At 72.3% G+C, this 109,661-nt stretch carries 110 protein-coding genes and 6 tRNA genes (1 of these 116 running past the window's edge); 35 read left to right on the top strand and 81 right to left on the bottom strand.

Translation table 11 applies throughout. The features are described 5' to 3' along the window. The 35 genes from H596_RS22785 to H596_RS0105840 form a co-directional block, all read right to left on the bottom strand. Positions 1–922: the start of an O-linked N-acetylglucosamine transferase, SPINDLY family protein gene (locus H596_RS22785; RefSeq protein WP_051212462.1), read on the bottom strand. It extends 1,346 nt beyond the left edge of the window; the window shows 922 of its 2,268 coding nt (coding positions 1–922); it begins with the start codon at positions 920–922; its stop codon lies beyond the left edge, outside the window. A 1-nt stretch (position 923) separates the two neighbouring features. Then, positions 924–2,366: a methyltransferase domain-containing protein gene (locus tag H596_RS22780; protein ID WP_051212460.1), complete on the bottom strand. Its 1,443-nt coding sequence runs from the start codon at positions 2,364–2,366 to the stop codon at positions 924–926. A 13-nt stretch (positions 2,367–2,379) separates the two neighbouring features. Continuing rightward, positions 2,380–2,718, bottom strand: a complete 339-nt coding sequence (locus tag H596_RS20320) for a flagellar biosynthesis regulator FlaF (protein WP_051212459.1) — start codon at positions 2,716–2,718, stop codon at positions 2,380–2,382. A gap of 170 nt (positions 2,719–2,888) precedes the next feature. After that, positions 2,889–3,794 (bottom strand): flagellin N-terminal helical domain-containing protein, encoded by a 906-nt coding sequence (locus H596_RS0105995; protein WP_027284119.1) that lies wholly within the window; start codon positions 3,792–3,794, stop codon positions 2,889–2,891. Between the two features lie 94 nt (positions 3,795–3,888). After that, a complete protein-coding gene (locus tag H596_RS20315; protein ID WP_051212458.1) occupies positions 3,889–4,476 on the bottom strand; it encodes a hypothetical protein in 588 nt (195 codons plus the stop codon). An 80-nt stretch (positions 4,477–4,556) separates the two neighbouring features. Further along, positions 4,557–6,275, bottom strand: a complete 1,719-nt coding sequence (gene ilvD / locus H596_RS0105985) for a dihydroxy-acid dehydratase (protein ID WP_027284118.1) — start codon at positions 6,273–6,275, stop codon at positions 4,557–4,559. A gap of 22 nt (positions 6,276–6,297) precedes the next feature. Beyond that, positions 6,298–8,988, bottom strand: a complete 2,691-nt coding sequence (locus tag H596_RS0105980; protein WP_027284117.1) for a valine--tRNA ligase — start codon at positions 8,986–8,988, stop codon at positions 6,298–6,300. A gap of 57 nt (positions 8,989–9,045) precedes the next feature. Further along, a complete protein-coding gene (locus H596_RS0105975; protein ID WP_037300218.1) occupies positions 9,046–9,531 on the bottom strand; it encodes a DUF2497 domain-containing protein in 486 nt (161 codons plus the stop codon). Positions 9,532–9,533: 2 nt separating this feature from the next. Beyond that, positions 9,534–10,970, bottom strand: a complete 1,437-nt coding sequence (locus H596_RS20310) for a TolC family outer membrane protein (RefSeq protein WP_245583959.1) — start codon at positions 10,968–10,970, stop codon at positions 9,534–9,536. A 65-nt stretch (positions 10,971–11,035) separates the two neighbouring features. Further along, positions 11,036–11,299: a DUF1467 family protein gene (locus tag H596_RS0105965; RefSeq protein ID WP_027284115.1), complete on the bottom strand. Its 264-nt coding sequence runs from the start codon at positions 11,297–11,299 to the stop codon at positions 11,036–11,038. A gap of 6 nt (positions 11,300–11,305) precedes the next feature. Next, positions 11,306–12,940 carry a ribonuclease J gene (locus H596_RS0105960; RefSeq protein ID WP_027284114.1) on the bottom strand — a complete coding sequence of 545 codons (1,635 nt, stop codon included), beginning with the start codon at positions 12,938–12,940 and terminating at the stop codon, positions 11,306–11,308. 14 nt (positions 12,941–12,954) lie between these two features. Continuing rightward, positions 12,955–13,749 carry a type III pantothenate kinase gene (locus H596_RS0105955; protein ID WP_027284113.1) on the bottom strand — a complete coding sequence of 265 codons (795 nt, stop codon included), beginning with the start codon at positions 13,747–13,749 and terminating at the stop codon, positions 12,955–12,957. Beyond that, positions 13,750–14,460: a biotin--[acetyl-CoA-carboxylase] ligase gene (locus tag H596_RS0105950; RefSeq protein WP_027284112.1), complete on the bottom strand. Its 711-nt coding sequence runs from the start codon at positions 14,458–14,460 to the stop codon at positions 13,750–13,752. Next, positions 14,457–15,878 (bottom strand): NADH-quinone oxidoreductase subunit NuoN, encoded by a 1,422-nt coding sequence (gene nuoN / locus H596_RS0105945; RefSeq protein ID WP_027284111.1) that lies wholly within the window; start codon positions 15,876–15,878, stop codon positions 14,457–14,459. Before nuoN ends, H596_RS0105950 begins: the two co-directional genes overlap by 4 nt. 4 nt (positions 15,879–15,882) lie before the next feature. Next, complete coding sequence (locus H596_RS0105940; protein ID WP_027284110.1) at positions 15,883–17,397, bottom strand: NADH-quinone oxidoreductase subunit M; 1,515 nt, start codon at positions 17,395–17,397, stop codon at positions 15,883–15,885. Positions 17,398–17,400: 3 nt separating this feature from the next. Beyond that, positions 17,401–19,311 (bottom strand): NADH-quinone oxidoreductase subunit L, encoded by a 1,911-nt coding sequence (gene nuoL, locus H596_RS0105935; RefSeq protein WP_027284109.1) that lies wholly within the window; start codon positions 19,309–19,311, stop codon positions 17,401–17,403. A gap of 4 nt (positions 19,312–19,315) precedes the next feature. Next, entirely contained in the window at positions 19,316–19,627 is a 312-nt protein-coding gene (gene nuoK / locus H596_RS0105930) for an NADH-quinone oxidoreductase subunit NuoK (RefSeq protein ID WP_211225253.1), read from the bottom strand. Continuing rightward, entirely contained in the window at positions 19,627–20,307 is a 681-nt protein-coding gene (locus H596_RS20305) for an NADH-quinone oxidoreductase subunit J (RefSeq protein ID WP_051212457.1), read from the bottom strand. Before H596_RS20305 ends, nuoK begins: the two co-directional genes overlap by 1 nt. 79 nt (positions 20,308–20,386) lie before the next feature. Next, positions 20,387–20,875 (bottom strand): NADH-quinone oxidoreductase subunit NuoI, encoded by a 489-nt coding sequence (gene nuoI, locus H596_RS0105920; protein ID WP_027284107.1) that lies wholly within the window; start codon positions 20,873–20,875, stop codon positions 20,387–20,389. Continuing rightward, a complete protein-coding gene (gene nuoH / locus H596_RS0105915; RefSeq protein WP_027284106.1) occupies positions 20,872–21,882 on the bottom strand; it encodes an NADH-quinone oxidoreductase subunit NuoH in 1,011 nt (336 codons plus the stop codon). The genes nuoI and nuoH overlap by 4 nt, the downstream gene beginning before the upstream one ends. Positions 21,883–21,886: 4 nt before the next feature. Beyond that, positions 21,887–23,902, bottom strand: a complete 2,016-nt coding sequence (gene nuoG / locus H596_RS0105910; protein ID WP_027284105.1) for an NADH-quinone oxidoreductase subunit NuoG — start codon at positions 23,900–23,902, stop codon at positions 21,887–21,889. Between the two features lie 5 nt (positions 23,903–23,907). Beyond that, positions 23,908–25,209 carry an NADH-quinone oxidoreductase subunit NuoF gene (nuoF, locus tag H596_RS0105905; RefSeq protein WP_027284104.1) on the bottom strand — a complete coding sequence of 434 codons (1,302 nt, stop codon included), beginning with the start codon at positions 25,207–25,209 and terminating at the stop codon, positions 23,908–23,910. Positions 25,210–25,212: 3 nt separating this feature from the next. Beyond that, positions 25,213–25,821 carry a complex I 24 kDa subunit family protein gene (locus H596_RS0105900; protein WP_027284103.1) on the bottom strand — a complete coding sequence of 203 codons (609 nt, stop codon included), beginning with the start codon at positions 25,819–25,821 and terminating at the stop codon, positions 25,213–25,215. Then, the gene (locus H596_RS0105895; protein WP_027284102.1) at positions 25,818–27,026 is read right to left on the bottom strand and encodes an NADH-quinone oxidoreductase subunit D; all 1,209 of its coding nucleotides are present in this window, start codon (positions 27,024–27,026) and stop codon (positions 25,818–25,820) included. The genes H596_RS0105900 and H596_RS0105895 overlap by 4 nt, the downstream gene beginning before the upstream one ends. Then, positions 27,023–27,661 (bottom strand): NADH-quinone oxidoreductase subunit C, encoded by a 639-nt coding sequence (locus H596_RS20300; RefSeq protein ID WP_408735272.1) that lies wholly within the window; start codon positions 27,659–27,661, stop codon positions 27,023–27,025. Before H596_RS20300 ends, H596_RS0105895 begins: the two co-directional genes overlap by 4 nt. Further along, positions 27,654–28,199: a NuoB/complex I 20 kDa subunit family protein gene (locus tag H596_RS0105885; RefSeq protein ID WP_037300215.1), complete on the bottom strand. Its 546-nt coding sequence runs from the start codon at positions 28,197–28,199 to the stop codon at positions 27,654–27,656. Before H596_RS0105885 ends, H596_RS20300 begins: the two co-directional genes overlap by 8 nt. 5 nt (positions 28,200–28,204) lie before the next feature. After that, positions 28,205–28,573 (bottom strand): NADH-quinone oxidoreductase subunit A, encoded by a 369-nt coding sequence (locus H596_RS0105880; RefSeq protein ID WP_027284100.1) that lies wholly within the window; start codon positions 28,571–28,573, stop codon positions 28,205–28,207. 191 nt (positions 28,574–28,764) lie between these two features. Then, a tRNA-Asp gene (locus H596_RS0105875) sits at positions 28,765–28,841 on the bottom strand. A gap of 233 nt (positions 28,842–29,074) precedes the next feature. Then, positions 29,075–29,146: transfer RNA gene (locus H596_RS0105870), tRNA-Val, on the bottom strand. Positions 29,147–29,242: 96 nt separating this feature from the next. After that, on the bottom strand, positions 29,243–29,515 hold the full coding sequence (locus H596_RS0105865; RefSeq protein WP_027284099.1) for an HU family DNA-binding protein: 273 nt from the start codon (positions 29,513–29,515) through the stop codon (positions 29,243–29,245). Positions 29,516–29,741: 226 nt separating this feature from the next. Beyond that, positions 29,742–32,138, bottom strand: a complete 2,397-nt coding sequence (lon, locus tag H596_RS0105860; RefSeq protein WP_027284098.1) for an endopeptidase La — start codon at positions 32,136–32,138, stop codon at positions 29,742–29,744. A gap of 147 nt (positions 32,139–32,285) precedes the next feature. Beyond that, complete coding sequence (gene clpX / locus H596_RS0105855) at positions 32,286–33,542, bottom strand: ATP-dependent Clp protease ATP-binding subunit ClpX (protein WP_027284097.1); 1,257 nt, start codon at positions 33,540–33,542, stop codon at positions 32,286–32,288. 150 nt (positions 33,543–33,692) lie between these two features. Further along, positions 33,693–34,334: an ATP-dependent Clp endopeptidase proteolytic subunit ClpP gene (clpP, locus tag H596_RS0105850; protein WP_027284096.1), complete on the bottom strand. Its 642-nt coding sequence runs from the start codon at positions 34,332–34,334 to the stop codon at positions 33,693–33,695. 142 nt (positions 34,335–34,476) lie between these two features. After that, positions 34,477–35,799, bottom strand: a complete 1,323-nt coding sequence (gene tig / locus H596_RS0105845; protein ID WP_027284095.1) for a trigger factor — start codon at positions 35,797–35,799, stop codon at positions 34,477–34,479. 50 nt (positions 35,800–35,849) lie between these two features. After that, a tRNA-Leu gene (locus tag H596_RS0105840) sits at positions 35,850–35,934 on the bottom strand. A gap of 66 nt (positions 35,935–36,000) precedes the next feature. Between H596_RS0105840 and H596_RS20295 the strand changes: the two genes are divergently transcribed. Next, positions 36,001–36,552, top strand: coding sequence for a DUF1643 domain-containing protein (locus H596_RS20295; RefSeq protein WP_051212454.1), 552 nt, complete (start codon positions 36,001–36,003; stop codon positions 36,550–36,552). Positions 36,553–36,704: 152 nt separating this feature from the next. On the opposite strand, the gene H596_RS0105830 is transcribed toward H596_RS20295, so the two are convergent. The 6 genes from H596_RS0105830 to H596_RS20285 form a co-directional block, all read right to left on the bottom strand. Further along, positions 36,705–37,406 (bottom strand): ABC transporter ATP-binding protein, encoded by a 702-nt coding sequence (locus H596_RS0105830; RefSeq protein ID WP_027284094.1) that lies wholly within the window; start codon positions 37,404–37,406, stop codon positions 36,705–36,707. Beyond that, complete coding sequence (locus tag H596_RS0105825; protein WP_027284093.1) at positions 37,406–38,164, bottom strand: ABC transporter ATP-binding protein; 759 nt, start codon at positions 38,162–38,164, stop codon at positions 37,406–37,408. The genes H596_RS0105830 and H596_RS0105825 overlap by 1 nt, the downstream gene beginning before the upstream one ends. Further along, on the bottom strand, positions 38,157–39,080 hold the full coding sequence (locus H596_RS20290) for a branched-chain amino acid ABC transporter permease (RefSeq protein WP_051212453.1): 924 nt from the start codon (positions 39,078–39,080) through the stop codon (positions 38,157–38,159). Before H596_RS20290 ends, H596_RS0105825 begins: the two co-directional genes overlap by 8 nt. Next, the gene (locus H596_RS0105815) at positions 39,077–39,997 is read right to left on the bottom strand and encodes a branched-chain amino acid ABC transporter permease (RefSeq protein WP_027284092.1); all 921 of its coding nucleotides are present in this window, start codon (positions 39,995–39,997) and stop codon (positions 39,077–39,079) included. The genes H596_RS20290 and H596_RS0105815 overlap by 4 nt, the downstream gene beginning before the upstream one ends. 154 nt (positions 39,998–40,151) lie before the next feature. Further along, entirely contained in the window at positions 40,152–41,351 is a 1,200-nt protein-coding gene (locus tag H596_RS0105810; RefSeq protein WP_156910053.1) for an ABC transporter substrate-binding protein, read from the bottom strand. Between the two features lie 51 nt (positions 41,352–41,402). After that, on the bottom strand, positions 41,403–42,209 hold the full coding sequence (locus tag H596_RS20285) for an alpha/beta hydrolase (protein ID WP_037300212.1): 807 nt from the start codon (positions 42,207–42,209) through the stop codon (positions 41,403–41,405). A 37-nt stretch (positions 42,210–42,246) separates the two neighbouring features. Between H596_RS20285 and H596_RS0105800 the strand changes: the two genes are divergently transcribed. Beyond that, a complete protein-coding gene (locus tag H596_RS0105800) occupies positions 42,247–42,795 on the top strand; it encodes a nucleoside 2-deoxyribosyltransferase (protein ID WP_027284090.1) in 549 nt (182 codons plus the stop codon). 10 nt (positions 42,796–42,805) lie between these two features. On the opposite strand, the gene H596_RS0105795 is transcribed toward H596_RS0105800, so the two are convergent. After that, positions 42,806–43,594 carry an enoyl-CoA hydratase-related protein gene (locus H596_RS0105795; RefSeq protein ID WP_027284089.1) on the bottom strand — a complete coding sequence of 263 codons (789 nt, stop codon included), beginning with the start codon at positions 43,592–43,594 and terminating at the stop codon, positions 42,806–42,808. A 98-nt stretch (positions 43,595–43,692) separates the two neighbouring features. Here H596_RS0105795 and H596_RS0105790 point away from each other — a divergent pair, with 98 nt between their 5' ends. The 3 genes from H596_RS0105790 (at position 43,693) to H596_RS0105780 (ending at position 47,769) form a co-directional block, all read left to right on the top strand. Beyond that, complete coding sequence (locus H596_RS0105790) at positions 43,693–46,086, top strand: 1-deoxy-D-xylulose-5-phosphate synthase N-terminal domain-containing protein (RefSeq protein ID WP_051212451.1); 2,394 nt, start codon at positions 43,693–43,695, stop codon at positions 46,084–46,086. Between the two features lie 70 nt (positions 46,087–46,156). Further along, positions 46,157–46,597: a cupin domain-containing protein gene (locus H596_RS0105785; RefSeq protein WP_027284087.1), complete on the top strand. Its 441-nt coding sequence runs from the start codon at positions 46,157–46,159 to the stop codon at positions 46,595–46,597. Further along, positions 46,594–47,769 carry a Bcr/CflA family multidrug efflux MFS transporter gene (locus H596_RS0105780; RefSeq protein WP_027284086.1) on the top strand — a complete coding sequence of 392 codons (1,176 nt, stop codon included), beginning with the start codon at positions 46,594–46,596 and terminating at the stop codon, positions 47,767–47,769. Before H596_RS0105785 ends, H596_RS0105780 begins: the two co-directional genes overlap by 4 nt. Here H596_RS0105780 and H596_RS0105775 read toward each other — a convergent pair. The 6 genes from H596_RS0105775 to H596_RS0105750 form a co-directional block, all read right to left on the bottom strand. Continuing rightward, on the bottom strand, positions 47,762–49,336 hold the full coding sequence (locus H596_RS0105775; protein ID WP_027284085.1) for a TRAP transporter large permease: 1,575 nt from the start codon (positions 49,334–49,336) through the stop codon (positions 47,762–47,764). The two genes, H596_RS0105780 and H596_RS0105775, sit on opposite strands and share 8 nt — an antisense overlap. Next, positions 49,333–49,878, bottom strand: a complete 546-nt coding sequence (locus tag H596_RS0105770) for a TRAP transporter small permease subunit (protein WP_027284084.1) — start codon at positions 49,876–49,878, stop codon at positions 49,333–49,335. The genes H596_RS0105775 and H596_RS0105770 overlap by 4 nt, the downstream gene beginning before the upstream one ends. A gap of 7 nt (positions 49,879–49,885) precedes the next feature. Further along, complete coding sequence (locus H596_RS0105765; RefSeq protein WP_027284083.1) at positions 49,886–50,971, bottom strand: TRAP transporter substrate-binding protein; 1,086 nt, start codon at positions 50,969–50,971, stop codon at positions 49,886–49,888. A gap of 72 nt (positions 50,972–51,043) precedes the next feature. After that, the gene (locus H596_RS0105760) at positions 51,044–51,853 is read right to left on the bottom strand and encodes a phytanoyl-CoA dioxygenase family protein (RefSeq protein WP_037300209.1); all 810 of its coding nucleotides are present in this window, start codon (positions 51,851–51,853) and stop codon (positions 51,044–51,046) included. Between the two features lie 30 nt (positions 51,854–51,883). Beyond that, positions 51,884–52,042 carry a hypothetical protein gene (locus tag H596_RS23760; RefSeq protein WP_156910052.1) on the bottom strand — a complete coding sequence of 53 codons (159 nt, stop codon included), beginning with the start codon at positions 52,040–52,042 and terminating at the stop codon, positions 51,884–51,886. Positions 52,043–52,056: 14 nt separating this feature from the next. Then, entirely contained in the window at positions 52,057–52,242 is a 186-nt protein-coding gene (locus H596_RS0105750) for a hypothetical protein (RefSeq protein WP_156910051.1), read from the bottom strand. An 82-nt stretch (positions 52,243–52,324) separates the two neighbouring features. Here H596_RS0105750 and H596_RS0105745 point away from each other — a divergent pair, with 82 nt between their 5' ends. The 3 genes from H596_RS0105745 (at position 52,325) to H596_RS0105735 (ending at position 53,800) form a co-directional block, all read left to right on the top strand. Next, on the top strand, positions 52,325–53,290 hold the full coding sequence (locus tag H596_RS0105745; RefSeq protein WP_027284080.1) for a Bug family tripartite tricarboxylate transporter substrate binding protein: 966 nt from the start codon (positions 52,325–52,327) through the stop codon (positions 53,288–53,290). A gap of 57 nt (positions 53,291–53,347) precedes the next feature. Next, a tRNA-Val gene (locus tag H596_RS0105740) sits at positions 53,348–53,422 on the top strand. Positions 53,423–53,533: 111 nt separating this feature from the next. After that, complete coding sequence (locus H596_RS0105735; protein ID WP_156910049.1) at positions 53,534–53,800, top strand: hypothetical protein; 267 nt, start codon at positions 53,534–53,536, stop codon at positions 53,798–53,800. Positions 53,801–53,989: 189 nt separating this feature from the next. Here H596_RS0105735 and H596_RS0105730 read toward each other — a convergent pair whose 3' ends face one another. The 4 genes from H596_RS0105730 to H596_RS0105715 form a co-directional block, all read right to left on the bottom strand. Beyond that, positions 53,990–54,457, bottom strand: coding sequence for a DUF1178 family protein (locus H596_RS0105730; protein WP_027284078.1), 468 nt, complete (start codon positions 54,455–54,457; stop codon positions 53,990–53,992). Positions 54,458–54,594: 137 nt separating this feature from the next. After that, complete coding sequence (gene grxC, locus H596_RS0105725; RefSeq protein ID WP_027284077.1) at positions 54,595–54,852, bottom strand: glutaredoxin 3; 258 nt, start codon at positions 54,850–54,852, stop codon at positions 54,595–54,597. 55 nt (positions 54,853–54,907) lie between these two features. Next, positions 54,908–55,105, bottom strand: coding sequence for a hypothetical protein (locus tag H596_RS0105720; RefSeq protein ID WP_027284076.1), 198 nt, complete (start codon positions 55,103–55,105; stop codon positions 54,908–54,910). A gap of 89 nt (positions 55,106–55,194) precedes the next feature. Beyond that, on the bottom strand, positions 55,195–55,398 hold the full coding sequence (locus tag H596_RS0105715) for a hypothetical protein (protein ID WP_027284075.1): 204 nt from the start codon (positions 55,396–55,398) through the stop codon (positions 55,195–55,197). Positions 55,399–55,625: 227 nt separating this feature from the next. Here H596_RS0105715 and rpsD point away from each other — a divergent pair, with 227 nt between their 5' ends. Both rpsD and H596_RS22775 read left to right on the top strand, forming a co-directional pair. Then, positions 55,626–56,267, top strand: coding sequence for a 30S ribosomal protein S4 (gene rpsD / locus H596_RS0105710; RefSeq protein WP_027284074.1), 642 nt, complete (start codon positions 55,626–55,628; stop codon positions 56,265–56,267). 133 nt (positions 56,268–56,400) lie between these two features. Next, positions 56,401–57,321, top strand: a complete 921-nt coding sequence (locus tag H596_RS22775; RefSeq protein ID WP_051212447.1) for a DUF1796 family putative cysteine peptidase — start codon at positions 56,401–56,403, stop codon at positions 57,319–57,321. 37 nt (positions 57,322–57,358) lie between these two features. On the opposite strand, the gene grxD is transcribed toward H596_RS22775, so the two are convergent. The 4 genes from grxD to H596_RS20275 form a co-directional block, all read right to left on the bottom strand. Then, the gene (gene grxD / locus H596_RS0105700; protein WP_027284073.1) at positions 57,359–57,694 is read right to left on the bottom strand and encodes a Grx4 family monothiol glutaredoxin; all 336 of its coding nucleotides are present in this window, start codon (positions 57,692–57,694) and stop codon (positions 57,359–57,361) included. Between the two features lie 20 nt (positions 57,695–57,714). After that, the gene (locus H596_RS0105695; RefSeq protein ID WP_027284072.1) at positions 57,715–57,954 is read right to left on the bottom strand and encodes a BolA family protein; all 240 of its coding nucleotides are present in this window, start codon (positions 57,952–57,954) and stop codon (positions 57,715–57,717) included. Between the two features lie 6 nt (positions 57,955–57,960). Further along, positions 57,961–60,171, bottom strand: coding sequence for a phosphoribosylformylglycinamidine synthase subunit PurL (gene purL / locus H596_RS0105690; RefSeq protein WP_027284071.1), 2,211 nt, complete (start codon positions 60,169–60,171; stop codon positions 57,961–57,963). 135 nt (positions 60,172–60,306) lie between these two features. Further along, positions 60,307–61,272 carry a Bug family tripartite tricarboxylate transporter substrate binding protein gene (locus H596_RS20275; protein ID WP_051212445.1) on the bottom strand — a complete coding sequence of 322 codons (966 nt, stop codon included), beginning with the start codon at positions 61,270–61,272 and terminating at the stop codon, positions 60,307–60,309. An 86-nt stretch (positions 61,273–61,358) separates the two neighbouring features. Here H596_RS20275 and H596_RS0105680 point away from each other — a divergent pair, with 86 nt between their 5' ends. From H596_RS0105680 to H596_RS0105670, 3 genes are read left to right on the top strand one after another with little or no spacing between them, the layout of a single operon-like run. After that, a complete protein-coding gene (locus H596_RS0105680; RefSeq protein WP_027284070.1) occupies positions 61,359–62,435 on the top strand; it encodes an amidohydrolase family protein in 1,077 nt (358 codons plus the stop codon). Next, a complete protein-coding gene (locus tag H596_RS0105675) occupies positions 62,432–63,538 on the top strand; it encodes an amidohydrolase family protein (RefSeq protein ID WP_027284069.1) in 1,107 nt (368 codons plus the stop codon). The genes H596_RS0105680 and H596_RS0105675 overlap by 4 nt, the downstream gene beginning before the upstream one ends. A gap of 1 nt (position 63,539) precedes the next feature. After that, the gene (locus H596_RS0105670; RefSeq protein ID WP_037300205.1) at positions 63,540–63,935 is read left to right on the top strand and encodes a Rieske (2Fe-2S) protein; all 396 of its coding nucleotides are present in this window, start codon (positions 63,540–63,542) and stop codon (positions 63,933–63,935) included. Here H596_RS0105670 and H596_RS0105665 read toward each other — a convergent pair. The 4 genes from H596_RS0105665 to H596_RS24350 form a co-directional block, all read right to left on the bottom strand. Next, positions 63,914–65,095, bottom strand: coding sequence for an alpha-hydroxy acid oxidase (locus H596_RS0105665; protein WP_027284067.1), 1,182 nt, complete (start codon positions 65,093–65,095; stop codon positions 63,914–63,916). The genes H596_RS0105670 and H596_RS0105665 overlap by 22 nt on opposite strands. A gap of 54 nt (positions 65,096–65,149) precedes the next feature. Beyond that, entirely contained in the window at positions 65,150–65,452 is a 303-nt protein-coding gene (locus H596_RS22770) for a hypothetical protein (protein ID WP_051212444.1), read from the bottom strand. Beyond that, the gene (moaA, locus tag H596_RS0105655) at positions 65,452–66,444 is read right to left on the bottom strand and encodes a GTP 3',8-cyclase MoaA (RefSeq protein ID WP_027284066.1); all 993 of its coding nucleotides are present in this window, start codon (positions 66,442–66,444) and stop codon (positions 65,452–65,454) included. The genes H596_RS22770 and moaA overlap by 1 nt, the downstream gene beginning before the upstream one ends. 100 nt (positions 66,445–66,544) lie before the next feature. Then, positions 66,545–66,712 (bottom strand): DUF3553 domain-containing protein, encoded by a 168-nt coding sequence (locus tag H596_RS24350; protein ID WP_456307589.1) that lies wholly within the window; start codon positions 66,710–66,712, stop codon positions 66,545–66,547. A 234-nt stretch (positions 66,713–66,946) separates the two neighbouring features. Here H596_RS24350 and H596_RS0105645 point away from each other — a divergent pair, with 234 nt between their 5' ends. From H596_RS0105645 to H596_RS0105620, 6 genes are all read left to right on the top strand, one after another. Next, the gene (locus H596_RS0105645) at positions 66,947–67,567 is read left to right on the top strand and encodes a histidine phosphotransferase family protein (protein WP_027284065.1); all 621 of its coding nucleotides are present in this window, start codon (positions 66,947–66,949) and stop codon (positions 67,565–67,567) included. Between the two features lie 112 nt (positions 67,568–67,679). After that, complete coding sequence (locus tag H596_RS0105640) at positions 67,680–70,241, top strand: hybrid sensor histidine kinase/response regulator (RefSeq protein ID WP_027284064.1); 2,562 nt, start codon at positions 67,680–67,682, stop codon at positions 70,239–70,241. Positions 70,242–70,262: 21 nt separating this feature from the next. Continuing rightward, positions 70,263–70,748, top strand: a complete 486-nt coding sequence (locus tag H596_RS0105635) for a chemotaxis protein CheW (protein ID WP_027284063.1) — start codon at positions 70,263–70,265, stop codon at positions 70,746–70,748. Further along, complete coding sequence (locus H596_RS0105630; RefSeq protein ID WP_027284062.1) at positions 70,745–71,119, top strand: response regulator; 375 nt, start codon at positions 70,745–70,747, stop codon at positions 71,117–71,119. Before H596_RS0105635 ends, H596_RS0105630 begins: the two co-directional genes overlap by 4 nt. After that, positions 71,116–72,195 (top strand): protein-glutamate methylesterase/protein-glutamine glutaminase, encoded by a 1,080-nt coding sequence (locus H596_RS0105625; protein WP_027284061.1) that lies wholly within the window; start codon positions 71,116–71,118, stop codon positions 72,193–72,195. The genes H596_RS0105630 and H596_RS0105625 overlap by 4 nt, the downstream gene beginning before the upstream one ends. Then, positions 72,192–73,034, top strand: coding sequence for a CheR family methyltransferase (locus H596_RS0105620; RefSeq protein ID WP_027284060.1), 843 nt, complete (start codon positions 72,192–72,194; stop codon positions 73,032–73,034). The genes H596_RS0105625 and H596_RS0105620 overlap by 4 nt, the downstream gene beginning before the upstream one ends. Before the next feature lie 174 nt (positions 73,035–73,208). Here the strand turns inward: H596_RS0105620 and H596_RS0105615 are convergent, their stop codons facing one another. After that, complete coding sequence (locus tag H596_RS0105615; protein WP_027284059.1) at positions 73,209–73,664, bottom strand: MaoC family dehydratase; 456 nt, start codon at positions 73,662–73,664, stop codon at positions 73,209–73,211. Between the two features lie 162 nt (positions 73,665–73,826). On the opposite strand from H596_RS0105615, the gene H596_RS0105610 reads away from it, so the two are divergent. Next, a complete protein-coding gene (locus H596_RS0105610) occupies positions 73,827–74,345 on the top strand; it encodes a hypothetical protein (RefSeq protein WP_156910048.1) in 519 nt (172 codons plus the stop codon). Positions 74,346–74,357: 12 nt separating this feature from the next. On the opposite strand, the gene H596_RS0105605 is transcribed toward H596_RS0105610, so the two are convergent. Next, complete coding sequence (locus H596_RS0105605; RefSeq protein WP_027284057.1) at positions 74,358–74,927, bottom strand: hypothetical protein; 570 nt, start codon at positions 74,925–74,927, stop codon at positions 74,358–74,360. A gap of 97 nt (positions 74,928–75,024) precedes the next feature. On the opposite strand from H596_RS0105605, the gene H596_RS0105600 reads away from it, so the two are divergent. Further along, positions 75,025–75,996 carry a Bug family tripartite tricarboxylate transporter substrate binding protein gene (locus H596_RS0105600; RefSeq protein ID WP_027284056.1) on the top strand — a complete coding sequence of 324 codons (972 nt, stop codon included), beginning with the start codon at positions 75,025–75,027 and terminating at the stop codon, positions 75,994–75,996. Here the strand turns inward: H596_RS0105600 and H596_RS0105595 are convergent. Then, a complete protein-coding gene (locus tag H596_RS0105595) occupies positions 75,983–77,242 on the bottom strand; it encodes an alpha/beta fold hydrolase (protein WP_084602589.1) in 1,260 nt (419 codons plus the stop codon). The genes H596_RS0105600 and H596_RS0105595 overlap by 14 nt on opposite strands. Positions 77,243–77,322: 80 nt before the next feature. Between H596_RS0105595 and H596_RS0105590 the strand changes: the two genes are divergently transcribed. The 4 genes from H596_RS0105590 to H596_RS0105575 are packed head-to-tail and all read left to right on the top strand — an operon-like array spanning position 77,323 to position 80,732. Beyond that, positions 77,323–78,225 carry a polysaccharide deacetylase family protein gene (locus H596_RS0105590; RefSeq protein WP_027284054.1) on the top strand — a complete coding sequence of 301 codons (903 nt, stop codon included), beginning with the start codon at positions 77,323–77,325 and terminating at the stop codon, positions 78,223–78,225. Position 78,226: 1 nt separating this feature from the next. Then, positions 78,227–79,114: a polysaccharide deacetylase family protein gene (locus tag H596_RS0105585; RefSeq protein WP_027284053.1), complete on the top strand. Its 888-nt coding sequence runs from the start codon at positions 78,227–78,229 to the stop codon at positions 79,112–79,114. A gap of 32 nt (positions 79,115–79,146) precedes the next feature. Continuing rightward, positions 79,147–79,974, top strand: coding sequence for a carbon-nitrogen hydrolase family protein (locus H596_RS0105580; RefSeq protein ID WP_027284052.1), 828 nt, complete (start codon positions 79,147–79,149; stop codon positions 79,972–79,974). A 2-nt stretch (positions 79,975–79,976) separates the two neighbouring features. Beyond that, positions 79,977–80,732, top strand: coding sequence for an NAD kinase (locus tag H596_RS0105575; protein ID WP_037300201.1), 756 nt, complete (start codon positions 79,977–79,979; stop codon positions 80,730–80,732). A 27-nt stretch (positions 80,733–80,759) separates the two neighbouring features. On the opposite strand, the gene H596_RS0105570 is transcribed toward H596_RS0105575, so the two are convergent. Continuing rightward, entirely contained in the window at positions 80,760–81,428 is a 669-nt protein-coding gene (locus tag H596_RS0105570; RefSeq protein WP_027284050.1) for an alpha/beta hydrolase, read from the bottom strand. Between the two features lie 493 nt (positions 81,429–81,921). On the opposite strand from H596_RS0105570, the gene H596_RS0105565 reads away from it, so the two are divergent. The 8 genes from H596_RS0105565 (at position 81,922) to H596_RS0105530 (ending at position 87,577) form a co-directional block, all read left to right on the top strand. Beyond that, positions 81,922–82,407 carry an Rrf2 family transcriptional regulator gene (locus tag H596_RS0105565; protein ID WP_027284049.1) on the top strand — a complete coding sequence of 162 codons (486 nt, stop codon included), beginning with the start codon at positions 81,922–81,924 and terminating at the stop codon, positions 82,405–82,407. Positions 82,408–82,429: 22 nt separating this feature from the next. Next, positions 82,430–83,515, top strand: a complete 1,086-nt coding sequence (locus tag H596_RS0105560) for a cysteine desulfurase family protein (protein ID WP_027284048.1) — start codon at positions 82,430–82,432, stop codon at positions 83,513–83,515. A 5-nt stretch (positions 83,516–83,520) separates the two neighbouring features. After that, the gene (locus H596_RS0105555) at positions 83,521–84,693 is read left to right on the top strand and encodes a cysteine desulfurase family protein (RefSeq protein WP_027284047.1); all 1,173 of its coding nucleotides are present in this window, start codon (positions 83,521–83,523) and stop codon (positions 84,691–84,693) included. 9 nt (positions 84,694–84,702) lie between these two features. Next, positions 84,703–85,032 carry a ferredoxin family 2Fe-2S iron-sulfur cluster binding protein gene (locus H596_RS0105550; protein ID WP_027284046.1) on the top strand — a complete coding sequence of 110 codons (330 nt, stop codon included), beginning with the start codon at positions 84,703–84,705 and terminating at the stop codon, positions 85,030–85,032. Further along, a complete protein-coding gene (locus tag H596_RS0105545) occupies positions 85,019–85,717 on the top strand; it encodes a TenA family protein (RefSeq protein WP_027284045.1) in 699 nt (232 codons plus the stop codon). Before H596_RS0105550 ends, H596_RS0105545 begins: the two co-directional genes overlap by 14 nt. 10 nt (positions 85,718–85,727) lie before the next feature. Next, complete coding sequence (gene mnmA / locus H596_RS0105540; RefSeq protein ID WP_027284044.1) at positions 85,728–86,840, top strand: tRNA 2-thiouridine(34) synthase MnmA; 1,113 nt, start codon at positions 85,728–85,730, stop codon at positions 86,838–86,840. A gap of 14 nt (positions 86,841–86,854) precedes the next feature. Next, positions 86,855–86,931: transfer RNA gene (locus tag H596_RS0105535), tRNA-Met, on the top strand. A 58-nt stretch (positions 86,932–86,989) separates the two neighbouring features. Continuing rightward, the gene (locus H596_RS0105530; protein WP_027284043.1) at positions 86,990–87,577 is read left to right on the top strand and encodes a M35 family metallopeptidase; all 588 of its coding nucleotides are present in this window, start codon (positions 86,990–86,992) and stop codon (positions 87,575–87,577) included. Between the two features lie 18 nt (positions 87,578–87,595). Here the strand turns inward: H596_RS0105530 and H596_RS0105525 are convergent, their stop codons facing one another. The 9 genes from H596_RS0105525 to H596_RS0105485 all read right to left on the bottom strand — a co-directional run bounded on the left by H596_RS0105525 (position 87,596) and on the right by H596_RS0105485 (position 98,724). Then, positions 87,596–88,810 (bottom strand): CoA transferase, encoded by a 1,215-nt coding sequence (locus tag H596_RS0105525; protein WP_027284042.1) that lies wholly within the window; start codon positions 88,808–88,810, stop codon positions 87,596–87,598. Then, a complete protein-coding gene (locus tag H596_RS0105520) occupies positions 88,810–90,657 on the bottom strand; it encodes an ATP-binding protein (RefSeq protein ID WP_027284041.1) in 1,848 nt (615 codons plus the stop codon). The genes H596_RS0105525 and H596_RS0105520 overlap by 1 nt, the downstream gene beginning before the upstream one ends. Continuing rightward, positions 90,654–91,829 carry an acyl-CoA dehydrogenase family protein gene (locus tag H596_RS0105515; protein WP_027284040.1) on the bottom strand — a complete coding sequence of 392 codons (1,176 nt, stop codon included), beginning with the start codon at positions 91,827–91,829 and terminating at the stop codon, positions 90,654–90,656. Before H596_RS0105515 ends, H596_RS0105520 begins: the two co-directional genes overlap by 4 nt. Next, positions 91,826–93,433 carry an acyl-CoA carboxylase subunit beta gene (locus H596_RS0105510; protein ID WP_027284039.1) on the bottom strand — a complete coding sequence of 536 codons (1,608 nt, stop codon included), beginning with the start codon at positions 93,431–93,433 and terminating at the stop codon, positions 91,826–91,828. Before H596_RS0105510 ends, H596_RS0105515 begins: the two co-directional genes overlap by 4 nt. Continuing rightward, positions 93,430–94,404, bottom strand: a complete 975-nt coding sequence (locus tag H596_RS0105505; RefSeq protein ID WP_027284038.1) for a hydroxymethylglutaryl-CoA lyase — start codon at positions 94,402–94,404, stop codon at positions 93,430–93,432. The genes H596_RS0105510 and H596_RS0105505 overlap by 4 nt, the downstream gene beginning before the upstream one ends. A 44-nt stretch (positions 94,405–94,448) precedes the next feature. Beyond that, the gene (locus H596_RS0105500) at positions 94,449–95,066 is read right to left on the bottom strand and encodes a response regulator transcription factor (RefSeq protein ID WP_027284037.1); all 618 of its coding nucleotides are present in this window, start codon (positions 95,064–95,066) and stop codon (positions 94,449–94,451) included. Then, on the bottom strand, positions 95,063–97,273 hold the full coding sequence (locus H596_RS22765; protein WP_051212443.1) for a sensor histidine kinase: 2,211 nt from the start codon (positions 97,271–97,273) through the stop codon (positions 95,063–95,065). The genes H596_RS0105500 and H596_RS22765 overlap by 4 nt, the downstream gene beginning before the upstream one ends. A 95-nt stretch (positions 97,274–97,368) precedes the next feature. Next, positions 97,369–97,441, bottom strand: a tRNA-His gene (locus H596_RS0105490). 98 nt (positions 97,442–97,539) lie between these two features. After that, positions 97,540–98,724, bottom strand: a complete 1,185-nt coding sequence (locus H596_RS0105485; RefSeq protein WP_084602602.1) for an aminotransferase — start codon at positions 98,722–98,724, stop codon at positions 97,540–97,542. A 297-nt stretch (positions 98,725–99,021) separates the two neighbouring features. Here H596_RS0105485 and H596_RS0105480 point away from each other — a divergent pair, with 297 nt between their 5' ends. Both H596_RS0105480 and glnA read left to right on the top strand, forming a co-directional pair. Further along, entirely contained in the window at positions 99,022–99,360 is a 339-nt protein-coding gene (locus tag H596_RS0105480) for a P-II family nitrogen regulator (RefSeq protein WP_027284035.1), read from the top strand. Between the two features lie 171 nt (positions 99,361–99,531). Continuing rightward, positions 99,532–100,956 carry a type I glutamate--ammonia ligase gene (gene glnA / locus H596_RS0105475; protein ID WP_027284034.1) on the top strand — a complete coding sequence of 475 codons (1,425 nt, stop codon included), beginning with the start codon at positions 99,532–99,534 and terminating at the stop codon, positions 100,954–100,956. Between the two features lie 96 nt (positions 100,957–101,052). Here glnA and H596_RS0105470 read toward each other — a convergent pair whose 3' ends face one another. The 8 genes from H596_RS0105470 to H596_RS0105435 form a co-directional block, all read right to left on the bottom strand. Then, positions 101,053–101,574, bottom strand: a complete 522-nt coding sequence (locus H596_RS0105470; protein WP_027284033.1) for a GNAT family N-acetyltransferase — start codon at positions 101,572–101,574, stop codon at positions 101,053–101,055. Beyond that, the gene (locus tag H596_RS0105465) at positions 101,571–102,128 is read right to left on the bottom strand and encodes a hypothetical protein (RefSeq protein WP_027284032.1); all 558 of its coding nucleotides are present in this window, start codon (positions 102,126–102,128) and stop codon (positions 101,571–101,573) included. The genes H596_RS0105470 and H596_RS0105465 overlap by 4 nt, the downstream gene beginning before the upstream one ends. A 151-nt stretch (positions 102,129–102,279) precedes the next feature. Beyond that, entirely contained in the window at positions 102,280–103,959 is a 1,680-nt protein-coding gene (gene ettA, locus H596_RS0105460) for an energy-dependent translational throttle protein EttA (RefSeq protein ID WP_027284031.1), read from the bottom strand. 353 nt (positions 103,960–104,312) lie between these two features. Continuing rightward, positions 104,313–106,073, bottom strand: a complete 1,761-nt coding sequence (locus H596_RS20260; RefSeq protein ID WP_051212442.1) for a polysaccharide biosynthesis/export family protein — start codon at positions 106,071–106,073, stop codon at positions 104,313–104,315. Continuing rightward, positions 106,063–107,211: a hypothetical protein gene (locus tag H596_RS20255; protein WP_051212440.1), complete on the bottom strand. Its 1,149-nt coding sequence runs from the start codon at positions 107,209–107,211 to the stop codon at positions 106,063–106,065. The genes H596_RS20260 and H596_RS20255 overlap by 11 nt, the downstream gene beginning before the upstream one ends. A 52-nt stretch (positions 107,212–107,263) precedes the next feature. Next, positions 107,264–107,911, bottom strand: coding sequence for an ABC transporter ATP-binding protein (locus H596_RS0105445; RefSeq protein WP_027284030.1), 648 nt, complete (start codon positions 107,909–107,911; stop codon positions 107,264–107,266). A 6-nt stretch (positions 107,912–107,917) separates the two neighbouring features. Further along, positions 107,918–108,730 carry an ABC transporter permease gene (locus H596_RS0105440; RefSeq protein ID WP_027284029.1) on the bottom strand — a complete coding sequence of 271 codons (813 nt, stop codon included), beginning with the start codon at positions 108,728–108,730 and terminating at the stop codon, positions 107,918–107,920. Between the two features lie 6 nt (positions 108,731–108,736). Continuing rightward, positions 108,737–109,138: a DVU3141 family protein gene (locus H596_RS0105435; RefSeq protein ID WP_027284028.1), complete on the bottom strand. Its 402-nt coding sequence runs from the start codon at positions 109,136–109,138 to the stop codon at positions 108,737–108,739. Positions 109,139–109,661 lie beyond the last annotated feature (523 nt).

Here is a 109,661-nt window from a genome sequence, read left to right as displayed (position 1 = left end):
AGTCGCGCAGCGCGGCGCGCAGCGCCTCGGCCGCTTCGGAGAGCCGGTGCAGCCGCCAGAGCTGCTCTCCCCGGCCGACCCGCAGGCCGGGTTCATCCGGCGCGAGGGCGAGGGCGCGTTCGAAGGCGTCGAGGGCGGCGGCATGGTCGCGGTGGCGCGCCAGCGACTGGGCGAGGCCGGCCAGGATATCGGGATCCTCGGGGGCGAGGGCCTCGGCGGCCCTCCAGGCCGAGAGCGCCGCCCCCCCGCGCCCCTCCGCCTCGCACAGCGCGGCGAGGCCGGCGGCGCGCGCGGCGCAGAGCGGGTGGGCGCGCGCTTCCTCCTCGGCGCGCGCGCGGGCCTCCTCGACGCCGTGCCGCGCCCGCAGCGCCTCCGCCCAGACGGCCCCGAGACGCCCCGCGGGGCCACCCACGCGCAGCGGCAGCGCGAGCTCCTCAAGCGCCTTTGCGGCCTGCCCCGACTGGACGAGGGCGCGTGCGAGCGCAAGGCGCATGCCCGCATCCTGCGGCGCGTGCAGCAGCGCCTCGCGCAGCAGCGAGACAGCCTCTTCGGGCCGGGCGAGGCTGCGCGCCACCTCGGCAAGCCCGGCGAGCGAGGCGACATGGCCCGGAGCCCGCGCCAGCGCGCCGCGATAGAAGCTTTCGGCGGCCAGCGGATCGCCGCGCAGATGCCGCAGCCGCGCGAGCCGGAAACAGGGTTCCGGGTGCTGGGGCGCGGCCTGTGCGGCGGCCAGCAGCGGCGCCTCGGCCTCCGCCAGGTGGCCGGCATCCATCAGCGCCATGCCGAGGTTGAGCTGCACCGCCGCATCCCCCGGCGAGGCGGCGGCCAGCGCGCGCAGCGTGGGCAGGGCCCGGGCGGGGCGGCCCGCCGCCATCTCGGCCAGCGCGGCGGCCAGCGCCTCGCGGCTGGGCAGCCCGTCCATCTCAGCCCTCCGACGTCGCGCAGACAACGTGGCCCTGCACCGGGTTCTCGCCCTCCCAGCGGATCGGTTCGGAGCGGAACTCGCGCGGGGCGAGGCCGGCGCTGCGCAGCGCCTCCCGCAAATAGGCCTCGCCATGCGCGTAGCGGCCGGTGCGGGCCAGCACCCAGCGCGCCTCGGGGGCCGCGGCCTCCACGCTGAGCAGCAGCAGCCCGCCGGGCGCGAGGCGCGCGCGAAGCGCGGGCAGAACGCCGTCCAGATCGCCGAAATAGCAGAGCACATCGGCCAGCAGGATCACGTCGTAGAGGCCCTGCTCCTCGCGCAGCGCGGCCTCGATGTCGCGGCAGTCGAGCCGCGTGTAGACGCCCTTGGCCCGCGCCTCCTCGATCATGCGCGGCGACATGTCCACGCCGACGAGAGCATCGCCCAGCAGGTCGTGCAGGGTGGCGCCCATCAGCCCGGTGCCGCAGCCCAGATCGAGCACGGGGCCGAGCTTCGCCCGCCCCGCCGCGACCTCGGGCCGCGCGCGCTCGACCATGCGCAGCATCATCCCGGGCACGCGATAGCCGAGCGCGAAGAGGGAGGCCTCGAAGCGGCTCGCATAGCCGTCGAACACGTCGGCGACGTAGCGGCTGTCGGCCCGGGCGGGCGGGGGCTCGCCGCCGAGCGCGGCGACCAGGTGGCGCAGGTAGCCGCTGGCCGGATCGAGGCGCAGCGCCTCGGCATAGGCGTCAAGCGCGGCCGCGTGCTGGCCCAGGCGCTGGCGCGCCTGCCCGAGCACGGAGAGCAGCGGCGCATCGCCGGGGCAGCGGGCCACGGCGGCCTCCGCGATGGCGGCCGCGCGCTCGGGCTCCCCGGCGGCCAGCGCGTTCTGTGCGCGCAGCGCCGCGATCCCGGGCGCCTGCGGGGCCATCGCCTCGGCCAGCGCGAAGACCTCCTCCGCCGCGGCATAGCGGCCGGCGCGCAGGAAGGCGAAGGCGAGCAGGGCCGCCCGCTGCGCGGAGTGCGGCTCGGCCGAGAAGGCCTGATGCAGCAGCAGCAGCGCCTCGTCGTGCCGGCCGGCCTCCGAAAGGCAGATGCCGAGCAAGGACTTGGATTCGATGTCGGAGGGATCGGCCATCACGGCCGCGGCGGCGTCGTCCAGCCCGGCGAGGTGCTGGCCGAGCGCGCGGCGGATGCGCGCCCGGGCGCGCAGCCATGCAGGATCGGCCCCGGCGGCGCTCACCGCGCGGTCGGCCGCGTCCAGCGCCTCGGGCAGCTTGCCGCTGGCCTCCAACGCCTCGGCGAGCAGCCCATGGGCGAGGGCCGGCGCATCAGGGACGGCGGCGGCGCGGCGGAAAAGCTCGACGGATTCCGCGGCACGGCCCTGTTGCAGCAGCGTCGTGCCCCGCTCCATCAGCCGCGCCAGCGCGGCGACGGGGGCGGTTTCGGCAGCGGAAGCCAGCATCGGGAGGTTCTCCTCAGCTCCAGAGGGCCGCGGCCATCTGTTCGTTGATCTCGATCAGGAAGGCGGCGTCGGGCGCCTCGGCCTCGCATTCGCGCAGCACGACGCGCGCCAGACCGGCGATCTGGGCGCGCAGGGGCGCGGGAAGCTGGTTGGCGGGATCGAGCACGCAGCTCAGCACCGCGTCCCAGAGGCGGCGGGTGTCGGCGATGGCGCGCGCCTGCGCGATGCTGCCTGGCTGGTCCATCGTCTCGCGCAGGCCGCGCACGACGCGGCTGAACACCTCGGCCTCCATCTGCTTGGGCGTGAGGTGGCGGCGGTAGCGGCTGGCGCCGGCGCTCGTGGCGAGTGACATGGATCAGCGGGCCTCCGGAAGAAAGCCCAGCGCGGCGCGCCATCCGCGCGGCGAGCTCGCGGTGGGCGGGAAAGCGGCGCGCGGCGAGCCGGCAGGTGCGGCGAGCGCGGCGGCGGAAAGAGGGAAAGGCGGCATCCTGCCAGCCCTCCTTTCTGTTGGTCAGGAACGCATCAGCGGAACAGCGAGAGCAGCGCCTGCGGCGCCTGGTTCGCGATGCTGAGCGCCTGGGTGCCGAGCTGCTGGCGGATCTGCAGCGACTGCAGCCGCGCCGACTCCTTGGCCAGGTCCGCGTCGATCAGCGCGCCCATGCCCGCCTCCTGCGCGTCCATCTTCGCCTTGTTGAAGTTGATCTGGCTGTCCACGTAGCGGCTGTAGCTGCCGAGGTTGTTCAGCGCCGTCAGCGTGGTGTTGATCGCCTGGTTCACCGCGCCGCCCGTGGTCAGCGCCGCAGCGAAGCTGCTGATCGCCGCGAGAAGCGTGGTGCCGGAGGCAACGCCGCTCGTCGTCATGCCGAGGTTGGTCAGCCCCGTGAAGCCGGCCTGCCCGTTGATCCCGGCGGTGGCGATCTTCGCGAAGGCGTAGGTCGCGCCCTCCCCGTTGCGGACGGTGCGGATCTGGCCCAGCGTCGTGCCCGTGTCGCCCGCGGTTGCGGTCGTGTTGAGCATGGACTGGCCGTTGTAGGTGGTGTCGGAGATGAAGTTGGCGATCTGCGCGAACTGCTCCTTCAGGGCCGCCATGTACTGCTGACGCTGGCCCGGAGTGATGTTCGAGTCCGCCAGCTTCACCACCGTGGCCTTCACGCTCTGCAGCGCCTTCGAGATGTTCTCGAGGCCGGTGCGGGTCGTGTCGAGCAGGCCCTTCACGCCGCCAAGCTGCTGGTTGGCCGAGGCCGTGGCCGCGAGGTCGCCGCGGATGCGCTCCGCCACCGCGAAGGCGGCGCCGTCGTCGCGCGCGTCCGCCACGCGGAAGCCGGTCGAAATCCGCTTCTGCGTCGCCGCCATTTCCTCGTTGGTGCGGTTCAGCGACTGAAGCGCCACCATGGCGCCGATGTTGGTGTTGACCGAGTTGAGGGACATCGGTGTTTTTCCTTTGCCGATCAGGCTCGCGGATTGCGGGCCGGGGCGATCATCGCCGGCGGCGGGTTAAGGAAGGGTTGCGCGGCGCGCGGCGTCATCGCGGATCGCGCCCGAAGGCCTCCGGCGATGGCGGCGGCGCGCCGGGCCGGCGCTGCAGCAGCACGAGACTGGCCGCCGTCGCGGCCAGCTCCGCATGGTCGAGCAGAACGCGGTAGGCGTTGCGGCCCCAGAAATCATGCACCGCGACGAAGCCGCCCGGCGCGACGCGCGCCAGCGCGGCCAGCGCGCAGGCCACGCGGAAGCGCCCGTCCACCAGCACGAGGCCGGGCTCGGTGCAGAGATCCCAGGGCGCGTTCCAGTAGAGATGCCCGTCCGCATGTCGGCGCGGGTCGGCCGGATAGCCCCAGGCCCCGACCGGGCCGAGATCGGCGTGCAGCGGGAACCAGCGCCCTGAATCCCGGGCGGTGCGGCAGAGGGGATGCGCGCCGAGCCGCGCGAGCCAGGCGGAGTCGCTCTCCACGGAGACGAGCGGCCCCTCCACCGCCTCGAGAAGCAGGATGGTGCTGCCGCCCGCGCCGAACTCGACCGCCGAAGCGGCGCGCGAAGCGGCTTCCCGCAGCAGGCGGATTTCGGCGGGGGTCATGGCGGGCGCGAGCGCCTCCGCCACGGCGGGTTCAGTCATCGTCCGGCATCCTGTCGGGCGTTGTCGCGCGCAGGATGCCGAAGCGAGGTTAACGCCCGGTCAACGCCGGGCGCGCCGCATCAGATATCGGCGTAGGTGTGCGTCTCCGCCTTCGCGCCCGGATGCGTCACCGCGCCATAGCGGGCGGGGCCCACGGTCTGCGCGTATTTCCAGAGCGCGCCGGAGTTGAAGTCGTGCCCGCGCGGCGTCCACTCCGCCCGGCGCTTCGCGAGTTCCTCCTCGCTCAGCAGCACGTCGATCGTGCCCTTCTCGGCGTCTATCACGATGCGGTCGCCGTTCTTCAGCAGCCCGATGGGCCCGCCCACCGCGGCCTCCGGCCCCACATGGCCGATGCAGAAGCCGCGCGTGGCGCCCGAGAAGCGGCCATCGGTGATCAGCGCCACCTTGTCGCCCATGCCCTGGCCGTAGATCGCGCTGGTGGTGGAGAGCATCTCGCGCATGCCGGGCCCGCCCTTGGGCCCCTCGTAGCGGATCACGATCACGTCGCCGGGCTTGTAGGCGCGCGCCTCCACGGCGGCGAAGGCGTCCTCCTCGCAGTCGAAGCACAGCGCCGTGCCCTCGAAGCGCAGGTTCTGCATGCCTGCGATCTTCACGATCGCGCCATCGGGGGCGAGGTTGCCGAACAGGCTCACCACGCCGCCGATCTTCGAGATGGGTTTGGAGACGGGGCGCACCACGTCCTGGTTGGTGGGGAACACCACGTCCTTGTGGTTCTCCGCGAGCGTCTTGCCCGTCACGGTCAGGCAGTCACCGTGCAGCAGCCCGCCCTCCAGCAGCGACTTGATGATCACGGGCACGCCGCCGATGCGGTGCACGTCCATCGCCACATAGCGCCCGCCGGGCTTGAGGTCGGCGATGTGGGGCGTGTCGCGCATCAGCCGCGCCACCTCTTCCAGCGGGAAGTCGATGCCCGCTTCGTGCGCGATGGCGGGCAGGTGCAGCGCCGCATTGGTCGAGCCGCCCGTCGCGCCCACGATGCGCGCCGCATTCTCCAGCGCCTTCCGGGTCACGATGTCGCGCGGGCGGATGTTGGCGCGCAGCAGCTCCACCACCGCCCGGCCGGAGCGGTAGGCGTAGGCGTCGCGCTCCTCGTCCGGCGCGGGCGCGCCGGCCGAATAGGGCAGCGCGAGGCCGATCACCTCGCTGATGCAGGCCATGGTGTTGGCGGTGAACTGCCCGCCGCAGGCGCCGGCGCCGGGGCAGGCGTGCTGCTCCAGCTCCTCCAGCTCCGCATCGCTCATCCGGCCCGCGGCGTGGGTGCCCACCGCCTCGAACACGTCCAGCACCGTCACGTCCTTGCCGCGGAACTTCCCGGGCATGATCGAGCCGCCATACATGAACACGGAGGGCACGTTCAGGCGCAGCATCACCATCATCACGCCCGGCAGCGACTTGTCGCAGCCCGCGAGCCCCACCAGCGCGTCGTAGCAGTGGCCGCGCATGGTCAGCTCGATGGAATCCGCGATCACCTCGCGCGAGACGAGGGAGGATTTCATCCCCTGATGGCCCATGGCGATGCCGTCGGTCACCGTGATGGTGGTGAACTCGCGCGGCGCCGCGCCGGCCTCCTTCACGCCGCGCTTGGCGGCCTGCGCCTGGCGGCTGAGGGCGATGTTGCAGGGCGCGGCCTCGTTCCAGCAGGAGACGACGCCGACCAGCGGCGAGGCGATCTCCTCCTTCGTCATGCCCATCGCGTAGTAGTAGCTGCGGTGCGGCGCGCGCTCCGGCCCCACGCTCACATGGCGGCTCGGCAGCCTGGACTTGTCCCACTGGGTCATCGGCGTTTCCTTCGAGGCTGGTTCAGTTGGCGATGCGCGTGAGCGCGGCGTCGAGGCGGGCGATCTCGGCCGCGGCATCCTGCAGCCGTTCCTCGGTCTCGGCCACCACGGCCTCCTCGGCCTTGGCCCGGAAGCCGGGGTTGGCGAGCTTGGCTTCGAGCTTGGCGCGCTCGGCCTCCGCGCGCGCGCGCTCCTTTCCGAGGCGCGCGCGCTCGGCGGCGAGGTCCACCACGCCCGCGAGCGGCAGGAACAGCTCCGCCCCCATCGCGGCGCAGAAGGCGCCGGGGCCCGCGCCCTCGGCGGCGGCGGCCACGAACTCCGGCTCGGCGACGCGCGCGAGGCGCATGATCTGCGGCGCGAAGGCGCGGATGCCCTGCGTCTGCGCCCCGCTCACGCGCAGCGGCAGCACGGCCGATGCGGGCACGTTCAGCGTGGAGCGCGCCGAGCGGATGGCGCTGATCGCCTCGATGGCCTGGTCCACCAGCGCGGCGCCGGCCTCCGCGGCGGCCTCGCGCCCCTCCGGATAGGGAGTCGTGGTCAGCGCCACCGCATCCCCGTAGCCCAGCTTCTCCCACAGCTCCGCCGTGACGAAGGGCATCACCGGATGCAGCAGGCGCAGCGCGAGGCCCAGCACATGCTGCGCCACCCCCCGCACCTCCTCCTTCTCCGGCCCGTCGGGCCCGTTCAGCACGGGCTTGGCGAACTCGATGAACCAGTCGCAATAGGTGTTCCAGAGGAAGGCGTAGAGGCCGGAGGCGTAGTCGTCGAAGCGGAAGGCCTCGAGCGAGCGGTTCGCCTCGAAGGCCGCCGCATCCGCCTTCTCCAGCAGCCAGCGCGCGAGCATGCCCTTGGCGTCCGCGGGCTTCCAGGCCGGATCGGGGCGCACCCCGTTCATCTCGAGGAAGCGCGCCGCGTTCCACAGCTTGGTGGCGAAGGCGCGGTAGCCTTCCATCCGCTGCTTCGAGAGCTTGATGTCCCGCCCCGGCGAAGCCAGCGCGCAGAGCGTGAAGCGCACCGCATCCGCGCCATAGGCGTCGATCAGCTCCAGGGGGTCCATCACGTTCCCCTTGGACTTGGACATCTTCTGCCCGCGCTCGTCGCGCACCAGCCCGTGGATGACGACGTGTCGGAACGGAACCTCGCCCATGAAGTGCAGGCCCATCATCATCATCCGGGCCACCCAGAAGAAGATGATGTCGAAGCCCGTGACCAGCACATCCGTGGGGTAGTGCTTCGCGAGTTCCGGCGTGCGCTCGGGCCAGCCGAGGGTGGAGAAGGGCCAGAGCGCGGAGCTGAACCAGGTGTCCAGCACGTCCTCGTCGCGGCGCAGCGCCACCTCCCGCCCGTAATGGGCGCGGGCGGCGGCCTCCGCCTCCTGCTGCGTGCGCTCGACGAAGATGTGCCCGTCGGGGCCGTACCAGGCGGGGATCTGGTGGCCCCACCAGAGCTGGCGCGAGATGCACCAGGGCTGGATGTCGCGCATCCAGGCGAAGAAGGTGTTCTCCCACTGCTTGGGCACGAAGACGGTGCGGCCCGTCTCCACCGCCTCGATGGCGGGCCTGGCCAGCGTCGCCGCGTCGCAATACCACTGCCAGGTCAGGCGCGGCTCGAGCGGCACGCCGCCGCGGTCGCCATGCGGAACCTGGTGGGTGTGCGGCTCGGCCTTCTCCAGAAGGCCCAGCGCCTCCAGCTTCTCGAGGATCGCCTTGCGCGCGGCGAAGCGCTCCTGCCCGGCCAGCGCGCGCACGAAGTCGGGCTCCGCCACGCCCGGAATCTCCGCCAGCTCGCCCGCGATCTCCTCGAGGCAGATGCGCGCCTCGGGGTCGAGGACGTTCGGCATGGGCAGGCCATGGCGGCGGCCCACCTCGAAGTCGTTGAAATCGTGCGCGGGGGTGATCTTCACCGCGCCCGTGCCCTTCTCGGGGTCGGAGTAGGCGTCGGCGATGATGGGAATGCGCCGGCCCGTCAGCGGCAGGATGGCGAACCGGCCGACCAGGTCGGCGAAGCGCGGATCATCGGGGTGCACGGCCACGGCCGTGTCGCCCAGCATCGTCTCGGGCCGCGTGGTGGCGACCTGGATGAAGCGGCCCGGCGCGCCCTCGATGGGGTAACGCAGCGTCCAGAGCGTGCCCTTCACCTCGCGGCTTTCCACCTCGAGGTCGGAGATGGCGGTGAGCAGCTTGGGGTCCCAGTTCACCAGCCGGCGGTCGCGATAGATCAGCCCCTGCTTGTGCAGCGTGACGAAGACCTCGATGACGGCGCGCGAGAGCCCCTCATCCATGGTGAAGCGCTCGCGCGGCCAGTCGAGCGAGGCGCCGAGGCGGCGAAGCTGCCGGGTGATGGCGCCGCCGCTCTCCGCCTTCCATTCCCAGACGCGCCTGAGGAAGGCCTCGCGCCCCATGGCGCGGCGCTCCTGGCCCTGGGCGGCAAGCAGCCGCTCCACCACCATCTGCGTCGCGATGCCCGCGTGGTCGGTCCCGGGCATCCAGAGCGCATCGCGCCCCTGCATGCGGCGCCAGCGCACCAGCACATCCTGCAGCGTGTTGTTCAGCGCATGGCCGATGTGCAGGCTGCCCGTGACGTTGGGCGGCGGGATGACGATGGTGAAGGGCGCGGCGGGGCGGGCGGGATCGGCGGAGAAGACGCCGGCGGCCTCGGCGGCGGCGTAGAGCCGCGCCTCCATCGCCGCGGGGTCGAAGGCCTTGTCGAGCATGGCGCAGAGGTCCACTGCGCGCCGCGCCCCGTCAAGGGGGCGCGGGCGCGGGGCGGCTCAGCGCGCCTGCGCCATCACGCGCTCGATCTCGGCGCGGACCAGCCGTTCCACCATCGGGGCGAGATTCTCGTCGAGCCACTGCTTGAGCATGGGGCGCAGCTCCTCGCGCACCATCTCCTCGAGGGTGATGCCCGGGGTGCGCGCGATGGGCGTCGCGCGCTCCTGCCCCACGGCGCGGGAGAGTTCGCCCAGCGCGGCGGCCGCGGCGGCCGCGGCGGCAGGCGCGACGAGGCTGGGGGCGGCCGGGGCCGCGAGGGGCGCGGGCATGGGGGCAGGCATGGGCGCGGGCTCCGGCGCGACAGCGGCCGTGACGGGCGGCGGGGCGATCATCATCTCGGAGGTCAGCACGAGGGGCTCCTCCGCCTCCGGCGCGGCGGGCGGCGGCGCGGCAGAGGGGGGCGGATCGTCCTCGTTCAGGATCTTGCGGATGGAGGCGAGGATGTCGTCCATCGAGGGGTCGCTCGCGGGGGGCGTGCCGCTCATGGTCAGCGCCCCTCGGCCGCGGCGGGGCGCAGGGCGACGCCGGAGAGGTCGCCCACCCCCGCCCACCGGTTGCGCACCGCGTTGTAGTAGGCCGTCATGTCATAGACCTCCACGGGCAGGCCGAGATCCTGCGCGGTGAGCCGCCCCACCGTCCCGGCCAGCGCGTAGGAGGCCGTAATCACCGTTGCGATCGCGTTGACGAGGCTGGTGCGCGCGTTCAGCAGCTCCTGCTCGGCGTTCAGCACGTCGAGGGTGGTGCGGCTGCCCACGATGGCCTCGCGCTGCACGCCGTCCAGCGCGATCTCGGCGGCGCGGATCTGGGCGCGCACGCTCTCCACCGCGGCGCGGGCGCTGCGCAGGTTCTCCCACGCGGCGGCGGCCTGCTGGGCGGCGGTGCGGCGCGCCTCGTCCACCGCTGCGAGCTGCTGCTGCGCCACCTGGCGCGCCTGGCGCACCTGCGAGTGTTCCGCCCCGCCCTGATAGATCGGCACGGAGAGGTTGATGGTGGCCTGCCCCGCCGTCTGCCGGGTATTGCGGCCGAGCTGGTTGTCCTGCCGGAAGGCCTGGGCCGAGGCGCTGAGTTGCGGCATCAGCGCGGCCATCTGCACGTCGATGTTGTCCCGCGCCGCCGCGGCGGCGAACAGCGCCGCCACCACCGTCGGGTTGCTGGTGGAGGCCATCTGCTGGGCCTCGGCGGCGCTGCGCACGGGGGTGCGCAGCGGCTGCGGCGTGGCGAGCCGGCCCGGCGGTTCGCCGATCACGCGCTGGAACACCGCGCGCGCCACCTGCAGATTGCCCTCCGCCTGCACCCGCGCCGTGCCCGCGCCCGCGAGGCGGCTTTCCGCCTGCGCCACGTCGGTGCGGGTGATCTCGCCCACCCGGAACCGCTCGTTGGTGGCCTGGAGCTGGCGGCGCAGCACCTGCTCGTTGTTGGTGTTGAGCCGCACCAGCTCGGCGTTCTGGATCACGCCCACATAGGCGGAGACGGCGTCCGCCAGCACCTGCTGCTCGGTGGCGAGAAGCCGCGCCCGCTGCGCCAGCACGGCGTTCTCCGCCTGGCGCGTCTGCGCCGCGGTGCGCCCGCCGCGGAAGATCGGCTGGGTGATGATGGCCGTGACGTTGGCCGGCGAGCGCTGCGTGTTGGTGGCCGTATCGAAGCCGGTGTTCGTGCGCGTGTTCCGCGCATCGATCACGCCATAGGAGCCGGTGATGGTCACCGTGGGGCGCCAGCCCGAGAGCGCCTGGGGCACCCCCTCGTCGGTGGCGCGGAGCTGCGCCCGCGCCGCGAGCAGCGTGGGGTTGTTGCTGTAGGCGCGGGCCAGCGCCTCCTGCAGCGTCTGCCCCGAAGCCCCGCCCAGCGGCGCCAGCGCCACAAGGGCGCCGAACATCCATTTCGCCGGGGCGGCGGCCCGCCCCTTCCGCTCGATCCATGCGCGCATAGGTGGGAAGCTAGCCGGATTTCGCGTTGCGGGAAACCGCCGGATCGCCTCCCCCGACGGGCGGGTCAGCGGTCGGGGATGGCCAGCCACTCGTCGCGGAAGCTGACCACGCCGCTCTCCACGAAGGCGTAGATCCCCGCCCAGATCACCACCGAGATGGCGGTGGTCCAGAGCAGCTTGCGCCCGAGCATGGGCCGGGTGGGGGCGCCGCGCCAGCCGCCGGCCTCGATGTCGCCCTGCGGGTCGGGCCTGACACCCACCGGCAGCACGCAGAACAGCACCGTCCACCACACCAGGGCGAAGACGACGAGGGAGAGGAACCAGTTCACGACACCTCACACGCGCAGCAGATGCACCTCGACATTGGGGCGCTTGCGCAGCCGCCGCCCCACCGCCTTGCGCAGCACGCCCCGGGCCGCCTCGGCCAGCGCCTCGTCCTCGCGGCGCAGCCCTTTTGGCAGTTCGTTCACGCCGCGGGCCAGCTCATCGGCGAGCTGCTGCGGCTCCGGCCCCTCCGCCTCGAAGAGCCCGGGGGCGGAGACTCGCGGGCGGCCGAGCACCCTCCCCTCCCCGTCCACCGCGAGCGAGGCCACGACGATGCCGTTGAACAGCATGCGCTTGCGCGCCCCGATCAGCCCGCCCTGCAGCGGCAGGAGCCGGTTGCCGTCCACCGCCAGGCGGCCCGTGGGCACGCTGCCCTCCACCCCGGGTTCCTGCCCGCTGAGGCGCACCACGTCGCCATCCTCCACCAGGATGGGCCGCGCGCCCCATTCGCGCGCCAGGGCGGCATGTTCCGAGAGGTGCCGCCACTCGCCATGCACGGGGATGGCGAAGCGCGGCCGCACCAGTTCGTAGAGGCGCTTCAGCTCGTCCCGCGCCGGATGGCCGGAGACGTGCACGGCATGGTCCTCCGCCGTCATCACCCGGCAGCCGCGGCGCGAGAGCTCGTCCTGCAGGCGCAGGATGGCGCGCTCGTTGCCCGGGATCATGCGCGAGGAGAAGATCACCGTATCGCCCCGGCCGAGCGAGATGTTGGGATGGGTGTCGGCGGCGATCTTCGCCAGCGCGCTGCGCTCCTCGCCCTGGCTGCCGGTGCAGATGAGCAGCAGGTTGTCGTCGGGGATGAAGCCCGCCTCCTCCTCGCTCACGAAATCGGGCACGGCCTCGAGGTAGCCGCATTCGCGCGCCGCCTGCACCGCGTTGCGCAGGCTGCGGCCGAACAGCGCCACCTCCCGCCCCGCCGCCATGCCGGCGAGCGCGATGCTCTCCACCCGCGCGAGGTTGGTGGCGAAGCAGGTGACGGCGACGCGCCCCTTGAGGCCGCGAATCAGCGCGGCGAGGTTGCGCCGCACCTCGCCCTCGCTGCCCGAATGGCCCTCCACCAGCGCGTTGGTGCTGTCGCAGACCATGGCGAGCACCCCCTCCTCGCCCAGCCGGGCGAAGGCGGCCTCATCCGTCGGCGGGCCGATCAGCGGGTGCGGGTCGAGCTTCCAGTCGCCCGTGTGCAGCACCGTGCCGTGACGGGTGCGCAGCACCAGCGCGCTCGCCTCTGGCACGGAATGGGTGACGTGCAGGAACTCGATCTCGAAGGGGCCGAGCGCGCGGCGGGTGCGGCGCGGCAGGGTGATGAGCTCCACCTCCTGGGAGAGCCCGGCCTCGGCCAGCTTGCGCCGCAGCACCGCCGAGACGAAGGGCCCCGCGATCACAGGGCAGCGCAGCGCGGGCCAGAGATGCGCGACCGCCCCCACATGGTCCTCATGGGCGTGGGTGATGACGAGCGCCTCCAGCGCGTCCCGCCGCTCCGCCAGCCAGGCGGGATCGGGCACCATGATCTCGACGGCCGGATTCTCGGGCCCGCCGAAGCCGATGCCGCAATCCACGGCCAGCAGGCGCCCGTCGCAGCGATAGACGTTGAGGTTCATCCCGATCTCCCCGGCGCCGCCGAGGGGGATGAAGGCGAGGTCGTTCATGTCGGGGGGTGAGGTCACGTTGCGTCCCTGCCCGAGATGGGAACGGGGTTGCGCGCTGCCAACAGGCGCAGCCCCTCCAGCGTGATGTCGGGGTCCACGCGCTCGATCACGCTCGTTCCCTCGGCGAGCAGCGGGGCGAGGCCGCCGGTGGCCACCACCTTCATGCCCGGCATCTCCGCCTCGGCGCGGATGCGGCCGACGATGCCCTCGATCAGCCCGACATAGCCCCAGAAGATGCCCGACTGCATCGCCGAGACCGTGTCGCGGCCAATGGCGGCCTGCGGCCGGCCGATGCCGATGCGCGGCAGCCGCGCCGCCGCCTTGTGCAGCGCCTCGATGGAGAGGTTGATGCCCGGCGCGATCACGCCCCCCTGGTAGTTCCCCTCCCTGTCCACCACGTCGAAGGTGGTGGCGGTGCCGAAGTCGATGACGACGAGCGGCCCCCCGTAATGGTGGTGTGCGGCGAGCGCGTTCAGCAGACGGTCCGCCCCCACCTCCTGCGGGCGCTCGACCATGATGGCGAAGCCCCAGTCGAGCGTGGAGCGCGCCACGAGCGGCTCCACGTCGAACCAGTCCCGGCAGAGGCGGCGCAGGTTGTAGAGCGCGGCCGGCACCACGGTGCCGATCACCGCGCGCGAGATTTCGGCCGGGCGCAGCCCCGCGTGCTGCATGAGCGCGAGCAGCCACACCGCATACTCGTCGCTGGTGCGCTGCGCCTCGGTGGCGATGCGCCAGCGCCCGCGCCACTCCCGCCCGTCATGCACGGCGAAGACGACATTGGTGTTGCCCGCATCCACCGCGAGAAGCATTCAATTCCCCTCCAGCTCGCCCGCGTGCAGCTCGAGGACGCGCCCGTCGAGTTCGAGGCGCAGCGCCCCGTCCTCGGCCAGCCCTTGGTAGCGCCCCTCGATCCGCCTGTCGCCCCGGCGGAGGGCGACCGGCGCGCCGGGCGCCGGGCCGGCCGCCATCCAGGCCGCGCGCACGGGCGCGAAGCCCTCGGCCGCGTGGCGGTCGAGCCAGGCGCCGAGGCAGGACAGGAACCGCCATGCGAAACGCTCCGGCGGCTCGGCCCCCAGGGCGGCGGTCGCGCGGTCGGGCAGCGGCGGCGCCGTGGCGAGATTGACGCCGACGCCGAGCACGAGGTGCCGCACCCCGCCCGCCGCGTCCAACGCCGCCTCGGCCAGTATGCCGGCCACCTTCGCCTCGCCCAGCATCAGGTCATTGGGCCATTTGAGGCGCACGGGCGCGCGCGGACGGGCGGCTTCGTGCAGCGCCACGGCGGCGAGGAGGGCGAGTTGCGGCAGGGCGCGGGCCGGGACGGCAGGCCGCAGCAGCACCGAGAGATGCAGGTTGCCCGCGGGCGAGCGCCAGGCGCGCCCCTCGCGCCCGCGTCCCGCGCTCTGCCGCCGCGCGAGCAGAGCCAGCCCCGCCGCCTCGCCCGCCTCGGCGCGCGCGGCCACGAGGGTCTGGCTGCTCGGAACCTCCTCGGCGATCTCGATCCGCCAGGGCGGCGCGCTCACCCGATCAGCGCCGCCACCGCCTTGCGCGCGGCCGCGAGCAGCGGCGCGGGCAGCAGGAAGAAGAAGAGGGTGAAAGCGCCCGTGCCCGCCAGCACCAGCGAGACGCCCATGGGCCGCGGCGCGAAGCCGGGCAGCGGCGCGTCGAAATACATCACCTTCACGATGCGCAGGTAGTAGTAGGCCGAGACGACGGAGGAGAGCACCGCCACCACGGCGAGAATCCAGAATCCCTGCTCCACCGCCGGCAGCAGCACGTAGAGCTTGGCGAAGAAGCCCGCGAGCGGCGGGATGCCGGCCATGGAGAACATGAAGACGGCCATGGCCAGCGCCATGGCCGGATCGGTGCGGCCGAGCCCTGCGAGATCCGCCACGCCCTCCACCGCACGGCCCTCGCGCCGCATCGCCACCAGCACGGCGAAGGCGCCGAGGTTCATGAACAGGTAGATGGCCATGTACACGAGCACGCCGCGCAGCCCGCTCTCGCCGCCCACGGCGAGGCCCATCAGCACGAAGCCGATGTGCCCGATGGAGGAATAGGCCATCAGCCGCTTGATGTTCGCCTGCCCGATGGCGGCCAGCGCGCCCAGCACCATGGAGCCGAGCGAGGCGAGCACGACCACCTGCTGCCACTGTCCGTGGATCTCGCCGAAGGGGCCGGCCAGCACCCGCACCATGAGCGCGACCGCCGCCACCTTGGGCGCGGTGGCGAAGAAGGCGGTGACGGGGGTGGGCGCGCCCTCGTACACATCGGGCGTCCACATGTGGAAGGGAACGGCGGCCACCTTGAAGGCCAGCGCGGCGATGACGAAGACGATCCCCACCACCACGCCGGCCGAGACCTCCTGCGGGGAGGAGAGCGCATCGGCCAGCCGGTCGAAATTCGTGGTGCCGGCGAAGCCATACACCAGCGAGGCGCCGTAGAGCAGAAGGCCGGAGGCGAGCGCGCCCAGGACGAAGTATTTCAGCCCCGCCTCGGCGCTGCGCGCGTTGTCGCGCGCGAAGGCGGCGATGACGTAGAGCGGCAGCGACAGCAGTTCGAGCCCGAGATAGAGGCTCATCAGGTCGTTCGCCGAGATCATCACCAGCATGCCGAGCGTGGCGAAGAGCACCAGCACCGGAAACTCGAAGCGCGCCAGCCCCTCGGCCCGGTTCCAGTCGAGGGCGAGCACGAGTCCGAGCGCCGCCCCCGCCAGCGCGAGCAGCTTCATGAAGGCGGAGTAGGCGTCCGCCACATACTGGCCGCCGAAGGCGGTCCCCTCGCCCTGGGCCAGCACCAGCACGCCCGCCAGCACGAAGGCGCCCAGCACCAGCATGGTGCAGGGGAAGGTCATGTCGCGACGCGGCAGCACGCCGGCCACGAGGATGCCGAGGCCGGCCACCGCCAGCACGATCTCCGGGAGGGCGAGGGTCCAGTTCATCGTCTCACAGCCCCGCGAAGCGCGATCCGGCCGAGATCGCGGCCTGATGCTGCTGCACCAGCTCCGCCACCGTCGCCGAGAAGAAGGAGAGGAAGGATTGCGGATGCACGCCCATCCACAAGGTGAGAAGGATCAGCGGGGCGAAGACCGCATGCTCGCGCGGGCTGAGGTCGAGCAGTCCCTTCAGCGAGTCCCGCGTGACGCGCCCGAAGGCCACGCGCCGGTAGAGCAGCAGCATGTAGGCCGCGCCCAGGATCATGCCCAGCGCCGCACCGAAAGCGACCCAGGGATTCACCGCCCAGGCGCCCAGGATGACCAGGAACTCGCCCGGGAAGCCCGCAGTCCCGGGCAGGGCCACCGAGGCCATGGTGAAGAGCATGAACACCAGCGCATAGGCGGGCATGATCTTCGCGATGCCGCCGTAGCGCGCGATCTCGCGCGTGTGCTCGCGGTCGTAGAGCACGCCCACGCAGAGGAAGAGCGCGCCCGAGACCACGCCGTGCGAGAGCATGGTGAACAGCGCGCCCTCGATGCCCTGCTGGTTGAAGCTGAAGATGCCGAGCGTCACGATCCCCATGTGGGCCACCGAGGAGTAGGCGATCAGCTTCTTCATGTCCTCCTGCGCCAGCGCCACGAGGCTGGTGTAGACCACCGCCACGATGGAGAGCGCGTAGATCATCGGCGCGAAATACTGCGAGGCCTCGGGCAGCAGTGGCAGGCTGAAGCGCAGGAAGCCATAGGCGCCCATCTTCAGCAGCACGCCCGCGAGGATCACCGAGCCAGCCGTCGGCGCCTCCACATGCGCGTCCGGAAGCCAGGTGTGCACCGGCCACATGGGCACCTTCACCGCGAAGGAGGCGAAGAAGGCCAGGAACAGCCAGAGCTGCATGGCGAAGGGGATGTCGAACTCGTAGAGCTCGGGAATGCTCGTCGTGCCGGCCTGGTACCACAGCACGATGACGGCCAGCAGCATCAGCACCGAGCCGAGCAGCGTGTAGAGGAAGAACTTGTAGGCCGCATAGACCCGCCGCGCCCCGCCCCAGACGCCGATGATAAGGAACATCGGGATCAGCACGGCCTCGAAGAAGATGTAGAACAGCACGAGGTCCAGCGCGCAGAACATGCCGACCATCATCGTCTCGAGGACGAGGAAGGCGATCATGTACTCCCGCACGCGGGACTGGACGGCCTCCCAGGAGGCGAGGATGCACAGCGGCGTCAGCGCGGTGGAGAGCAGCACGAAGAGCACCGAGACGCCGTCCACGCCCATGATGTAGGCGATGCCGAACTCCGGCAGCCAGGAGGCCTGCTCGATGAACTGGAACTCCGGGCTCGACTTGTCGAAGCGCGCCCAGAGCACGAGCGAGAGGGCGAAGGTGATCAGGCTCGTCCAGAGCGCGGTCCAGCGCGCGTTGGAGGCCACCACCGCCTCCTCTCCGCGCACGGAGAGGATGACGAGCACCCCCACCAGCGGCAGGAAGGTGATGAGCGAGAGGATCGGGAAGCCCGCGGCGTTCATCGCTCAGCGCCCCAGCAGGAAGAGGGTGACGAAGAGGGTGAGGCCGATGATCATGGCGAAGGCGTAGCTCGCCACGCGCCCCGTCTGCAGACGCACCGCGCCCTGGCCGGCGCCGGCGGCGAGGCTGGCCGCGCCGTTCGGCAGCCCGTCGATGATGCGCGCATCGCCCACCCTCCACAGCCGCACCGCAAGCCGGCGTGCGGGCTGCACGAAGAGGCGGTCATAGAGCTCGTCGAAGTACCACTTGTTCAGCAGGAAGCGGTACAGCCCACCCGCGCGCTCGGCGAGTATCCCCGGCACGCGCGGCATGACCCCGTAGAGAAGGATGGCGAGCGCGATGCCGCCGAGCGCCGTGGCCTTCGCCAGCGTCGGCACCCAGTCGGGCGCGTGGTGCAAGGCCTCCATCATGTGCTTCGCCGGAAGGTTGAAGATCGCCCCGTTCCAGAACTCCGCCTGCAGATCGCCGATGAAATAGGGCGCGAAGACGAAGCCCGTGGTGACCGCGCCCACCGAGAGCAGCAGCAGCGGAACCAGCATCACGGCCGGGCTCTCATGCACGTGCTCCATTACGTGGTGGTCCGCCCGCGGCGCGCCATGGAAGGTGAGGATCAGCAGGCGCCAGGAATAGAAGGCCGTGAGGAAGGCGGCGAGGATGCCGCAGGCGAAGGCGTAGCTGCCCGCCGCGCTGTGCGCGGCGATGGCGCCCTCCAGGATCGCGTCCTTCGAGTAGTAGCCCGCGAAGATGGGGATGCCGGCGAGCGCGAGCGAGCCGATCCACATCACCGCGTAAGTCACCGGAACCTTCTTCCAGATACCGCCCATGCGCCGGATGTCCTGCTCGTCGGACATCGCGTGGATCACGCTGCCTGCGCCGAGGAAGAGAAGCGCCTTGAAGAAGGCGTGGGTGAAGAGGTGGAACATCGCCGCCTGGTAGAGGCCCACGCCCGCCGCGAAGAACATGTAGCCGAGCTGCGAGCAGGTGGAGTAGGCGATGATGCGCTTGATGTCGTTCTGCACGCAGCCGATGGTGGCCGCGAAGAGCGCTGTGGAGGCGCCCACCACCGTCACGATCGCCAGCGCGAGCGGCGCATACTCCATCACCGGCGACATGCGGCAGATGAGGAACACGCCCGCTGTCACCATGGTCGCGGCGTGGATCAGCGCAGAGACGGGCGTCGGCCCCTCCATGGCATCCGGCAGCCACGTGTGCAGGCCGAGCTGCGCCGACTTGCCGCAGGCGCCCAGGAACAGCAGCACCCCGATCAGCTCCAGCGCGGGCAGGCCGAGGAAGCTCTCGTCGGCCTTGGCGGCCGCGGCGGAGAAGATGGTGTCGAACTCCACCGAGCCGAAGACATGGAAGGTCAGCGCCATGCCCAGCATGAAGAAGAGGTCGCCCACGCGGTTCACGATGAAGGCCTTCATCGCCGCGGCGTTCGCGCTCTCCTTCTCGTACCAGTAGCCGATCAGCAGATAGCTCGCGAGACCGACCCCCTCCCAGCCGAAGAAGAGCTGCACGAGGTTGTCCGCCGTCACCAGCATCAGCATCATGAAGGTGAACAGGCTGAGATAGGCGAAGAAGCGGCTCGGCGTCGCGTCGTGCGACATGTAGCCGATGGAGTAGAGATGGATGAGGGTGGAGATCAGCGTCACCATCCCCACCATCACCGCGCTGAGCGTGTCGTAGCGCAGCGCCCAGGCGAACTCGAGCTCGCCCACATCCATCCAGGTGACGAGCGGCACTGTCTGCGGCTGCCCGCCGAAGGCGACCTGCCAGAAGGCCAGCAGCCCGCAGCCGGCGGCCAGCGCCATGCAGACCACGGTCGCCCACATGGCCGCGCGGTCGCCGATCCAGCGGCCGAGGAAGCCGCTGATGCACGCCCCGAGAAGCGGAAAGAAGACGGCGCCCACGAACATCGCGCTAACCCTTCAGGGCCGAGACATCCTCGACCTCGATGCTGCCCCGGTTGCGGAAGTAGATGACGACGATGGCGAGCCCGATGGCCGCCTCGGCCGCCGCCACCGTCAGGATGAACATGGCGAAGACCTGCCCGGCGAGATCGCCGAGCCGGGCCGAGAACGCCACGAGGTTGAGGTTCACCGAGAGCAGGATCAGCTCCACGCTCATCAGGATCACGATGACGTTCTTGCGGTTCATGAAGATCCCGAACACGCCGAGAACGAAAAGGATCGCGCCCACGATCAGGTAGTGCGCGAGACCGATGGTCAGCATCAGTGGTGCCCCCCGTGCTGCTCGATCCGCTGCGGGGCGGCCGGCTCGGTCGGCGGCAGCGGGCGGAGGATGTCTTCGCGCCGGATGCCGGCGCGGGGCTCGGGCCGCGTCATCGCCACCGCGCTGCTGCGCGCGATCTGCTCGGCCACGTTCTGCCGCTTCGTCCCCGGGCGGTCGCGCAGGGTGAGGACGATGGCGCCGATCATCGCCACCAGCAGGATCAGGCCCGAGAGCTGAAACAGGTAGATGTGGTCGGTGTAGAGGATGCGGCCCAGCGCCTCGGTGTTCGTCACCCCCGCGGGGACCGGCGCGAGGCGCAGGTCTGCGGCGTCGGAGGCGAAGCGCCACGCGCCCAGGACCAGCACCAGCTCCAGGAACAGGATGCCGCCGATCACGGCGCCGAGCGGCGCATAGCGCTGGAAGCCTTCGCGGAGCTGCGCGAAATCCACGTCCAGCATCATCACCACGAACAGGAACAGCACCGCGACCGCGCCGACATAGACGATGACCAGGATCATCGCCAGGAACTCCGCCCCCGCGATGAGGAACAGCGCGGCCGCGTTGAAGAAGGCGAGGATCAGCCACAGCACCGAGTGCACCGGGTTGCGCGCGGTCACGACCATCACGGCCGAGGCGATCAGGATGAAGGCGAACACATAGAAGGCGAGTGCCGCGATCATCGGCTGCCTCCTTCCTCGAACCGGGCCATCTCAACCCACCTTGCGTTGGGCCGCGGAACCGCCGCGGCCGGCGTGATCCTCAGCGATAGGGCGCGTCCAGCTCCAGCCGCTTGGCGATCTCGCTTTCCCAGCGGTCGCCGTTCGCGAGCAGGCGCTCCTTGTCGTACATCAGCTCCTCGCGCGTCTCGGTCGCGAACTCGAAGTTCGGCCCTTCGACGATCGCGTCCACCGGGCAGGCCTCCTCGCACAGGCCGCAGTAGATGCACTTCGTCATGTCGATGTCGTAGCGCGTGGTGCGGCGGCTGCCATCCGCACGGGGCTCGGCCTCGATGGTGATGGCCTGGGCGGGGCAGACCGCCTCGCACAGCTTGCAGGCGATGCAGCGCTCCTCGCCGTTGGGATAGCGGCGCAGCGCATGCTCGCCCTTGAAGCGCGCCGAGAGGGGCGTCTTCTCGTAGGGGTAGTTGATGGTCGCCTTGCGCTTGAAGAAGTACTTCAGCGTCAGCGCCATGCCGCTGACGAGCTCCGCCAGCAGGAAGGATCGCGCGAAGCGGTCGAGCGTCGTCATGCCGGCAGCCACCCCGTGAGCTTGAGCACCGCCGCGGTCAGCACCAGCCACAGCAGGCTGAAGGGCAGGAACACCTTCCAGCCCAGCCGCATGAGCTGGTCGTAGCGGTAGCGCGGGAAGGTCGCGCGCACCCAGAGGAACACGAACAGGCAGGCGGCGACCTTGAGCGCGAACCACACCGGCCCGGGGATCCAGGTGAAGGGCGCGATGTCGAGCGGCGGCAGCCATCCACCCAGGAAGAGGATGGTGGTCAGCGCGCTCATCAGGATCATGTTGGCGTATTCGCCGAGGAAGAACAGCGCGAAGCTCATCGAGCTGTATTCGACGAAGAAGCCCGCCACCAGCTCGCTCTCGCCCTCAGGCAGGTCGAAGGGCGCGCGGTTCGTTTCCGCCAGCGCGCTGATGAAGAAGATCACGAACATCGGCAGCAGCGGGATGGCGAACCACACCGTCTCCTGCGCCCGCACGATCTCGGTGAGGTTGAGAGAGCCGACGCAGAGCAGCACCGTCACGATCACGAAGCCGATGGAGACCTCGTAGCTCACCATCTGCGCCGCCGAGCGCAGCGCGCCGAGGAAGGCGTATTTCGAGTTCGACGCCCAGCCCGCGATGATGATGCCATAGACGCCGAGCGAGGAGATCGCGAAGAGGTAGAGAATGCCCACGTTGATGTCGGCGATCGCCCAGCCGTCGTTCACCGGGATCACGGCCCAGGCCAGCATCGCCAGCACGAAGGTCAGCATCGGCGCGGCCAGGAAGAGAAGGCGCGACGCCCCGGAGGGGATGATCGTCTCCTTCATCAGCATCTTGATCGCGTCGGCGAAGGGCTGCAGCAGGCCGAAGGGGCCCACCACGTTCGGCCCCTTGCGGAGCTGCATCGCGGCCAGCACCTTGCGCTCGGCCCAGGTGAGGTAGGCCACCGCCACCAGCACCGGCACGAGCAGCGCCAGCGCCTGCGCGACCGTCAGCGCCAGCACGCCAAGCGGCGAGGCGAGGAACTCGCTCATCGTCTCACTCCGCCGCCAGCAGGGGTTGCGGGTTCAGGTAGGTGGCCGCGCAGGCCGCCATGGTCTCGCTCGCGCGCGTGATCGGCTCTACCTGCCAGTAGTTCTCCACCGGCACGGCGAAGGGCGTGGCGGTGACGGGTGCGGGCGCGGGGCCGCTCGGATCGGTGCAGCCAGGCAGCGGCCCCTGGTCGAGACGCGCGAAGACGGGGTGCGCGGCGGCCATCTCGGCGCGCAGCGCCTCCAGCGTGTCGAAGGGCAGCGTCTGGCCGAGGAACTCCGAGGCGGCGCGGATGATGGCCCAGTCCTCGCGCGCCTCGCCGGGCGGCGGCACGGCCATGCGCCCGCGCTGCACCCGGCCCTCGGTGTTGACGTAGCTGCCTTCCTTCTCGGTGTAGGCCGCCCCGGGCAGGATCACATCGGCGCGCGCCGCGGCCGCCTCGCCATGATGGCCCTGGTAGATCACGAAGGCGTGGGCCGGGATGCGCGCAGCGTCGAAGCCGTCCGCGCCGAGCAGCCATAGCGCATCCGCGCCGCCGGCCAGCATCGCCGCCATGTCCAGACCCTGGACGAAGCCCAGATCGAGCGCGCCCACCTGCCCGCCGAAGCGGTGCAGCAGGTTGAAGCCGTGCCAGTCCTCGCGCAGCCCGCCCGCCGCGCGCGCCAGCTCCCAGGCGGCGGCGAGCACGCCTGCGCCATCCTCGCGCGCCAGAGCCGAACGGCCCAGCACCACCATCGGCCGCTGCGCACCCGCGAGGAAAGCGGCGGCGCCGGCGATGTCCGTCGGCGCGGCGCCCAGCACGGTGGCGGGATAGGTGAGATCGCGGGCCGTGCCGATCACGCCGGCGCGGAAGCCGCCCTGGGCCCAGCGCTTGCGGATGCGCGCGTTCAGCACCGGGGCCTCGCGCCGCGGATCGGCGCCGATGATAACCAGCGCATCGGCCTCCTCGATGCGCGCGATGCCCGTGTTGAACAGGTAGAAATCCGGGCGCGAGAGATCGAGCTTCGCGCCGTCCTGCCGGCAGTCGAGACCGACCGCGCCGAGCGCCGTCATCAGCCCCTTCAGCGCGAAGATCGCCTCCGCGTCCATCGTGTCGCCGAGGATGGCACCGAGCCGCCGCCCGGGCAGCGCGCGCGCGATGGCCTGGAAGGCCTCGGCCCAGCTGGCGGGCTTGAGCGTGCCGTCCTGCCGCACCCAGGGGCGGTCGAGGCGGCGGCGCTTCAGCCCGTCGAAGGAGAAGCGGCCGCGATCGGCCAGCCATTCCTCGTTCACCTCCTCATGGAGGCGCGGGAGGATGCGCAGCACCTCGCCGCCGCGCGTGTCCACGCGGATGTTGGCGCCCACCGCGTCCAGCACGTCCACGCTGTCGGTCTTGGAGAGCTCCCAGGGGCGCGAGACGAAGGCGTAGGGGCGCGAGGTGAGCGCGCCCACGGGGCAGATGTCGATCAGGTTGCCGGAGAGCTCCGAGGTCAGCGCCTTCTCGACATAGGTGCCGATCTCCATGTTCTCGCCGCGGCCCGTCGCGCCCATCTCCGGCACGCCCGCCACCTCTGCGGCGAAGCGCACGCAGCGGGTGCAGTGGATGCAGCGGTTCATCACCGTCTTGATGAGCGGGCCGACGTATTTGTCCTTCACGGCGCGCTTGCCCTCGTCGTAGCGCGAGAGGTCGCGGCCATAGGCCATCGCCTGGTCCTGCAGGTCGCACTCGCCGCCCTGGTCGCAGATCGGGCAGTCGAGCGGGTGGTTGATCAGCAGGAACTCCATCACGCCGCGCCGTGCGTTGCGCACCATCGGCGTGTCGGTGAACACCTTCATCCCGTCCATCACGGGATAGGCGCAGGAAGCCACGGGCTTGGGCGCCTTCTCCACCTCCACGAGGCACATGCGGCAGTTGCCCGCCACGCTGAGGCGCTCATGGTAGCAGAAGCGCGGGATTTCCTTGCCCGCCGCCTCGCAGGCCTGGAGCACCGAGGCGCCGTTGGGAACCTCGACCTCGATGCCGTCCACGGTGACCTTGGCCATGCGCGTCACTCCGCCGCCATGCGCTGCATCTGCCGCGCCTTGTACGCTGCGATGCGCTCTTCCATCATCGGGCGGAAGTGGCGGATCAACCCCTGCACGGGCCAAACGCCGCCATCGGCCAGCGCACAGATGGTGTGTCCCTCGATCTGGCGCGTCACCTGCTCCAGCACGTCGATCTCCTCGATCTCGGCGCGGCCTTCCACCATGCGCAGCATCACGCGGTTCACCCAGCCCATGCCCTCGCGGCAGGGCGTGCACTGGCCGCAGCTCTCATGCTTGTAGAAGGCCGAGAGGCGTTGGATCGCCTTGATCAGATCGGTGGACTTGTCCATCACGATCACGCCCGCCGTGCCGAGGCCCGTCTTGTGCTCGCGCAGCGCGTCGAAATCCATCAGCACGTCGTCGCACACGGATTTCGGGATCATCGGCGTGGAGCTGCCGCCCGGGATCACCGCCAGCAGATTGTCCCAGCCGCCGCGCACCCCGCCCGCGTGCCGCTCGATGAGTTCGCGCAGCGGGATGCTCATCTCCTCCTCCACGTTGCACGGCCTGTTCACGTGCCCCTGGATGCAGAAGATCTTGGTGCCGGAGTTCTTCGGCCGGCCGAAGGAGGCGAACCAGGCCGCGCCGCGCCGCATGATGGCCGGCACCACCGCGATGGTCTCGACATTGTTCACCGTGGTCGGGCAGCCATAGAGGCCGACCGCCGCCGGAAAGGGCGGCTTGAGGCGCGGCATGCCCTTCTTGCCTTCCAGGCTCTCGATGAGCGCCGTCTCCTCGCCGCAGATGTAGGCGCCCGCGCCGCGATGCACGTAGAGTTCGAAGTCGTAGCCCGAGCCGCAGGCGTTCCGGCCGAGAAGCCCCGCCTCATAGGCCTCGGCGATCGCGGCCTCCAGCACCAGGCTCTCGTTGTAGTATTCGCCGCGGATGTAGATGTAGCCCGCGCTCGCCCCCATCGCGAAACCCGCGATCAGGCAGCCCTCGATCAGCTTGTGCGGATCGTGGCGGATGATGTCGCGGTCCTTGCAGGTGCCCGGCTCGGATTCGTCGGCGTTCACGACGAGGTAGGAGGGCCGCCCATCCGGCGAGGATTTCGGCATGAAGGACCACTTCATGCCCGTCGGGAATCCCGCGCCGCCGCGCCCGCGCAGGCCCGAGTTCTTCACCTCCTCGATGATCGCATCCCGCCCGCGCGCGAGGATCTCCTTCGTGCCGTCCCAGTCGCCGCGGCGGCGCGCGTCGGGCAGGTTCCAGGGCCGGGTGCCGTAGAGGTTGGTGAAGATGCGGTCGCGGTCGTGCAGGGCCATCGCTCAGTCCTCCGCGCCCGTCAGCACCCTGGGCCCGCCCAGCGGCGCGCTGCCCTGCCGGCCGAGCGCGCTGCCCGGCTTCGGCCGTTCGCCGCGCTTCAGCGCCTCGATGATGCGCAGCGTGCTCTCGTAGTCGAGATCCTCGTAATAGTCGTCGTCCACCTGCAGGATCGGCGCGTTCACGCAGCCGCCCAGGCACTCCACCTCGGTGAGCGTGAACAGCCCGTCCGCGCTCGTCTGGCCATAATCGGCGATGCCGGTCGCGTCCTGGCAGGCGCGCTTCACCTCGTCCGAGCCGCGCAGCCAGCATGGCGTGGTGCCGCAGACCTGCAGGTGGTGACGCCCGATCGGCTTCGTGTTGAACATGAAGTAGAAGCTGGCCACCTCATAGACGCGCATCGGCGGCATGCCGAGCCGTGCCGCGATCGCGTCCATCGCCGCGCGCGGCACCCAGGCGCTGCCCGTCGTGCGGCCCATCTGCCGCTGCGCGACGTAGAGCAGCGGGATGACGGCGCTGGCCTGGCGGTCGGCCGGATAGCGCGGCAGGATGGTCGCGATCTTCGCCTCGCTCTCGGCGTCGAAGGCGAAGGAGGCCGGTTCTTCGTGCGTCACCGGTCGATCTCCCCGAAGACGATGTCGAGGCTGCCGATGATCGCCACCGCATCGGCCAGCATATGCCCCTTGGAGAGCGCCTCCATGGCCTGCAGATGCGCATAGCCCGGCGCGCGGATCTTGCAGCGATAGGGCTTGTTCGTGCCGTCCGCCACGAGATAGACGCCGAACTCGCCCTTCGGCGCCTCGACCACCGTGTAGGTCGCGCCCGCGGGCACGTGATAGCCCTCGGTGTAGAGCTTGAAGTGGTGGATCAGCGCCTCCATCGAGCGCTTCATCTCGCCGCGCCTGGGCGGGGCGATCTTGTTGTCCTGCACCTTGATGGGGCCTGGCTTCATCTGCTCCAGGCACTGGGCGATGATCCGCAGGCTCTGGCGCATCTCCTGCATGCGCACCAGGTAGCGGTCGTAGCAGTCGCCGTGGCGGCCGACCGGCACCTCGAACTCCATCCGGTCATACACGTCGTAGGGCTGGGACTTGCGCAAATCCCAGGGCACGCCCGAGGCGCGCAGGCAGGGGCCGGAGAAGCCCCAGGCCATCGCCTGTTCGGCCGTCATCACGCCGATGTCCACCGTGCGCTGCTTGAAGATGCGGTTCTCCGTCAGCAGCCCTTCCAGATCGTCGAGGAAGGCGGGGAAGGCGCGCGCCCAGTTGTGGATCTTCTCGGGCAGGGCGGCCGGAATGTCCTTCGCCACGCCGCCGGGGCGGAAGTAGTTCGCGTGGTAATGGCTGCCCGAGGTCATCTCGTACATCTCGAGCAGATGCTCGCGCTGCTCGAAGCCCCACAGCGCGGGCGTGATGGCGCCGCAGTCGAGCGCGTAGGTCGTCACGTTGAGCAGGTGGTTGACGATGCGCGTGATCTCGCTGAACAGCACGCGGATGTACTGCGCGCGCTCCGGCACCTCCTGCTCGATGCCGAGCAGCCGCTCGGTGGCCAGCGCGAAGGCGTGCTCCATGCACATCGGGCTCACGTAGTCGAGCCGGTCGAAATAGGGCAGCGCCTGGAGGTAGGTCTTGTGCTCGATCAGCTTCTCGGTGCCGCGGTGCAGCAGGCCGATGTGCGGATCGGCGCGCTCCACCACCTCGCCCTTCATCTCGAGGATGAGGCGCAGCACGCCATGCGCCGCCGGGTGCTGCGGGCCGAAGTTGATGGTGTGGCTGTCCGCCTCCACCACGCGGGTTTCCGTGTTCGTCGTCGCGCTCACGGCGCCAGGTCCTTCTTCTCCTCGGCCGCGATGCGGTTGAGGTGCACCTTCTCGTCGCCGGGCAGGGTGGTCATCGCCTCCCAGGGGCTCAGGAAATCGAAGCTGCGGAAATCCTGGGTGAGGCTCACGGGCTCCTGCACCACCCGGCCCTTCTCGGCGTCGTAGCGCAGCTCGACGAAGCCGGTGAGCGGGAAATCCTTGCGCAGCGGGTGGCCGTCGAAGCCGTAGTCGGTGAGGATGCGCCGCAAATCCGGCTGGCCGGCGAAGACCACGCCGTACATGTCCCAGCACTCGCGCTCGAACCAGGTGGCGGAGGGCCAGAGCGCGGAGACGCTCGGCACCGGGTGCGACTCGTCGGTGGCGACGATCACCGTCACGCGCGCGTTCCGCGTGAGGCTGAGCAGGTTGTACACCACCTCGAAGCGCTCGGGCCGGTCGGGCCAGTCCACGCCGCAGATGTCCATGCACTGCGCGAAGTCGAGCTCCGGCGTGTCGCGCAGCAGCAGCATCAGCGGCAGCAGCGCCTCGCGCGGCGTGCGCAGCACCAGCTCATGCCCGAAGCGGGCGCGGGAATAGGACACCGGGAAGCGGTCGGCCACCGCGGCGCGGATGGCGGTTTCGAGCGCGTCAGCCACGGAGGATGGTTCCCGTCCGGCGGATCTTCTTCTGCAACTGCAGGATGCCATAGACCAGCGCCTCGGCGGTCGGCGGGCAGCCGGGCACGTAGATGTCCACCGGCACGATGCGGTCGCAGCCGCGCACAACCGAGTAGCTGTAGTGGTAGTAGCCCCCGCCATTGGCGCAGGAGCCCATGGAGATCACCCAGCGCGGCTCGCTCATCTGGTCATAGACCTTGCGCAGCGCGGGGGCCATCTTGTTGGTGAGCGTGCCGGCCACGATCATCACGTCGCTCTGCCGCGGCGAGCCGCGCGGGATGATGCCGAACCGGTCGAGGTCGTAGCGCGCCATGTAGGCGTGGATCATCGGCACGGCGCAGCAGGCGAGGCCGAAGGTCATCGGCCAGAGCGAGCCGGTGCGCGCCCAGTTCACCACCTTGTCGAGCTGCGCGACGACGAAGCCCTTCTCCTCGATCTCGCCGGTGACGGCCCTGATCACCGCGTCCTGCTGGGCGCCGGGGCCCAGCGCCTCCTTGTTCCAGGCGACCTCGCTCATCGCGCTCACTCCCAGTCCAGCGCGCCCTTGCGCCACTCGTAGAGGAAGCCCACCGTCAGCACGAAAAGGAAGCCCATCATCGAGCCGAAGCCCAGCCAGCCGATCTCGCCCAGCGTCACCGCCCAGGGGAACAGGAAGGCCACCTCGAGGTCGAAGATGATGAAGAGGATGGCGACCAGGTAGAACCGCACGTCGAAGCGCCGGCGCGTGTCGTCGAAGGGGGCGAAGCCGCACTCATAGGCCGAGAGCTTCTCCGCATCGGGCTTCTGACGCGCCAGCAGCAGGCTCCCGCCCACCATGGCGAGGGCGATCACGCCCGCGATCCCGAGGAACACCAGGATCGGGAAATAGGCGGCGAGCATCGGCTGGTTCATCGTCCGGCCTGGCCTTCCACTTTGCCTCAACATCGGCGCGCGCCTCATGGGCCGCGCTTGGCCAGGCGCCGCGGCGAGGCGGCGTCCTGACGCGGCGCACCATACCGGAGCCACCCCCTCTCCGCCATAGGGGCGCGGGGCGAAAAGCGCCGGTTTTCCGGGCGGAACGGATGACGATGTGGTGAGGAAAGTGGCGCGAGTGACGGGGCTCGAACCCGCGACCTCCGGCGTGACAGGCCGGCGCTCTAACCGACTGAGCTACACCCGCGCAGCGTGGACCGGGGCAATACGGGGCATGCGCCGGGGTGTCAAGCGCAGTGACCGATCGAAGACCGCCGCCATGTATCGCGGGTCGCTTCCCGCTCCCTCCGGGGGATTTTTCCCTGGCGCCGCGCGCATGCGCCCCAGAACCCCGACGCCGCGCCGCGACGCCTGCGCGTCGCGGGTCGCCTCCCGCTCCCTCCGGGGGATTTTTCCCTGGCGCTGCGCGCCAGGGAAAAATGGGCGCTGACGGGTTCGAACCGCCGACATCCTGTGTGTAAGACAGGCGCTCTACCGCTGAGCTAAGCGCCCCGCGTGCCGCTTATCGCGCCGTCCGCACAAACGGAAAAGGGCCAGCACCTCGCGGTGCCGGCCCCTCCCCTCGCGCTCCCGGACGGGAGCCGGCGCTCAGTTCACCGCGTCCTTCAGGCCCTTGCCGGCCTTGAAGCGCACCGTCGTGGAGGCGGGAATCTTGATCTCCTCGCCCGTGCGCGGGTTGCGGCCCTTGCCCGCCTTGCGCTTGCTGGTGCTGAAGGTGCCGAAGCCGACGAGCCGGACATCCTGCTTCTTCTTCAGCGCCTTGGTGATCGCGTCGAACACCGCATCGAGCACCTCGCCAGCCTTCGCCTTCGAGAGCTCGCCCGCCTCGGCCACGACCGCGACCAGATCCTGCTTGTTCATGGGATGACCCCCTTCCGTGAGACGGCGGCGCGGAAGCCGATTCTCCGCGCGCGAACCGGCGGCGAGACTAGGGGGCGGATTTTCGCCGCGTCAATCGAAGCATGGCCCGATTCGCGGCGTTTTCCCTCGGTTTCCTGGGGATAGTCGGCGAAAACCCTTGTCGCGGGCCGCGCAAAAGACGAAGGGGGCGCGCCGCGCACGCCCCCTTCCCGTCATGCCGCCTCCATCAGTGCGGACGCACGGCGCTCTCCGCCTCGGCCTGCGGCGTCACCGCCTCCTCCGGCTCGACCCAGACGATCGGCTCCGGCGCGCGCACCAGCGCCTGGCCGATCACCTCGTCCACATGGCTGACGGCGATGATCTTCAGCGCCTTCTTCACGCTCTCGGGGATTTCCGCGAGGTCCTTCTCGTTGTCCTTCGGGATGAAGACGGTGGTGATGCCCGCGCGCAGCGCGGCCAGCAGCTTCTCCTTGAGGCCCCCGATCGGCAGCACGCGGCCGCGCAGCGTGATCTCGCCCGTCATCGCCACGTCGCGCCGCACCGGGATGCCCGTCAGCACCGAGACGATGGAGGTTGCCATCGCGATGCCCGCGCTCGGCCCGTCCTTCGGCGTGGCGCCCTCGGGAACGTGCACGTGGATGTCGCGCTTCTCGAAGATGGTCGGCTTGATGCCGAACTGCACGGCGCGCGAACGCACGTAGGAGAGGGCGGCGCTCACGCTCTCCTTCATCACGTCGCCGAGCTGGCCCGTCGGCTTGATGTTGCCCTTGCCCGGCACCACCACGCTCTCGATGGAGAGGATGTCGCCCCCCACCTCCGTCCAGGCGAGGCCGGTGACCACGCCCACCATGTCCTCGCTCTCGGCCTCGCCGTAGCGGAACTTCCGCACGCCTGCGAACTTGTCGAGGTTCTTGCGCGTGATGGCGACCTTCTTCGCCTTGCCCGAGACGATCTCCTTCACCGCCTTGCGCGCCAGCCCGCCGATCTCGCGCTCGAGGTTCCGCACCCCGGCCTCGCGCGTGTAGTAGCGGATCAGGTCGCGCAGCGCGTCCTCGGAGACGGACCATTCGGACGGCTTGAGCCCGTTCGCCTCCGTCACCTTGGGGATGAGGTGGCGCTTCGCGATCTCCACCTTCTCGTCCTCGGTGTAGCCGGGGATGCGGATGATCTCCATGCGGTCCAGCAGCGGCTGGGGCATGCGGAGCGAGTTCGCGGTGGTCACGAACATCACGTCCGAGAGGTCGTAGTCCACCTCCAGATAATGATCGTTGAAGGTGCTGTTCTGCTCGGGGTCCAGCACCTCGAGCAGCGCGCTCGAGGGATCCCCCCGCCAGTCGGCGCCGAGCTTGTCGATCTCGTCCAGCAGGAAGAGCGGGTTGGACGCCTTCGCCTTCTTCATGCCCTGGATGATCTTGCCGGGCATGGAGCCGATATAGGTGCGCCTGTGCCCGCGGATTTCCGCCTCGTCCCGCACGCCGCCGAGCGACATGCGCACGAAGTTCCGCCCGGTGGCCTTGGCGATGGACTTGCCGAGCGAGGTCTTGCCCACGCCCGGCGGGCCCACCAGGCACAGGATCGGCCCGCGGATCTTCTTCGAGCGCGACTGCACCGCGAGATACTCGATGATCCGCTCCTTCACCTTCTCGAGGCCGTAGTGGTCGGCGTCCAGCACCTTCTCGGCCGCGACGATGTCGTTGCGCACCTTGCTGCGCTTCTTCCAGGGGATGGAGAGAATCCAGTCGAGGTAGTTGCGCACCACCGTCGCCTCGGCCGACATGGGCGACATGGTGCGCAGCTTCTTGAGCTCGGCCAGCGCCTTCTCGCGCGCCTCCTTGCTCAGCTTGGTGGCCTTGATCTTGGCCTCGATCTCGGCGGCCTCGTCGCGGCCGTCCTCGCCCTCGCCCAGCTCCTTCTGGATCGCCTTGAGCTGCTCGTTCAGGTAGTACTCGCGCTGGGTCTTCTCCATCTGCCGCTTCACGCGGCTGCGGATGCGCTTCTCCACCTGCAGCACGCTCATCTCGCCCTCCATGTGGGCGAAGACGCGCTCCAGCCGCTGCGCCACCGAGGGCGTCTCCAGCAGCTCCTGCTTCTCGGCGATCTTGATGGAGAGGTGGCTCGCCACCGTGTCGGCGAGCTTCGCGGGGTCGTCGATCTGGTTGACCGAGACCAGCACCTCCGGGGCGATCTTCTTGTTGAGCTTGATGTAGCTCTCGAACTGCGAGAGCACGGAGCGCATCAGCGCCTCCACCTCCCGCTTGTCGGAGGCGGGCTCCTCCACCACCTCGGCGAAGGCCTCGAAATAGGCCTCCGTCTCCTTGAAGGCGACGATGCGCGCCCGGCGCAGCCCCTCCACCAGCACCTTCACCGTGCCATCGGGCAGCTTGAGGAGCTGCAGCACGGTCGAGACGGTGCCGACCTGATACAGGTCATCCGCCGCCGGATCGTCCTGCTGGGCGTTCTTCTGCGCGACGAGCAGGATCTGCTTGTCCTCGCGCATCACCGCTTCCAGCGCGCGCACGGATTTCTCGCGCCCCACGAACAGGGGCACGATCATGTGGGGGAACACCACGATGTCCCGCAGCGGCAGGACGGGATGAAGCTCGCCGCGGATGGTTTCCGTCATCTGGACCTCACTTCGGACAGTCGGTGATCGCCGCGCCCGGATTCGGCACGCGGGATGTCACCACGGTTTGCCTTGACAGATGGTCACGCGCCGCCCCGGGACAAGCCGGAACCCCCGAGCCGGGGGCGGGGCAGCCCCGCACGGCCATCAGGCCGAGCTCTGCTCGGCCGGCTTCTCGCCGTAGATGTAGAGGGGCTGGGCCCGGCTCTCCGCCACCTCGCGGTTCACCACCACCTCCTCCACATCCGCAAGCCCGGGCAGCTCGAACATGGTCTGCAGCAGGATGCCCTCCATGATCGAGCGCAGGCCCCGCGCCCCCGTCTTGCGCTGGATGGCCCGCTGGGCGACGGAGCGCAGCGCGTCCTCGGTGAAGGTGAGCTTCGCGCCCTCCATCTCGAAAAGCCGCTGGTACTGCTTCAGCAGCGCGTTCTTCGGCTTGGTGAGGATCTCGATCAGCGCCTTCTCGTCGAGATCCTCGAGCGTGGCGACCACGGGCAGGCGGCCGATGAACTCCGGAATCAGGCCGAACTTCAGCAGATCCTCGGGCTCCACCTCGCGCAGGATGGCGCCGGTGCGCCGGTCGTCGGGCCCGCGCACATCGGCGCCGAAGCCGATGCCCGAGCCCTTGCCGCGCGCGCCGATGATGCGCTCGAGCCCCGCGAAGGCGCCGCCGCAGATGAACAGGATGTTCGTCGTGTCCACCTGCAGGAACTCCTGCTGGGGATGCTTGCGCCCGCCCTGCGGCGGCACGGAGGCGATGGTGCCCTCCATGATCTTCAGCAGCGCCTGCTGCACCCCCTCGCCGCTCACGTCGCGGGTGATGGAGGGGTTGTCCGACTTGCGGCTGATCTTGTCCACCTCGTCGATGTAGACGATGCCGCGCTGCGCGCGCTCCACGTTGTAGTCCGCCGCCTGCAGCAGCTTGAGGATGATGTTCTCGACATCCTCGCCGACATAGCCGGCCTCGGTCAGCGTCGTCGCATCCGCCATGGTGAAGGGCACGTCGAGGATGCGCGCCAGCGTCTGCGCCAGCAGCGTCTTGCCCGAGCCGGTGGGACCGATCAGCAGGATGTTGGACTTGGCGATCTCGACGTCGTTGTTCTTGGCGCCCGCCGCGAGCCGCTTGTAGTGGTTGTGCACCGCGACCGAGAGCACCTTCTTCGCATGGTCCTGCCCGATCACGTAGTCGTCCAGGACCTTGCAGATCTCCTTCGGGGTCGGCACCCCGTCGCGCGACTTCACGAGGTGCGTCTTGTGCTCCTCGCGGATGATGTCCATGCACAGCTCGACGCATTCATCGCAGATGAACACCGTCGGCCCCGCAATCAGCTTGCGGACCTCGTGCTGCGACTTCCCGCAGAAGGAGCAGTAGAGGGTGTTCTTGCTGTCGCCAGACTTGCTCATGCGCACTCCTCGCTCCCTGCCGGACCCGGCTCGGCCGGCCACGGGCGCGTCGGCGAAACATAGACCCCCCCCGTCCGGGGGGGAAGCGCGGCCTTCCTCATCCGGGACAGCCTGCGCGGGGAAAGCCTAACGGGCCGTCAAGCCCCGGGCTCAGGGCTTCGCCGGTTCGGCCGGGGCGGCGCGTTCGGTCACCACCTCGTCGATCAGCCCCCAGTCCCGCGCCTCCTCGGCGGACATGTAGCTGTCGCGCTCCAGCTTCGCCTCGATGGCCTCGACGGGCTGGCCGGTGTGCTTGACGTAGATCTCGTTCAGCCGCTTGCGCAGCGTCAGGATTTCGCGCGCCTGGATCTCGATGTCCGTGGCTTGGCCCTGCGCCCCGCCCGAGGGCTGGTGCACCATGATGCGCGCGTTCGGCAGGGCGAAGCGCTTGCCCTTGGCGCCGGCCGTCAGCAGCAGCGAGCCCATGGAGGCCGCCATGCCGATGCAGACCGTGCTCACCGGGCTGCGGATGTACTGCATCGTGTCGTAGATCGCGAGCCCGGCGCTCACCACCCCGCCCGGAGAATTGATGTAGAAGGAGATTTCCTTGTTCGGGTTCTCGCTCTCCAGGAACAGAAGCTGGGCGCAGATCAGGCTGGAGACCTGGTCGTACACCGCCCCGGTGAGGAAGATGATACGCTCCTTCAGCAGGCGCGAATAGATGTCGTAGGCGCGCTCGCCGCGGCTCGACTGCTCGACCACCATCGGGACGAGGTTGTTGTTCCAGATCTCGACCGGATCGCGGTCCCGCATGGCTTGGAATCCCCATCAAGGCCCGCCCCGGGATGGGCGCGGGCGGAGGGGGCCGGCGACTCGGCCGCCCGGCCCCTCATTCGCTGCACAGCATGTGGGGCGAGGGGCCGCCGGGGGAAGCCCCCCCTGCCCCGCCGCCCGCTCAGGCCGCCTGGGCGGCCTTGGCGAGCGCCTCGGCGTCCACCTGTTCCTCGGTGACCTTGGCGAGCTCGAGCAGGAAATCCACCACCTTCTCCTCGAAGATCGGGCTGCGCAGGTTCTCCATCGCCTGCGGGTTCTTCGTGAAGAACTCGATGACCTGCTTCTCCTGGCCCGGATAGCGCTGCACCTCGGCCATCAGGGCCCGCTGCAGCTCCTCCCGGCTGACCTGGATGTTGTTGGTCCGCCCGATCTCGGAGAGCAGCAGCCCCAGCCGGATGCGCCGCTCGGCGATGGCGCGGTAGTCGGCCTTGAGCGTCGCCTCGTCCTTGCCGGCGTCCTCGCCGTCCAGCCGGCCGGCCTTGAGATCGGCCTCCACGCGCTGCCAGATCTGCGCGAACTCGGCCTCCACCATCCCCTCGGGCACCGGGAAGGCGGCGCGCTCGGCCAGCGCGTCGAGCAGCTTGCGCTTCACCCCGAGGCGCGAGAGCCCGTCATACTCCCGCTGCAGCATCTCGGTGACCATCTCGCGCAGCTTCCCGAGATTCTCGAAGCCGAGCGTCTTCGCCAGCTCGTCGTCCAGCGCGGGCTTCGAATAGACCTTGAGCGCCTTGGCCTTGACGGTGAACTGCGCCTCCTTGCCGGCCAGATCCGCCGCGCCGTAGTCGGCGGGGAAGGTGACGGCGATCACGCGCTCCTCCCCGGGCGACAGCCCCTCGAGCTGCTCGGTGAAGCCGGGGATGAAGCCCGGGCCCGCCACCTCGATGGGCATGTCGGTGGCGCTGCCGCCCTGGAAGGCCTCGCCGCCGATGCGGCCCTCGAAATCGCAGACCAGCACCTCGCCCTTGGCGGCGGGGCGCGGCGCGACCTCCTCGAGCTTCGCCTGGCGGCGCTGGATGTTCTCCAGCGCCTCGGCCACCTCCTTCTCGGCGGGCACGGCCTTGTAGCGGGTGAGCGCGATGCCGGAGAAATCGGGCATCGGGATTTCGGGCAGCACCTCCAGGTCCACGCGGAACTCGAGATCGGCGCCGTCGGCGAAGTTCACCAGCTCGATCTTCGGCTGCTGGGCGGGGCGCAGGCCGCGTTCCTCGACCACCTTGCCGGTGGCGTCCTGCACCGAGGCCTCCAGCACCTCGCCGATCACGGCCTGGCCGTAGCGCGCCTGGACGATCTTCTGCGGCACCTTGCCGGGGCGGAAGCCCGGGATGGACATGGTCTTGGCAAGCTCGGCGAGGCGCTTTTCCTTCTTCGCGGCGATCTCGGCCGCGGGCACCACCACCGTGTAGGCCCGCTTCAGACCCTCGTTCGCAACCTCGGTCACCTGCATCGCGCGCAATCCAATCCCACTGGGTTGAGAGCCGGTTCACGGGTTCCGAGTGGTGCGGGCGGAGGGACTTGAACCCCCACGGCTTGCGCCACTGGAACCTAAATCCAGCGTGTCTGCCAATTCCACCACGCCCGCGGCCGCCGGCGCCGGCTGGAAGCGCGGCGTGTAGCCGAAACCCCCGCCCGCGCCAATACTCGCGCCATGCAGACCCATGACCCGGGCGGGCGGGTGCGCCGGGCGCTGGCGCCCGATGTCGCCTCCGCCGCCGCCTTCTCGCCCTGCCGCCGCTGGCGCTGGTGGCTCACCCGCCGCTGGGACGGCGCGCCCATGGACGCGCCGGGCTGCGGCGTGGTGATCGGGATGAACCCCTCCACCGCCGATGAAACCGCCGACGACCCGACCGTGGCCGGGGTGATGTGGCGCGCCCGCCACCTCTGGGGGCTGCCGGGGCTCACCATGCTCAACATCTTCGCCTATCGCGCCACCGACAAGGCGCGGCTGCTGGAGGTGGAGGACCCGGTGGGAGCGGAGAACGACGCGGCCATCCGGCGCTTCTGCCGCGGCGCGCCGCTGGTGGTGGCGGCCTGGGGCCAGCCGCCGCGCCCCCTCGCGGGGCGGGGGCCGGCGGTGGCGGCCACGCTGGCGGCGGAGGGGGTGCCCCTGCTCTGCTTCGGCCGCAACGCCGATGGCAGCCCCAAGCACCCGCTCTATCAGCGCAAGGACGCGCCGCTGCAGCCTTTCGCGCCGGGCTGATCGGGCCCGCCTGACCGCCGGCCGCATCATACCAGCGGCCGCTGATTTCGACTTCTGAGAAGCCGCTGCGGCCGCTGGTATGACCTTGTTTTGGCGCGCAGCCGCCACGCCAACCCTGCGCGCGATACGGTCGGCATCTCATGCCGACCGTATCACACGTGCAGATACCGCTCCCGCACCTCGGGCGCCGCGGCCAGCGCCGCCGAATCCCCCGTCCAGACCGTGCGCCCGCGCTCGATCACCACATGCCGGTCCGCAAGGCGCATCACGGCCGCGAGGTTCTTGTCGATGAGCAGGATCGCCTGCCCCTCCGCCTTGAGGCGGCCCAGCACCTCCCAGATCTCGGCGCGGATCAGGGGGGCGAGCCCCTCCGTCGCCTCGTCCAGGATCAACAGGCGCGGATTGGTCATCAGCGCCCGGCCGATGGCGAGCATCTGCTGCTCGCCGCCCGAGAGGGTGCGCCCCAGGCTGCGCCGGCGCTCCGCAAGGCGCGGGAAGAGCGCATGGACCGAGGCGAGCGTCCAGCGCCCGGGCCGGGCGGTCGCGATCAGGTTCTCCTCCACGCTCAGGGTGGGGAAGACCTGCCGCCCCTCCGGCACCAGCCCGAGCCCCCGCCGCGCGATGGCGAAGGGCGGCGCGCCCAGCAGCGAGGCGCCCTCGAAGCGCAGCGCCCCGCCGGTGATCCGCCCGCCCTGGCTCGGCAGCAGCCCCATGATGGCGCGCACCGTGGTGGTCTTGCCCATGCCGTTGCGGCCGAGCAGCGTCACCACCTCGCCCGCCCCCACCGCGAGGCTCACGTCGAAGAGCGCCTGGGAGGCGCCATACTGCGCGGCGAGGCCCTCGACGAGGAGCATCAGCCCTCCCCCTCTTCCTCGCCCAGATAGGCCGCGCGCACCACGGGATCGGCGCGGATGCCGGCGGGGCTGCCGGTCGCGATCACCCGCCCCTGGGCGAGCACCGAGACGCGCTGCGCCAGGGCGAAGACGGCCCGCATGTCGTGCTCGACCAGCAGGATGCCGTAGCGCGCGCCGAGCCCGCGCAGGATGCGGATCAGCCGCTCGGCCTCCTCCGGCCCCGTGCCGGCCAGCGGCTCGTCCAGCAGCAGGGCGCGCGGGCGCATGGCCAGCGCGATGGCGAGTTCGAGCTGCCGCCGCTCGCCGTGGCTGAGGGCGGCGGCGGGCAGATGCGCGCGCGGCGCAAGCCCCACCTCCTCCAGCGCCGCCATGGCCGCCTCGTTCAATGCGGCCTCGCGGGCCGCGGGGCGGAAGAAGCGGAAGGAGGAGCCGCTGCGCGCCTGCACCGCCAGCGCCGCGTTCTCCAGCGCCGAGAAGGAGGGGATCACGCTCGTGATCTGGAAGCTGCGCGCGAGCCCGCGCCGCGCCCGCCGCGCCATGGACAGCCGCGTGACGTCCTCGCCGAGGAAGCGGATTTCTCCCGAATCCGGGGCGAGCGCCCCGCTGATCTGCTGGATCAGCGTCGTCTTGCCCGCGCCATTGGGGCCGATCAGCGCATGGATCTCGCCCGCCTCCAGGGTGAGGGAGACGTTCTCCGTCACGCGCAGCCCGCCGAAGCTCTTGTTCAGCCCGCGCAGCTCCAGCAGCGGTTCAGCCACGGCCGAGCAGCCCCGCGATCCCGCCGCGCAGGAACAGCACGCAGAGGATGAGCAGCGGCCCGAAGATGAGCCGCCAATGCTCGGTCAGCGTGGCGAGCCATTCCTCGACCAGCACGAAGGCGAGCGCGCCCAGCAGCGCCCCGTGCGGCCCCGCGAGCCCGCCCAGGATCACCATGAACAGCAGATCCCCGCTGCGCTGCCAGGCGAGATAGGCGGGCGCGACGAACTCGGTGGCGTTGGCGAGCAGCACGCCCGCAAGCCCGCCGATCGCCCCCGCGATGACATAGGCGGCGAGGCGATAGGGATAGGGCTCGAGGCCCAGCGCGCGCACCCGCGTCTCGTTCTCCCGCGCCGCGCGCAGCACCCGCCCGAAGCGGCTGGCGAGCAGCGCCCGCACCAGCGCCCAGGCGGCGACGAGGCAGAACAGGCAGGCGAAGTGGAAGGCGAGCCGGTCCTCGAGCAGCCGCGCGCCGAAGATCTCGGTGCGGCCGTAGAGGGTGTAGCCGTCATCCCCCCCGAAGAGCGCGAGCGAGGAGGCGGTGAAGAAGGCCATCTGCCCGAAGGCGAGGGTGATCATGATGAAGTGCACGCCCGAGGTGCGGATGGCGATGGCCCCCGTCGCCAGCGCGAAGAGCGCGGTCGCCCCCACCCCCGCGGGCAGCACCGCCCAGGCCTCGGTGATGCGCGCATGGTCCAGCACCACCACCGCATAGGCGCCCACCCCCATCATCGCCGCATGCCCGAGCGAGACGAGCCCCGCGCCCCCCACCAGCAGCATCAGCGAGATGGCGGCCATGGCGAAGATCATGGCGCGCGCGAGCAGGGTGAGGCTGTGGCTCTGCCCGAAGCCCAGGAAGGGCGCCAGCGCCAGCGCCGCGAAGACGCCCGCCGGCAGGGCCGCGTCGCGCCAGGTCACGTCCGCACCGGGAAGAGGCCGGCCGGGCGGAAGGCGAGGATCGCGGCCATCACGATGTAGATCAGCATGGAGGCGAGCGCCGCCCCCGTCTGCCGCGCTGCGGAGGGGTCGAGGAAAAGGCGCATCAGGTCCGGCATCATGCTCCGGCCGATGGTCTCGACCAGGCCCACGATCAGCGCCGCGAGGAAGGCGCCGCGGATGGAGCCGATGCCGCCGATCACGATCACCACGAAGGCGAGGATGAGCAGATTGTCCCCCATCCCTGGCTCCACCGAGAGGATGGGCGCGGCCATCGCCCCCGCGAAGCCCGCCAGCATGGCGCCGAAGCCGAACACCATCATGAACAGCCGCCGCACATCCACCCCGAGGGCGGAGAGCATGGGCGCGTTGGAGGCGCCCGCGCGCACCAGCATGCCGAGCTTCGTCCGCTCGACGAGGAACCACAGCAGCCCCGCGGTGACGAGGCCCGCCGCCAGGATGGCGAGGCGGTAGCTGGGATAGAGCAGCCCCTCCATGATCCGCACCCCGCCCGAGAGCGCCTCGGGCAGCGGCATCTGCATGGGCGCCGCGCCGAACACCGCCTTCACCCCCTGGTTCAGCACCAGGATCACGCCGAAGGTGGCGAGCACCTGGGAGAGGTGGTCGCGCTCGTAGAAGTGGCGGAAGACCAGAACCTCGAGCAGCAGCCCGAAGACCAGCGCCGCCGGCAGGGCGAGCAGCAGCCCGAACCAGAAGGAGCCGGTCAGCGCCGCGAGCGTCGCGCCCAGATAGGCGCCGATCATGTACTGCACGCCGTGGGCGAGGTTGATGAAGTCCATCACCCCGAACACCAGCGTCAGCCCCGCCGCGACGAGGAAGAGCAGGATGCCGAACTGCAGCCCGTTCAGCACCTGCACCAGCAACAGCGTGGCGGTCACGCGAGGCCCCTCCGCAAGGCGCCGGCCCGCGCCTTCCTCCGCGCCCCGGAAGGCCCCGCGGGCCTGGCCCGCGAAGGGGGCGCCGTCACACCAGCGACACGGATCATGAACGCGGCCCCCGGCAGGCTCCTGCGCAGCGAGACTTGGGCGCGGCCTACACCCGCCCCGGCATGCGGCACTCGCCCGCCCAGGGGTCCACATTCGCCTCCAGCACCCGGCGCACCGTCTGGGTCTGGAAGCGCCCATCGGGGCGGCGGACCACCTGGCAGAGCCAGAAATCCTGCACGGGATACTGGTTCGCGCCGAAGCGGAAGGCCCCGCGCACCGACCGGAAATCCGCCGCCGCGATGGCCTGGCGCAGCGCGTTCTTGTCGGCGAGGTTGCCGCCGACGCGCCGCACGGCGGAATCGAGCAGCATCGCCGTGTCGTAGCTCTGCGCCGCGTAGGTGGCGGGGACGTAGTTGAACTGCGCCTCCATGTCGCGCACGAAGCGGCGGTTCTGCTCGTTCTCCATGTTGGGCGCCCAGTTGGCGCCGCTGAAGAAGCCCAGCGCCGCCTCGCCCTGGGCGGGCAGCGTCGCCTCGTCCACCGTGAAGGTGGAGAGGAAGGGGATGTTCTGCAGCCCCGCCTGGCGGTACTGCCGCACCAGGTTCACGCCCAGCCCGCCCGGCATGAAGGTGAAGACCGCGTCCGGCCGCAGCGCGGCGATGCGCGCGAGCTCGGCCGAGAAGTCCACATGCGTCAGCGGCACATAGACCTCGTCCACCACCTGGCCCTGGAAGCGGGACTTGAAGCCCGCCATGGCGTCGCGCCCCGCCTGGTAGTTGGGCGTGAGCAGGAAGACGCGGCGATAGCCCGCATCCTGCGCCGCCTGGCCCATGACGCTGTGCACCTGGTCGTTGTTGTAGCTGGTGGCGAAGAAGAAGGGGTTGCAGCCGCGCCCGGCGAAGGTGGAGGGCCCCGCATTGGTGGAGATCAGGAAGGTGTTGGCCTCCGTCACCGGGCGCATGATCGCCTGCAGGATGTTGGAGAACACCACGCCCACCACGAAATCCACCCGGTCGCGCTCCAGCGCGGCGCGGACCTTGGTCACGGCCACATCGGGGCGCAGCTCGTCGTCGATCACGATGGTCTCGACCGGGCGGCCGCCGAGCCGGTTCTCGAGATGGCGCAGCCCGAGCGTCCAGCCGTCGCGGAGCTGGGTTCCCAGGGCCGCCTGCGGCCCGGTCAGCACCGCGACCAGCCCCACCTTGATCGGCGCGCCCTGCGCGCGCAGGGCCGGGGCGGCCAGCAGCGCCGCGCCGCCGGCCAGGATGCCGCGGCGCGCCAGCGCCGGCTTGGTCTCGATGCCCATCCGCTCTCTCCCCCTGCCCTGATTCGGCGCGCCGCGCCGCCGTGGAATGTGTCAGACGGGCGATAACCCGCCCCGCGCGGCCCGCGCAAGCGCCGCCGCCCGCAGCGTGAGCGGGTGGCGCGGTTCCGAGAGCGGGCCGAGCACGGTGAAGTGGTTCAGCCCCTCCAGCACCTCGCAGCGCCCGCCCCAGAGCGCGGCGAACTCGCGGCTCTGGCGAAGGAACTCGGCGCTCTCCTCGCCGCCCACCGCCGCCACCAGCGGCCGGCCCGGCGCAGGCAGCAAGGCGGGCGAGAGGGCGCGCGCCGTCTCGGCATCCAGCCCGAGCGCGGCGTTGATGGAGGTGGGCAGCAGCGGCTCCAGCCAGAACAGGCCGGAGACGGGCAGCGCCGCCGCCGCCACCTCCTCCGGAAGCCGCGCGAGCAGCCAAGCCGCCAGATGCCCCCCCGCCGAATGGCCGGCCACCAGCATGGGCACGCCCATGCGCGCGTGCAGGGCGCGCGCCGCCGCCTCGGCCTGTTCGCAGATGCGCGCGAGCGGCACCTCGGGGCAGAGGTCATAGGAGGGCAGCGCCACCGCCACCCCGAGCGCCAGCAGCCCCGCCGCGACATGGCTCACCGCCCTGCGGTCCAGCGCCTGCCAGTAGCCGCCATGGAAGAACAGCGCGACCGGCGGCCGCTCCACCCCGCGCGGGAGGAAGAGGTCCATCGCCTCGCGTGGGCCGGGGCCGTAGGCGAGGGTCTCTGGCGGCACGGCGGCGCGGAACATTTCCGCCGCGCGCATCCATCGCGCGAGGATGGCGGGGTGCTCGGGCACCCGGGCGCGATTGTTGTATTCCGCTTCGGCGTCCATGCCGATCATGTTAGGCGCTTCCTCGGCGAGGGGGCAGGATGGGCGCATGCGAATCTACCTGGCCGGGCCGGAGGTCTTCCTCCCCGATGCGGCGGCGATCGGCGCCGCGAAGAAGGCGATCTGCGCCCGCCACGGCCTGACGGGCGTCTTCCCGCTCGACCCGCCCGCCCCCATGCCCTCCGGCCCGCCCGAGTGGCGGCGCATCTTCGCCGCCAACAAGCTCCATCTCGCCGGCTGCGAGGCGCTGGTGGCCAACCTCACCCCCTTCCGCGGCGCGGGCGCGGATCCGGGCACGGTCTATGAGCTCGGCTACATGCGGGGCCTGGGGCGGCCCGTGCACGGCTACACCCATGACCCGCGCCCGCACCGCGCCCGCGTGCCCGAGGCGCGCTTCGACGGAGAAGTCTGGCGCGACGCCGATGGGCTGGAGGTCGAGGAGTTCGGCCTGGCAGAGAACCTGATGATCGAGGGCGCCATCGCCGCCTCCGGGGGCGTGCTGCTGCGCCCCGAGGCGCCGCTTCCCTGGAACGACCTCACGCTCTTCGAGGCCTGCATCCGCGCCATCGCGGCGGGCGGGCGGCAGGCGGCGGAATAGCCGCCCGGGGTCAGGGCGCCCAGCGGGGCCGCCGCTTTTCGCGGAAGGCCGCCAACCCCTCGCGCCCTTCGGCCGAGGCGCGCTGCATCCAGCTCTCGCGCGCCAGTTCCTCCATCTCCCGCGCGGTCAGGGTCAGTCCGTTCGCGCCGAGCAGGCTCGCCTTCGTCACGGCCACGGCGGCGGGCGAGGAGAGCAGCGTCTCGTCCAGGATCTCCGCAAGCCGCGCCTCGAGGGCCTCGGGCGGGTGCACCTCGTGCACGAGGCCGATGCGCCGCGCCTCCTCCGCGCCGAAGCGCTCGCCGGTGATGGCGTAGCGCCGCGCCTGGCGCAGCCCCATGGCGTGGACCATGTGCGTGGAGATGGGCGAGGGCGCGACACCCACCCGCACCTCGGTGATGCCGAAGCTCGCGCCCGTGCTGGCCAGCGCCACATCCACGCAGCAGGCGATGCCCACCCCGCCGCCGAAGCAGGCGCCATGGATCACGGCCAGCGTCGGGCGCGGGAACTCGTTGAGCGCGGCCATGGCCCGGGTGGTGAGCAGCGAGGCGGCGTGCGCCTCAGCCGGCGGGGCCGCGGAGGCCGCGCTCAGCCAGCCGATGTCGGCCCCGGCCTGGAAATGCCGCCCCGCGCCGCGGATCACGAGGGCGCGCACCGTCGCATCCCGCGCCAGGGTCGCGAGCCCCTCGATCAGCGCCTCCAGCATCGCGCCGTTGTAGGCGTTGCCGAGCGCGGGGCGGTTCAGCGTGGCGGTGACGACGCCGCGCGCATCGCGCGCGACCAGCAGGGGCGGCTCTTCCATGGGCGGGAGCTTCCGCCGCCCCGGGCCCCGCGTCCAGCCCGCTTGGAGGGCGCGCGCGCCCGCCCTACCCTGCCCGCAGGGGCTGGAGGAGCCGAGCCATGACCATCCAGGGCATACCGCCGCGCGCCGCACCGCCGGAGGAGGCGCGCCGCCTCTCCCTGCTGCACGCGATCGAGCGCAAGCTGCTCTGGCTCTCGGCGTGGATGATCCACCACGCGAACCACATCCGCCCGAACCGCGACGGGCTGAAGGTGGGCGGGCACCAGGCCTCCTGCGCCTCGGTCATCTCCATCATGACCGCCCTCTATTTCGACATCCTGAAGCCCGCCGACCGCGTGGCGGTGAAGCCCCATGCGGGGCCCGTCTTCCACGCGATCAACCTGCTGCTGGGCCGGCAGAAGGCCGAGCGCCTGGCCACGCTGCGCGCCTTCGGCGGCATCCAGCCCTATCCCTCCCGCGTGAAGGACGGGGCGGAGGTGGATTTCTCCACGGGCAGCGTGGGCCTCGGCGTCGCGCTCACCTCCTTCGGCGCGCTGGTGCAGGACTATGTGCGCCTCAAGGGCCTCGCACCGAAGGATCTGCCCGCCGGCCGGCACGTCGCCATCGTGGGCGACGCCGAGCTCGACGAGGGCAACATCTACGAGGCGCTGCTCGAGGGCTGGAAGCACGACATCCGCAACGTCTGGTGGGTGGTGGACTACAACCGCCAGAGCCTCGATTCCGTGGTGCAGGACCGCCTCTTCGGCCGCATCGAGGGGCTGTTCCGCGACATGGGCTGGAACGTCGTCACCCTCAAATACGGCCGCCGCCTGCAGGCCGCCTTCGCCCGGCCGGGCGGCGAATCCCTGCGCCGCTGGATCGACGACTGCCCGAACTCCCTCTACGCCGCCCTCACCTTCCAGGGCGGCGCGGCCTGGCGCGCGGCGCTGCTCGCCGATCTCGGCCGCGAGGAAGGGGTGCGCGCCATCATCGACCCGCTCTCCGACGAGGAGCTCGCGGCGCTGATGACCAATCTCGGCGGCCACGACATCGAGACGCTGATGGAGGCCTTCCGCGCCCAGGACGCGGCGGGCGACCAGCCCACCTGCTTCATCGCCTACACCATCAAGGGCATGGGGCTGCCCTTCGCCGGCCACAAGGACAACCACGCCGGGCTGATGACGAAGGAGCAGATGGAGGGCTTCCGCGCGGCCATGAACATCCGCCCGGGCCATGAGTGGGACGCCTTCGAGGGCCTCGACATCCCGCCCGAGGAGATGGCCGGTTTCCTCGCCTCCGTGCCCTTCGCCACGCCGCTCACGCCCGCGGGGCGCAGCCTGAAGGCGCCCGCCATCCATGTGCCCGCCCGCCTGCCCGTGCCGCGCGTGCCGGCGGGGCGCAAGCTCTCCACCCAGGCCGCCTTCGGCGAGATCCTCGCCGGGATCGGCCGCGGCGACGGCGAGTTCCGCGAACTCGCCGCGCGCATCGTCACCACCAGCCCCGACGTGACGGTGAGCACCAATCTCGGCCCCTGGGTGAACCGGCGCGGCATCTTCGACCGGCACCTGAAGAACGACGTGTTCCGCGACGCCAAGCTCGCCTCCGCCCAGCGCTGGGGCATGAGCCCCGAGGGCCAGCACATCGAGCTCGGCATCGCCGAGCAGAACCTGTTCCTGGTGCTGGCCGCGCTCGGCCTGTCGGACCGGCTCTACGGCGCGCGGCTGCTGCCCGTCGGCACGGTCTATGATCCCTTCGTGAACCGCGGCCTCGATGCGCTGATCTATGGCTGCTACATGGATGCGCGCTTCCTGCTGGTCAGCACGCCCTCGGGCTTGACCCTCGCGCCCGAGGGCGGGCAGCACCAGAGCGTGAACACGCCCCTGATCGGCATGGCGCAGGACCGTCTCGCGAGCTACGAGCCCGCCTTCGCCGACGAGCTCGCGGTGCTGATGCGCCACGCCTTCGCCCACATGCAGGCCGAGGACGGCTCGAGCGTCTGGCTGCGCCTCTCCACCCGCGCCCTCGCCCAGCCCGAGCGCGCGCTGGACGAGGCGGCGGTGATCGCGGGCGGCTACTGGATGGTCCCGCCCGGCGAGGGCGCGCCCATCGCCATCGCCTACCAGGGGCCCGTGGCGCCCGAGGCCATGGCCGCCTTCGAGGCGCTGCGCGCGGAGGAACCGCGCGCGGGGCTGCTCGCCGTCACCTCGCCCGACCGGCTGCACCAGGGCTGGCTCGCGGCGCGGCGCGCGGCCCGGCGGGGGCCGGGTGCCCATCCCTCGCACATCGAGCGGCTGCTCGCGCCGCTGGCGCCCGGCGCGGGCCTCGTCACCGTGCTCGACGGGCACCCCGCCGCGCTCGACTGGATGGGCGCGGTGCGCGGGCAGCGCGTGGCCGCCCTCGGCGTGGACCGCTTCGGCCAGGCGGGCGACATCCCCTCGCTCTACGCCGAATACGGGCTCGATGAGAGCGCGATCCTCGACGCCTGCGCGGAGCTTCTGCTCGGGGCCGCGTGACGCGCTTGCCATCCGCGCGGGGCGCGCGCAGCCTCGCCCCTGCGGATCGCGCAGCAAGGGAACAGAGCGCATGAACGAGACGGCCGGCATCACCCCCGCGGGCGAGGGCCTGGGCGGCATCGTCTGGAACATCCTGGGCCAGACCTACAAGCCGCGCCAGCATTCGGCGACGAGCTTCGCCTTCGACACGCTCTTCCCGCCCGGCGCCTTCGTGCCCCCGCACATCCATCCCACGCAGGACGAGTACATCCACATCTTCGAGGGCGCCTTCGAGCTGATGCTCGACGGCCAGACGCTCCACGCGAAGGCGGGCGACCTGATCCGCATGCCCATGGGGCTGCCGCACGGGATCTTCAACAAGTCCGGCGCGCCGGTGCGCGCGCTGTTCTGGGTGGCGCCCTCGCGCAAGCTCTACGAGCTGTTCAGCCGCATCCACAACGTCACCGACCCCGAGACGGTGGTGAGGATCTCGACCGAGTGCGAGGTGGACTTCCTGCCGCCGCCGGCGTGAACCGCGCGCGGCTGGCCGCCGTCCTCGGCCTGCTCGCGGCCTTCGGGCCGCTCTCCATCGACATGTACCTCCCCGCCCTGCCCGCCATCGGCGAGGCGCTGGGCGGGGGCATGGAGGGCGCGCAGGCCACGCTCGCGGCCTTCTTCCTGGGCATGGCGGCGGGCCAGCTCCTGCACGGGCCGCTCGCGGACCGCTACGGGCGGCGGCGGCCGCTCTTCGCCGCGCTGATCCTCTATACCGCGGCCTCGGCGCTCTGCGCGCTCGCCACCGCCATCGAGGCGCTTGTGGCGCTCAGGCTGCTGCAGGCGCTGGGCGCCTGCGCGGGCATGGTGATCGCGCGCGCCGTGGTGCGCGACCTCGCCGACCGCTTCGACCCGGTGCGGATGATGGCGCGGCTGATGCTGGTGATGGGGGCCGCGCCCATCCTCGCGCCGCTGCTGGGCGGCTGGGTGGCCTGGGCGCTGGGCTGGCGCGGCGTGTTCTGGTTCCTCGCCCTCACCGGGCTCGCGGCCATGCTGGCCTGCTGGCGCGGCCTGCCCGAGACGCTGCCGCCCGAGCGGCGCCGCCGCGCGCCGGCCGCACAGGTGCTCGGCGCCTATGCCGGGCTGCTGCGCGACCGCCGCTTCCTCGGCACGGCGCTGGCGAGCGGCTTCGCGCTGGCGGGGATGTTCGCCTACATCGCGGGCTCGCCCTTCGTGTTCATCCGGCTGCACGGCATCCCGCCCGAGCAGTATGGCTGGTATTTCGGCGCGGCGGCGGCGGGGGTGATCGGCTGCGGGCAGCTCTCGGGGCCGCTTGCGGAGCGCATCGGGCGGCCGCGGCTCTTCGGCCTCGCGCTGCTCGCGCTCGCGCTCGCCGGGGGCGCCGTGGCGCTGGCGGGGGCGCTGGCGGCGGGGTTCTGGGCGCTCTACCTGCCCATCCTGGCCTATACGGCCGCGCTCGGCCTCGTGCTGCCCATCGGCACGGTGCTCGCCATCCAGCCGCATGGGCAGATGGCGGGCACGGCCTCGGCGCTGCTGGGCACGCTGCAGTTCGGGCTGGGCGCGCTGCTGGGGGCGGCGCTCTCGGCGCTGCACGACGGCACCGCCCTGCCCATGGCGGCGCTGATCGGCGCGGCGGGGCTGCTCGCCCTCGCCGCCTGGGCCGGCCTCGCGCGCGGGGGCTCTACTTGAAGATCACCTCGGGCAGCCAGGTGGCGAGGCCGGGGAAGAGCACCACGAGCAGCAGGCCGAGAAGCTGCAGGATCACGAAGGGCGTGACGCCGCGATAGACCTGCCGCGCCGTCACCCCCTTGGGCAGCACGCCCTGCAGGTAGAACAGCGTGGGCCCGAGCGGCGGCGTGAGGAAGCTCGTCTGCAGGTTCAGCGCCAGCAGCACGCCGAACCAGATCGGGTCTATGCCCATCTGCAGCAGCACCGGCCCCACGATGGGCACGACGATGATGACGATCTCCACGAAATCCAGCGGGAAGCCGAGGATGAAGACGATCAGCATCACGACGAACAGCGCGCCGTACTTGCCGCCGGGGATCATCTCGAGGAAGGCGCGGATCATGTCGTCCCCGCCCAGGCCGCGGAAGACGAGGCTGAACAGCGTCGCGCCGATCAGCGTGGCGAAGATCATCGCCGTCACGCTCATGGTGGAGTGCGACACGCCGCCCAGCACCCCGCCCCCGAAGGCCCGGCGCAGCGAGACCGCGATGCCGTAGGCCAGCATCAGCGCGAGCGGCAGCGCCGCCCACATGGCGAGGAGGTCCGGCAGCGGGGGCGCCTCGCGCCCGATGCGCATGTCGAAGAGGGAGCCGAGCGCCACGAGCCCGAGCGCCGAGAGCGCCGCGCCATGGATGGGCCAGGCGGGCCCGCCGCCGAGCCTGAGCCCCGCGAGCAGCGTGGCCCCCACCGCGCCCACCGCCGCCGCTTCCGTCGGCGTGGCGATGCCGCCCAGGATGGAGCCCAGCACGCAGACGATCAGCGCGATGGGCGGCAGCAGCGCCCGCGCCAGCGCCGAGGCGGGCAGGCGCTCGGCCTCCTCACGCCGCATGGCCGGCCCGATCTCGGGTTTCCACCAGCACAGCGCCACCTGGTAGAGAATGTAGAGCCCCGCGAGCATCAGCCCCGGGATCATCGCCCCCGCGAAGAGCTGCCCGACCGAGATCGTCTCGACCGAGAACTTCCCCTGCGCGAGCTGCGCCTGCTGGTAGGCCGCGGCCAGCACCTCGCCCAGAATGACCATGACGGTGGAGGGCGGGATGATCTGCCCGAGCGTGCCGGCCGCGCAGATCGTCCCGCAGGAGAACTCGGGCTGGTAGCGGTTCCTCATCATCGCGGGCAGCGCGATGAGGCCCATGGTCACCACCGTGGCGCCCACAATGCCCGTGGAGGCCGCGAGCAGCGCCCCCACCAGCGTGACCGAGACGGCAAGCCCCCCGCGCAGCGGCCCGAAGAGCCGGCCCATCGCCTCCAGCAGCTCGGGCGCGATCTTCGACTTCTCGAGCATCATGCCCATGAAGATGAAGAGAGGGATGGCGATGAGCACCTCGCTCGTCATCGTGCCGAAGACGCGCTGCGCCAGCGCCCCCAGCAGGAAGGCGTCGAAGGCGCCGAAGAGGATGCCGAGCCCGGCGAAGACCACCGCCGTGCCGGTCAGGATGAACACCACGGGGATGCCGGTCATGATGAGCGTGCACAGCGCGATCATCATGAAGAGGTCGAGCCACTGCCCGATGGCGGAGGGACTCATGCGGAGAGGGTCTGCTTCTGCGGGAAGAGGGTCTCGGCCCGGCCGGTGATCACGGCCACGGCGCGGATGGCGATGGAGAGCGCCTGCAGGGCGAGCAGGCTCGCCATCACCAGGATCAGCGCCTTGAGATAGGGCTGCAGCGGCAGCCCGCCGCGCGCCATCGGCCCCTCGCCCAGCCGGAAGCTGCGCTCCACATAGCCCCAGGAGGCCCACCAGAGCAGCCAGCAGAAGGGCAGCACCGTCACGACGATGCCGATGAGGTCGCACCACGCCTTCGTCCGCTCGCTCCAGCGGCCGTAGAAGAAGTCCACCCGCACATGGGCGTCGATCAGGTAGGCGTAGCCGATCGCGAGCATGAAGAGCGCGGCGTGCACGTACACCACGCTCTCCTGCATCCAGACGAAGGAGGAGCCCCAGACATAGCGCAGCACCACCACCAGGAACTGCACCAGCACGAGCAGCACGGCGAGCCAGCGCGCGCCGAGCCCGATGGCCCGCGAGAAGAGGTCGAGCCCGTCGGCGAGCCGCAGCGCCGCGCGCAAGCGCCCCTCAGCCCCAGCGGATGGGCAGGGCGCGGGCGTTGAAGTTCGCCCCGTAGCTCTGCGCCATGTAGCCGGCCGAGCGGTTGCGGAAGGCGGCGTAGCTGTCGGCGATGCGCTTCACCAGCGGGTCCTGGTGGTTGCGCAGCTCCTCGAGCATCTGCCCCGCCGTGTTGCCGAAGGCGATCAGCAGGTCGCGCGGGGCCTCGCGCACCACCACCTGGTGGCGGGTGACGAGCTCCTGCAGCGCGATGGGGTGGCGCACGTCGTATTCCGTGGTCGTCTCCTCGGCGAGCGACATGCAGGCGAAGCGCACGACGTTCTTGAGATCCTCCGGCAGGGCGTTCCAGCGCGCCATGTTGATGCCGATCTCCTCGGCCGAGGAGGGCTCCTGCACGCCGGGGAAGTAGTAGTTCTTCGCCACCTGATGCAGGCCGAGCGGCGCGTCCGAGAAGGGGCCGAGGAACTCGGCCGCGTCGATGGTGCCCGACTGCAGCGCGGCGAAGATCTCGCCCGCGGGCAGGTTCACGACCGAGGCGCCGGCGCGGCGGAACATCTCGGCACCCAGGCCCGTGGTGCGGAAGCGCAGCCCGCGGAAATCCTCGATGGAGCGGATTTCGCGGCGGAACCAGCCGAGCCATTGCGGCCCGCTGTCGCCGGTGATGAAGGGCTTGATGCCGAAGCGGCCGTAGATCTCGTCATAGAGCGCCTGGCCGCCGGCGTGCATCATCCAGCCCTGGCGCTCCTGCGCCGTCAGGCCGAAGGGGAAGCTGCCGAAGAAGCCGATGCCGGGGGACTTGGAAATCCAGAAGGCGGGCACGCCGTGGTAGAGATCGGCCGTGCCGGCGGCCACCGCGTCGAAGGCGCCGGGGGCGGGCACCACCTCGCCGGCGGCGAAGAGGCGCACCGTCAGCCGCCCGCCCGAGAGCGCGCCGATTCGGTCCGCGCAGCGCTGCGCGGCCACGCCGGGGCCGGGCAGGTTGCGCGGCCAGAGCGTGACCATGCGCCACTCGATCCGCCCCTGGCTCAGCGCGGGCGTGGCGAGGCTGGCGACGCCGCCGATGGCGGCGGCCTGGGCGAGGTGGCGGCGCTTCATGGGCTCTCTCTCCGTGGTCGGTTCTGCTGCGTTGCAGGAAGGTGGCAGGAACGGGAGGTTCCTGCCAAGCCTTCAGGCGCGGAACACCACGGGAAAATCCGGCGCGTCGAAGGGCGCGCCGTCGGCCAGCGTCAGGTGGCGCAGCGGCGGCGAGCCGCGGCCCTTGCGGTCCACGAAAACGGCGTCCGCCCCCACCCAGCGCGCCGAGAACACGCGCCGGCGCGTGGCGGAGCGGTTGGCGGGCGCGCCATGGACGGTGCGGAAGTCGAAGGCCACCGCATCGCCCGGCTCCATCGCCCAGCCGAGGATGGTGTAGCGCGCGCGCTCGGCCTCGATGTCGGGCATCTGCGGGCTGTCGTCGCCCTCGTAGAGATCGGTGCCGTCGAAGCGCTGGGGCTTGTGGTTCACCCCCCAGCGGTGCGAGCCCGCGACGCATTCGAGCGTGGTCTCGCGCCCGACCGGGTCGAGCGGAATCCAGAAGCTGACGGACTGCTCGCCGCCCACGCAGTAATAGGGGCTGTCCTGGTGCCAGGGCGTGACCATCGAGGTGCCCGGCTCCTTCACCAGGATGTGGTCGTGGAAGAAGCGCGCGATCGGGCTTTTCATCAGGGCGGCGGCGATGGCCGCGCCGGGCCCCTCCAGCACGAAGCCGCGCAGTTCGGGGATGCGCTGCCAGTTGCACAGATCCTGGAAGAAGCGGGCCGAGCCGTCCTTGGGCGTGTAGCTGCGCTCATAGGGGCTCGGATTCTCCATCACCTGGGCGATGCCGGCGCGCAGCGGCTCCACCCAGTCGCGGAAGGCGCCGCGCAGCAGGATGGCGCCGTCGCGCTGGAAGGCCTCGACCTGCTCGGCCGTCACGGGGGCGGAGAGGGACGCGGACATCGGGCGCTCCTTCGGCGGGGAGCGGAAAGGCTAGTCCCGGCCGGGCGCGGCGGGAAGCGGGCGCGGCCCCTCGGGCAGCCGGCGCATGGCGGGGCAGGAGCAGACGAGCGCGCCATCGGCCAGTCGGTTCGCCATGCTGGGCTCGCCGCAATGGGGGCAGTCGCGCAGCCCCTCGCGCGCGGCGCTCATGGAGGGGGGTGCGTTCACTGGGGGGCCGCGCGGTCGGGCAGCGGGGCCATGGCGCGGAGGGCGGCGGCGAGCGCCCCCTGCCCCGCGCGCTCGGCCAGCAGCGCGGCCTCGGCCCGGGCGGCCTCGAAGCCGAGGCGGTAGCCTTCATAGGTCGCGCGGTCGAGCAGGCGGGCGAGGGCGGCGGGCGGGGTTCGGACCATGCGCGGCAGATGCGCCCGCACGCGGCGCTTGCAAGCCGGCGCGCTTCCCCGCCAGCCTGCGGTGAAACACCGGAGGAACGCCATGCGTCGCCGCATCCTGGTCGCGGGGCTGCTCGCCGCCCCCGCCCTCGCCCGCGCCCAGCAGGCCGCGGAGCGCGGCTTCCCCGAACGGCCCGTGCGCCTCGTCGTGCCCTATTCCGCGGGCGGGGTGGCGGACACTGTGGCGCGCATCCTCCAGCCCAAGGTGGCGGAGCATCTGGGCCAGCCGCTGATCGTGGAGAACCGCACCGGCGCCTCCGGGGCCATCGGCGCGGGCTTCGTGGCCCAGGCCGCGCCCGACGGGCACACGCTGCTGCTGGAGGGCGCGACCTCCATCACCGGCCCCCTTGCCCATCGCGGCCTGCCCTTCGACTACGCGGCCATGCCCCATGTCGCGCAGATCACCGCGGCGCCCTATGTGCTCGGCGTGCGCGCCGGCTTTCCGGCCGAGGACCTGCGCGGCTTCCTCGCCGAGGCGCGCCGCCGCCCGGGCGAGGTGACCTTCGGCACGCCCGGGGTGGGGCATGTGGGCCATCTGATGGGCGAGCTGCTGCAATCCCTGGCCGGGGTGCGGCTCGAGCATGTGCCCTTCCGCGGCGGGGCGGACGCCGCGCGCGAGGTGCAGGCCGGGCGCGTGGATTCCTGCTTCATCAGCGAGAGCAGCTTCACCCCCGTGCTGCGCAGCGAGCGCGGCAAGGCGTTCGGCGTGACGGGGGCGGAGCGCCGCCCGAACCTGCCCGGCGTGCCCGCCATCGGCGAAATCCTGCCCGGTTACGAGCTCTCGACCTGGATGATGATCTTCTCCCCGCCGGGCACGCCGCTCGCGCTGCGCCGCCGCCTCGCCGCCGCCTTCGCCGCCGCGGTCACCGACCCCGAGCTCGCCCGGCGCATCGAGGCGAGCGGAAACGACCCCGTCAGCCGCGGCCCGGAGGAGGCCGAGGCGCTGTGGCGGCGCGAGCGCGAGAAGCTGACGGCGCTGATGCGCCGCGCGGGGCTGGCGCAGGGCTGAGGGCCGGGGCGAGGAGGGTTGCGGCGGGCCCCGCGCCACGCTAACAGCGCGGCAGACGGGCACGTAGCTCAGCGGGAGAGCACCACCTTGACACGGTGGGGGTCACAGGTTCAATCCCTGTCGTGCCCACCACCCGCGTGGGCGGGCGCCGTCCTTCGCCGCGTTCTTCTCGCGCTGCTTCCCCTCCTCGCATGGCCGTCGAACGCGCGCGCCGAAGCCCAGGTCTATTGCGCCGGCCGGGTGGTGGTGGAGCGCTTCGTGGTGCTGGGCACGCCGGGCGCGCAGGGTCGTTCGCACTACAGCGCCCATCTGCGCAACACGCGCGGCACGCCGCAGAACCTGATCGTGATGATGGCGGGCGATGCGCTGGGCCGGCCCATGGGTCAGCGCGTGACGCTGCCCGGCCATGGGCGGATGGTGCTGCCGCTCGGCTACCATCCGCGCCAGCCCGGCCGGCCGCCGCTGACACCGCAGCGCCTCGCGGAAGCGACGCGGATTTCCTGCCCCTGATCCGGCCGGCCGCATGGCCGGGCCTCGCGCGCATGCCGGGTTGCCACCCCCCGACGCGGCGCGCCGCGTTGCGGCCCGGTGGGGTGGCGGCGTGCCGAAGCAAGGGCATGCCAGCCGGTGCGCCGCTTGCTCACGAGTCGAAGCAAGCGGCCGCTGGTATGAACGCGGGCCGTGGTCGCGCGGGACGGATCACCCGTCGCTGCGCGGCACCCAGGGCAGGCGGGCGACCTCGATGCCCTCCTCGCGCAGCGCCTCGGCCTCCTCCTCGGAGGCCTCGCCATAGATGCCGCGCGCCTCGGCCTCGCCGTAATGGATGCGCCGGGCCTCCTCGGCGAAATCGGCGCCCACATAGTCGCAGGACCGCTCGATCTCCGCGCGCATGCGCTGGAGAAGGGCGAGAACCTGGGCGGGCAACGGGCCGGCGGCCGCGCGGGCGGTCGGGGTGGCCGCGGCGGCCGGCGGGGGCGCCTCGGGCCGGCCCTTCGCGCCCCGCACCTTGGCGATGGCGGGCGTCATCAGCGCCTTGGCCACGCGCGTGTCGCCGCAGACGGGGCACTCGACGAGGCCCGCCGCCGCCATGCGGTCATAGGCGGCGCCGTCCTTGAACCAACTCTCGAATTCGTGGCCGTTGTCGCAACGCAGCGAGAAGCGGATCATCCCGGTCAACCTGGGCCGGCAGCCCCTGCGGCCCCGGCGCTGTCATCTGCAGGAGATATAGTCTGGCACTCGCCCCTTGCGAGTGCCAAGCCCCGCGCGACGCCTGCCTGACGCGTCCGGCGGTTTCGCCGGGCGGATCAGCCGGCGAGCAGGGCGTCGAGTTTTCCGGCCCGCTCCAGCGCCAGAAGATCGTCCGAGCCGCCGATCGCCCGCCCGTCGATGAAGATCTGCGGCACGGTGCTGCGCCCGCCCGAGCGGGCGATGGCCTCGCGCCGCGCGGCGCTGCCATGCGGCGCGTCGTGCTCGACATAGGCCACGCCCTTGCGGTCCAGCAGCGCCTTGGCGCGCTCGCAATAGGGGCAGAAGACGGTGGTGTAGATCTCGACCCGGGCCATGGACGCATAGGAGGGAGGCCCCGCAGCCCCCGTCAAGGCCCTGCCCGGCCGCGGATCAGAATTGCAGCAGGATCAACGCGACCACGCCGAACAGCACGAGCCCGGCGCCGAACGCCACCAGGAAACGCCCCCATTCCGCCGACGGGGCCAGGATGGGCGCGCTGAAGGCGCGCGGCGTCCAGGTTTCGACCGGCGGCGGGCGGCGGTCGGGGTGCGGGCCCTGGGGGGAACGGGCCGAACCGTCGAAGGGCATGGGGGGCGCCTCTCTCCGTGGCGTGCCTCAGTCTGCACGGAGAAGGCTTGAGAAAAGATGAACGTGCGGGGGCGCAACCGCCCGCCGGCTCAGCCCAGCCTGCGCGCCAGCCGCCGCGCCAGCAGATAGCCGATGCCGCCCGCCACCGGGGCCGAGGGCAGCACCATCAGCCAGCCGATATGCGCGCCCTGCACCACGAGCCCCATGCCGATGCCGAACAGCATGCCCCCCACCAGGCAGCCGATCACCCCGGCCGTGAGGCCCAGAACCAGAATCTCCGCGCGCGTCACCATGGCCGGGGAGTAGGCGGCGCGGCCCCGGTTTGACAAGGGCCGCGCCCCGCCCTATCCCCCGCCCATTCCTGGGAACGAGGACGCGCCGGCCCGCACGGGCCCTGGCGCGCGCCCGCCCCGGCCGCAGGGCCCGGGGCCTACCGGGACAACCCATGCGGTTGCCGGCCCCGCGCCGCGCCGCGAAGAGAGAAGGCCGGCCCCGCGAAGGGGGTCGGGATGCGCCGCGCATGACCAAGCGCCTTGCCAGCAAGTACAAGATCAACCGCCGCCTCGGCGAGAACCTCTGGGGCCGCGCCAAGTCCCCGGTCGCCAAGCCCCGCAAGGGCGAGCAGGGCGCGCGCACCTATGGCCCCGGCCAGCACGGCCAGCGCCGCAAGCAGAAGCCCACGGACTTCGGCGTTCAGCTCATGGCGAAGCAGAAGCTGAAGGGCTATTATGGGAACATCGGCGAGAAGCAGTTCCGCAAGTACTACGAGGAGGCGGTGCGCCGGAAGGGCGACACTTCCGAGAACCTGATCGAGCTGCTCGAGCGCCGGCTGGACACCATCGTCTATCGCATGAAGTTCGCGGTGACGCCCTTCGCCGCCCGGCAGTTCGTGAACCACGGCCATGTGCTGGTGAACGGCAAGCGCGTGAACATCCCCTCCTACCTCGTGCGCGACAATGACGAGATCGAGGTGAAGGAGAAGTCCAAGCAGCTCACCATGGTGCTGGACGCCGCGCAGGAGGCCGGGCGCGACGTGCCCGAATACCTGGAGGTGGACCATCGCGCCATGAAGGGCCGCTTCCTGCGCGCCCCCAAGTTCAGCGACGTGCCCTATCCGGTGCAGATGGAGCCCAACCTGGTGGTGGAGTTCTACTCGCGCTGACCCGGGGGCGATCCCGCCCCGCACGAGAAGGCCGCGAAACCTCGGGTTTCGCGGCCTTTTTTCACGCCCTCCCGCCGCACCCCGCCGCGCCGTCCACGTTGACGCGCCGCGGCGAAGCGGCGAGAAGGACGCCATGCCCGCGCCCGATCCCCTCCCCTTGCAGGAGGCCCTCGAAGCCATCGTCCGCGGCGCCCACACCTCGATCCTGGACCGCGAGGTGGACCCCACCTGGCTCACCGCCTTCGTGAACGAGCTGCGCACGCGGCTGCGCAAGAAGAACCTGCCCGAGGTGACGGGCGATTTCATGAAGATCATCCTCGGCAGCGAGGAGGCGCGCAACCGCCTGGGCATCGCCGGGGCCGCGGGCGCGCCGCTGCAGCCGGTGATGGCCCCGGCGCTCAACGCCCGGCCCGCCGCCCTCTCGGTGATCGGGCTGGGCTGCCTGCCGGTGGCGGCGGGGGCGCTGCGGCGCGGCGGGCTGCGGCGCTGGGCCGCCCCCTTCGACTGGATGACCATTCCGGCCGAGGCGGTGCGCGACTGCCTGGTGGACGATTTCGCCCTGCTCATGGCCCCGCACGAGCATGAGGAGATCCCGCCCGAGCAGCGCCCGCCCGGCGCGGCGGGCCATCTCTGCCGCCACCTGCGCTTCTCGCAGCTCTACGGCCCGACGATCTTCCACCGCCACGACCCGCTGACGCCCGAGGGCTACGCCGCGCTGGAGCGCGCCGTGCTGCGCCTGCGCGAGGCGCTGCGCGCCCTGCACGGCAAACTCCTCCTCCAGGTGGTCGAGGAGGAGGACAACACCGCCGAGGTCTTCGCCGAGACCGCCGAGTTCCTGGAACGCAGCGCCCGGGGGGCCACGCTGGTCACGGTGGCGCTGGTCGAGGGCAGGCCGGAGGGGCCTTTCCCCGAGATGGAGCTGGCCCAAGCCATCGGCAGCCACCGTCTGCTGCGCTGCCGGCCGCTCACGCCCATCCAGGGCATCGAGTTCCGCGACATCCTGGACGATGTGGTTCTGCTGCGCGGCGCGCTCGCCGCGCCGCAACTGCGGTAGAAGGAAGGCCCGGCGCGAGGGCCGGGCGCGGCCCTTGTCAGGCCTGCTCCTTCATCGGGATGCCCTTCTCCTTCAGCATCCCCTGCAGCTCGCCCGACTGGAACATCTCCATCACGATGTCGCAGCCGCCCACGAACTCGCCCTGGACGTAGAGCTGCGGGATGGTCGGCCAGTTGGTGTAGGCCTTGATCCCCTCGCGGATTTCCATGTCCTCCAGCACGTTCACGCCTTTGAAGGGCACGCCGAGGTGGCTGAGGATCTGCACGACCCGGGCCGAGAAGCCGCATTGGGGGAAGACCGGCGTCCCCTTCATGTAGAGCACCACCGGGTTGTTCTTGATGTCGGCCTCGATGCGCTCGACGACGTCGCTCATGCGTTCGCTTCCTGTGCGGGTTAGGGTTGGCCGGGCGCGCTGGTCTGCAGCGCGAGGGCGTGCAGGGCCCCGCCCATCCGCCCCTGCAGGGCGGCATAGACGAGCTGGTGCTGCTTGACGCGGGAGAGGCCGCGGAAGGCCTCGCTCACCACCTTGGCGGCATAGTGGTCCCCGTCGCCGGCCAGGTCCTCGATGGTGACCTCGGCATCGGGCAGGGCGGATTTGATGAGCGCCTCGATCTCGGCCGGCTGCATCGGCATGCGTGGTCAGACCCCCTCCATCAGGCGCGGCAGCGTGGATTCGTGCGCCTCGCGCAGTTCGGCCACCGATATGGCCCCCTCCCCGTCCAACACCAAGTCCCCGCCGCCGGAACGGCCGAGCCGCATGGCCGGCACATGGGCGGCGCGGGCGGCGGCGAGCAGCGGCTCGACCTCCGTCACCGCCAGCACATAGCGGCCCTGGTCCTCGCCGAACCAGAAGCCGTGGTCGGAGACGACGGTCAGATGCGCCCCCACGCCGGAGGCCATGCACATCTCGGCCACCGCCACCAGCAGCCCGCCATCGCTCACGTCGTGGCAGGCGCGCACGCGCCCGGCGAGGATCTGGCCGCGCACGAAATCCCCGTGGCGGCGCTCGGCCGCGAGGTCCACGCGCGGCGGCGGCCCCTCCTCGCGCCCGGCGATCTCCCGCAGCCAGAGCGACTGGCCGAGATGCCCGTCCGTGCCGCCGATGAGCAGGAGCTCGCAGCCCGCGGGCAGGGCGAGGCCCACGGCCTGGGCCAGATCCTCGAGCACGCCCACGCCGCCGATGGCCGGTGTGGGCAGGATCGCGCGCCCCTCGGTCTCGTTGTAGAGCGAGACATTGCCGCTGATCACCGGGAAGTCGAGCGCGGTGCAGGCCGCGGCCATGCCGCGCACCGCGGCGGCGAACTGGCCCATGATCTCGGGCTTCTCGGGGTTGCCGAAGTTCATGTTGTCGGTGATGGCGCGCGGGGTGGCGCCGACGGCGGTGAGGTTGCGCCACGCCTCGGCCACCGCCTGCTTCGCGCCCTCCTCCGGGTCGGCCGCCACGTAGCGCGGCGTGCAGTCGGTGGTCATGGCCAGCGCCAGGCGATGCCCCTCCACGCGCACCACGGCGGCGTCCGCCTCGCCGGGGCGCTTGCTCGTCTGCCCGCCCACCTGGGCGTCGTACTGGTCCCAGATCCAGCGGCGCGAGCAGAGATCGGGGCAGGCGACGAGGCGCTTGAGCGCCGGCAGCAGCCCCACCGGGTCCGCCACCTCGCCGAGCGGGGCGCGCTTGGGCGTCTCCGCCGTGGGGCGATGGTAGAGGGGGGCGGCACTCTCCAGCGGCGCGAGCGGGATGTCCGCCTCGCAGACGCCGTGGTGGAAGATCTGGATGCGCCCCGTCTCGGTCAGCTCGCCGATCACGGCGAAGTCGAGCTCCCATTTGCGGAAGATGGCCTCCGCCACCGCCTCGCGCCCGGGCTTGAGCACCATGAGCATGCGCTCCTGGCTTTCGCTCAGCATCATCTCGTAGGCGGACATGCCGGGCTCGCGGCTTGGCACCTTCTCCATGTCGAGGCGGATGCCCATGCCGCCCTTGCCCGCCATCTCGACGCTGGAGCTGGTCAGCCCCGCCGCGCCCATGTCCTGGATGGCGACGATGGCGTCCGTCTCCATCAGTTCGAGGCAGGCCTCGATCAGCAGCTTCTCGGCGAAGGGGTCGCCGATCTGCACGGTGGGGCGCTTCTCCTCGGAATCCGCGCCGAACTCGGCCGAGGACATGGTGGCGCCATGGATGCCGTCGCGCCCCGTCTTGGAGCCGACATAGACCACCGGATTGCCCGCGCCGGTGGCCTTCGCGGTGAAGATGCGGTCGGCGCGCAGGATGCCCACCGTCATGGCGTTGACCAGCGGGTTGCCGTTGTAGGCGGGGTGGAAGTTCACCTCCCCGCCCACCGTGGGCACGCCCACGCAGTTGCCGTAGCCGCCGATGCCGCGCACCACGCCATCCAGGATGCGGCGCGTGCGCGGCAGGGCGGGGTCGCCGAAGCGCAGCGCGTTGAGGTTGGCGATGGGGCGCGCGCCCATGGTGAACACATCGCGCAGGATGCCGCCCACCCCCGTCGCCGCGCCGTTGTAGGGCTCGATGAAGGAGGGGTGGTTGTGGCTCTCCATCTTGAAGACCGCCGCCAGCCCCTCGCCGATCTCGATCACGCCCGCATTCTCGCCCGGGCCCACCAGCACCCAGGGGGCCTTGGTGGGGAGCTGGCGCAGCCACACCCGGCTCGACTTGTAGGAGCAGTGCTCGCTCCACATCACCGAGAAGATGCCGAGCTCCGTGAGGCTCGGCGCGCGGCCCAGGATCTCCAGGGCGCGGGCGTATTCCTCAGGCTTCAGGCCGAACTCGGCGGCGAGCTGGGCGGCGCGGGCGGGCTCGAGGGGGGTGACGGCGGGGGGCGGAGTCTCGGAGGCCATGCGCGCCTTGTCGGGCGGCGCGCGGGGCTTGTCCAGCGCGCCGCCCGGCCCCGCATCAGAGACCGTTCGAGAATGCTGGCGGCGGAGGCGGAAAAGACCCGCGCGGCCGACCCGCCAGTGTTCTCAAACGGTCTCTCAGTTCAGCGGCACCTCGAGCCGGCTCAGCACCGGCCGCCAGATGCGGATTTGCTCCTGCAGGAAATCGGCGAAGGCCTCCGGGGTGCTGGCCTTGAGGAACTGCGCCTCGTTGGTCAGCCGCTCGCGCACCCGCGGCTCGCCCAGCGCCTCCACCGCGGCGGCGTGGAGCGCGCGCACCGCGGCCGGCGGGGTGCGGGCGGGAGCGAGCAGGCCGAACCAGCTCTCGGCCACCAGGCCCGGGGCGGCGCGCTCGGCGAAGGTGGGCACATCGGGGGTGGAGGGCACGCGCTCGGCGCTGGTCCAGCCCAGGATGCGGCCCTGGCCGTTGCGGTGCACGGGCAGCGCGGTGCTGCCCGCCACCACCAGCGTGTCCAGCGTGCCGGCCAGGAAGTCGTTGAGCTGGGCGGCGTCGCCGCGATAGGTCACGTCCTGCATGGTGATGCCCAGGCGCTCCAGCACCATCAGCATCGCCACGTTGGTCAGGGTGGTGGGGCCGTTGGTGCCGTAGGTGATGCGCCCGGGCCGGGCGCGGGCCGCGGCCACCAGCTCCGCGATGTCGCGCGGGCCGTCATTGCGCGCGATCACCGCGAAGGGGAAGGTCGAGACCAGGGTGACGGGCGCGAAATCCTCGATCCGGTAGGAGAGGTTGCGGTGGATCACCGGGTTCACCGTCAGCGTGGTGCCGGCCGCCATGAGCAGCGTGTGGCCATCGGGCTGGGCGCGGGCCACCGCCTCGGCGCCGACGATGGTGTTCCCGCCGGGGCGGTTCTCCACCTGCACGGGCCGGCCCAGCACCTGGCCCATGCGCTCGGACATCAGCCGCGTCACCACGTCGGTGCTGCCGCCGGGCGCGAAGGGCACGATGATGGTGACGTTGCGGCCAGGCTGCCAGGCCTGGGCGAGCGCGGGCAGCGGCAGGGCCGCGAGGCCGGCGCCGAAGGCGCGGCGCGGGATGCGGGTCATGGCGTTTCCTCCGATGGTCTTGCCCGCATCATGCCCGGTTGACGTGCGGCGCGCGAGGGCGTGCGATGGGCGGAGGGAGAAACGCCATGACCCCGCTGCCCCCGGGCGCGATCGATGCGGACCTGCACCCGATGGTCCCCTCGCTCGCCGCGCTCGCCCCGCATCTGCCGCCGCTCTGGCGCGACCAGATCGCCGCGCGCGGGCTGGAGGGCTTCGAGACGCACTCCTACCCGCCCCGCGCCCCCAAGACCGTGCGCGCCGACTGGCGCCCGGCCGATGGCGCGCCGCCCGCCGCCACCCTCGCGCAGCTCCGCGACCAGGTGCTCGACCCCTGGGGCCTCGCGCGCGGGATCGTGACACCGCTCTACGGCGTGCAGCTCCTCTTCAGCGAGGACATGGCGGCCGCCTTCACCGCCGCGCTGAACGACTGGACGCGCACGGAGTTCCTTGACAAGGACCCGCGCCTCGCCGGCAGCATCATCCTGCCCATGTTCAACCCCGAGCACGCGGTGGCCGAGATCGAGCGCCTCGCGCCCGACAGCCGCTTCGTGCAGGCCATGGTGCTGGTGATGGGCGAGACGCCGCTCGGGCGGCGGCACAACTGGCCGGTCTTCGAGGCGCTGGCGCGCCACCGCCTGCCGCTCGCCATCCATGCCGGCAGCGCCTGGCGCAACCCGACCACCTCGCTGGGTTGGACCTCCTGGTACGCGGAGGACTACGCGGCGAACCAGCAGGGCTTCCAGTCCACCCTCGCCTCGCTCATCACCGAGGGCGCCTTCCAGAAGGTGCCCGGGCTGCGCGTGGTGCTGCTGGAGAGCGGCGTCACCTGGCTGCCCGCCTTCCTCTGGCGCCTCGCCAAGACCTGGAAGGGCGTGCGCTTCGAGGTCCCCTGGCTCGACCGCTCGCCCATCGAGATCGTGCGCGAGCATGTGCGCCTCTCCCTCACCCCCTTCGACGCGCCGCCGGATGCGGCGGTGGTGCAGCGCGTGATGGAGCATCTGGGCTCGGAGGAATTGCTGCTCTGGTCCTCCGACTGGCCGCACTGGCAGTTCGACGGCCCGCCCGCCCTGCCGCCCGGCATCGGCCCCGCGCTCGCGCGGAAGATCTGCGTGGAGAACGCGCTTTCGGCGTATGAGCGCCTGGCCCTGGAGGTGACGCCATGAACGTGCATCGCCCGCACCCCGCCCCCGGCCGCCCGCTCGCGGCGACGCAGGGCCTCGTGGACGTGGACATCCACCCCCGCCCGCGCTCGCTGCACGACTACGACCCCTGGCTCTCGGCCGAGATGCGCCACCGGCTCCACACTTATGGCAACCGGCCGCGGCACGGCTTCGTGAAGGGCACGCCCTATTTCAAGTCCCAGCCGCTCGCCTCGCGCCGCGACGCCTGGACGCCCGATGGCGGCGCGCCCGCCTCCGACCTCGGCTTCATGGCCGCCCAGCACCTCGACTTTCACGGCATCGACGTGGGCGTGCTGAACCCGCTGCAGCCCTCGGGCCAGGGGGACATCAACAACCCCTTCTCCGCCGCGATGGCGCATGCGGTGAACGAGTGGCAGTTGGCGCACTGGGTCGCGCGCGATCCGCGCCTGCGCGCGAGCGTCGTCGTGCCCTACGAGGACGCGGCGGCGAGTGCGGCCGAAATCCGCAAGCGCGCGGGCGATCCGCGCTTCTGCCAGGTGCTGCTGATGAGCCGCACCTCGCACCCGCTCGGCAACCCGAAATACTGGCCGATCTTCGAGGCCGCCTGCGAGGCGGGGCTGCCCATCGGCATCCACGCCTTCGGCTATTCCGGCTGGCCGATGACCAATGGCGGCTGGCCCTCCTTCTACATCGAGGAGGTGAGCGAGCACGCCACCTCCTGCCAGTCCCTCGTCAACTCGCTGGTGATCGAGGGCGTGTTCGAGCGGTTCCGCAGCCTGCGCATCGTGCTGATCGAGTGCGGCTTCGCCTGGCTGCCGAGCCTCGCCTGGCGGCTCGACGCCCACTGGCCCACGCTGCGCGACGAAATCCCGCACATCCGCCGCGCGCCCTCCGAGCAGATCCGCGAGCACATCTGGGTCTCCACCCAGCCGATCGAGGAGCCGCCGCGGCCCGAGCAGCTTCTCGACACGCTGGAGTGGATCGGCTGGGACAAGGTGCTCTACGCGAGCGACTACCCGCATTGGGATTTCGACGACCCGCGCCACGCCCTGCCCGCCTTCATCCCGGAGGCGAAGCGCGCGGCCATCTTCGGGGGCAATGCGCGCGCCCTCTACGGGTTCTGAGATGCGCCACGTGGTGGGTCCGGTGGAGGAGATCCCGCCCGGGGGGCGCAAGCTCGTGGAGGCGCACGGCAAGCGCGTGGTGGTGTTCAACCTGGGCGGCGAGTTCTTCGCCCTCTCCGACCGCTGCCCGCACCAGGGCGGGCCGCTCTCCAAGGGGCCGGTGATGGGCCTCGTCGAGAGCCCCTGCCCCGGCGAATACCGCTACGGCCGCGCGGGCGAAATCCTGCGCTGCCCCTGGCACGCCTGGGAGTTCGACATCCGCACCGGCCGCTCGCGCTTCGACCCGCGGCGGATGAAGGTGCGCGCCTTCCCCGCCTGCGTGGAGAAGGGCGCGGCGCTGCAGGCCGAGACCTTCCCCGTGCGGGTGGAGCAGGACTACGTTGTGGTCGAGCTGTAGCCGCCCACGCGCAGCAGGCAGTCGGGGCGCAGCTCGGCGAGGCTGTTGACGCCGAGCAGCGCCATGTTGCGCTCGATCTCGCCCTTCAGCAGGGCGATCGCCCGGTCCACCCCCGCGCGGCCGGCGGCGGCGGCCGCATGCAGCATGGGCCGGCCGACGAAGACGAAATCCGCGCCCAGCGCCAGCGCCTTCAGCACATCCGTGCCGCGCCGCACGCCGCCGTCATAGAGCACGGCGATCCCGGGCGCGGCGGCGCGGATGGCGGGCAGCACCCTGAGCGGCGAGGCGGTGCCGTCGAGCTGCCGCCCGCCATGGTTGGAGACGATCACGCCCTCGCAGCCCTCGGCCGCGGCGCGGCGCGCATCCTCGGGGTGCATCACCCCCTTGATCATCAGCACGCCCGGCCAGCGGCGGCGGATCAGCGCCAGATGCTCCCAGTTCAGATGGTCGCGCGCGGTGAAGTCGCGCAGCACGTTGCGCGCGAGGATGGGCGCGCCGCGCTCGGCGAAGCTGTTCTCGAAATGCGGCATGCCGAACTTCGCCCAGGTGCGCAGGAAGCTGCCGATGGACCAGCGCGGATGGGTGATGCCCTCCCACAGCAGGCGCAGCGAGGGGCGGAGCGGCGTGGAGAAGCCGTTGCGCACGTTGTTCTCGCGGTTGGGCAGCACCGCCGTGTCCACCGTCAGCAGCAGCGTGCCGAAGCCCGCGGCGGCCACGCGGTCCACCAGCGCCTCCACGCGCTTCGCATCGCCCGGAAGATAGGCCTGGAACCACGCGTCGGGGTTGGCCGCGATCACCTCCTCCATGCGGATGAGCGAGGAGCCGGAGAGGATCATCGGGATTTCCGCCGCCCGCGCCGCCTGGGCCAGCACGATGTCCCCGCGATAGGCGGCCAGCGCGCTCATGCCCATGGGCGCGATGCCGAAGGGCGCGGCCCAGGCGCGGCCGAACAGGGTGGCGGCGGGGCTGCGCCGCGAGACATCCACCAGCACGCGGGGCTGGAAGGCCCATTCGGCGAAGGCGGCCTCGTTGTCGCGCAGCGAGGCGTTGCGCTCGGTGGCGCCGGCGACATAGCCGAAGACGGGGCGCGGCAGGCGCCGGCGGGACATCGCCTCGAAATCGTCGAGGCACAGCGCGCGTTGCGCGAGGCGTTCGCTCATGGTCCGGCCTTTGTAGCGGCCCGGCGCGGCGGCGGAAGCCCGGCGCCCCCTCTCTCAGCGCGGGCGCGGCCAGGTGATGCGCGGCTCGCTGCGGCCGGGCGGGGCGAGGGGCGACTCCGGCTCGATCCGCGCCTGCGCGCGCGAGGGCTCGGCGAGGCGGGCGGAGAGGCCGCGGATCTCGGCGCGCAGCTCGTCGAGCTGCGCCTCGATGGCGTCGAGCCGGCCCTTCAGGCCGAAGACGCTGAAGGGCATGGCCAGCAGGCAGCCCGCCAGCAGCAGCAGCACGAGCAGGGCGAGCAGCCCGGTCCATTCCGGCAGGCCGGGAATGGCGAGGCGCTCGGCCCAGCCCTGCAGCATCAGCCGCCCGTCACGCTCATGTGGCGCGCCACCGCGGGCGCCTTGCGGCGGCGGTCGATCACGAAGTCATGCCCTTTCGGCTTGCGCGCGATGGCAGCGAGGATCGCCTCGCGCAGCCCCTCCTCGCCGAGGGAGGGGTCGCGCAGGGGGGCGCGCAAGTCGGCCGCGTCGTCCTGGCCGAGGCACATGTAGAGGGTGCCGGTGCAGGTCAGCCGCACGCGGTTGCAGCTCTCGCAGAAATTGTGCGTCATCGGCGTGATGAAGCCGAGGCGCGTGCCCGTCTCGGCCACGTCGAAGTAACGGGCGGGGCCGCCGGTGCGGTAGTCCGTCTCCTGCAGCGTCCAGCGCTCGCGCAGACGGGCGCGCACCAGGCTGAGCGGCAGGAACTGGTCGGTGCGGTCCTGGCTGATCTCGCCCATCGGCATGGTCTCGATCAGGCAGAGGTCGAAGCCGTGCTCGCCGCACCAGGCGAGGAGGCGGTCGAACTCGTGCTCGTTCACGCCCTTCAGCGCCACGGCGTTGATCTTGACGTGCAGCCCCGCGGCCTTGGCGGCGAAGATGCCGTCCAGCACCTTCTCGAGATCGCCCCAGCGTGTGGCGGCCTTGAAGGCCGCGGCGTCCAGCGTGTCGAGCGAGACGTTGATGCGCCGCACCCCCGCGCGCGCCAGCCCTTCGGCGTATTTGGCGAGCTGCGTGCCGTTGGTGGTGAGCGTCAGCTCGCGCAGCCCGCCCGCGCCGAGCCGCGCGCCGAGGGATTCGACGAGGCTCATCACGTTGCGCCGCACCAGCGGCTCCCCGCCCGTGAGGCGGATCTTCTCCACGCCGAGGCCGATGAAGGCGCCGCAGAGCCGGTCCAGCTCCTCGAGCGTCAGCACCTCCGATTTGGGGAGGAAGGTCATGTCCTCCGCCATGCAGTAGACGCAGCGCAGGTCGCAGCGATCGGTGACGGAGACGCGGAGGTATGTGACGCGGCGGCCGAACGGATCGATCATGGAACGGCTCGTGTGTGTCCCGGCGGTGAAACGCCGTGCATTTGGCGCGGGGGGGCCGGGCGGCGCAAGCCCCGGCCCCGCCCCGCGCGGCCATGGCCCCTCACGAGGGGGCCGGTTCGAGGCGGACCACGGCGAGGTTCAGCAGCAGCTTGCCCGCATGCTCGAAATTGACGGTGACGCGCTGGCCGACCACGGACTGCACCTGCCCCACCCCCCAGTCGGGCCGGTCGGGCTGGATCACGCGCATGCCGGGCTCGAGTTCGCTCAACGGCTCTCCTCCGCGCCGATCCCCTGACGAGGCGGGAAGATGGTCCGGCCTAAAGAATGCCGCAACCATCCCTGCCCTATGTCCTGTCGCGATGACGGCCATGCCCGAACGGCCCCTCGCCCCCGGCGGCCTTGGCCCAAGGCTTGCCTCGGGCCCGGCGACGCGCCTTTCCACGCCTCTTGCGAAGGGCCGAAGCTTCCCCGCGGGGGCTTCGCGGCCCAGGAGTGACATCGGATGACCCACGCCCCGGCTGCCCCCCTGGATCCGCGCCTCGCCGAGCTGGTGGCCGCGCGCCTGTGCCATGACATCGGCTCGCCGGTGGCGAGCCTCGGCGCGCTGCTGCCCCAGGCGGCCGACCCCGCGGCGCAGGAGATCCTGCGCGAGACGGCGCAGGAGCTGCGCGCACGGCTTTTGCTGCTCGCCGCCCTGTTCGGCCCCGCCGACGAGCGCGACTGGCCCGAGATCGCGCGGCTGCTGGCCGGGGCGCCGATGGCCCATCGCGTGGCCTTCGCGCTGCCCGCCCGGGCGGGCGCGCTGCCGGCGGGGCGCGCGCGCCTCGCCCTCGCGGGGCTGCTGCTGGCGGCCGAGGCGCTGCCGCGCGGCGGCACCGTGCACGCGACCGAGCCCGCGCCTGGGCAGATCGCGCTGCGCCCCGAGGGCCGGCAGGTCGCCTGGTCGGAGTGCCTGCTGGGGCTGCTGGCGGGCGATTCGCCCGAAGCGGCGCTGCGGCTCGGGCCGCGCCATGTGCTGGCGCCCTGGCTGTTCGCCCTCGCCGCCGAGGCGGGCGAGGCGCTGGACCTCGCCTGGCCGCCGGGCGAGGGCGCACCCGTGCTGCTGCTCGGGCGGGGCGCCTGAGGCCCCGCCTCGCAAAGCGCAACGCGCTTTGCCCGCTTAACCCTTTCTTCGCGCCGCGCACGCCACTCTCCGGCGACGCCCCGCCGGGGGCCAAGTCGAAAGGGTGGCACGCATGGACGATCTGCTCGCCGATTTCCTGACCGAGACCAACGAGGCGCTGCAGGGGCTCGATGCCGTCCTGCTGCGCCTGGAGCGGGAGCCGGGGAACGGCGCCCTGCTCTCGGAGGCCTTCCGCGCGGTGCACACCATCAAGGGCACCTGCGGCTTCCTCGGCCTGTCGCGGCTGGAGCGCGTGGCCCATGCCTCGGAGAATGTGCTCGGCCTGTGGCGCGACGGCGCGCTGCCGGTCACGCCCGCCGGGGTGTCGCTGATCCTCTCCGCCCTCGACCGCATCAAGGAGATCGTCGCGGGGCTGGAGACGGCCGGGCAGGAGCCGGCGGGCGAGGATGGCGCGCTGCTCGCGGCGCTGGACGCCGCGGCCGCGGGCGGGGATGCGCCCGCCCCCTCCCCCGCCCCCGCGCCCCAGGCCGAGCACGCCCCGCCGCCCGAGGCGCCGCGGGCCGAGGCCGCCCCCGCGCCCCGCACTGCGCCCCCCGCCGCCGCACCCGCCGCCGCACCCGCCGAGACCGCGCCCGAGGGCGGCGGCGTCGCGGCCCAGACCATCCGCGTGGCCGTGGATGTGCTCGAGGATCTCATGGTCCTGGTCAGCGAGCTGGTGCTGACGCGCAACCAGCTCCTCCAGCTCGCCCGCAGCGAGGAGAATTCCGCCTTCGCCGTGCCGCTGCAGCGCCTGTCGCAGATCACCTCCGACCTGCAGGACGGCGTGATGAAGACGCGCATGCAGCCCATCGGCAACGCCTGGTCGAAGCTGCCGCGCCTGGTGCGCGATCTCTCGAACGAGCTCGGCAAGAAGATCGAGCTGGTGATGCAGGGCGCCGAGACCGAGCTCGACCGCCAGGTGCTCGAGCTGATCCGCGATCCGCTCACGCACATGGTCCGCAACAGCGCCGACCACGGGCTGGAATCGCCCGAGGGGCGGCGCGCCGCCGGCAAGTCCGAGACGGGGCGAATCATCCTCAACGCCTTCCACGAGGGCGGGCACATCGTGCTCGAGGTGGGCGACGACGGGCGCGGGCTGAACACGGAGCGCATCCGCCAGAAGGTGCTCTCGCAGGGCCTCGCCACCGAGGCCGAGCTCGCGGGCATGAGCGAGCGCGAAATCCACCGTTTCATCTTCCGCGCGGGCTTCTCCACGGCCGCCGCCGTCACCTCCGTCTCCGGCCGCGGCGTGGGCATGGACGTGGTCAAGACCAACATCGAGCGCATCGGCGGCCTCGTGGACCTGCGCTCGCGCGAGGGCCAGGGCACCACCTTCATCATCAAGATCCCGCTGACGCTGGCCATCGCCGCGGCGCTGATCGTGGAGGTGGGCGGCCAGCGCTTCGCCATTCCGCAGGCCGGCGTGATCGAGCTGGTGCGGCTGGGCGAAGGCGTGAAGGCCGAGCGCATCAAGGACGCGATGATCCTGCGCCTGCGCGACCGGCTGCTGCCGCTGGTGCCGCTGCGCGACACGCTGCGCCTCGACGGCGCGGGCGAGGCGCGGGTGGATCAGGGCTTCGTCGTCGTCACCCAGGTCGGCGCGCAGATGTTCGGCATCGTGGTGGACCGCGTCTTCGACACGGAGGAGATCGTGGTGAAGCCGGTGGCGCCCATCCTGCGCCACATCACCATGTTCTCGGGCAACACCATCCTGGGCGACGGCAGCGTGATCATGATCCTCGACCCCAACGGGATCGCGCGCGCCACCGGGCTTGCGGTCGAGGGCTCGGGCGAGGCGGCGGGCCGCACCATCGCCGCCAGCACGGCCCAGCGCGCGGGCCAGCGCGTGGCGCTCTTGCTGCTGCGCGCGGGCGAGGGCGCGCCCAAGGCGGTGCCGCTCGAGCTCGTCTCGCGCCTCGAGCAGCTTCCGGCCTCGCGCATCGAGCGGGCGGGCGAGACGCAGGTGGTGCAGTATCGCGGCCACCTGATGCCGCTGGTGCCGCTGCACCACGGCTTCGGGGCCGAGGAGCGCGAGAGCCAGGCCGTGCTGGTCTTCGGCGACGGCAACCGCGCCATCGGCCTGATGGTGGACGAAATCCTCGACGTGGTGGAGGCGGTGCTGGAGATCGACCCTGCGGGCGCGCGCCCGGGCTTCCTCGGCTCCTGCGTGGTCGAGGGCAAGGTGACGGAAATCCTCGACACCGTCTTCTGGCTGCAGCAGGGCCAGCCGGACTGGTTCGCCCCCAAGACCGCCGCCCGCCCGCGCGTGCTGGTGGTGGAGGACAGCGCCTTCTTCCGCAACCTGGTCGTGCCCGCCATCACGGCCGCAGGCTATGACGTGGTGACGGTGCCCAACGGGCGCGAGGCGCTGGCCCTGCGCGAGGCGGGCGAGCGCTTCGACGCCATCGTCTCCGACATCGAGATGCCCGAACTCGACGGCATCGGCCTCGCGCGCGCGGTGCGCGAGGGCGGCGAGTGGGCGGAGCTGCCCATGATCGCCCTCTCCAGCCGCAGCGAGCCGCGCGACGTGGCGCGCGGGCGGGAGGCGGGCTTCAGCGACTACATCGGCAAGTTCGACCGCGAGGCGCTGCTGGCCAGCCTGCAGCAGTGCCTCGAGCCCATCGCGGCGAACTGATCGCGCAGAGGGAGACGCAGAATGCAGCAGATGGAAATCCAGCGCGGCATGGCCCGCCCGGGCGTGGGCCCCGCGGGCGACGCGGCCCAGATGGTGCTGACGCTGACGGTGGCGGGCCAGCTCTGCGGCGTGCCCGTGCTGGCGGTGCGCGACGTGCTGGGGGTGCAGTCCATCACCCCCATCCCCCTCGCCCCGCGCGAGGTGGCCGGCAGCCTGAACCTGCGCGGGCGCATCGTCACCGCCGTCGATCTGCGCGTGCGCCTCGGCCTCGCCCCGGCCGGCGAGGCGAAGGGCGCGATGAGCGTGGTGGTGGAGATCGGCGGCGAGCTCTACTCCCTGCTCGCCGACGCGGTGGGCGAGGTGCTCTCCCTCGACCCGGCCGAGCGCGCGGCGAACCCGCCCACCCTCGATCCCGCCTGGCGCGAGGTCTCGCTCGGGGTGCACCGGCTGGGCGAACAGCTCCTCGTCCTGCTCGACGTCGAGCGGCTGCTCGTCCTCTCGTCATGAGCAACGACATCCTCGTGGTGGATGACAGCGCGGTGGTCCGCAAGGTCGCGCGCCGCATCCTGGAGAAGCACGGCTTCGCGGTGCGCGAGGCCGAGGACGGCGAGAAGGCGCTGGCCGCCTGCCGCGCCGCCATGCCGCGCGCCGTGCTGCTGGACCGCAACATGCCCGTGCTGGACGGCATCGGCTTCCTGCGCGCGCTGCGCGCCGACCACGGCCCCGACGAGCCCATCGTGGTGATGTGCACCACCGAGGCCGCGATGGAGCGCATCATGGAGGGGCTGGAGGCCGGCGCGCAGGAATACGTCATGAAGCCCTTCGACGAGGCCATCCTGCTCGACAAGCTCGCGCAGGTGGGGCTGCTGCCGGCATGAGCGCGACGGCCGGCGGGCGTCTGCGCGTCATGCTCTGCGACGACAGCGCGACCGTGCGCGGGGCGATGGCGCGGGTGCTGCAGTCCGATCCCGAGATCGAGGTGGTGGCCCGCGTGGGCGACGGCCAGGCCGCGCTCGCGGCGCTGGACGCCGCACCGCCGGCGAGCCGGCCCGAGGTGGTTCTGCTCGACCTCGAGATGCCCGTGATGGACGGCATGACGGCGCTGCCGCTCATCCTGCGGCGCGAGCCCAAGCCCATCGTCATCGTCGCCTCCGCGCTCACCCAGCGCGGGGCGGCGGCGACGATGGAGGCGCTGCGCGCCGGCGCGGCCGACTATGTGCCCAAGCCCTCCGCCGCCGGCGGCGGCCTCGCGGACCCGGGCTTCCGGGCCGAGCTGCTGGCCAAGGTGAAGGGCTGGGCGCGGGTGCGCAGCCGCCGCCCCGCGCGCCCCGCCACCGCCCCCGCGCGCCCGGCCCGCGCCGCCGCCCCGGGCGCCCGGCCGCGCCTGCTCTGCGTGGGCAGCTCCACCGGCGGGCCGCAGGCGCTGGCCGCCTTCCTCAAGCGGCTGCCGCGCGGCTTCCCGCTGCCCATCCTGCTCGTGCAGCACATGCCCGCGGGCTTCACCTCGATGCTGGCCAAGCATCTCGACGCGCTGGGCGGCCCGCGCGTGGCCGAGGCGGCGGGCGGCGAGACGCTGAAGCCGGGCCAGGCGCTTCTCGCCCCCGGAGACCGGCACCTGCTGCTGCGCGCCGAGGGCGAGAGCCTGATCACCCAGCTCTCCGACGGTCCGCCCGAGAATTTCTGCCGCCCGGCGGTGGATCCCACGCTGCGCAGCGTGGTGGCGGCCTGCGGCGGCCGGGCGCAGGCGGTGATCCTCACCGGCATGGGCCAGGATGGCCTCGCCGGCTGCAAGGCGCTGGCCGCCGCGGGCGGCACGGTCTGGGCGCAGGACGAGGCCTCCTCGGTCGTCTGGGGCATGCCGGGCGCGGTGGCCAAGGCCGGCATCGCGAGCGAGATCGCCCCGCCCGAGGCGCTGGCGGAATCCCTCGCCCTCTCCCTCGGAGCCGGCCGATGACGCCCGCGAGCTTCGCCTTCCTCACCGGCATCGTGCGCGCGCGCTCGGGCGGGGTGATCGGCCCCGACCAGGGCTACATGCTCGAGACGCGCCTCGCGCCCCTGCTCAAGCGCGAGGGGCTGCCCAGCCTGGACGCGCTGGCCGCACGGCTGCGGCAGCCGGGCACCGATGCCCTCGCGCAGGAAATGACCGAGCTGCTCACCACCAACGAGAGCAGCTTCTTCCGCGACGGCAAGCCCTTCGAGCATCTGCGCACCCTCATCCCGCGCCTGCACGCGGCGCGGCCGCCGGGGCAGAAGCTGCGCATCTGGTCCGCCGCCTGCTCCACGGGGCAGGAGGCCTATTCCATCTCCATCCTGATCGCGGAGCTGCAGGAGGCCGACCCGGGGCTGCGCACCCGGCCCTTCGAAATCCTCGGCACCGACATCACGGCGGCGGTGCTGGAGCGCGCGCGCGCGGGCCTCTACAGCCAGTTCGAGGTGCAGCGCGGCCTGCCCATCCGCACGCTGATGAAGCGCTTCACGCAGGAGGAGGGGCGCTGGCGCGTGAAGCCGGAGATCGCCGCGCCCTGCCGCTTCCAGAGCTTCAACCTGCTGGGCGATCCGCGCATCCTCGGCCGCTTCGACGTGATCTTCTGCCGCAACGTGCTGATCTACTTCGACGTGCCCACCAAGGCGCGGGTGCTGGAGCGAATCGCGGCCCAGCTCGCCCCCGATGGCGCGCTCTATCTCGGCGCGGCCGAGACGGCGATCGGCGTCACCCGCGCCCTGGCGCCGCTGCCCGGCGAGCGCACCGTCTATGGCCCGGCGAGGACGGAGGCGGAGCGGCTGCGCGCCTGACCGCGCGGCGATGGCGCGACGGCGGGGCGGAGACTTATCGCCTCCGCCCCCGAGGAGGTCGCGGCCCTCCCCGAACCAGCGCGCCGGTATGCCATGGGCGGCATGTCGCCCCGCCCGCATCGGCCTCCAGCGCGCCCGCTGGCGCCCCGCGCGGCGGCGCATGGCGCTGCGGCCTTAGTCGTAGACCTGGCTCAGCGTCTCCGCGACCAGGGCGGGGCGTTCGGAGCCCTCCACCTCCACCTCGTTCTCCATGGTCAGGCGCACCCCGCCCGGGATGGGCTCGCAGGCCTTGAGCGTGAGATGCAGCCGGATGCGCGCGCCCGCGGGCACCGGGGCGGTGAAGCGCACCCGGTTGCACCCGTAGTTGAGCGCGCGCGAGCGCCGCGCGATCCGATAGATGGTGGGCGCAAGGCGCGGCAGCAGCGAGAGCGTGAGGAAGCCGTGCGCGATGGTCCGCCCGCCCGGCAGCTCGCGCTTCGCGCGCTCCACGTCCACATGGATCCACTGATGGTCGCCCGTGGCCTCGGCGAAGAGGTCTATGGTCTTCTGGTCCACCGTGAACCACTCGCTGGTTCCGAGCTTCTTGCCGACCCACTGCGCCATGTCGGCCGGCGTGGCGATTTCGAGCATCGCGTCTCTCCCTTGCTCATGGCGACAGGCTCGCGCGAAGCGGCGCGGCTGGCCAGCCCCGCAACCCTCCGTTAAGCGAGGGCGGGGCATGATCGGGGCGAACGCCGCAGCATGCGGCCCCGCAGCGCCGCGTCGGCGCGGCGGGCCAGCCAGGACGAGCGCATGGCCCCCATCCCTCTGACCCGCGATCTTCCCTCGGCCGAGCCGCTCTCGCCGCCCCCCCTCGCGGCGGCCGCCCTCTCGCGCGACGAGCGGGTGCTCGCGCATCTCTGCGCGCGCTGCGCCGGGGCGCTGGCCGCCCTGGCGGCGAGCCTCGAGGGGATCGAGCTGGTGCTGGAGCGCCTCGCCGACGCGCCCGAGGACACCCATGGCCGCGAGGAGGCGCGCAGGCTGGTGGCCGAGGTCACCGCCATGCTCCGCCGCGACGGCCCGCCGCTGCTGCTGCGCACCCAGGCGCTGCGGATGCACCTGCACCTCGCGGGCTTCATCGGCCCCGATCAGCTCGGCGCCACGCTCGGCGCGCTGCAGGGCGAGATCGCCCGGCTTGCCGAGCTCGAGCTGCCGCAGGGCCGCGCCGACATGACGCGCTGGTTCCTGCCGCTGCGCCAGGGCCGCGCCCAGGCCATGCGGCTCGCCGCCGAGTTCGTGAGCCATGCCGGCCGGCTCAACGCCGCGGGCTGAACGCCCCCGGACCTAGCGCCCGGTCTGCCAGAAGCTGGAGGGCGCCAGCCCGCCGGACGGGCGCGTCGCCGCGCCGCCCCCCGACAGGCCGCCCCCCGCGATGGGCGGCAGGGCGGAACTCGCCAGGGGCAGCGGGGTGCCGGCCGGCGAGACCGGGCGCGACGCCGGCGCCGCGGCCGGGGGCAGCGAGGCGGGCGGAAGCGCCGCCTCGGTCGGCGCGGGCGAAGCGGGCAACGAGGGCGAAGCGGGCGAGGAGGGCGCCGCGGCCGGCGCCGGCCCCTCCGCCACCGGCACGCCGCCCGGCACGGCGAGGCAGCGGAAGGCAAGCCGATAGCCGTCGCGCTCGATGCGCGAGGACTGCACGGAGATCATCCGGTTCCGGTCCGCGCAATGCTGCGAGGCCAGGTTGAGGCCCCGTTCCACCGCCGCCGCCGGGCTCGCGCCGCGCAGCGAGAGGCTGAACAGGCCATCGCCCGTCTCCACGATGCCCTCGGCCGGCTGGCGCGGCGCGGCGCAGCCGGCCACCAGCGCACCGCCCAGCAGCGCCGCCGTCGCGGGCCCGAACCATGCCTTCGCGCGCATCCGCCTCTCCCCTCGCCGCCGGGCCGCCCCGGCCCTTCCCGCTTAACGTCAGCCCCGGGGCCGCGTAAAGCTTCGCGCGACACATGGGAGGATTCCGATGCGCCTGCGCCGCCGTTCGCTGCTCGCCGCCCCCGCCCTGCTGGCCGCGGCCGGCGCCTCGGCGCAGGAGGCCTGGCCGGGCCGCCCCGTCACCATGATCGTGCCCTGGGCGCCCGGCGGCTCGAACGACATCGTGGCCCGGCTCTTCGCGCCCGTCTTCGAGGCGCGCACCGGCCAGCCCTTCGTGGTGGAGAACCGCCCGGGCGGCGGCGGCTCCATCGGCATGGGCCAGGCGATGCGCGCCCGGCCCGACGGGCACACGCTCTTCGTCTCCTCCGCCTCCAACCACGTCTTCCACCCGCTCGTCTCGGGCGATCTCGGCTATGATGTGCGCGAGGCCTTCCACGGCGCGGCGATGTGGGTGGATGTGCCCAACGTCGTCGCCGTGCACCCCTCCGTGCCCGCGCGCAGCATCGCGGAGCTGGTGGCGCTGATCCGCCGCATCCCGGGCGGGATGAGCTTCGGCTCCTCGGGCGTGGGCTCCTCCAACCACCTGGCGGGCGAGCTGTTCCGCATGCGCACGGGGCTCGACATGACGCATGTGCCCTATCGCGGCGGCGGCCCCGTGCTGACGGACCTGATCGCGGGCACCATCCCGCTCGCCTTCATGAACCTGCCCACCGTGATCCCGCCCATGCAGGCGGGGCGGGTGCGGGTGCTCGCCGTCTGCACGGCCGAGCGCGTCTCGCTGCGCCCCGACCTGCCCACGGTGATGGAGGGCGGCGTGCCCGACTACGCCGTGCGCTCCTGGACCGGGCTCTTCGCGCCGCGCGGCACGCCCGCCGCGGTGCTCGCGCGCGCCGCGCAGCTCTCGCGCGAGGCGATGGAGGTGGCGAGCGTGAAGCAGCGCCTGACCGACCTCGGCAGCGAGCCCATCTGGATGGACGGCCCCGCCACCGACCGCTTCGTGCGCGAGGAATACGAGCGCTGGGGCCCCATCGTGCGCGCCGCAGGCGTCAAGATCGAATAGCCGCGAGCATGTGCCCGAGGAACAGCGCCGGGTTCTCGGCGAAGGGGAAATGCCCGATGCCGGCCATCGGCACGAAGCGCGCGCCCGCGATCTTCGCCGCCGTCGCCGCCGAGGCCTCCTGCGTGCAGGAATAGTCGTATTCGCCCGTCAGCAGCGTCAGCGGGCAGGCGCGCGTGTCGATGAGGTGCACGCGCCCGCGCGCGTCCCAGCCGCCCGAGTAGAACAGGATGTCGCCGGGGAAGGTGCCGAAGCCGCCCTGGCTGTAGTGCCACCAGATCTCGGCCGCGCATTCGGCAGGGCTTTGCGGCGCCATCAGCCCCTCGATCCATTCGGGGGTGAAGGCCATGGCGTTCACCGCCGGGTGCAGCGGGACATGGGTGCGCCGGCCAGGGATGTGCTCGCAGGCCTCGCAGGCGAGGATATGCGAAAAGCGCCCCGGCGCGCGCAGCGCCAGCTCCAGGCAGATTTCGCCCGACATGGAGGCGCCGAGCAGGATCGGCTTCTCCTCGAAGCCCCAGGCGTCGAGGAAGCCGAGCACGATCTCGGCGTAGAGGTCGGTGGTGAGCGCCCAGGCCCCCGGCGCGGCGATGGGGGGCGAGCGGCCATGGCCCGGCAGGTCGAAGGCCAGCAGCGAGAGGCCGGCGGCGCGGAAGCCCGGCTCGGCGGCCAGGCGGTGGAACTGGCGCGAATCGCTGCCCGCCGTGTGCAGCCCGAGCACGGGCCGCCCCGCGCCATGCTGCTCGGCATAGACCACCATCTCGCGCCCGCCCGCGCGCAGGGTGAGGTAGCGCCCGCGCGCCTCGGGGCATGGGCTGGGCGCGCCGAGGCCGGGGCGCAGGCTCTCGGGCGCGGGGCCCGCCTCGCCGGAGACGGCCCAGCGGGCCAGCTCGCAGGCGCGGCGCAGCAGATGCGCGTGCTGCTGCCAGGGCAGCTCCTCGCCCTCCCGCGCGAAGCCCGGAACGCGCATGGCGAGCGCGAAGAGGTTGTGGTGGTGGCGCACCGGCCAGCGGTGGAGGAAGCGCGCCCAGGTCTCGGCCGGGGCGGTGAAGCGGGTGGGCGCCTCGGCGCCCGGCCTCGCGCGGGCGCGGCCCTCGGCGAACTCCAGCGTCACCGCCGCGCCGGGCTCGAGGAAGGCGAAGCGCGCGTCCGCTCCGGGCAGCCAGCGCGCCAGCACCGCGTCCTCGGCCAGCAGCGCCTGCCAGCGCGCCAGCCCCTCGCCCTCCGCCAGCGCCGCCCATCCGGCCATGGCCGCCTCCTCCCTTCATGATCCTTGCGGGCGATGTTCGGCCGGCTGGCGCGCGCGGGCAACTGGGCTAGGCTGCTGCCATGAAGCTCCCCGCGCACGGCCGCTACGCGCACAGCGCCATCCCCGCGCGCCCCGTCTATGACTGGCCGGGCGGGGCGCGGCTCGCCCTGCTCGTGGTGAACAACATCGAGCATTTCGCCTATCGCGCCGGGATCGGCTCGGACGTGACGGGGCCCGCGCCGGTGCAGAACCAGCGCGCCTATGCCTGGCGCGACTACGGCAACCGCGTGGGGCTGTGGAACCTGCTCGATCTGCTGGACGAGCTGGAGCTGCCCGCCGCGCACAACGTCAACAGCGCGGCCCTGGACGCCTGCCCCGAGATCGCGCCCGCGCTGCGCGCCCGCGGCGACGAGTTCATCGGCCATGGCCGCACCAACTCAGAACGCCAGGACGGGCTGTGGGAGGAGGACGAGCGCCGGCTGATCGAGGAGGCGCGCGACGCGCTGGCGCGCCATGCGGGGGCGGCGCCGCGCGGCTGGCTCGGCCCCTACATCGCGCAATCCTCCGTCACGCTCGACCTGCTGCGCGAGGCGGGCTTCACCTATGTGATGGACTGGCCGGCCGACGACCAGCCCTTCTGGATGAGGACGCGCGCGGGCCCCATCCTCTCCGTGCCCTATTCGGTGGAGCTGAACGACAGCCCGGCGCTGGTGATGCGCCACCACACGGGGCGCGAGTTCGCCGACATGATCGTGGACCAGTTCGAGGAGATGCTGGCGCAGTCCGCCCGCCGCCCGCTGGTGATGAGCGTGGTGCTGCACCCCTTCATCCTCGGCCAGCCGCACCGTCTGCGGCCGCTGCGCCAGGCGCTGCGCCATGTGCTGGCCCGGCGCGAGCGGCTCTGGGTCACGCGGCCGGGCGCGCTCGCGGACTATGTCGCCACGCTGCCGCCTGGCCTCGTGCCCGGATCGGAGGAGGGCTGAGATGCCCACGCGCCGCGTCTTCGAGGAATACGGCCCCACCCCGCCCGACCCGCGCTGGCCGAACGGCGCGCGCGTCGCGCTCAACTTCGTCATCAACCACGAGGAGGGCGGCGAGGAGAGCGTGCCCGACGGCGACCCGAAATCCGAGGCGGGGCTGACCGAGGGCAGCAGCGCGCCGGTCAAGGGGCGCGACCTCGCGGCCGAGAGCATGTTCGCCTATGGCAGCCGCGTGGGGTTCTGGCGGCTGCATCGCCTGTTCACCGAGCGCGGCCTGCCCTGCACCGTCTTCGCGGTCGCGCGCGCGCTGGAGCGCACGCCGATGTGCGCGGCCGCGATCCGCGCCGCGGGCTGGGACGTGGCGGCGCATGGCTGGAAGTGGGAGATGCACGCCGGCATGGAGGAGGCGGTGGAGCGCGCGCGCATCGCCGAGGCCACCGGCATCATCGCGCGCGTGATGGGCGCGCCGCCGCTCGGCTGGTACACGCGCTACGCGCCCTCCGAGCACACGCGGCGGCTGCTGGTGGAGGCCGGCTACCTCTACGACAGCGACGCCTATGACGACGAGCTGCCCTACTGGCGCGAGGTGAACGGCAGGCCTCACCTCGTGGTGCCCTACAACCTCGCGCACAACGACGTGCGCTTCATCCGCCAGGGCATCACCAGCGGGGAGGAGTTCTTCCTCTACATCAAGGGCGCGGTGGAGATGCTGCTCTCCGAGCCCGGCGGGCGGATGCTGAGCGTGGGGCTGCACAACCGCATCATCGGCCAGCCCGGCCGCGCCATCGGGCTCGCGCGGCTGCTCGACTGGGCGGCGGCGCAGCCGGGCGTCTGGGTCTGCCGGCGCGAGGACATCGCGCGCCACTGGATGCGCGAGCACCCGCCGGGATAGCGGGGCGCGCCGCCCTGTGGCTTGATGCGCCCATGCGCGTCACCGTCATCCAGATGAACCAGGGCAGCGACAAGGCGGCGAACATCGCCGAGGCGCGGCGGCTGATCGAGGCCGCGCTGGAGGCCGATCGCCCGCATCTGCTCTCCCTGCCCGAGACCTGGACCAATCTCGGCGGCGGGCGCGCCGCGCGCGAGGCCGCGGCCGAGGCGCTGCCCGAACCCGGCGGCACCGGCGGGCCGGCCTATGAGTTCCTGCGCGAGGTGGCGCGCGGTGCGGGCGTGCATGTCCATGGCGGCTCGATCATCGAGCGGGGCGAGGGCATCCTCCACAACACCAGCCTCGTCTTCGACCCCGCGGGGCGCGAGATCGCGCGCTACCGCAAGATCCACCTCTTCGACATCACCGGCCCCGACGGCACGGGCTATCGCGAGAGCGCGCTCTACGGGGGCGGCGATGCGCTCGTCACCTTCGAGGCGGGCGGCCTGCGCTTCGGCTGCGCCATCTGCTACGATATCCGTTTCCCCGAGCAGTATCTCGCGCTGCGCAGGCTCGGGGCGGAGGCGATCCTCGTGCCCTCCAACTTCACGCTGATGACGGGCAAGGACCACTGGGAGGTGCTGCTGCGCGCCCGCGCCATCGAGACGCAGTGCTGGATTCTCGCCGCCGCCTCCTGGGGCGCCTATGAGGAGCGCGGGGCGACCCGCCAGGTCTATGGCCATTCCCTGATCGCCGACCCCTGGGGCCATGTGGTGGCGCGCTGCAGCGACGGCGTGGGCTGGGCCACCGCGCGGATCGACCCCGCACTCACCGCGCGGGTGCGGCGCGACATGCCCGTGCTCGAACATCGCCGCCTCGCCTGAGCATGCGCATCGCCTTCCTCGCCGCGCAGACCGAGGCCGCGCAGCAGGCGCGCGCGCGGCTGGTGGCGCGCTACGGCGATTCTCCACCGGGCGAGGCGGAGGTGATCGTCGCGCTGGGCGGGGACGGGATGATGCTGGAAACCCAGCACCGCTTCCTCGGCCGCAACCCGCCCGTCTATGGCATGAACCGCGGCAGCGTCGGCTTTTTGATGAACGACTACCGCGAGGAGGATCTGCCCGCGCGGCTCGCCGCCGCGCAGGCGGCGCGGGTGCACCCCTTGCGGATGCGCGCGCACAGCGCCACCGGCACCCACGCCGCGCTCGCGATCAACGAGGTCTCGCTGCTGCGCGAGACGCGCCAGGCGGCGAAGCTGCGCATCATCGTGGACGGCAAGGAAAGGCTGGCGGAGCTGATCTGCGACGGCGTGCTGGTCAGCACGCCCATGGGCAGCACGGCCTACAACCTCTCGGCCCATGGGCCCATCGTGCCGCTGGACGCGAAGCTGCTGCCGCTGACCCCCATCTCCGCCTTCCGGCCGCGGCGCTGGCGCGGGGCGCTGCTGCCCAGCACCGCGCGGGTGGTGTTCGAGGTGCTGGAGGCGGAGAAGCGCCCCGTCTCCGCCACCGCCGACTACACCGAGGTGCGCGACGTGCGCCGCGTGGAGGTGCGCGAGGATCCTTCCATCACGCTGACCATGCTCTTCGACCCGGACCACAGCCTGTCCGAGCGGATCATCGCCGAGCAGTTCACGGTCTGACGGCGGGGCCGGATCAGGCCGGCCGCATCAGTCCGCCGCGAGCGCCATGCGGCTGCGGTTGAGCACGGAGAGCACATGGTCCTCCGCCATGGCGGAGAGCGCCTCCACCTGCTCAGGCGTGAAGACATGGCCCGCGCCGGGGATGGTGCGGAAGTCGATGGACACGCCCTTCTGGGTGTTCAGCTTGTCCACCAGCTTCTGCACGCTGTTCAGCGGCACCAGCTCGTCCTCCTCGCCGTGCAGGATCATGCCCGAGCAGGGGCAGGGCGCGAGGAAGCCGAAGTCGTAGTGGCTGGCCGGGGCGCTGATCGAGACGAAGCCCCCCATCTCGGGCCGGCGCATCAGGAGCTGCATGCCCACATAGGCGCCGAAGGAATAGCCCGCGACCCAGAGCATGGAGGCGTTAGGGTTCACCGCCTGCAGGAAATCGAGCGCGGCGGCGGCGTCGCTGATCTCGCCGATGCCGCCGTCATAGCGGCCCTGGGACTTGCCGACGCCGCGGAAGTTGAAGCGCAGCACGGAGAATCCCATGGCCTGGAAGCGGCCGTAGAGGCTGTGGACCACCCGGTTGTTCATGGTCCCGCCATGCAGCGGGTGCGGATGCAGCAGCAGGGCGACCGGGGCGTTGGGCCGCTTCGCGTGGTGGTAGCGACCCTCGAGGCGGCCATCCGGCCCGGCGAACATGACTTCAGGCATTTCGTCCTTGCGTCCGTCTCTGTCTTGGGCGCGCCCGGTCGTGGCCGGCCGCGCCGATCTCCCGCTGGGCCGACAGCCGGCCGGCCGCACGCCGCACCCGCCCGGTCCATGCCACGGAACCCGCCCATCGCCCGCCAGAACGGGGGATCCGCCTCGTCGGGCGACCCGGCGCGCCCTGGCGATCAACCCGCAACATTCTGGCGAGACAAGGAAAACGGAAGCCGCGCGCCTCGCGCCACCCGGGGCCGCGAAGCGGGGCGCACTATACGCAGACGCCCCCCGTTTTCATAAAAGATTCGGCACGCCCGGCGCATGGCAGCCTTCTTTCCAGCGCATGACAGAACCCGCCGGGCTGACAGCTCCGGATTTCTCCCCACATCGGGCGAGAAATGCGACATAGTCTCGACGACCCGGCGCCGGCGGGGCAGGTGATTCGGGGCAGAGGGGTGCGGCCGGCTCTCACGCCGCGCCCCGCGGTTGAAGGTTGGGATCCATGCGCCTCTCCACACGCGGCCGCTACGCCGTCATGGCGATGGTCGAGCTGGCCGCGCGCCAGCACGCGCTGCCGCCGCCCGCACCGGGCAAGGCGAGCCCGCCGGTGAGCCTCGCCGAGATCGCGGCGGGGCAGATGCTCTCGCTCGCCTATCTCGAGCAGCTTTTCGGCCCGCTGCGCCGCGCGGGGCTCGTCGCCTCCGCCCGCGGCCCGGGCGGCGGCTACCGCCTGGCCCGCCCGGCGCGGGAGATTCCCATCTCCGCCATCGTGGACGCGGTGGACGAGCCCATCCGCGCCACCCGCTGCGAGGAGGGCGCGCCGGGCTGCATCGCCGGCCGCCGCTGCCTCACCCACGACCTCTGGGCGGAGCTCGGCGAGCAGATCCGCCTCTTCCTCGACGGCCTCACGCTCGAGGATGTGGTGCGCGGGCGCGTGCTCGGCCGCGCGGCCAGCCCGCTGCCGGCCGAGGAATGGACGGGGGCCTGACGCGGCCCCGAGCTTCCGGCGCATGTCCGGCCTCTATCTCGACGCCAACGCGACCGAACCGCTGCGCCCCGAGGCGCGGGCGGCGCTGCTCGAGTCGCTCGATCTCTGCGGCAACCCCTCCTCCGTCCATGCGGCGGGCCGGGCGGCGCGCGCCCTGCTCGAGCGCGCGCGCGCCGCCCTCGCCCGGCTCGCGCCCGGCGAGGCGGTGTTCACCTCGGGCGGCACCGAGGCCAATGCGCTCGCGCTGCACGCGCTCGGCCAGGGCCGGCGCGTCCTGGTCGGCGCGACCGAGCACGCCGCCGTGCGCGCCGCCGCGCCGGAGGCCGCGCTGCTGCCCGTCCATGCCGACGGCACCCTGGCGCTGGAGGCGCTGGAGGCGGCGCTGCGCACGGGCCCGCCCGCCCTGGTCTGCGCCATGGCCGCGAACAACGAGACGGGGGTGCGCCACCCCATGGGCGAGATCGCCGCGCTCTGCGCCGCCCATGGCGCGCTGCTGCATGTGGACGCGGTGCAGGCGGCGCGCGAGGGGCCGCTGCCGGCGGCCGATTCCCTCGCCCTCTCGGCGCACAAGCTGGGCGGGCCGCCGGGGGCGGGGGCGCTGGTGCTGCGCCCGGGCCTGCCCTGCCCGGCGCTCATCCCCGGCGGCGGGCAAGAGCGCGGGCGGCGCGGCGGCACCGAGCCCCTGCCCGCCCTGGCGGGCTTCGGCGCCGTGATCGGCCTGCCCTATGACGCCGCACGCCTCGCGCGGCTGCGCGACGCCATCGAGGAAGGGGTGCGCGCCCTCGCCCCCGAGGCCATCATCGCCGGCGCCGGCGCGCCTCGCCTGCCCAACACCAGCCTCATCATCCTGCCCGGCCTGCCGGCCGAGACGCAGGTGATCGCGCTCGACCTCGCCGGTGTGCGCGTCTCGGCCGGGGCGGCCTGCTCCTCGGGCAAGGTCGCGCGCTCGGCGGTGCTGGAGGCGATGGGCTTCGGCGCCGAGGCGGGCTGCGGCATCCGCGTCTCCCTGCCCTGGAACGCGCCCGAGGACGCGCCCGACCGCTTCCTCGCCGCCTGGCGGGAGATGCGCGCGCGCCTCTCGTCACGGCGCGGGCTTCGCGCCACATAGGGGTCATGCGCCCGAACCGGCCCCTCTACCTCGACCACCACGCCACCACCCCGCCCGACCCGCGGGTGCTCGCCGCCATGCGCCCCTGGTGGGAGGAGAATTTCGCCAACCCCCACAGCGTCGAGCACGCCATGGGCCGCGCCGCCGAGGAGGCGGTGGAGGCCGCCCGCGCCCAGGTGGCGGCGCTGATCGGGGCCGATGCGCGCGAGATCGTGCTCACCTCCGGCGCGACGGAGAGCAACAACCTCGCCATCAAGGGCGCGGCGCGCTTCCATGCGGCGGGGGGGCGCAAGCGCCTCATCACCCTCGCCACCGAGCACAAATGCGTGCTGGAGAGCGTGCGCGACCTCGCCGCCGAGGGGTTCGAGCCGGTGGTGCTGCCCGTGCGCGGCGACGGGCTGCTCGACCTCGCGGCGCTGGAGGAGGCGCTCCGCGTCCCCACCCTGCTCGTCTCCGTCATGGCGGTGAACAACGAGACGGGGGTGGTGCAGGACCTCGCCGCCATCGGCGCGCTGGCCCGGGCGCATGGCGCGCTGTTCCACACCGACGCGGCGCAGGCGGCGGGGCGCATCCCGCTCGACGTGGAGGCGATCGGGGCCGATCTCCTCTCCCTCTCCGGCCACAAGATGTACGGGCCCAAGGGCGTGGGCGCGCTCTACGTCCGCCGCCGGCCGCGGGTGCGGCTTGCGCCCCTCTTCTCGGGCGGCGGGCAGGAGCGCGGGCTGCGCTCGGGCACCCTGCCCGCGCCGCTGGTGGTGGGGCTCGGCGAGGCCGCGCGCATCGCGGCGGCCGAGGGCGCGCTGGACGCCGGGCGCATCGCCGGCCAGCGGCAGATCCTGCTCGATGCGCTGCGGGCCGAGATCCCCGGGCTGCGCGTGAACGGCGCCTGGGAGCAGCGCGTGACGGGCAATCTCAACCTCACCTTCCCGCGCGTGCGCGCGGCCGATCTGCTGGCGGCGCTGCCGGAGGTGATGCTCTCCAGCGGCTCGGCCTGCAGCTCGGCCGAGATCGCCCCCTCCCATGTGCTGACGGCGATGGGCCTGCCGCGCGAGGAATGCCTGCGCACCTTGCGGATCGGGCTCGGCCGCTTTACCTCGCCCGCCGAGGCGCAGCAGGCGGCCGCCCTGATCGGCGCGGCCTGGAAGCGCCTCGCCTCCACCCCAGCCGCCGCGGAGTAGCCTGCTTCCATGCCCAAGATGACGTTCATCGAGCGCGACGGCACGCGCCGCGAGGTGGAGGCGCCGCTCGGCCTCTCCGTGCTCGAGATCGCGCACCGCCACGGGGTGGACATCGAGGGCGCCTGCGAGGGCAGCCTCGCCTGCTCCACCTGCCATGTGATCGTGGACCCCGCCTGGTTCCCCAAGCTCGTGGAGCCGACCGAGGACGAGGAGGACATGCTCGACCTCGCCTTCGACCTGCAGGAGACGAGCCGCCTCGGCTGCCAGATCATCATGACCGAGGCGCTGGACGGGCTGGTGGTGAAGCTGCCCGCGGGCAGCCGCAATGCCGGCGGCTGATCCGCTCGCCTTCGGGCGCGAAGGCGGGCTGTTCCGCGCCTTGCGCGACGCCGCGGGCGCGGACTGGACGGGCTACACCTGGCACCCCTTCGTGCGGCAGCTCTCGGCCGGGACGCTGCCGCTGGCCGCCTTCCGCCACTACCTGATCCAGGACTACCTCTTCCTCATCCATTTCGCGCGCGCCAAGGCGCTGGCGGTGGTGAAGGGCGAGAGCCTGCAGGCGATGCGCGAGAAGGCGGCCGCGGTGCTCGCCATCCTCGACGAGACGAAGCTGCACCTGAGATACTGCGCCGAATGGGGGCTGTCCGAGGCCGAGGTGGTCGCGGTGCCCGAGACGGCCGAGACGGTGAGCTACACGCGCTGGGTGCTGGACCGCGGCCTTTTCGGCGACATCCTGGACCTCGAGATCGCCCTCGCCCCCTGCACGGTGGGCTATGGCGAGGTGGCGCGGCGCATCCTGGCCGATCCGGCGCGGCGCGCGGAGGGCAACCCCTACCAGTCCTGGATCGACACCTATGCCGCGCCGGAGTACCAGGCGCTGGCCGAGGCGGCGGCGGCGCGCATCGACGCGCTGGGCGAGTCGCATGGCGGCGCGGCGCGCTTCGCCCGCCTCGCGCACGATTTCGCCGAGGCCGCGCGGCTCGAGCAGGCCTTCTGGCAGCAGGGGTTGAACGCCGCGCCATGAGCACCACCCGATGAGGGTGCTCGTCGCCATGTCGGGCGGCGTGGATTCCTCGGTGGTCGCCGCGCTGCTGCACGCGCAGGGCCATGAGGTGATCGGCGCCACGCTGCAGCTCTACGACCATGGCGCGGCGGTGGCGAAGAAGGGCGCCTGCTGCGCCGGGCAGGACATCCACGACGCGCGCAACGTCGCCGCCCATCTCGGCATCCCGCATTACGTGCTCGACCGCGAGGCGCGCTTCCGCCGCGCCGTGATCGAACCCTTCGCCGACGCCTATGCCCGCGGCGAGACGCCCATCCCCTGCATCGCCTGCAACCAGACGGTGAAGTTCCAGGACCTGGTGGAGCTGGCCGATGATCTCGGCTGCGAGGCGCTCGCCACCGGCCATTACGCGCGCCGCCTGGACGGCGCCGAGGGGCCGGAGCTGCACCGCGCGGCCGATGCGGCGCGCGACCAGTCCTATTTCCTCGCCATGACCACCCGCGCGCAGCTCGCGCGCGTGCTGTTCCCGCTGGGCGGGATGACGAGCAAGGCCGAGGTGCGCGCCGAGGCCGCGCGGCTCGGCCTGCCCGTGGCCGAGAAGCCCGACAGCCAGGACATCTGCTTCGCGCCCGAGGGCGACCACGCCGGGATCGTCGGCCGGCTGCGGCCCGAGGCCCTGGCGCCGGGCGAGATCGTGGACCAGGAGGGCCGCGTGCTCGGCACGCATCGCGGCCTCGCGCGCTACACGGTGGGCCAGGGGCGGGGCCTGGGCATCGGCGGCGGCGAGCGGCTGTTCGTCACCGCGCTGGACGCCGCGCGCCGGCGCGTGGTGGTGGGCCCGCGCGCGGCGCTGCCGGCCCCGCAGGTGCGGGTGGGCGAGGTGAACTGGCTCATCGCCCCGCCCGAAGGCCCGTTCCGCATCACCGCCAAGCTGCGCGGGCGCGAGCAGCCCCAGCCGATGACGGCCGCGTGGGACGGCGAGACGCTGACGCTGACGCCCGATGCGCCGGCCATCGCCGCGCCAGGCCAGGCGGCGGTGCTCTATGACGGCGCGCGGGTGCTGGCGGGGGGGGTCATTCGCGCCGCGATCCGCGGGGCGGGGGCGCGCGCGGCGCAGGTTGACCCTGCCGCCCCCGCGGCCTAAATCCCGCGCCGCGTGGTGGTGTAGCTCAGCTGGTTAGAGCACGGCACTCATAATGCCGGGGTCGGCGGTTCAAGTCCGCCCACCACTACCATCCCCTCCCCGCTTGCCCGCCGCCCTCCCGCGCCCCAGGCTGCGCGCGAGGAGAGCCCATGACCGCCCTGCCCCGCCGCGCCGCGCTTCTGCTCGCGCTCCTGCTGCTCGCGCCGCCGGCGCTGGCGCAGGGCAAGCCCCGCGCCGCCGCGCCCGATGGCCGCTGCAGCGCCGCGCAGATGGGCGCGATCCGCGCCGCCTTCGCAACCGCGCGCACGCGCCAGGGCGAGGCGCTCGCCTTCTTCTTCCGCGCGCCCGATCACGCGCATGTGCGGCGCTGGTTCGGCGATGCGCCGCGCCCGGTGCTGGCGCAGAACCTCAAGACCATCGCCGCCGCCCTGGCGCGCGAGGACGCCTTCCGCTTCGAGTGCCTGCACCCGCAGGCCTGCGCGCCCGGCCCGCTGGCCTATACGCGCCCCGTGGGGCTCGTGATGGGCTTCTGCGCGGGCTTCTTCGCCGCGCCCGAGGCGGGGCGCGATTCGCGCTTCGGCATCGTCATCCATGAGGCGAGCCACGCCGCCATCGGCACGGTGGATGCCGGCTACGGGCCCGAGGCCGCGCTGAAGCTGGCCCTCAAGACGCCCGAGCGCGCGCTGAACAACGCCGACAACTACGAATACTTCGTCGAGTTCCTGCCGGGGCCCTGATGGGCCTTCGAGGCCCCCTCACCCCCCAAGCCCGATCACCCCCGCCGCCGCCAGCGCCGACAGCCGCGCCTCGTCGAGCCCCAGCGCCTCGCGCAGCACCGCCGCCGTGTCGGCCCCGAGGCGCGGCGGCGCGTCGAGCGGCGCCTCCTCCCCCGACAGCCGCACGGGGCTGCGCAGCAGGGGCGCGGCCACCCCCGCGCCATGGGGCACATGGCGGATCAGCCCGCGATGCGCCACCTGCGCATCCTCCGCCACGCCGCGCATGTCCTGGATGGGGCCGCAGGGCACGCCCGCCGCCTCCAGCGCGGCGATCCAGGCGGCCGAGGGGCGCGTGCGCAGCACCGCCGCCACCTCGGCGTCCAGCGCCGCGCGGTGGCGCACGCGCAGGTCGTTGGAGGCGAAGCGCGGATCGGCGGCGAGACCGCCCCGGCCGAGCGCCGCGCAGAGCGCCTGGAACTGCCGGTCATTCCCCGCGCCGAGGATCACATGGCCATCGGCCGTGGCGTAGACGTTGGACGGCGCGGCCACGGGATTCGCGTTGCCGATCCGCGCCGGCACCTCGCCCGTCATGAGGAAGCCCAGCATCAGATGGGCGTTCATCGCCACCGAGGCGTCGAGCATCGCGCAGTCCACATGCCCGGCCTCGCCCGTGCGCGCTCGCCGCAGCAGCGCGCCCAGCACGCCCACCGCCGCGGTCATGCCGGTGAAGAGGTCGGCGATGGGGATGGCGGTGCGCGTGGGCGGGCCGTCCGGCTCGCCCACCGTGCTCATCAGCCCGGCCATGCCCTGCATGATCACGTCATAGGCCGGGCGCTTCGCATAGGGCCCGTCGGGGCCGAAGCCGGTGATGGAGCAGGTGACGAGGCGCGGGTTGAGCGCGCGAAGCTGCGCCGCGCCGAGGCCGAGCTTCTCGAGGCTGCCCGCCTTGCTGTTCTCCACGAAGACATCGGCGCGCGCGGCGAGCGCGCGCACCAGCGCCGCGCCCTCCGCGCGCTGCACGTCTATGGCGAGGCCGCGCTTGTTGCGGTTGCAGGCCAGGTAGAAGGCGCTCTCGCGCGTCGGCGCGCCGGAGGCGTCGCGCAGATGCGGGCCGATGCGGCGCGTGTCGTCCCCCGCGCCAGGCGGCTCCACCTTCCACACCGTCGCGCCGAGATCGCCCAGAAGCTGCGTCGCCCATGGCCCCGCGACGACGCGGGTGAGGTCGAGCACCGTGATCCCCTCGAGCGGGCGCATCACGCCTCCCGCAGCACGGCGAGCAGCATCCCCGCCGAGACCTCCCGCCGGCCCGCGGCGGGCAGCGCCTCCACCACGCCGTCGCGGGGCGCGAGGATGGGCGTCTGCACCTTCATCGCCTCCAGCACCAGCAGCGTCTGGCCCGCGCGCACCGCCTCGCCCTCGCGCACGGCGACGCGCGCGACCATGGCGGCGAAGGGGGCGCGCAGCGCGCCATCGCCCGCCGCCTCGCCGGCGCGGCGCGGCGCGTGGCGGGCGAGGCGCAGGTCGCGCCCGCCCCAGTGGAGGTGGATCGCCCCGCCATCCCCGGCGAAGGCGAGCGGCCGCGCGATCCCGTCCACCGAAGCCAGGCCGGGGGCGAGGGCGATGCGGTGCACGGCCTCGCCCAGCGCGACGCGCCATTCCCCCTCCCAGGCGATGGCCGCGCGGCGCGGGCCCTCGAGGTCGAGCACATGGCCGGGCCCGCCCGCGAAGGGCGGGGGCGTGTCGTGACGGATGCCGGCGAGCAGCAGCGCGCCGAGGGCGTGCAGCGCCGTCCCCGCCTCCGTCTCCGCCGCCAGCGCCCCGGCCTCGCGCCCGAGCCAGCCCGTGTCCGGCGGGCCCGCGGCGAAGCGCGGCGCGCGCAGCGCGGCGGCGAGCAGCGCGCGGTTGCTCGCCACGCCGAGCAGCAGCGTCTCGTCCAGCGCGGCGGCGAGGCGGGCGCGCGCCTCCTCGCGCGTCGGCGCATGGGCGATGATCTTGGCGAGCATGGTGTCGTACTCGCGCGGGATGTCGCGCCCCGCCTCCAGCGCATGGTCCACCCGCACCCCCTCGGGCGCGCGCCAGGCCAGCACGGGGCCCGACTGGGGCGCGAAGCCCTGCGCCGGATCCTCGGCGCAGAGCCGCGCCTCGATGGCGTGGCCCGAGAGCCGCACCTCCTCCTGCCGCAGCGCCAGGCGCTCGCCGCGCGCGATGCGCAACTGCCACTCCACGAGGTCGAGCCCCGTCAGCGCCTCGGTCACGCCATGCTCCACCTGCAGGCGCGTGTTCATCTCGAGGAAGACGAAGCGGCCATCGGGGGCGAGCAGGAACTCCACCGTGCCCGCGCCGACATAGCCCACGGCGCGGGCCAGGCGCAGCGCGGCCTCGCCCATCGCGGCGCGGGTTTCCGCGTCGAGCGCCGGGCCCTCCTCGATCAGCTTCTGGTGGCGGCGCTGCACCGAGCAGTCGCGCTCGCCGAGATGGATCGCATGGCCATGCGCATCGGCCAGCACCTGGATCTCCACATGCCGCGCGCCGTCCAGGCAGGGCTCGAGCAGCAGCCGCCCGTCGCCGAAGGCCTGCTCGGCCTCGCGGCGGGCGAGGGCGAGCGCCTCGGGAAGCGCGGCCGGCGCCTCCACCCGGCGCATGCCGCGCCCGCCGCCGCCGGCCGCGGCCTTCACCATGACGGGAAAGCCGAGGCGCGCGGCGGCCTCCGGCGTGGGCTCGGCGGTCTCGAGGCAGGGCACGCCGGCCGCGCGGGCCAGGCGCTTGGCTTCCGCCTTGTCGCCCATCGCGGCGATGACGCGCGCGGGCGGGCCGACGAAGAGAAGCCCCGCCCGCGTCACCGCCTCGGCGAAGGCGGCGCGTTCGGAGAGGAAGCCGTAGCCCGGATGCACCGCCGTGGCCCCCAGCGCGCGCGCCGCCGCGAGGAGCCCCGCGATGTCGAGATAGCCGCCCGGCAGGGGCGCCAGCGCATCGGCCGCGCGCAGATGCGGCGCGCCGGCATCCGCCGTGGAATGAACGGCGAGCACCGCGATGCCCATGCGCCGCGCGGTGCGCGCGATGCGCAGCGCGATCTCGCCGCGATTGGCGATGAGCAGCCTCATCGCCGCCCCTTGCGCGCCTGGAGCCCCATGCGGCGGGCGATGATCTGCAGCATCACCTCATCCGCCCCGCCGCCGATGGAGCCGAGGCGGAAATCGCGGTAGGCGCGGCTGATCCAGTTCTCCCAGGTGTAGCCCATGCCGCCCATGAACTGCATGCACCAGTCCGCCACCTCGCGGGAGACGCGGCCGGCCTTGAGCTTCGCCATGGAGGCGAGCTCCGTCACGTCCTCGCCGGCGACATAGAGCTCGGTGGCGCGCCAGGTCAGCGCGCGCAGCGCCTCCACCTCGGTCTTGAGCTCGGCGAGCTTGAACTGGATGAACTGGTTGTCGAGCAGCGGCCGGCCGAAGGCCTCGCGCGTGCGCAGGTATTCGGCGACATGCTCGATCAGCCCGCCGATGGCGAGCCGCCGCGCCGCCGCGTTCAGCCGCTCCTCCTGGAACTGGCGCATCTGGTAGGCGAAGCCCCTGCCCTCCTCGCCGATGCGGTTGCGGCAGGGCACGCGCACCTCGTCGAGGAAGAGCTGCGCCGTGTCGCTGCACCACATGCCGAACTTGCGGATCTTGCGGCGCGCCACGCCGGGCCGGTCGGGCCCGCCCGGGCGCTCGCGCAGCGGCAGCACGATCAGACTCTTGTTGCGGTGCGGATCCTCGCCCCCCGTGTTGGCGAGCAGGCAGACCCAGTCCGCCTCCATGCCGTTCGTGATCCACATCTTGCCGCCGGAGATCACGTAGTCCTCGCCGTCGCGCCGCGCCACGGTGCGGATGGAGGCGACATCCGAGCCCGCCCCCGCCTCGGAGACGCCGATGGCCACCACCACCTCGCCCGCGATGGCGGGGGCGAGATACTCGCGCTTGAGCGCGTCGCTGCCGAACTCGGCGAGCGCGGGGGTCGCCATGTCCGACTGCACGGAGAGCGCCATGCCCACGCCCTGCGCCTTCATCGCGCCCAGCGCCTCGCCCGCCGCGACGGAGTAGGAGAAATCGAGCCCCTGCCCGCCGTATTCGACCGGCTTGGTGATGCCGAACAGGCCGAGCCGACCGGCCTTGCGGAACAGCTCGCGCGAGGGGAAGCGCTCCGCCTCCTCCCAGCCGTCCACGAAGGGGTCGATCTCCTCGGCGACGAAGCGGCGCACGCTCTCCATCAGCGCGCGGTGCTCGGGCGTGAGCATCATGGGCGGGCGACTCCGAACTGCACGGGGCGGAGCCTGCGCGCCTCCCCCTCGCGGATGGTCTCGAACAGGAAGGCGAGGATGGCGCGCGTCTCGCGCGGGTCGATCACGCCATCGTCGAGCAGCAGGCCGGAGGTGACGAAGGCGTCGGACTGGCGCTCGAAATTCGCCGCGATGGCCTCTCGCTGCGCGGCCAGCCGCGCCTCGTCCGGCGGCTCGCCGCGGCGGGCGGCGGCGGCGCGCGCGACGATCTCCATGGTGCCCGCCGCCTGGGCCGCGCCCATCACCGCGGTGCGCGCCAGCGGCCAGGAGAAGAGGAATCGCGGCCCGAAGGCGCGCCCGCACATGCCGTAATTGCCGGCGCCGAAGCTCGCGCCGCAGAGCAGCGTGACCTGCGGCACGGGCGCGTTGCTCAGCGCCTGGATCAGCTTGGCGCCGTGCTTGACCATGCCGGCCTCCTCGCTCGCGCGGCCGACGATGAAGCCCGTGGTGTTCTGCAGCCAGAGCAGCGGCGTGCCGGTCTGCGCCGCCGCCTGCACGAAATGCGTGGCCTTGGCCGCGCCGGCCGGGTCGAGCGGCCCGTTGTTGGTGAGGATGCCGACGGCGTGCCCCTCGATGCGCGCGCGGCCGCAGACCGTGGCCGGCCCGTAATCGGGCTTGAAGGGCAGGAAGGCGCTGTCGTCCACGAGCCGCGCGATCACCTCGCGCATGTCCACCGGCTCGCGGAAATCCGCGGGCATGACGCCGGCGAGCTCCGCCGGATCCTGGCGCGGCGGGCGCGGCGGGCGGGGGGGCGGCGGCGCCTCGGCGCGCCAGTCGAGGCTCGCCACGATCTCGCGCAGCAGCGCCACGGCCTCCACGTCGTCGGCGGCGAGGTGCTCGCACAGGCCCGAAATCCGCGCGTGCATGCCCGCCCCGCCCAGCGCCTCGTCCTCCGCCTGCTCGCCGGTGGCGGCGCGCAGCAGGGCGGGGCCGGCGAGATAGGCGCGCCCCTGCCCCTCCACCATCACCACATGGTCCGACAGGCCGGGCATATAGGCCCCGCCCGCCGCGCTCGGCCCGTGCACGGAGGTGATGACCGGGATGCCCGCGGCCGAGAGCCGCGCGAGGTTGCGGAAGATCGCGCCGCCGTTGACGAACTTCTCCACCCGGTACTTGAGCAGATTGGCCCCCGCGCTCTCCACCAGGTGCAGGAAGGGCAGCCGGTTCTCGAGCGCGATCTCCTGGCAGCGCAGCAGCTTGCGGTTGCCCATCTCGCTCAGCGCGCCGCCGGCGATGCCCGCATCGGTGGCCACCACCATCACGCGCGTGCCCGCGACGAAGCCGATGCCCGCGAGCTGCGCCCCGCCCGGCACCGCGTCCTCCTCCGTGCCGTATCCGGCGAGGCTCATCAGCGGCAGGAAGGGGCGCTCCGCATCGAGCAGCCGCGCCAGGCGCTCGCGCGGAGGCAGCTTGCCGCGCGCTGCCCAGCCCGCCGTGCCGCGCGCAGAGGCGGCGGCCGCGCCCGCCTCCAGCGCGCGCAGCGCGGCGAGCTTCTCCTCGAGCGCCGCACGCCGCGCCGCGAAGACCGCGCCCGAGACGTCGAGCGCGCTCTCGATCGGCCTCACGCCTGGGCGGCGAGCGCCCGCGCCGCGCGGAAGCGCGCGAGGCTGCCCGCCCGCAGCAGATGCCCGTTAAGCCGCCGGCCGATGATGGATTCCGCAAGCCGCGCCGCCTCCAGCAGCGCCTCCAGATCCACCCCCGTGGCGATACCCATCTCGTGGCACATGAACACCATGTCCTCGGTGCAGATGTTGCCCGCGGCGGTGACGTCGCCCGGCGCGGAGAAGGGGCAGCCGCCGAGCCCGGCCACCGAGCTGTCGAAAAGATCCACCCCCATCTGCAGCCCGGCGAGCATGTTGGCCGCGCCGAGGCCGCGCGTGTCGTGCAGGTGCAGCCCCACGCGCGCCGTGGGCACCGCCTCGCGCACCGCGCCCACCAGGCGCTTCACCGCCACGGGGTTGGCCCAGCCCATGGTGTCGGCGAGCAGGATCTTCGGCACGCCATAGCCCTGGGCGCGGCACAGCGCCTCGGCCGCGCGGGCGGCGGCGACGCTGCGCGCGGGCGGCACGTCGCCTTCGAAGTTGCAGCCGAAGGCGGCGAGCACCGTCATCGTCTCCACCCGCAGCCCGTGCTCGGCATAGAGCGCCATCCAGCCCTGCTGGCGCGCGGCCATCTCCTCGGCCGAGCAGCCGTTGTTGCGCCGGGCGAAGGCGTCGGAGGCGTAGAAGGCGAGGCGGGCGCGCACATCCACGCCCGGCGTGGCGAGCGCGCGCAGGAAGCCCTTCTCGTTCAGCCAGAGCGCGGAATAGGTGACGCCGGGGCGCTTGTTCAGCGCGGCGAAGAGCTGCTCGCTGTCGGCCATCTGCGGCACGGCCTTGGGGCTGACGAAGCTCGCCACCTGGATGTGGCGCAGCCCCGTCTCGGCCAGCGCCTCCACCAGCCGCACGCGATCGGCCAGCGGATACTGGCGCGGTTCGATCTGGAAGCCCTCGCGCGGGCCCTCCTCGCGGAACTCGACCTCGGCCGGCAGCTCCATGCCGCTTCCTCCCTCCTGCCTTGGGCAGGAAGCTTGGCACGGCTTCAGCCGGAGGGCGACTGCCCCGCCAGCAGGTGCAGCCGCACCGCCTCGGGCAGGCTGCGCGCCTCGAGCTTCTCCATCAGATTGGCGCGGTGCACCTCCACGGTGCGCGGGCTGATGCCGAGCCGCGCGGCCACCAGCTTGTTCGGCAGCCCCTCGACCAGCAGCGCCAGCACCTCCGCCTCGCGCGGCGAGAGCAGGGCGAGGCGGCGGCGGGCGGAGGCCGCATGCTCGCGCGCCGCGCCGGCCGCGCGCGCGGCGGCCAGCGCCTCCTCCACCGCGCCGAGGATGCGCGCCTCGGTGTAGGGCTTTTCCACGAAGTCGAAGGCGCCCGCGCGCATGCCGCGCACGGCGAGCGGGATGTCGGCGTGGCCGGTGACGAGCACCACGGGCGGCGGCGCAGGGCGGGCGCGCAGGGCGGCCAGCACCTCGAGCCCGTCCATGCCCGGCATGCGCACGTCGAGGATCACGCAGCCGCCGCCGAGGCCGCCCTCGGCCTCCGCCAGCAGCGCCTCGCCGCTCTCGTGCAGCGCCACCGCATGGCCCGCCGCGCCGAGCAGCGCGGCGAGGGAGCGGCGCACCGCCGCGTGATCGTCCACCACATGCACGGTCTCGCTCATGGACGCTCCTCGGCGACGGGAAGCTGGATGACGAAGGCGGCCCCGCCGCCGGGCCGGTCCTCGGCGGCGATGCGCCCGCCCTGCGCCTCGACGATGGTGCGGCAGATGGACAGGCCCATGCCCATGCCCTGCGCGCTGGTGGAGACGAAGGGCTCGAAGAGCCGCGCGCGGACCTCGGGCGCGAGGCCGGGGCCGCGGTCGAGCACGCTGAGCCGCGCCTGCGCCCCCTGCACGCAGAGCCGCACGGCGAGGCCGCGCTCCGCCTGGCCCTCGGTGGCCTCGATGGCGTTGCGCAGCAGGTTGACCAGCACCTGCTGGAGCTGCAGCCGGTCGGCGCGGACCAAGACCGGCGTCTCGGGCAGCTCCAGCGCCACGGGCAGCTCCTCGCCCCCGCGCGCGGCGGCGAGCAGCGCCACCGTCTCGGCGATGAGCGGGGCGAGCGCCACCTCCGACTGCCCGGCCTCGCCGCGGTCGATGAAGTCGCGCAGGCCGCGCAGGATGGCGCCCGCGCGCTGGGTTTCGGCCGCGGCCTCGGCGATGGCCGCGCGCGCCTCGGCCATGGCCGGGCCCTCGCCCCCCGCGCGGTCGAGCCAGCGCAGCGCCGCGCCGAGATAGTTGGCCGAGGCGGTCAGCGGCTGGTTCAGCTCATGGGCGATGCCCACGCTCATCACCGTCAGGCTGTCGGCCCGGGCGAGGCGGCGCATCGCGTCCTCGGCGGCGCGCAGCCGCGCCTCGGCCTCGCGCCGGCGCGTCACGTCGCGCGAGATGCCGACCACGCCCGCAAGCCGCCCATCGGCGCGCCGCCAGGGGGATTTGGTGGTGAGGAAGACGATGGCGCGCCCCTCGCGGTCGGGCGGAAGCTGGTCCTCGAACTCCCGGGGACGGCCCTCGGCCATCACCGCGCGGTCCTGCGCGGCGAGGCGCTCGGCGAAGTCGGGCGCGAGGAGGTCGGCGTCGCGCCGGCCGAGGATGGCCTCCGCGGGGCGGCCCATGGCGCGCGCCGTCGCCTCGTTCACCATGACGTAGCGCAGCGCGCGGTCCTTCACGAAGATCGGGTCGGGCGCGGATTCCATCACCGAGCGCAGCAGCCGGCGGTCGTTCTCCGCCTCGCGGGCGAGGCGGCTGTTCTCGGCGGCCACGGCGGCCGCGCGGTCGGCCTCGCGGCGCAGCGCGGCCTGGGCGGCGCGGATCGCCGACTCGGCCGCCTCGAACTCCGCCACGCGCAGGGCGGCGCCGGGGTTGCGCGCCGCCTCGGCCCGCCCCGGCAGCGCGGCGAGCAGCCGGCGGGCGAACCAGCCCGCCGCCAGCAGCCCCGCGGCGAGGATGGCCAGCGCCCCGGCCAGATAGCGCAGCGCGGGCGCGCGCCAGCGGGCGGCGAAGGCGGCCGCGGGCTCCGCCACCACCACGGTCCAGCCGCTGCGCTCGACGGGCTCGGCCTGGATGAACAGATCCGCGGCGCCGAGCCGCGCGGGCACGAGACCCATGCCGAGGGCGGCGCGCAGCGCGGGCGTCTGATCCTCCGGCCAGCGGGCGAGGCCGGGCAGCACCGCCTCGGAGGAGCGGGCGATCACCTCTCCGCCGGGCCCGAGCAGGAAGAGGGCGCTGCCCTCGGGCAGTTCCGGCAGGCGCAGCGCGGCGTCCAGCACCGCGGGGTCGATCGGGATGCCGAGCGCGCCGAGCCGCGCATGCGGGCGCTCCACGGGAACCAGCACGAAGGGCATGACGCGCCCCTCGGGTTGCGGCAGCAGGGGAAAGGCGGGCTCGCCCCGGGCCAGCGCGGCCTCGGCCATCTGCTGCAGCAGGCCGGGCGCATCGGGCTCGGCGGGGCCCGAGGCCCCCTCGGGGCCCGGAAGGAACAGGATGCGCCCGCCGAAGGCCTCCAGCGCGGCGCGGCTGCGCGCGCGGAACCCCTCGCGATCCTCCTCGCCGCCCTCGAGGCTGCGCGCCCCCGCAAGCGCGCCGAGCAGGAAGACGCGCGTCTCCAGCTCCTTCACCACGGCGACGGCGGCCGCGCGGCCGGCATAGAAGAAGGCGGTCTCCAGCCCCTCGCGGATGCGCCGGGTCTGATCGATGGCGGTCATCACCCCGAGGCCCAGCGCGGGGGCCAGCAGCATGGCCGCGAGCAGGGCGATATGGCGCGCGAGCGGGCGCGCAGGCCGCGGCGGCGGGCCGAGCGCGGCCTCGGACGGCGCGGTCGGGGCGTGCATGGCGGACCTCCCTGCTGGCCCGGCGCGAGGGGATGCGCGATCCTCGCCCGGGCGCGAGCCGGAAGGCAAGCAGAGGGGGACGGAAGGGAAGGATGGGCGACCTACGGGACTCGAACCCGTGACATCCAAGACCACAACCTGGCGCTCTACCAACTGAGCTAAGGCCGCCGCAGTGGCGGGGGGAATAGGGCCGGGGCGGCGGGGGCGTCAACCACCGGGGCCCGCGCGCGCCGCATGGCCGCGCGGCGCGCCCCGGGGCCTGAGCCTCAGGCGCTGGCCGCGCGGGGCGCGGCGCGGCGCGCCTCGATCCAGGCGCCGAGCCGGGAGAGCGCCTCGCGCAGCACCGATTCATTCTTGCAGAAGGCGAAGCGCGCGTAGTGGTTCGGCGGATTTTCGCCCGCGTAGAAGGCCGTGACGGGAATGGCCGTCACCTTCGCCTCCTCCGTGATCTGCCGGCAGAAGGCCACGTCGTCGCCCGCATAGCCGATGGAGCGGATGTCGGCCGTCACGAAATAGCTGCCCTGCACGGGCAGGGTGGCGAAGCCCAGCCCCTTCAGCCCCTGGGTCAGCAGATCGCGCCGCGCGGCGAGCTCGGCCGAGAGGCTCTCGAAATAGGCGTCCTCCTTGGCGAGCCCCACGGCCACCGCGCGCTGCAGGTTGGGCGGCGTGGTGAAGGTGAGGTTCTGGTGCGCCTTGGCCACATTGGGCTGCAGCGCGGCGTCGCAGGTCACGTAGCCGACCTTCCAGCCCGTCAGGCTGAAGGTCTTGCCCGCGCTTCCGATGCGCATGCAGCGCCCGCGCATGCCGGGCAGGCTCATCAGCGGGATGTGCCTCCAGCCGTCATAGGTCAGGTGCTCATAGACCTCGTCGCAGACGGCATAGGCGTCGTGCCGCTGGATCAGCTCCGCGAGGAAGGCGAGCTCGGCCGCGGTGAACACCTTGCCCGTGGGGTTCATCGGCGTGTTGAGCAGGATGGCCTTGGTGCGCGGACCGAAGGCGGCGGCGAGCTCGGCGCGCGGCAGCTCCCATTTCGGCGGGGCGAGGCGCACGAGCCGCGGCGTGGCGCCGAGCAGCCGCACCACGGGCAGGTAGGTGTCGTAGAGCGGCTCGATCAGCACGCATTCGTCGCCCGGATTGAGCACGGCCATGAGGCAGGCGGTGATGGCCTCGGTGGCGCCGGAGGTGACGACCACTTCGCGGTCCGGGTCCACCTCGAGCCCGTAGAAGCGGCGGTTGGCCTCGGCGACCGCACGGCGCAGCTCGGGCACGCCGGTCATCGGCGGATACTGGTTGCGCCCGTCCTTCAGCGCGGCGGCGGCCGCCTCGATCACGTCCGCCGGGCCGTCATAGTCGGGAAAGCCCTGGCCGAGGTTGATCGCGCCGTGCTGGGCGGCCAGCGCCGACATCACCGTGAAGATGGTGGTGCCGGTGGCGGAGAGCAGTTGGTTCATCGGCTGCACGGCGGAAACCCCCGGAAGGCGTGTCGGCCCGCACCCTTAGCATGGGCCGCCCCCCCCGCCCAACGCCGCCGGCGCAGGGAGGGCATGCCCGCGATGCAGGCAGTCTGCCCAAGCGGCAGGCTAACCCAGGGGCTGGCAGGGGGAGTTTCAGAGGGAAGCGACGATTGCGCGCTCCGCGGCGCGCGTGCAAAACAGCCCGGCCTCCGGCGCGGGCGGGACGACCTGCGCGGCGGCGCCGGGGAAACGCCGCGGGCCGCCTTCCGCCCGTTCACAGCGAAGTTGGATGCGATGAAGAAGATCGAGGCCATCATCAAGCCCTTCAAGCTCGACGAGGTGAAGGACGCGCTGCACGAGATCGGGCTGCAGGGCCTCACCGTCGTCGAGGCCAAGGGCTTCGGCCGGCAGAAGGGCCACACCGAGCTTTACCGCGGCGCCGAATACGTCGTGGACTTCCTGCCCAAGGTGAAGATCGAGGTGGTCTGCGCCGACGACATGGTGGAGCGCGCGGTGGAGGCCATCCAGCAGGCGGCGCGCACGGGCCGCATCGGCGACGGCAAGATCTTCATCTCCGACATCCAGGAGGTGATCCGCATCCGCACCGGCGAGCGCGGCGAGGAGGCGGTCTGAGTTTCCGGCCGCGCGCGGGGCCCAGCCGGGCCCGGGCGCGGCCACCGGCACAGCGCGGCATGCGCGGCTCGGGGGCGTCCCTGGCCGCGGATGCGGCGGCCGCGCAGGGCCTCTCGGCGAGGGGCGGGGCGGGGCAACTCCAACAGGGACGCAGGACAACAGGACAGCGACATGGCGATGAATTCCCCCGAGGCCGTCTCCAAGGTCATGGAAATGATCAAGGAGAACAGCGTGGAGTACGTGGACTTCCGCTTCACCGACCCGCGCGGGAAGTGGCAGCACACGGCCCAGCACGTCTCCACCATCGAGCCGGACACCTTCGAGGAAGGCATCATGTTCGACGGCTCCTCGATCGCCGGCTGGAAGGCGATCAACGAGTCCGACATGATCCTGATGCCGGACGCCTCCTCGGCCTGCATGGACCCCTTCTCGGCCAAGCCGCAGCTCATCCTCTTCTGCGACATCTATGAGCCCTCGACCGGCCAGCGCTACTCGCGCGACCCGCGCTCGACCGCCAAGAAGGCCGAGGAGTATCTGAAGAGCACCGGCATCGGCGACACGGCCTTCTTCGGCCCCGAGGCGGAGTTCTTCATCTTCGACAACGTGAAGTTCGGCACGGGCGGCAACTACGGCATCTATCAGCTCGACAGCGTCGAGGGGCCGCAGGCCAGCCTGAAGGACTTCCCCGAGGGCAACATGGGCCACCGGCCCAGCGTGAAGGGCGGCTATTTCCCCGTGCCGCCGGTGGACAGCGAGCAGGATCTGCGCGCCGAGATGCTCTCCACCATGGGCGAGATGGGCGTGGTGATCGAGAAGCACCACCATGAGGTGGCGCAGTCCCAGCACGAGCTGGGCATGAAGTTCAACACGCTGGTGAAGATGGCCGACCAGATGCAGATCTACAAGTACTGCATCCACAACGTCGCCCACAGCTACGGCAAGTCCGCCACCTTCATGCCGAAGCCGATCTACGGCGACAACGGCTCGGGCATGCATGTGCACCAGTCCATCTGGAAGGACGGCAAGCCGCTCTTCGCGGGCAACGGCTACGCCGACCTCAGCGAGACGGCGCTCTACTACATCGGCGGCATCATCAAGCACGCCAAGGCGCTGAACGCCTTCACCAACCCGCTGACCAACAGCTACAAGCGCCTGATCCCGGGCTTCGAGGCCCCGGTGCTGCTGGCCTATTCGGCCCGCAACCGCTCCGCCTCCTGCCGCATCCCCTACGCGACGAGCCCGAAGGCCAAGCGCGTGGAGGTGCGTTTCCCCGACCCGGGCGCCAACCCCTACCTCGCCTTCGCCGCCATGCTCATGGCCGGCCTCGATGGCATCAAGAACAAGATCCATCCGGGCGACGCCATGGACAAGGACCTCTACGACCTGCCGCCGGAGGAGCTGAAGGGCATCCCGACGGTGTGCGGCTCGCTGCGCGAGGCGCTGCAGTCGCTCGAGGCGGACCACGAGTTCCTGCTGGCCGGCGACGTGTTCTCGAAGGACCAGATCGAGAGCTACATCGAGCTGAAGTGGAGCGAGGTGTACCGCTTCGAGCACACCCCGCACCCGGTCGAGTTCGAGATGTACTACAGCGTCTGATCCGGCGCGCGGCCGCCAGCCGGCCGCGCCCTCCCGCCACGGGCCCGTCGCCAGGCGCTGGCGGCGGGCCCTTTTCGCATGGGCGCGCGGCCGCCCTCAGCGCGGCGCGAGGCTTTCGTACACCATCATGCGATGGCCGCGGTTCATGAACTCGCCGCAGGGGCGCATGCCGATCTCGGTCAGCACCGCGCGGCTCGCGGTGTTTGTCTCGCGTGCGACGCCGATGATGCGCGCCAGCCCCGCGGCGTGGCCGAACTCCAGCGCGGCGCGCGCCGCCTCGCGCGCATAGCCGCGGCCGCGATACTCGGGCCAGAGAGCGAAGCGCACGGCCACGCCCCGCCCGTCGGGGCGCTCCATCAGCCCCGCGATGCCGAGGAAGCGGCCCGTCCCGCGCTCGAAGACCGACCAGGTGCCGTAGCCGCGCACCTGCCAGAACTCCATGTCGTCCTCCAGCTCCTCGCGCGTGCGCTCGGGCGTGCGGGTGCCGTGCAGCATGAAGCCGAACACCGCCTCGTCGGCCTTGAGGCGGATGAGGTCGGGCAGGTGTTCGGGCCCGGGGGGCAGCAGCGAGAGCCGGGCGGTGGTGACGCTGCGCGGGGCGGCGAGGAGGTGGCTCATGCCGCGAGCTCCACGCGGTAGCCGCCCGCGCCGTCGGCGAGGAAGCTGGCGAAGCCGGTGGCGATGCGCGCCTCGGGGTGGGCGCGCTGCAGGGCGCGGAACAGCGCATCCGGGCTGCCGGGCGCGATGAGCCGGCGCGGCATGGCGCCTGCCCGCACCAGCGCGCCGAAGATCACCTGCGCGCAATTGCCGCCGATGGCGAGGAAGAGCGGCGGGTCGGCCTCGATCTCCTCCCAGGCGCGGGCGAAGGCGGCCGCGCGCGCCTCGCCCACGCGGATCAGCGCGAAGGTGGTGGGGCAGCGGTGGGCGCGCAGCGCCTCGCCCCGCTTGACCATGCCGGGCGCGATCAGGGCGAGGCGGCGGTCGCGCCGCGTGCGCGCGTAGTAGCCGACGGGCACGCCGCGGGGCAGCAGCGCATCCGCATGGCCGCCCTCATCCGTCGAGCGGATGTTCGGCCCGGCCTTGTAGCGGCAGGCGAGGCCGATCTCGTCGGGGCCGATCTCCAGCCGCCGCCCGGCGAAGGCGGGCAGGATCGCGGGCGCACTCGGCTCCATGGCCAGGGGGCGGGGCGCGCGCGCCTCATACCAGCGGCCGCTGATTTCGACTCCTGAGGAGCCGGTGCGGCCGCTGGTATGTCCCTGTTTTGGCGCGCAGCCGCCACACCAACCCTGCGCGCGATACGGTCGGCATGTCATGCCGACCGTGTCAGCGCACCAGCGGGCGGTACTTGATGCGGTGCGGCTCGGTCGCGTCCTTGCCGAGCCGGCGCCGCTTGTCCTCCTCATAGGCCTGGAAGTTCCCCTCGAACCACTCGACGTGGGAATCGCCCTCGAAGGCGAGGATGTGCGTGGCGAGGCGGTCGAGGAACCAGCGGTCGTGGCTGATCACCACGACGCAGCCCGCGAACTCCATCAGCGCCTCCTCGAGCGCGCGCAGCGTGTCCACGTCGAGGTCGTTGGTCGGCTCGTCGAGCAGCAGCACGTTGTGCGGCACGCGCAGCATCTTCGCGAGGTGCACGCGGTTGCGCTCGCCGCCCGAGAGCACGCCCACGCGCTTCTGCTGGTCCGCGCCGCGGAAGTTGAAGGCGGCCGTGTAGGCGCGCGAGGGGATCTGCCGCTTGCCGATGTTGATCACGTCGTCGCCGCCGGAAATCTCCTCCCAGACGGTCTTCTTGTCGTCCAGGCTGTCGCGCGACTGGTCCACATAGCCGAGGCTGACCGTCTCGCCGATGCGCAGCGTGCCGGCGTCGGGCTTCTCCTGGCCGGTGATCATGCGGAACAGCGTGGTCTTGCCCGCGCCGTTGGGGCCGATCACGCCCACGATGCCGCCGGGCGGCAGCTTGAAGGAGAGGTCGTCGATCAGCAGCCGGTTGCCGTAGCCCTTGCGCAGCCCCTCGGCCTCGATGACGGTGTTGCCGAGGCGCGGCGGCGGCGAGATGAGGATTTCGAGCTCGCCGGGCCCGCGCTCCTGGCTCTTCTCCAGCAGCTCCTCGTAGCGCTGGATGCGCGCCTTGTTCTTCGCCTGGCGGGCGGAGGGGCTGCGCCCGATCCACTCCTGCTCGGCCGCCAGGGCGCGGATTCGCGCCTGCTCCTCGCGGTTCTCCTGCTCAAGGCGCTTGCGCTTCTGCTCGAGATAGGCGGAGTAGTTGCCCTGGTAGGGGTAGCCCCGGCCGCGGTCCACCTCGAGGATCCAGTTGGTCACGTTGTCGAGGAAGTAGCGGTCGTGGGTGACGACGAGCACCGCGCCCGGGTAGTCGCGCAGCGTCTTCTCGAGCCAGGCGACGCTCTCCGCGTCCAGATGGTTCGTCGGCTCGTCGAGCAGCAGAAGGTCGGGCTTCTCGAGCAGCAGGCGGCAGAGGGCGACGCGCCGGCGCTCCCCGCCCGAGAGGTTGGTCACGGGGCTGTCGGCCGGCGGGCAGCGCAGCGCATCGAGCGCGATGTCGATGCGCCGATCGAGCTCCCAGCCATCGGCGGCGTCGATCTTCTCCTGGAGCTGGCCCTGTTCGGCGAGGAGGGCGTTCATCTCCTCCTCGCTCATCTCCTCGGCGAATTTCTCGCTGATCTCGTTGAAGCGCTTGAGCTGCGCCTCGAGCTCGGTGAAGGCCGCGCGCACGTTCTCGCCCACGGTCTTGGTCGGGTCGAGCTGCGGCTCCTGCTCGAGATAGCCCACGCGCGCGCCCTCGGCCGCCCAGGCCTCGCCGCCGAAATCCTGATCCCGCCCGGCCATGATTCGCATCAGCGTGGACTTCCCCGCGCCGTTCGGGCCGAGCACGCCGATCTTCGCATCCGGCAGGAAGGAGAGCGTGATGCCTTTGAACACCTCACGCCCGCCCGGGTAGGACTTGGTGAGGTTCTTCATCACATAAACATACTGCCAGGCGGGCATGAGGGCGCGAGTCCTGCTGTGTGGGGGTTGCGCGGCTTCTACCGGGCCGGCCCCGGGGCTTCAATGCCGCGCCCGGGCGCCCTCACAGCGGCAGTCGGTGATTTGGCCCTGCCTTGGCGCGCGAGACGGGCGGCATGGCATGCCACGCGTATGTGATACGGTCGGCATGACATGCCGACCGTATCGCGCGCAGGGTTGACGGGCCCCCATCGAAGCTTTGCTTCGATGGGACCCGGTGTGGCGGCTGCGCGCCAAAACAAAGGCATACCAGCGGCCGCACCGGCTCCTCAGGAGTCGAAATCAGCGGCCGCTGGTATAAGGCGGGCGGCCGCCCGGCGCGGCCGCCGCCCGTATCACCGGAAGGCCCGCGCGGCCACCGCCGTCTGGAACACGATCTGCGTGAGGTCGATGCCGAGCTGCAGGTAGCGCGGATCCAGCCTGGGGCCGACGATGATCTCGTCGCCCGGGCGGATTTCCGCGCGGCTGCCGTCCAGCAGCACCTCGCCCGAGGGGCGGCGCAGGAAGACGGTGGAGGCGCTGCCCCGCTGGCTGAAGCCGCCCGCCCGGCGGATGTAGTCGTCCAGCGTCAGGCCGCGCTGCCAGAGGATGGCGCCGGGCGAGCTCACCTCGCCGGCGACGAACACCGTGTCGCTGCGGTCGGGGATCACGATGATGTCGCCGTCCTCGAGGCGCACGGGGCCGCAGCGGCCGTTGCTGTCCATCACCACCACCCGCCCGTCCGGCGTCGCGGTGCGCGCGCGCTGCAGGTAGCTCGAGACGAGCTGCGCCTCGGTGTTGCGGATGCTGGCCACGCCCTGGGTCTGCGCCACGGCGGTGAAGAGCTGGCGCTCCAGCCGGTCCGCCGCCTCCTGGATGGCGCGGCGCTGCTGCGCCGCCACGCTCTGGCGCAGCAGGAAGACGCTGCGCGTGTCCGCGAGCCGCGGGTCCACCGCGATGTAGTCCAGCACCTGGCAGAGTGTGGCGTCGCGGTCGGTCACCAGCACGGAGGGGCCGATGCGGCTGCCCTCGACGGTGACGCGCACCGTGGGCGCGGGGCTGTCGGTGATGAAGGTCACCACGTCCTGGTCGGTCAGCGTCACGCCCGCGAGCTCGCGCACCGTGACGTAGCGCGACCAGGGGCGGCCCTCGCGCGTGCCCTGGATCACGGCGTTGGTGGCCGCCGGCAGCGGGCGGGCGAGGTCCATCAGCTCGCGGCCCGACATCACGCGCCCGCCCACCTCGAAGAGGTAGTTGTTGCGCACCGCCCCATCCCCCCCCACCAGGGCGCGCTGGCGGCCGACGAGCAGCGTGTCCCCCTCCTGCATGCGGATGGGCGGCAGCCGGCCCTCCAGCAGGAAGCGGTAGAGGTCGATGGTGGCGACGGTGCGCCCGCCGCGCAGGAGCTGGATGTCGCGATAGCTGCCGCGCGTGGGGTCCACGCCGCCGGCGCGCACCAGGAAGTCGAGCGGGCTGTCGGCCGCGGTGCCGGCGAAGCGGCCCGGGGTGCGCACGAAGCCCGTGACGAAGACGCCGATGCGCTGGGCCGAGGCGAGCACCGCGTAGATCTGCACCTGCTGGGTGTAGATGCGGCGGATTTCGGCCTCGAGCGTCTGCTGCAGGTCGCCCGCGCGCACGCCGGCCACCCGCACCGGGCCCACATTCGGGATGAAGATGTTGCCCTGCGGGTCCACCATGGCGGTGACCTCGGCGTCCACCGCGCCCCAGGCGCGCACCGTCACCCGGTCGCCGATGGCGAGGACGTAGTTCGGGTTGGGCGCGTCGGAGGTGGTGGCGGCCTGGCCGGTGAAGATGGCGGCGCCGAAGACGGCCATGGTCTGCCCCGCGGGGCGCGGCGGCTCGCCGAGCGGGCGGACGATGCGCGCCCCCGCCTCGGCCTCGGTGGCGGTGCCCTGGCGGGCCACGCCGGAATCCGGCGTCAGCAGCGGGTTGCCCGCCTGCGGCAGGCCGAGGCCCAGCGCCTGGGCCGCCGCGGCGCGCTGGTTCGCCGCCCCGGCCGCGCCGAAGGGGATGCTGGCCGGAAGCTGCGCCAGCGCGGGCCCGGCCGCGAGCAGCAGGGCGCCGGCCAGCGCCGGCCAGAAGCTGTCAGACCGCATGTTCCCTCACTCCGGCGACGATGAGCCACACGAGACCATAGGCGAGCGAAAGGCCGGCGAAGGCGTAGAGCGTGAACATCACCGGCCGCGGATAGAGCGAGCGCTCGGCGAGGTTGGGCTCGACGATGCGCTGGAGGAAGAATTGCTGGCGCTGGGCGTTGGTCGTCGCCTGCTCGAAGCCGGCCACGGCGGCGGCGAGCATGCGCGCGGCGAACTCCGCCTCGAGCTGCAGCCGCTCGAAACCGGCCATCTGCTGCGTCACGCCCTGGCTGGCGCTGGCCACCCGCGCGCGCTCCTCCTGGATCTGCTGTTCGGTGGCGCGGATGCGCTCGCGCAGCGCCTGCACCTGCGGCGCATTCGGGCGCGCGAAGGCCTGGAGCTGCTGCAGCTCGGTGCGCATGCGCGCCGCATCCGCCTCCAGCGCGGCGATGCTGCCCACCGTCAGCTCGGCCGAGCGGCTGGGGTTCAGCGCCTGCTCGCGCTGCCGGAAGGCGGTGAGCGCCTCCTGCGCGCGGGCCACGCGCGCCTCGGCGCGCTCCACCTCCTGGCGCGAGACGCGCAGCGTCTCGTCCAGCAGGCGCTGGTTCATCTCGCTCACGCGGCGCTCGCCCAGCTCGAGCAGCAGCCGGGCCAGATCGAGGCTCTCCCGCGGGCTGTAGGTGCGCACCGTCATCGTGATGATGCCGGTGTAGGCGTCCGGCACCACGCTCACCTGGTTGCGGAAATGGTCGCGCAGCCGCTCGGCCGAGGGGTTCGCCCACCACAGGCGCGAGATCGGGTCCGCCCCCTCGGGCCGGAAGACGGCGACGAGGTCCATCCGCTGCCGCACCTCGCGGATCGCGTCGTGCGAGACGAGATAGGCGGCGACGCTGCGCTCCTCCTCCGTCGTGGTCGGCAGGCCGCCGGCCGCCCCCACCAGCCCCGAAAGCCCGCTGACGCTGGTCGGGGCCGCCTGGTTGCGCAGCACGAACTGCGTCTCGGAAATGTATTGCGGGGTGGCGATGGCGAAGAAGTAGAGCGCGATCAGGAAGGTGGGCAGCAGCACGGCGAAGCTGAAGGGATGGCGGCGCACGAAGCCGGGCAGCGCCCGGCGGGGCGGCCCGCCCTCCTCCAGGCCGCCGGCATAGCCGAGCACCATGCGCGCATCCTCCTGCCGCTCCGGCAGGCGGGGGTCGCGGGCGAGGCGACGCTCAGAACTCGGCGTAGCGGGCGAAAGCTTCGTCCATATCTTCATAGAAGGTGAGCCTGCCTCTCTTGAGCACCGCGGCGTGGCGGCAGAAGGTCCTGACCGTCTCCTCGTGATGCGAGACCAGGATGACCGCGCTGCGCCGGCGCCGCGCCAGCAGCGCCTGCCGGCACTTGGCGTTGAAGCGGGCATCCCCGGCGGAGGTCACCTCGTCCAGAAGATAGCAGTCGAAATCCACCGCAAGCGAGAGGGCGAAGCTCAGCCGCGCCTTCATGCCTGCCGAGTAGGTCCGCACCGGCTCATGCATCTCGTGGCCGAGTTCCGAGAACTCTGTCACGAAATCCACCACCCAGCCGGGGGGGCGGCCATAGACGCGGGCCAGGAAGCGGGCATTGTCCGCCCCTGTCAGCGCATCGTGCACCCCGCCGTCATAGCCGAGCGGCCAGGAGACGGTCATGCGCCGCTCCACCACGCCGGCGGTGGGCTGCTCGCGGCCCGACATGATCCGCAGCAAGGTGGATTTGCCCGAGCCGTTGCGCCCCAGTATGCCCACCGCATCGCCCATGTGGATGGTGGCGTCCACGCCGCGCAGCACCTCGCGGGGGCGGCCCGCCTCGACATAGGTCTTCCGCACGCCCCGCAGGCGCAGCATCGCGGCTCACTCCAGCAGGAAGGGCCGGGCGCGCCGCAGCGCCAGCCCGCCATAGACGTTCAGCACCAAAATCCAGGCGCCGGCATAGACCAGATCGTAATGATAGGGGATGTCGGGGCCGAACTGCCCCTCGCGGACGAACTCGAACAGATGGATGAGCGGCAGCAGCAGCACCACGTCCTGATAGGGCTTGGGCAGCCACCAGACCATAAAGAACACGCCGCTGATGACGATGGAGAAATACATCAGCGGGTGGATGATCCTGTCCAGCACGTCGGCGTCGAAGCGCGCCAGCGACAGCACGACCAGCGCAAAGCCGTGCGCCATCAGCCCGAACAGCACGAAGCCGATGCCCATCTGGACGATGCTGCGCGGCCACACCCCGGAGAAGACGCCGATCAGCACGACGAAGATCAGCGCCGTCATCATCACCGCGCCGGTTTCCAGCAGGGTGCGTGCGATGAGGATGTCCTCCAGCGTGATCCGCGCATGGGCGAGGATGGCGCGGTTGCCCTCCGCCGTGTGGGCGGCGCGCGCGATCACGGCGCGCTGCAGGTAGAAGAGCGTGTAGCCGATGGTGAAAAAGGCCACGATGTCCAGGCCGCCCGGCAAGGCCTCGCGCCGGACGGCGCGGATGATGCTCACCCCGACGGCGAGGATGGCCGGCTCGAGGAACAGCCAGACGAAGCCGAGGTTGCGCCGCCCGAAGCGCGTGTGGATCTCGCGCAGGATCAGCGCGCCGATCACGCCGGCCTGGACGCGGGCCGCGCGCCAGAAGCCCGAATCCTCCAGGATCGCGCGGGGCGCCCGGCGCTCCATGGCCGGCTAGGGCCGCCCGCCCTGCAGCAGGGGCCGCGAGGAGGCGAAGCTGCCATCGGGCTGGCGGCAGGCCACCGCCGCGCGCTGCGACAGGCCCGCGCCGAGCAGCACCTCCCGGCACTCGCGCCCGCTGGCCGCGTGATAGACGCGCACGAGGCGCGCGGGCTGCCCCTCGACCACGCCCGTCGCGCCCGGCGTGGCGCTCGCGGCGAAGGCGGCCAGCGGGTCCGTTCCGCGGGGCGCCTGCTCGGCGGCGGCGGCGATGGGCGCGGGCGGCGGCGCCTCGCCCTCCGTGGCGGGCCGCAGGAAGGAGAAGTCCGGCAGGGTCAGGGCCGGCATGCTCACGCCGGGCAGGCTCTCGCATCCCGCGAGGAGGCCCGCGAGCAGGGCCGGCAGGGCAGCGCGCATCCGCAAGGGCATGTTCCTTCTCGTGCGGGGCTCGTCATCGCCCGGCAAGCTTTTGGTTTCTATCGCGGGCTGTGCATGGCGGCAAACGCCGCGCGCCGCCGCCCCGATTCATACCAGCGGCCGCTTGCTTTGACCGCTGAAGCTGCGCGCGGCCGCTGGTATATCTTTGTTTTGGCACGCCGCCGCCCACCAACCCGGCGTGCGAGATACGTCCGGCTTAGAGGCTTGTGTGGACGGCCCCTTCGACGCAAGGGCGATTTGACGATCGGCGCCGCGGTCGGGTGCGGTCATGTGTCCGGCCTGTCTGCGCGGCTCATGGCCGCTGGCCCTGATGCAATCCGCGGCCTGGCTCCCAATCAGTTTCGCGCGCTCGGGGGCGCGAGACTCTAAACGGGTTCTGCCTGGCCCCGGGTTCGACCGGTACGCCATCACGCCACCATCGCCCTCACGCCCCCGCCGGTCGCGGCGACCTCCGACGGGGAACCGCTAATAATTAGACGCCGGCAGGCAGCGCGGATGCCTC

Origin of the sequence: Rubritepida flocculans DSM 14296 (genome assembly GCF_000425365.1) — a bacterium.
In the GTDB taxonomy this organism is placed as follows: domain Bacteria; phylum Pseudomonadota; class Alphaproteobacteria; order Acetobacterales; family Acetobacteraceae; genus Roseococcus; species Roseococcus flocculans.
This window is presented reverse-complemented; position numbering and strand designations above follow the sequence as displayed.

Excerpts from the sequence above, each read along its gene's own strand:
- H596_RS0105560 (WP_027284048.1), top strand. The coding sequence starts at position 82,430 with ATGTCCGGCCTCTATCTCGACGCCAACGCGACCGAACCGCTGCGCCCC.
- H596_RS0105590 (WP_027284054.1), top strand. The coding sequence starts at position 77,323 with ATGAAGCTCCCCGCGCACGGCCGCTACGCGCACAGCGCCATCCCCGCG.
- H596_RS0105545 (WP_027284045.1), top strand. The coding sequence starts at position 85,019 with ATGCCGGCGGCTGATCCGCTCGCCTTCGGGCGCGAAGGCGGGCTGTTC.
- H596_RS0105525 (WP_027284042.1), bottom strand. The coding sequence starts at position 88,810 with ATGCGCCCGCTCGAGGGGATCACGGTGCTCGACCTCACCCGCGTCGTC.
- clpX (WP_027284097.1), bottom strand. The coding sequence starts at position 33,542 with ATGAGCAAGTCTGGCGACAGCAAGAACACCCTCTACTGCTCCTTCTGC.
- H596_RS0105570 (WP_027284050.1), bottom strand. The coding sequence starts at position 81,428 with ATGCCTGAAGTCATGTTCGCCGGGCCGGATGGCCGCCTCGAGGGTCGC.
- H596_RS0105485 (WP_084602602.1), bottom strand. The coding sequence starts at position 98,724 with ATGAACCAACTGCTCTCCGCCACCGGCACCACCATCTTCACGGTGATG.
- H596_RS0105445 (WP_027284030.1), bottom strand. The coding sequence starts at position 107,911 with ATGCTGCGCCTGCGGGGCGTGCGGAAGACCTATGTCGAGGCGGGCCGC.
- H596_RS0105440 (WP_027284029.1), bottom strand. The coding sequence starts at position 108,730 with ATGGAGCGCCGGGCGCCCCGCGCGATCCTGGAGGATTCGGGCTTCTGG.
- H596_RS0105515 (WP_027284040.1), bottom strand. The coding sequence starts at position 91,829 with ATGATGCTCACGCCCGAGCACCGCGCGCTGATGGAGAGCGTGCGCCGC.
- H596_RS0105810 (WP_156910053.1), bottom strand. The coding sequence starts at position 41,351 with ATGGGCATCGAGACCAAGCCGGCGCTGGCGCGCCGCGGCATCCTGGCC.
- H596_RS0105600 (WP_027284056.1), top strand. The coding sequence starts at position 75,025 with ATGCGCCTGCGCCGCCGTTCGCTGCTCGCCGCCCCCGCCCTGCTGGCC.
- H596_RS20310 (WP_245583959.1), bottom strand. The coding sequence starts at position 10,970 with ATGCGCGCATGGATCGAGCGGAAGGGGCGGGCCGCCGCCCCGGCGAAA.
- lon (WP_027284098.1), bottom strand. The coding sequence starts at position 32,138 with ATGACGGAAACCATCCGCGGCGAGCTTCATCCCGTCCTGCCGCTGCGG.
- H596_RS0105665 (WP_027284067.1), bottom strand. The coding sequence starts at position 65,095 with ATGAGCGAACGCCTCGCGCAACGCGCGCTGTGCCTCGACGATTTCGAG.
- H596_RS0105530 (WP_027284043.1), top strand. The coding sequence starts at position 86,990 with ATGACCGCCCTGCCCCGCCGCGCCGCGCTTCTGCTCGCGCTCCTGCTG.
- H596_RS0105610 (WP_156910048.1), top strand. The coding sequence starts at position 73,827 with ATGGCCCCCATCCCTCTGACCCGCGATCTTCCCTCGGCCGAGCCGCTC.
- H596_RS20320 (WP_051212459.1), bottom strand. The coding sequence starts at position 2,718 with ATGTCACTCGCCACGAGCGCCGGCGCCAGCCGCTACCGCCGCCACCTC.
- H596_RS20315 (WP_051212458.1), bottom strand. The coding sequence starts at position 4,476 with ATGACTGAACCCGCCGTGGCGGAGGCGCTCGCGCCCGCCATGACCCCC.
- H596_RS20260 (WP_051212442.1), bottom strand. The coding sequence starts at position 106,073 with ATGCGGTCTGACAGCTTCTGGCCGGCGCTGGCCGGCGCCCTGCTGCTC.
- H596_RS0105435 (WP_027284028.1), bottom strand. The coding sequence starts at position 109,138 with ATGCGCGCTGCCCTGCCGGCCCTGCTCGCGGGCCTCCTCGCGGGATGC.
- H596_RS0105620 (WP_027284060.1), top strand. The coding sequence starts at position 72,192 with ATGACGCCCGCGAGCTTCGCCTTCCTCACCGGCATCGTGCGCGCGCGC.
- nuoG (WP_027284105.1), bottom strand. The coding sequence starts at position 23,902 with ATGGCCAAGGTCACCGTGGACGGCATCGAGGTCGAGGTTCCCAACGGC.
- nuoH (WP_027284106.1), bottom strand. The coding sequence starts at position 21,882 with ATGAGCGAGTTCCTCGCCTCGCCGCTTGGCGTGCTGGCGCTGACGGTC.
- H596_RS0105635 (WP_027284063.1), top strand. The coding sequence starts at position 70,263 with ATGCAGCAGATGGAAATCCAGCGCGGCATGGCCCGCCCGGGCGTGGGC.
- H596_RS0105830 (WP_027284094.1), bottom strand. The coding sequence starts at position 37,406 with ATGCTCCTCGTCGAGGGCCTCGCCGCGCAGTATGGCGCCTCCCAGGCG.
- H596_RS0105960 (WP_027284114.1), bottom strand. The coding sequence starts at position 12,940 with ATGAACGACCTCGCCTTCATCCCCCTCGGCGGCGCCGGGGAGATCGGG.
- H596_RS0105615 (WP_027284059.1), bottom strand. The coding sequence starts at position 73,664 with ATGCTCGAAATCGCCACGCCGGCCGACATGGCGCAGTGGGTCGGCAAG.
- H596_RS0105865 (WP_027284099.1), bottom strand. The coding sequence starts at position 29,515 with ATGAACAAGCAGGATCTGGTCGCGGTCGTGGCCGAGGCGGGCGAGCTC.
- H596_RS0105470 (WP_027284033.1), bottom strand. The coding sequence starts at position 101,574 with ATGAGCCACCTCCTCGCCGCCCCGCGCAGCGTCACCACCGCCCGGCTC.
- H596_RS23760 (WP_156910052.1), bottom strand. The coding sequence starts at position 52,042 with ATGAGCGCCGCGCGCGAGGGGCTGCGCGACTGCCCCCATTGCGGCGAG.
- H596_RS22775 (WP_051212447.1), top strand. The coding sequence starts at position 56,401 with ATGCCCGCGCCCGATCCCCTCCCCTTGCAGGAGGCCCTCGAAGCCATC.
- nuoN (WP_027284111.1), bottom strand. The coding sequence starts at position 15,878 with ATGAACTGGACCCTCGCCCTCCCGGAGATCGTGCTGGCGGTGGCCGGC.
- H596_RS0105785 (WP_027284087.1), top strand. The coding sequence starts at position 46,157 with ATGAACGAGACGGCCGGCATCACCCCCGCGGGCGAGGGCCTGGGCGGC.
- H596_RS0105880 (WP_027284100.1), bottom strand. The coding sequence starts at position 28,573 with ATGAACCAGCCGATGCTCGCCGCCTATTTCCCGATCCTGGTGTTCCTC.
- nuoK (WP_211225253.1), bottom strand. The coding sequence starts at position 19,627 with ATGCTGACCATCGGTCTCGCGCACTACCTGATCGTGGGCGCGATCCTT.
- nuoL (WP_027284109.1), bottom strand. The coding sequence starts at position 19,311 with ATGTTCGTGGGCGCCGTCTTCTTTCCGCTTCTCGGGGCGTGCATCAGC.
- H596_RS0105790 (WP_051212451.1), top strand. The coding sequence starts at position 43,693 with ATGACCATCCAGGGCATACCGCCGCGCGCCGCACCGCCGGAGGAGGCG.
- nuoI (WP_027284107.1), bottom strand. The coding sequence starts at position 20,875 with ATGACGACGCTCGACCGCTTCGCGCGATCCTTCCTGCTGGCGGAGCTC.
- H596_RS0105995 (WP_027284119.1), bottom strand. The coding sequence starts at position 3,794 with ATGTCCCTCAACTCGGTCAACACCAACATCGGCGCCATGGTGGCGCTT.
- H596_RS22770 (WP_051212444.1), bottom strand. The coding sequence starts at position 65,452 with ATGCTGCAGGGCTGGGCCGAGCGCCTCGCCATTCCCGGCCTGCCGGAA.
- purL (WP_027284071.1), bottom strand. The coding sequence starts at position 60,171 with ATGGCCTCCGAGACTCCGCCCCCCGCCGTCACCCCCCTCGAGCCCGCC.
- glnA (WP_027284034.1), top strand. The coding sequence starts at position 99,532 with ATGGCGATGAATTCCCCCGAGGCCGTCTCCAAGGTCATGGAAATGATC.
- H596_RS0105980 (WP_027284117.1), bottom strand. The coding sequence starts at position 8,988 with ATGCTCGACAAGGCCTTCGACCCCGCGGCGATGGAGGCGCGGCTCTAC.
- grxC (WP_027284077.1), bottom strand. The coding sequence starts at position 54,852 with ATGGCCCGGGTCGAGATCTACACCACCGTCTTCTGCCCCTATTGCGAG.
- H596_RS0105955 (WP_027284113.1), bottom strand. The coding sequence starts at position 13,749 with ATGCTTCTCGCGGTGGATGCGGGCAACACCAATGTCGTCTTCGCCGTG.
- H596_RS0105715 (WP_027284075.1), bottom strand. The coding sequence starts at position 55,398 with ATGGTGACGCGCGCGGAGATTCTGGTTCTGGGCCTCACGGCCGGGGTG.
- H596_RS20275 (WP_051212445.1), bottom strand. The coding sequence starts at position 61,272 with ATGACCCGCATCCCGCGCCGCGCCTTCGGCGCCGGCCTCGCGGCCCTG.
- H596_RS0105695 (WP_027284072.1), bottom strand. The coding sequence starts at position 57,954 with ATGCCGATGCAGCCGGCCGAGATCGAGGCGCTCATCAAATCCGCCCTG.
- H596_RS0105775 (WP_027284085.1), bottom strand. The coding sequence starts at position 49,336 with ATGAGTCCCTCCGCCATCGGGCAGTGGCTCGACCTCTTCATGATGATC.
- H596_RS0105640 (WP_027284064.1), top strand. The coding sequence starts at position 67,680 with ATGGACGATCTGCTCGCCGATTTCCTGACCGAGACCAACGAGGCGCTG.
- H596_RS0105500 (WP_027284037.1), bottom strand. The coding sequence starts at position 95,066 with ATGAGCGAGACCGTGCATGTGGTGGACGATCACGCGGCGGTGCGCCGC.
- H596_RS0105675 (WP_027284069.1), top strand. The coding sequence starts at position 62,432 with ATGAACGTGCATCGCCCGCACCCCGCCCCCGGCCGCCCGCTCGCGGCG.
- H596_RS20255 (WP_051212440.1), bottom strand. The coding sequence starts at position 107,211 with ATGGTGCTCGGCTATGCCGGCGGCCTGGAGGAGGGCGGGCCGCCCCGC.
- H596_RS0105550 (WP_027284046.1), top strand. The coding sequence starts at position 84,703 with ATGCCCAAGATGACGTTCATCGAGCGCGACGGCACGCGCCGCGAGGTG.
- clpP (WP_027284096.1), bottom strand. The coding sequence starts at position 34,334 with ATGCGGGACCGCGATCCGGTCGAGATCTGGAACAACAACCTCGTCCCG.
- mnmA (WP_027284044.1), top strand. The coding sequence starts at position 85,728 with ATGAGGGTGCTCGTCGCCATGTCGGGCGGCGTGGATTCCTCGGTGGTC.
- H596_RS0105680 (WP_027284070.1), top strand. The coding sequence starts at position 61,359 with ATGACCCCGCTGCCCCCGGGCGCGATCGATGCGGACCTGCACCCGATG.
- H596_RS0105565 (WP_027284049.1), top strand. The coding sequence starts at position 81,922 with ATGCGCCTCTCCACACGCGGCCGCTACGCCGTCATGGCGATGGTCGAG.
- H596_RS0105720 (WP_027284076.1), bottom strand. The coding sequence starts at position 55,105 with ATGCCCTTCGACGGTTCGGCCCGTTCCCCCCAGGGCCCGCACCCCGAC.
- H596_RS0105800 (WP_027284090.1), top strand. The coding sequence starts at position 42,247 with ATGCGAATCTACCTGGCCGGGCCGGAGGTCTTCCTCCCCGATGCGGCG.
- H596_RS0105645 (WP_027284065.1), top strand. The coding sequence starts at position 66,947 with ATGACCCACGCCCCGGCTGCCCCCCTGGATCCGCGCCTCGCCGAGCTG.
- H596_RS22780 (WP_051212460.1), bottom strand. The coding sequence starts at position 2,366 with ATGCTGGCTTCCGCTGCCGAAACCGCCCCCGTCGCCGCGCTGGCGCGG.
- H596_RS0105795 (WP_027284089.1), bottom strand. The coding sequence starts at position 43,594 with ATGGAAGAGCCGCCCCTGCTGGTCGCGCGCGATGCGCGCGGCGTCGTC.
- H596_RS0105765 (WP_027284083.1), bottom strand. The coding sequence starts at position 50,971 with ATGAAGCGCCGCCACCTCGCCCAGGCCGCCGCCATCGGCGGCGTCGCC.
- H596_RS20305 (WP_051212457.1), bottom strand. The coding sequence starts at position 20,307 with ATGATCGCGGCACTCGCCTTCTATGTGTTCGCCTTCATCCTGATCGCC.
- H596_RS0105555 (WP_027284047.1), top strand. The coding sequence starts at position 83,521 with ATGCGCCCGAACCGGCCCCTCTACCTCGACCACCACGCCACCACCCCG.
- H596_RS0105940 (WP_027284110.1), bottom strand. The coding sequence starts at position 17,397 with ATGAACGCCGCGGGCTTCCCGATCCTCTCGCTCATCACCTTCCTGCCG.
- H596_RS0105730 (WP_027284078.1), bottom strand. The coding sequence starts at position 54,457 with ATGATCCGCTTCTCGCTGCGTTGCGACAACGGCCACGAATTCGAGAGT.
- H596_RS0105760 (WP_037300209.1), bottom strand. The coding sequence starts at position 51,853 with ATGTCCGCGTCCCTCTCCGCCCCCGTGACGGCCGAGCAGGTCGAGGCC.
- rpsD (WP_027284074.1), top strand. The coding sequence starts at position 55,626 with ATGACCAAGCGCCTTGCCAGCAAGTACAAGATCAACCGCCGCCTCGGC.
- H596_RS0105505 (WP_027284038.1), bottom strand. The coding sequence starts at position 94,404 with ATGGAGCTGCCGGCCGAGGTCGAGTTCCGCGAGGAGGGCCCGCGCGAG.
- H596_RS0105480 (WP_027284035.1), top strand. The coding sequence starts at position 99,022 with ATGAAGAAGATCGAGGCCATCATCAAGCCCTTCAAGCTCGACGAGGTG.
- H596_RS0105595 (WP_084602589.1), bottom strand. The coding sequence starts at position 77,242 with ATGGCCGGATGGGCGGCGCTGGCGGAGGGCGAGGGGCTGGCGCGCTGG.
- H596_RS0105575 (WP_037300201.1), top strand. The coding sequence starts at position 79,977 with ATGCGCATCGCCTTCCTCGCCGCGCAGACCGAGGCCGCGCAGCAGGCG.
- H596_RS0105585 (WP_027284053.1), top strand. The coding sequence starts at position 78,227 with ATGCCCACGCGCCGCGTCTTCGAGGAATACGGCCCCACCCCGCCCGAC.
- H596_RS0105625 (WP_027284061.1), top strand. The coding sequence starts at position 71,116 with ATGAGCGCGACGGCCGGCGGGCGTCTGCGCGTCATGCTCTGCGACGAC.
- ilvD (WP_027284118.1), bottom strand. The coding sequence starts at position 6,275 with ATGACCCAGTGGGACAAGTCCAGGCTGCCGAGCCGCCATGTGAGCGTG.
- H596_RS22765 (WP_051212443.1), bottom strand. The coding sequence starts at position 97,273 with ATGCACGCCCCGACCGCGCCGTCCGAGGCCGCGCTCGGCCCGCCGCCG.
- grxD (WP_027284073.1), bottom strand. The coding sequence starts at position 57,694 with ATGAGCGACGTCGTCGAGCGCATCGAGGCCGACATCAAGAACAACCCG.
- H596_RS0105605 (WP_027284057.1), bottom strand. The coding sequence starts at position 74,927 with ATGCGCGCGAAGGCATGGTTCGGGCCCGCGACGGCGGCGCTGCTGGGC.
- moaA (WP_027284066.1), bottom strand. The coding sequence starts at position 66,444 with ATGATCGATCCGTTCGGCCGCCGCGTCACATACCTCCGCGTCTCCGTC.
- H596_RS20295 (WP_051212454.1), top strand. The coding sequence starts at position 36,001 with ATGCAGACCCATGACCCGGGCGGGCGGGTGCGCCGGGCGCTGGCGCCC.
- H596_RS0105745 (WP_027284080.1), top strand. The coding sequence starts at position 52,325 with ATGCGTCGCCGCATCCTGGTCGCGGGGCTGCTCGCCGCCCCCGCCCTC.
- H596_RS0105975 (WP_037300218.1), bottom strand. The coding sequence starts at position 9,531 with ATGAGCGGCACGCCCCCCGCGAGCGACCCCTCGATGGACGACATCCTC.
- H596_RS0105885 (WP_037300215.1), bottom strand. The coding sequence starts at position 28,199 with ATGAGCGAGGTCGCCTGGAACAAGGAGGCGCTGGGCCCCGGCGCCCAG.
- tig (WP_027284095.1), bottom strand. The coding sequence starts at position 35,799 with ATGCAGGTGACCGAGGTTGCGAACGAGGGTCTGAAGCGGGCCTACACG.
- nuoF (WP_027284104.1), bottom strand. The coding sequence starts at position 25,209 with ATGGCCCTGCACGACCGCGACCGCATCTTCACCAACCTCTACGGCACC.
- H596_RS0105630 (WP_027284062.1), top strand. The coding sequence starts at position 70,745 with ATGAGCAACGACATCCTCGTGGTGGATGACAGCGCGGTGGTCCGCAAG.
- H596_RS0105670 (WP_037300205.1), top strand. The coding sequence starts at position 63,540 with ATGCGCCACGTGGTGGGTCCGGTGGAGGAGATCCCGCCCGGGGGGCGC.
- H596_RS0105580 (WP_027284052.1), top strand. The coding sequence starts at position 79,147 with ATGCGCGTCACCGTCATCCAGATGAACCAGGGCAGCGACAAGGCGGCG.
- H596_RS0105520 (WP_027284041.1), bottom strand. The coding sequence starts at position 90,657 with ATGAGGCTGCTCATCGCCAATCGCGGCGAGATCGCGCTGCGCATCGCG.
- H596_RS20285 (WP_037300212.1), bottom strand. The coding sequence starts at position 42,209 with ATGATCGGCATGGACGCCGAAGCGGAATACAACAATCGCGCCCGGGTG.
- ettA (WP_027284031.1), bottom strand. The coding sequence starts at position 103,959 with ATGCCCGCCTGGCAGTATGTTTATGTGATGAAGAACCTCACCAAGTCC.
- H596_RS0105750 (WP_156910051.1), bottom strand. The coding sequence starts at position 52,242 with ATGGTCCGAACCCCGCCCGCCGCCCTCGCCCGCCTGCTCGACCGCGCG.
- H596_RS0105465 (WP_027284032.1), bottom strand. The coding sequence starts at position 102,128 with ATGGAGCCGAGTGCGCCCGCGATCCTGCCCGCCTTCGCCGGGCGGCGG.